Origin of the sequence: Streptomyces sp. NBC_01288 (genome assembly GCF_035982055.1) — a bacterium.
Lineage (GTDB): Bacteria > Actinomycetota > Actinomycetes > Streptomycetales > Streptomycetaceae > Streptomyces.
Genome location: NZ_CP108427.1, coordinates 9943886 through 10056024, shown reverse-complemented (window position 1 = coordinate 10056024; position 112139 = coordinate 9943886). Strand labels below are relative to the sequence as shown.

At 70.0% G+C, this 112139-nt stretch carries 107 protein-coding genes (2 of these 107 running past the window's edge); 36 read left to right on the top strand and 71 right to left on the bottom strand.

Translation table 11 applies throughout. The features are described from left to right. The 4 genes in view from OG194_RS45265 to OG194_RS45250 are tightly spaced (at most 35 nt apart) and all read right to left on the bottom strand, a layout consistent with a single transcriptional unit that may run on beyond the window. Nucleotides 1-235, bottom strand: partial view of a methylmalonyl-CoA mutase family protein gene (locus tag OG194_RS45265; protein WP_327406549.1) — the beginning only. Its footprint begins 1367 nt before the window's first position; the window shows 235 of its 1602 coding nt (coding positions 1-235); the start codon lies at nucleotides 233-235; its stop codon lies beyond the left edge, outside the window. After that, a complete protein-coding gene (locus tag OG194_RS45260) occupies nucleotides 232-1659 on the bottom strand; it encodes a FadD3 family acyl-CoA ligase (protein WP_327406548.1) in 1428 nt (475 codons plus the stop codon). Before OG194_RS45260 ends, OG194_RS45265 begins: the two co-directional genes overlap by 4 nt. Next, the gene (locus tag OG194_RS45255; protein WP_327406547.1) at nucleotides 1656-2834 is read right to left on the bottom strand and encodes an amidohydrolase family protein; all 1179 of its coding nucleotides are present in this window, start codon (nucleotides 2832-2834) and stop codon (nucleotides 1656-1658) included. The genes OG194_RS45260 and OG194_RS45255 overlap by 4 nt, the downstream gene beginning before the upstream one ends. Nucleotides 2835-2869: 35 nt before the next feature. Then, the gene (locus OG194_RS45250; RefSeq protein ID WP_327406546.1) at nucleotides 2870-4408 is read right to left on the bottom strand and encodes an AMP-binding protein; all 1539 of its coding nucleotides are present in this window, start codon (nucleotides 4406-4408) and stop codon (nucleotides 2870-2872) included. Nucleotides 4409-4472: 64 nt separating this feature from the next. On the opposite strand from OG194_RS45250, the gene OG194_RS45245 reads away from it, so the two are divergent. Genes OG194_RS45245 through OG194_RS45235 form a run of 3 tightly spaced genes read left to right on the top strand, consistent with a single transcriptional unit; the run spans nucleotide 4473 to nucleotide 7042 of the window. Then, nucleotides 4473-5513, top strand: coding sequence for a ferredoxin--NADP reductase (locus OG194_RS45245; RefSeq protein ID WP_327406545.1), 1041 nt, complete (start codon nucleotides 4473-4475; stop codon nucleotides 5511-5513). 4 nt (nucleotides 5514-5517) lie between these two features. Further along, the gene (locus OG194_RS45240) at nucleotides 5518-6237 is read left to right on the top strand and encodes an enoyl-CoA hydratase/isomerase family protein (protein ID WP_327406544.1); all 720 of its coding nucleotides are present in this window, start codon (nucleotides 5518-5520) and stop codon (nucleotides 6235-6237) included. Next, the gene (locus tag OG194_RS45235) at nucleotides 6230-7042 is read left to right on the top strand and encodes an alpha/beta hydrolase fold domain-containing protein (protein WP_327406543.1); all 813 of its coding nucleotides are present in this window, start codon (nucleotides 6230-6232) and stop codon (nucleotides 7040-7042) included. The genes OG194_RS45240 and OG194_RS45235 overlap by 8 nt, the downstream gene beginning before the upstream one ends. Here OG194_RS45235 and OG194_RS45230 read toward each other — a convergent pair. The 14 genes from OG194_RS45230 to OG194_RS45165 all read right to left on the bottom strand — a co-directional run bounded on the left by OG194_RS45230 (nucleotide 7008) and on the right by OG194_RS45165 (nucleotide 20238). Next, nucleotides 7008-7580, bottom strand: coding sequence for a TetR/AcrR family transcriptional regulator (locus tag OG194_RS45230; RefSeq protein ID WP_327406542.1), 573 nt, complete (start codon nucleotides 7578-7580; stop codon nucleotides 7008-7010). The two genes, OG194_RS45235 and OG194_RS45230, sit on opposite strands and share 35 nt — an antisense overlap. Nucleotides 7581-7790: 210 nt before the next feature. Beyond that, complete coding sequence (locus tag OG194_RS45225; protein WP_327406541.1) at nucleotides 7791-8102, bottom strand: DUF1330 domain-containing protein; 312 nt, start codon at nucleotides 8100-8102, stop codon at nucleotides 7791-7793. Between the two features lie 10 nt (nucleotides 8103-8112). After that, nucleotides 8113-8301: a ferredoxin gene (locus tag OG194_RS45220; protein WP_318022596.1), complete on the bottom strand. Its 189-nt coding sequence runs from the start codon at nucleotides 8299-8301 to the stop codon at nucleotides 8113-8115. Then, nucleotides 8298-9626 carry a cytochrome P450 gene (locus OG194_RS45215; RefSeq protein WP_327406540.1) on the bottom strand — a complete coding sequence of 443 codons (1329 nt, stop codon included), beginning with the start codon at nucleotides 9624-9626 and terminating at the stop codon, nucleotides 8298-8300. Before OG194_RS45215 ends, OG194_RS45220 begins: the two co-directional genes overlap by 4 nt. A gap of 70 nt (nucleotides 9627-9696) precedes the next feature. Beyond that, nucleotides 9697-10548, bottom strand: coding sequence for an NAD(P)-dependent oxidoreductase (locus tag OG194_RS45210; RefSeq protein WP_327406539.1), 852 nt, complete (start codon nucleotides 10546-10548; stop codon nucleotides 9697-9699). Continuing rightward, complete coding sequence (locus tag OG194_RS45205) at nucleotides 10548-11231, bottom strand: DoxX family membrane protein (RefSeq protein ID WP_327406538.1); 684 nt, start codon at nucleotides 11229-11231, stop codon at nucleotides 10548-10550. Before OG194_RS45205 ends, OG194_RS45210 begins: the two co-directional genes overlap by 1 nt. After that, complete coding sequence (locus tag OG194_RS45200; protein ID WP_327406537.1) at nucleotides 11228-12160, bottom strand: alpha/beta hydrolase; 933 nt, start codon at nucleotides 12158-12160, stop codon at nucleotides 11228-11230. The genes OG194_RS45205 and OG194_RS45200 overlap by 4 nt, the downstream gene beginning before the upstream one ends. Continuing rightward, nucleotides 12157-13815 carry a thiolase C-terminal domain-containing protein gene (locus OG194_RS45195; RefSeq protein ID WP_327406536.1) on the bottom strand — a complete coding sequence of 553 codons (1659 nt, stop codon included), beginning with the start codon at nucleotides 13813-13815 and terminating at the stop codon, nucleotides 12157-12159. Before OG194_RS45195 ends, OG194_RS45200 begins: the two co-directional genes overlap by 4 nt. Next, nucleotides 13812-15188 (bottom strand): cytochrome P450, encoded by a 1377-nt coding sequence (locus OG194_RS45190; protein WP_327406535.1) that lies wholly within the window; start codon nucleotides 15186-15188, stop codon nucleotides 13812-13814. The genes OG194_RS45195 and OG194_RS45190 overlap by 4 nt, the downstream gene beginning before the upstream one ends. A gap of 36 nt (nucleotides 15189-15224) precedes the next feature. Continuing rightward, nucleotides 15225-15419, bottom strand: coding sequence for a ferredoxin (locus tag OG194_RS45185; RefSeq protein ID WP_327406534.1), 195 nt, complete (start codon nucleotides 15417-15419; stop codon nucleotides 15225-15227). Nucleotides 15420-15461: 42 nt separating this feature from the next. After that, nucleotides 15462-16829 carry an ABC transporter substrate-binding protein gene (locus tag OG194_RS45180; RefSeq protein WP_327406533.1) on the bottom strand — a complete coding sequence of 456 codons (1368 nt, stop codon included), beginning with the start codon at nucleotides 16827-16829 and terminating at the stop codon, nucleotides 15462-15464. A gap of 39 nt (nucleotides 16830-16868) precedes the next feature. Further along, nucleotides 16869-18074: a CaiB/BaiF CoA transferase family protein gene (locus OG194_RS45175; protein ID WP_327406532.1), complete on the bottom strand. Its 1206-nt coding sequence runs from the start codon at nucleotides 18072-18074 to the stop codon at nucleotides 16869-16871. Next, nucleotides 18071-19510 (bottom strand): aldehyde dehydrogenase family protein, encoded by a 1440-nt coding sequence (locus tag OG194_RS45170; protein ID WP_327406531.1) that lies wholly within the window; start codon nucleotides 19508-19510, stop codon nucleotides 18071-18073. Before OG194_RS45170 ends, OG194_RS45175 begins: the two co-directional genes overlap by 4 nt. Continuing rightward, nucleotides 19507-20238, bottom strand: coding sequence for an SDR family oxidoreductase (locus OG194_RS45165; protein WP_327406530.1), 732 nt, complete (start codon nucleotides 20236-20238; stop codon nucleotides 19507-19509). Before OG194_RS45165 ends, OG194_RS45170 begins: the two co-directional genes overlap by 4 nt. A 236-nt stretch (nucleotides 20239-20474) precedes the next feature. On the opposite strand from OG194_RS45165, the gene OG194_RS45160 reads away from it, so the two are divergent. Genes OG194_RS45160 through OG194_RS45140 form a run of 5 tightly spaced genes read left to right on the top strand, consistent with a single transcriptional unit; the run spans nucleotide 20475 to nucleotide 24666 of the window. After that, nucleotides 20475-21179, top strand: a complete 705-nt coding sequence (locus OG194_RS45160) for an SDR family NAD(P)-dependent oxidoreductase (RefSeq protein WP_033282943.1) — start codon at nucleotides 20475-20477, stop codon at nucleotides 21177-21179. Next, the gene (locus OG194_RS45155) at nucleotides 21176-21850 is read left to right on the top strand and encodes a carboxymuconolactone decarboxylase family protein (RefSeq protein ID WP_327406529.1); all 675 of its coding nucleotides are present in this window, start codon (nucleotides 21176-21178) and stop codon (nucleotides 21848-21850) included. Before OG194_RS45160 ends, OG194_RS45155 begins: the two co-directional genes overlap by 4 nt. 4 nt (nucleotides 21851-21854) lie before the next feature. Next, nucleotides 21855-23120: an aromatic ring-hydroxylating oxygenase subunit alpha gene (locus tag OG194_RS45150; protein WP_327406528.1), complete on the top strand. Its 1266-nt coding sequence runs from the start codon at nucleotides 21855-21857 to the stop codon at nucleotides 23118-23120. Then, complete coding sequence (locus OG194_RS45145) at nucleotides 23107-23427, top strand: hypothetical protein (RefSeq protein WP_327406527.1); 321 nt, start codon at nucleotides 23107-23109, stop codon at nucleotides 23425-23427. The genes OG194_RS45150 and OG194_RS45145 overlap by 14 nt, the downstream gene beginning before the upstream one ends. A gap of 6 nt (nucleotides 23428-23433) precedes the next feature. After that, nucleotides 23434-24666 (top strand): metal-dependent hydrolase family protein, encoded by a 1233-nt coding sequence (locus OG194_RS45140; protein WP_327406526.1) that lies wholly within the window; start codon nucleotides 23434-23436, stop codon nucleotides 24664-24666. Between the two features lie 31 nt (nucleotides 24667-24697). On the opposite strand, the gene OG194_RS45135 is transcribed toward OG194_RS45140, so the two are convergent. Next, nucleotides 24698-25291 carry a TetR/AcrR family transcriptional regulator gene (locus OG194_RS45135; protein WP_327406525.1) on the bottom strand — a complete coding sequence of 198 codons (594 nt, stop codon included), beginning with the start codon at nucleotides 25289-25291 and terminating at the stop codon, nucleotides 24698-24700. Between the two features lie 122 nt (nucleotides 25292-25413). Here OG194_RS45135 and OG194_RS45130 point away from each other — a divergent pair, with 122 nt between their 5' ends. From OG194_RS45130 to OG194_RS45115, 4 genes are all read left to right on the top strand, one after another. Beyond that, nucleotides 25414-26436 (top strand): zinc-binding dehydrogenase, encoded by a 1023-nt coding sequence (locus OG194_RS45130; RefSeq protein WP_327406524.1) that lies wholly within the window; start codon nucleotides 25414-25416, stop codon nucleotides 26434-26436. A 6-nt stretch (nucleotides 26437-26442) separates the two neighbouring features. Then, complete coding sequence (locus tag OG194_RS45125) at nucleotides 26443-26970, top strand: nuclear transport factor 2 family protein (RefSeq protein ID WP_327406523.1); 528 nt, start codon at nucleotides 26443-26445, stop codon at nucleotides 26968-26970. After that, entirely contained in the window at nucleotides 26967-27794 is an 828-nt protein-coding gene (locus tag OG194_RS45120; protein WP_327406522.1) for an NAD(P)-dependent oxidoreductase, read from the top strand. The genes OG194_RS45125 and OG194_RS45120 overlap by 4 nt, the downstream gene beginning before the upstream one ends. Nucleotides 27795-27884: 90 nt before the next feature. Continuing rightward, entirely contained in the window at nucleotides 27885-28688 is an 804-nt protein-coding gene (locus OG194_RS45115; protein ID WP_327406521.1) for an SDR family NAD(P)-dependent oxidoreductase, read from the top strand. Between the two features lie 36 nt (nucleotides 28689-28724). On the opposite strand, the gene OG194_RS45110 is transcribed toward OG194_RS45115, so the two are convergent. The 6 genes from OG194_RS45110 to OG194_RS45085 are packed head-to-tail and all read right to left on the bottom strand — an operon-like array spanning nucleotide 28725 to nucleotide 34821. Beyond that, nucleotides 28725-29516: an enoyl-CoA hydratase gene (locus tag OG194_RS45110; RefSeq protein ID WP_327406520.1), complete on the bottom strand. Its 792-nt coding sequence runs from the start codon at nucleotides 29514-29516 to the stop codon at nucleotides 28725-28727. A 51-nt stretch (nucleotides 29517-29567) separates the two neighbouring features. Continuing rightward, nucleotides 29568-30716 (bottom strand): acyl-CoA dehydrogenase family protein, encoded by a 1149-nt coding sequence (locus OG194_RS45105; protein ID WP_327406519.1) that lies wholly within the window; start codon nucleotides 30714-30716, stop codon nucleotides 29568-29570. Then, nucleotides 30713-31564: an acyl-CoA dehydrogenase gene (locus OG194_RS45100; protein ID WP_327406518.1), complete on the bottom strand. Its 852-nt coding sequence runs from the start codon at nucleotides 31562-31564 to the stop codon at nucleotides 30713-30715. The genes OG194_RS45105 and OG194_RS45100 overlap by 4 nt, the downstream gene beginning before the upstream one ends. After that, the gene (locus tag OG194_RS45095; protein WP_327406517.1) at nucleotides 31554-32525 is read right to left on the bottom strand and encodes an NADPH:quinone oxidoreductase family protein; all 972 of its coding nucleotides are present in this window, start codon (nucleotides 32523-32525) and stop codon (nucleotides 31554-31556) included. Before OG194_RS45095 ends, OG194_RS45100 begins: the two co-directional genes overlap by 11 nt. Beyond that, the gene (locus OG194_RS45090; protein ID WP_327406516.1) at nucleotides 32522-33544 is read right to left on the bottom strand and encodes a phosphotransferase family protein; all 1023 of its coding nucleotides are present in this window, start codon (nucleotides 33542-33544) and stop codon (nucleotides 32522-32524) included. Before OG194_RS45090 ends, OG194_RS45095 begins: the two co-directional genes overlap by 4 nt. Further along, a complete protein-coding gene (locus OG194_RS45085) occupies nucleotides 33541-34821 on the bottom strand; it encodes an acyl-CoA dehydrogenase family protein (protein WP_327406515.1) in 1281 nt (426 codons plus the stop codon). The genes OG194_RS45090 and OG194_RS45085 overlap by 4 nt, the downstream gene beginning before the upstream one ends. 145 nt (nucleotides 34822-34966) lie before the next feature. Here OG194_RS45085 and OG194_RS45080 point away from each other — a divergent pair, with 145 nt between their 5' ends. Together OG194_RS45080 and OG194_RS45075 are read left to right on the top strand one after the other, a co-directional pair. Next, on the top strand, nucleotides 34967-35632 hold the full coding sequence (locus OG194_RS45080; RefSeq protein ID WP_327406514.1) for a TetR/AcrR family transcriptional regulator: 666 nt from the start codon (nucleotides 34967-34969) through the stop codon (nucleotides 35630-35632). Nucleotides 35633-35730: 98 nt separating this feature from the next. Next, nucleotides 35731-36792, top strand: a complete 1062-nt coding sequence (locus OG194_RS45075; RefSeq protein WP_327406513.1) for an NAD(P)H-dependent amine dehydrogenase family protein — start codon at nucleotides 35731-35733, stop codon at nucleotides 36790-36792. Between the two features lie 88 nt (nucleotides 36793-36880). Here the strand turns inward: OG194_RS45075 and OG194_RS45070 are convergent, their stop codons facing one another. From OG194_RS45070 to OG194_RS45055, 4 genes are all read right to left on the bottom strand, one after another. Next, nucleotides 36881-37402 (bottom strand): MarR family winged helix-turn-helix transcriptional regulator, encoded by a 522-nt coding sequence (locus OG194_RS45070; RefSeq protein ID WP_327406512.1) that lies wholly within the window; start codon nucleotides 37400-37402, stop codon nucleotides 36881-36883. Nucleotides 37403-37556: 154 nt separating this feature from the next. Next, a complete protein-coding gene (locus tag OG194_RS45065) occupies nucleotides 37557-39209 on the bottom strand; it encodes a carboxylesterase/lipase family protein (protein ID WP_327406511.1) in 1653 nt (550 codons plus the stop codon). 72 nt (nucleotides 39210-39281) lie between these two features. Next, entirely contained in the window at nucleotides 39282-40025 is a 744-nt protein-coding gene (locus OG194_RS45060; protein ID WP_327406510.1) for a polysaccharide deacetylase family protein, read from the bottom strand. A gap of 308 nt (nucleotides 40026-40333) precedes the next feature. After that, complete coding sequence (locus OG194_RS45055) at nucleotides 40334-41788, bottom strand: glycosyltransferase (protein ID WP_327406509.1); 1455 nt, start codon at nucleotides 41786-41788, stop codon at nucleotides 40334-40336. Between the two features lie 230 nt (nucleotides 41789-42018). Here OG194_RS45055 and OG194_RS45050 point away from each other — a divergent pair, with 230 nt between their 5' ends. The 3 genes from OG194_RS45050 to OG194_RS45040 all read left to right on the top strand — a co-directional run bounded on the left by OG194_RS45050 (nucleotide 42019) and on the right by OG194_RS45040 (nucleotide 44612). Then, nucleotides 42019-42444 (top strand): BlaI/MecI/CopY family transcriptional regulator, encoded by a 426-nt coding sequence (locus tag OG194_RS45050; RefSeq protein ID WP_327406508.1) that lies wholly within the window; start codon nucleotides 42019-42021, stop codon nucleotides 42442-42444. A 4-nt stretch (nucleotides 42445-42448) separates the two neighbouring features. Next, nucleotides 42449-43462 (top strand): M56 family metallopeptidase, encoded by a 1014-nt coding sequence (locus OG194_RS45045; protein WP_327406507.1) that lies wholly within the window; start codon nucleotides 42449-42451, stop codon nucleotides 43460-43462. A gap of 214 nt (nucleotides 43463-43676) precedes the next feature. Further along, entirely contained in the window at nucleotides 43677-44612 is a 936-nt protein-coding gene (locus OG194_RS45040; protein WP_327406506.1) for an alpha/beta hydrolase fold domain-containing protein, read from the top strand. 65 nt (nucleotides 44613-44677) lie between these two features. On the opposite strand, the gene OG194_RS45035 is transcribed toward OG194_RS45040, so the two are convergent. From OG194_RS45035 to OG194_RS45015, 5 genes are all read right to left on the bottom strand, one after another. Then, nucleotides 44678-45757 (bottom strand): Ldh family oxidoreductase, encoded by a 1080-nt coding sequence (locus OG194_RS45035; RefSeq protein WP_327406505.1) that lies wholly within the window; start codon nucleotides 45755-45757, stop codon nucleotides 44678-44680. Nucleotides 45758-45778: 21 nt separating this feature from the next. Beyond that, complete coding sequence (locus tag OG194_RS45030) at nucleotides 45779-47488, bottom strand: thiamine pyrophosphate-dependent enzyme (RefSeq protein ID WP_327406504.1); 1710 nt, start codon at nucleotides 47486-47488, stop codon at nucleotides 45779-45781. A gap of 13 nt (nucleotides 47489-47501) precedes the next feature. Beyond that, on the bottom strand, nucleotides 47502-48362 hold the full coding sequence (locus OG194_RS45025) for an amidohydrolase family protein (RefSeq protein WP_033282910.1): 861 nt from the start codon (nucleotides 48360-48362) through the stop codon (nucleotides 47502-47504). 121 nt (nucleotides 48363-48483) lie between these two features. Then, nucleotides 48484-49692 (bottom strand): L-2-hydroxyglutarate oxidase, encoded by a 1209-nt coding sequence (gene lhgO / locus OG194_RS45020; RefSeq protein ID WP_327406503.1) that lies wholly within the window; start codon nucleotides 49690-49692, stop codon nucleotides 48484-48486. 47 nt (nucleotides 49693-49739) lie between these two features. After that, the gene (locus tag OG194_RS45015) at nucleotides 49740-51188 is read right to left on the bottom strand and encodes an aldehyde dehydrogenase family protein (RefSeq protein ID WP_327406502.1); all 1449 of its coding nucleotides are present in this window, start codon (nucleotides 51186-51188) and stop codon (nucleotides 49740-49742) included. A gap of 269 nt (nucleotides 51189-51457) precedes the next feature. Here OG194_RS45015 and OG194_RS45010 point away from each other — a divergent pair, with 269 nt between their 5' ends. Then, entirely contained in the window at nucleotides 51458-51745 is a 288-nt protein-coding gene (locus OG194_RS45010; protein WP_327406501.1) for a putative quinol monooxygenase, read from the top strand. A gap of 46 nt (nucleotides 51746-51791) precedes the next feature. Here the strand turns inward: OG194_RS45010 and OG194_RS45005 are convergent, their stop codons facing one another. The 12 genes from OG194_RS45005 to OG194_RS44950 form a co-directional block, all read right to left on the bottom strand. Next, on the bottom strand, nucleotides 51792-52820 hold the full coding sequence (locus tag OG194_RS45005; RefSeq protein WP_327406500.1) for a methionine synthase II (cobalamin-independent)-like protein: 1029 nt from the start codon (nucleotides 52818-52820) through the stop codon (nucleotides 51792-51794). 3 nt (nucleotides 52821-52823) lie between these two features. Beyond that, nucleotides 52824-53300 (bottom strand): GlcG/HbpS family heme-binding protein, encoded by a 477-nt coding sequence (locus OG194_RS45000; RefSeq protein WP_327406499.1) that lies wholly within the window; start codon nucleotides 53298-53300, stop codon nucleotides 52824-52826. Continuing rightward, nucleotides 53297-54082 carry an alpha/beta fold hydrolase gene (locus OG194_RS44995; RefSeq protein ID WP_327406498.1) on the bottom strand — a complete coding sequence of 262 codons (786 nt, stop codon included), beginning with the start codon at nucleotides 54080-54082 and terminating at the stop codon, nucleotides 53297-53299. Before OG194_RS44995 ends, OG194_RS45000 begins: the two co-directional genes overlap by 4 nt. Nucleotides 54083-54108: 26 nt before the next feature. Next, nucleotides 54109-54480 (bottom strand): VOC family protein, encoded by a 372-nt coding sequence (locus OG194_RS44990; RefSeq protein ID WP_019056998.1) that lies wholly within the window; start codon nucleotides 54478-54480, stop codon nucleotides 54109-54111. After that, complete coding sequence (locus tag OG194_RS44985; RefSeq protein ID WP_327406497.1) at nucleotides 54477-55247, bottom strand: fumarylacetoacetate hydrolase family protein; 771 nt, start codon at nucleotides 55245-55247, stop codon at nucleotides 54477-54479. The genes OG194_RS44990 and OG194_RS44985 overlap by 4 nt, the downstream gene beginning before the upstream one ends. Before the next feature lie 6 nt (nucleotides 55248-55253). Then, nucleotides 55254-56702, bottom strand: coding sequence for an NAD-dependent succinate-semialdehyde dehydrogenase (locus OG194_RS44980; protein ID WP_327406496.1), 1449 nt, complete (start codon nucleotides 56700-56702; stop codon nucleotides 55254-55256). 32 nt (nucleotides 56703-56734) lie between these two features. Then, on the bottom strand, nucleotides 56735-57655 hold the full coding sequence (locus OG194_RS44975) for a VOC family protein (protein ID WP_327406495.1): 921 nt from the start codon (nucleotides 57653-57655) through the stop codon (nucleotides 56735-56737). 98 nt (nucleotides 57656-57753) lie between these two features. Further along, complete coding sequence (locus OG194_RS44970) at nucleotides 57754-58665, bottom strand: LysR family transcriptional regulator (protein ID WP_327406494.1); 912 nt, start codon at nucleotides 58663-58665, stop codon at nucleotides 57754-57756. A 218-nt stretch (nucleotides 58666-58883) separates the two neighbouring features. Continuing rightward, nucleotides 58884-59834, bottom strand: a complete 951-nt coding sequence (locus OG194_RS44965) for a sugar ABC transporter substrate-binding protein (protein ID WP_327406493.1) — start codon at nucleotides 59832-59834, stop codon at nucleotides 58884-58886. A 51-nt stretch (nucleotides 59835-59885) separates the two neighbouring features. After that, complete coding sequence (locus tag OG194_RS44960) at nucleotides 59886-60899, bottom strand: ABC transporter permease (protein WP_327406492.1); 1014 nt, start codon at nucleotides 60897-60899, stop codon at nucleotides 59886-59888. Beyond that, on the bottom strand, nucleotides 60896-62398 hold the full coding sequence (locus OG194_RS44955; protein WP_327406491.1) for a sugar ABC transporter ATP-binding protein: 1503 nt from the start codon (nucleotides 62396-62398) through the stop codon (nucleotides 60896-60898). The genes OG194_RS44960 and OG194_RS44955 overlap by 4 nt, the downstream gene beginning before the upstream one ends. After that, nucleotides 62395-62967: a carboxymuconolactone decarboxylase family protein gene (locus OG194_RS44950; RefSeq protein ID WP_327407412.1), complete on the bottom strand. Its 573-nt coding sequence runs from the start codon at nucleotides 62965-62967 to the stop codon at nucleotides 62395-62397. Before OG194_RS44950 ends, OG194_RS44955 begins: the two co-directional genes overlap by 4 nt. A gap of 234 nt (nucleotides 62968-63201) precedes the next feature. On the opposite strand from OG194_RS44950, the gene OG194_RS44945 reads away from it, so the two are divergent. Then, complete coding sequence (locus tag OG194_RS44945; protein ID WP_327406490.1) at nucleotides 63202-63615, top strand: cupin domain-containing protein; 414 nt, start codon at nucleotides 63202-63204, stop codon at nucleotides 63613-63615. 62 nt (nucleotides 63616-63677) lie between these two features. Here OG194_RS44945 and OG194_RS44940 read toward each other — a convergent pair whose 3' ends face one another. The 9 genes from OG194_RS44940 to OG194_RS44900 all read right to left on the bottom strand — a co-directional run bounded on the left by OG194_RS44940 (nucleotide 63678) and on the right by OG194_RS44900 (nucleotide 73058). Then, nucleotides 63678-64247, bottom strand: a complete 570-nt coding sequence (locus OG194_RS44940) for a hypothetical protein (RefSeq protein ID WP_327406489.1) — start codon at nucleotides 64245-64247, stop codon at nucleotides 63678-63680. Between the two features lie 94 nt (nucleotides 64248-64341). Then, the gene (locus tag OG194_RS44935; RefSeq protein WP_327406488.1) at nucleotides 64342-65685 is read right to left on the bottom strand and encodes an MFS transporter; all 1344 of its coding nucleotides are present in this window, start codon (nucleotides 65683-65685) and stop codon (nucleotides 64342-64344) included. Between the two features lie 139 nt (nucleotides 65686-65824). Then, nucleotides 65825-66775, bottom strand: a complete 951-nt coding sequence (locus tag OG194_RS44930; RefSeq protein WP_327406487.1) for a catechol 2,3-dioxygenase — start codon at nucleotides 66773-66775, stop codon at nucleotides 65825-65827. Beyond that, entirely contained in the window at nucleotides 66756-67904 is a 1149-nt protein-coding gene (locus OG194_RS44925; RefSeq protein WP_327406486.1) for a 4-oxalomesaconate tautomerase, read from the bottom strand. Before OG194_RS44925 ends, OG194_RS44930 begins: the two co-directional genes overlap by 20 nt. Next, nucleotides 67901-68605: a 4-carboxy-4-hydroxy-2-oxoadipate aldolase/oxaloacetate decarboxylase gene (locus tag OG194_RS44920; RefSeq protein ID WP_327406485.1), complete on the bottom strand. Its 705-nt coding sequence runs from the start codon at nucleotides 68603-68605 to the stop codon at nucleotides 67901-67903. Before OG194_RS44920 ends, OG194_RS44925 begins: the two co-directional genes overlap by 4 nt. Nucleotides 68606-68607: 2 nt before the next feature. Beyond that, the gene (locus OG194_RS44915; protein ID WP_327406484.1) at nucleotides 68608-69357 is read right to left on the bottom strand and encodes a PIG-L deacetylase family protein; all 750 of its coding nucleotides are present in this window, start codon (nucleotides 69355-69357) and stop codon (nucleotides 68608-68610) included. A gap of 61 nt (nucleotides 69358-69418) precedes the next feature. Then, nucleotides 69419-70069, bottom strand: a complete 651-nt coding sequence (locus tag OG194_RS44910; RefSeq protein WP_327406483.1) for a GntR family transcriptional regulator — start codon at nucleotides 70067-70069, stop codon at nucleotides 69419-69421. 185 nt (nucleotides 70070-70254) lie between these two features. Continuing rightward, nucleotides 70255-72141 (bottom strand): tannase/feruloyl esterase family alpha/beta hydrolase, encoded by a 1887-nt coding sequence (locus tag OG194_RS44905; protein ID WP_327406482.1) that lies wholly within the window; start codon nucleotides 72139-72141, stop codon nucleotides 70255-70257. Between the two features lie 62 nt (nucleotides 72142-72203). After that, nucleotides 72204-73058, bottom strand: coding sequence for a LysR family transcriptional regulator (locus OG194_RS44900; RefSeq protein ID WP_327406481.1), 855 nt, complete (start codon nucleotides 73056-73058; stop codon nucleotides 72204-72206). A gap of 173 nt (nucleotides 73059-73231) precedes the next feature. On the opposite strand from OG194_RS44900, the gene OG194_RS44895 reads away from it, so the two are divergent. Beyond that, entirely contained in the window at nucleotides 73232-74035 is an 804-nt protein-coding gene (locus OG194_RS44895; protein WP_327407411.1) for an EamA family transporter, read from the top strand. 24 nt (nucleotides 74036-74059) lie between these two features. Here the strand turns inward: OG194_RS44895 and OG194_RS44890 are convergent, their stop codons facing one another. The 6 genes from OG194_RS44890 to OG194_RS44865 all read right to left on the bottom strand — a co-directional run bounded on the left by OG194_RS44890 (nucleotide 74060) and on the right by OG194_RS44865 (nucleotide 80496). Next, on the bottom strand, nucleotides 74060-75841 hold the full coding sequence (locus tag OG194_RS44890) for a flavin-containing monooxygenase (RefSeq protein WP_327406480.1): 1782 nt from the start codon (nucleotides 75839-75841) through the stop codon (nucleotides 74060-74062). A gap of 90 nt (nucleotides 75842-75931) precedes the next feature. Further along, nucleotides 75932-76771 carry an SDR family oxidoreductase gene (locus OG194_RS44885; protein WP_327406479.1) on the bottom strand — a complete coding sequence of 280 codons (840 nt, stop codon included), beginning with the start codon at nucleotides 76769-76771 and terminating at the stop codon, nucleotides 75932-75934. Then, the gene (locus OG194_RS44880) at nucleotides 76752-77927 is read right to left on the bottom strand and encodes an NAD(P)/FAD-dependent oxidoreductase (protein WP_327406478.1); all 1176 of its coding nucleotides are present in this window, start codon (nucleotides 77925-77927) and stop codon (nucleotides 76752-76754) included. Before OG194_RS44880 ends, OG194_RS44885 begins: the two co-directional genes overlap by 20 nt. Next, nucleotides 77924-78121: a ferredoxin gene (locus OG194_RS44875; RefSeq protein WP_327406477.1), complete on the bottom strand. Its 198-nt coding sequence runs from the start codon at nucleotides 78119-78121 to the stop codon at nucleotides 77924-77926. The genes OG194_RS44880 and OG194_RS44875 overlap by 4 nt, the downstream gene beginning before the upstream one ends. Nucleotides 78122-78171: 50 nt before the next feature. Next, nucleotides 78172-79413, bottom strand: coding sequence for a cytochrome P450 (locus tag OG194_RS44870; protein ID WP_327406476.1), 1242 nt, complete (start codon nucleotides 79411-79413; stop codon nucleotides 78172-78174). Nucleotides 79414-79773: 360 nt separating this feature from the next. Further along, the gene (locus OG194_RS44865; RefSeq protein WP_327406475.1) at nucleotides 79774-80496 is read right to left on the bottom strand and encodes a response regulator transcription factor; all 723 of its coding nucleotides are present in this window, start codon (nucleotides 80494-80496) and stop codon (nucleotides 79774-79776) included. A 334-nt stretch (nucleotides 80497-80830) separates the two neighbouring features. Here OG194_RS44865 and OG194_RS44860 point away from each other — a divergent pair, with 334 nt between their 5' ends. Further along, nucleotides 80831-81595, top strand: coding sequence for an SDR family NAD(P)-dependent oxidoreductase (locus OG194_RS44860; protein ID WP_327406474.1), 765 nt, complete (start codon nucleotides 80831-80833; stop codon nucleotides 81593-81595). 47 nt (nucleotides 81596-81642) lie between these two features. Here the strand turns inward: OG194_RS44860 and OG194_RS44855 are convergent, their stop codons facing one another. Beyond that, entirely contained in the window at nucleotides 81643-82872 is a 1230-nt protein-coding gene (locus OG194_RS44855; protein WP_327406473.1) for a cytochrome P450, read from the bottom strand. Between the two features lie 48 nt (nucleotides 82873-82920). After that, complete coding sequence (locus tag OG194_RS44850; protein WP_327407410.1) at nucleotides 82921-83565, bottom strand: TetR/AcrR family transcriptional regulator; 645 nt, start codon at nucleotides 83563-83565, stop codon at nucleotides 82921-82923. A gap of 256 nt (nucleotides 83566-83821) precedes the next feature. Between OG194_RS44850 and OG194_RS44845 the strand changes: the two genes are divergently transcribed. From OG194_RS44845 to hemC, 7 genes are all read left to right on the top strand, one after another. Next, on the top strand, nucleotides 83822-84982 hold the full coding sequence (locus OG194_RS44845) for a sensor histidine kinase (RefSeq protein ID WP_327406472.1): 1161 nt from the start codon (nucleotides 83822-83824) through the stop codon (nucleotides 84980-84982). A 22-nt stretch (nucleotides 84983-85004) separates the two neighbouring features. Continuing rightward, a complete protein-coding gene (locus OG194_RS44840) occupies nucleotides 85005-85649 on the top strand; it encodes a response regulator transcription factor (RefSeq protein WP_327406471.1) in 645 nt (214 codons plus the stop codon). Nucleotides 85650-85833: 184 nt separating this feature from the next. Further along, nucleotides 85834-86784, top strand: coding sequence for an ATP-dependent DNA ligase (locus tag OG194_RS44835; RefSeq protein WP_327406470.1), 951 nt, complete (start codon nucleotides 85834-85836; stop codon nucleotides 86782-86784). 134 nt (nucleotides 86785-86918) lie between these two features. Then, the gene (locus OG194_RS44830; protein WP_327406469.1) at nucleotides 86919-87695 is read left to right on the top strand and encodes an NPP1 family protein; all 777 of its coding nucleotides are present in this window, start codon (nucleotides 86919-86921) and stop codon (nucleotides 87693-87695) included. 77 nt (nucleotides 87696-87772) lie between these two features. Then, complete coding sequence (locus OG194_RS44825) at nucleotides 87773-89335, top strand: MGH1-like glycoside hydrolase domain-containing protein (protein ID WP_327406468.1); 1563 nt, start codon at nucleotides 87773-87775, stop codon at nucleotides 89333-89335. 379 nt (nucleotides 89336-89714) lie between these two features. Next, a complete protein-coding gene (locus OG194_RS44820; protein ID WP_327406467.1) occupies nucleotides 89715-90734 on the top strand; it encodes a questin oxidase family protein in 1020 nt (339 codons plus the stop codon). Between the two features lie 61 nt (nucleotides 90735-90795). Further along, nucleotides 90796-91731: a hydroxymethylbilane synthase gene (gene hemC, locus OG194_RS44815; RefSeq protein ID WP_327406466.1), complete on the top strand. Its 936-nt coding sequence runs from the start codon at nucleotides 90796-90798 to the stop codon at nucleotides 91729-91731. Nucleotides 91732-91774: 43 nt separating this feature from the next. Here hemC and OG194_RS44810 read toward each other — a convergent pair whose 3' ends face one another. The 4 genes from OG194_RS44810 to OG194_RS44795 all read right to left on the bottom strand — a co-directional run bounded on the left by OG194_RS44810 (nucleotide 91775) and on the right by OG194_RS44795 (nucleotide 94648). Next, complete coding sequence (locus tag OG194_RS44810; protein ID WP_327406465.1) at nucleotides 91775-92290, bottom strand: hypothetical protein; 516 nt, start codon at nucleotides 92288-92290, stop codon at nucleotides 91775-91777. A 189-nt stretch (nucleotides 92291-92479) separates the two neighbouring features. Continuing rightward, nucleotides 92480-93340 (bottom strand): ABC transporter permease, encoded by an 861-nt coding sequence (locus OG194_RS44805; RefSeq protein WP_327406464.1) that lies wholly within the window; start codon nucleotides 93338-93340, stop codon nucleotides 92480-92482. Continuing rightward, nucleotides 93300-94196 (bottom strand): ATP-binding cassette domain-containing protein, encoded by an 897-nt coding sequence (locus tag OG194_RS44800; protein ID WP_327406463.1) that lies wholly within the window; start codon nucleotides 94194-94196, stop codon nucleotides 93300-93302. Before OG194_RS44800 ends, OG194_RS44805 begins: the two co-directional genes overlap by 41 nt. After that, nucleotides 94193-94648 (bottom strand): MarR family winged helix-turn-helix transcriptional regulator, encoded by a 456-nt coding sequence (locus tag OG194_RS44795; protein ID WP_327406462.1) that lies wholly within the window; start codon nucleotides 94646-94648, stop codon nucleotides 94193-94195. The genes OG194_RS44800 and OG194_RS44795 overlap by 4 nt, the downstream gene beginning before the upstream one ends. Before the next feature lie 142 nt (nucleotides 94649-94790). Between OG194_RS44795 and OG194_RS44790 the strand changes: the two genes are divergently transcribed. Continuing rightward, entirely contained in the window at nucleotides 94791-95594 is an 804-nt protein-coding gene (locus tag OG194_RS44790) for a VOC family protein (protein ID WP_327406461.1), read from the top strand. Here the strand turns inward: OG194_RS44790 and glgX are convergent. Further along, nucleotides 95572-97710: a glycogen debranching protein GlgX gene (gene glgX / locus OG194_RS44785; protein ID WP_442811830.1), complete on the bottom strand. Its 2139-nt coding sequence runs from the start codon at nucleotides 97708-97710 to the stop codon at nucleotides 95572-95574. The genes OG194_RS44790 and glgX overlap by 23 nt on opposite strands. A 23-nt stretch (nucleotides 97711-97733) precedes the next feature. Further along, a complete protein-coding gene (locus OG194_RS44780; protein ID WP_327406459.1) occupies nucleotides 97734-98237 on the bottom strand; it encodes a pep a2 in 504 nt (167 codons plus the stop codon). A 298-nt stretch (nucleotides 98238-98535) separates the two neighbouring features. On the opposite strand from OG194_RS44780, the gene OG194_RS44775 reads away from it, so the two are divergent. From OG194_RS44775 to OG194_RS44750, 6 genes are all read left to right on the top strand, one after another. After that, nucleotides 98536-98838, top strand: a complete 303-nt coding sequence (locus OG194_RS44775; RefSeq protein WP_327406458.1) for a DUF5133 domain-containing protein — start codon at nucleotides 98536-98538, stop codon at nucleotides 98836-98838. A gap of 73 nt (nucleotides 98839-98911) precedes the next feature. Then, nucleotides 98912-100903 (top strand): alpha-1,4-glucan--maltose-1-phosphate maltosyltransferase, encoded by a 1992-nt coding sequence (locus OG194_RS44770; RefSeq protein WP_327406457.1) that lies wholly within the window; start codon nucleotides 98912-98914, stop codon nucleotides 100901-100903. Continuing rightward, complete coding sequence (gene treS / locus OG194_RS44765) at nucleotides 100900-102618, top strand: maltose alpha-D-glucosyltransferase (RefSeq protein WP_327406456.1); 1719 nt, start codon at nucleotides 100900-100902, stop codon at nucleotides 102616-102618. Before OG194_RS44770 ends, treS begins: the two co-directional genes overlap by 4 nt. 28 nt (nucleotides 102619-102646) lie before the next feature. Beyond that, nucleotides 102647-104014, top strand: coding sequence for a maltokinase N-terminal cap-like domain-containing protein (locus OG194_RS44760; RefSeq protein WP_327406455.1), 1368 nt, complete (start codon nucleotides 102647-102649; stop codon nucleotides 104012-104014). 5 nt (nucleotides 104015-104019) lie between these two features. Continuing rightward, nucleotides 104020-106584, top strand: a complete 2565-nt coding sequence (gene glgB / locus OG194_RS44755; RefSeq protein ID WP_327406454.1) for a 1,4-alpha-glucan branching enzyme — start codon at nucleotides 104020-104022, stop codon at nucleotides 106582-106584. Nucleotides 106585-106596: 12 nt separating this feature from the next. Continuing rightward, nucleotides 106597-108270, top strand: a complete 1674-nt coding sequence (locus OG194_RS44750; protein ID WP_327406453.1) for an ATP-binding cassette domain-containing protein — start codon at nucleotides 106597-106599, stop codon at nucleotides 108268-108270. Nucleotides 108271-108296: 26 nt separating this feature from the next. Here the strand turns inward: OG194_RS44750 and OG194_RS44745 are convergent, their stop codons facing one another. Beyond that, complete coding sequence (locus tag OG194_RS44745) at nucleotides 108297-109688, bottom strand: aminotransferase class V-fold PLP-dependent enzyme (RefSeq protein WP_327406452.1); 1392 nt, start codon at nucleotides 109686-109688, stop codon at nucleotides 108297-108299. A gap of 167 nt (nucleotides 109689-109855) precedes the next feature. On the opposite strand from OG194_RS44745, the gene OG194_RS44740 reads away from it, so the two are divergent. Beyond that, nucleotides 109856-111763 carry an AMP-dependent synthetase/ligase gene (locus OG194_RS44740; protein ID WP_327406451.1) on the top strand — a complete coding sequence of 636 codons (1908 nt, stop codon included), beginning with the start codon at nucleotides 109856-109858 and terminating at the stop codon, nucleotides 111761-111763. A 16-nt stretch (nucleotides 111764-111779) separates the two neighbouring features. Here OG194_RS44740 and OG194_RS44735 read toward each other — a convergent pair whose 3' ends face one another. Beyond that, on the bottom strand, nucleotides 111780-112139 hold the 3' end of the coding sequence (locus OG194_RS44735; protein ID WP_327406450.1) for a methyltransferase domain-containing protein. 465 nt of this gene lie beyond the right edge of the window; 360 of the gene's 825 nt are visible here — the last part of the coding sequence; its start codon lies off the right edge, out of view; the stop codon is at nucleotides 111780-111782.

Below are 112139 nucleotides of genomic sequence, written 5' to 3'. Positions count from 1 at the left end.
GGAGAAGGTAGTGGTAACGGAGGTTGGAGGATTCGGCGGTGCCGAAGCCGGAGTACTGGCGCAGCGTCCACAGCCGTCCCCGGTAGCCGGTGGCGTAATTGCCGCGCGTGAAGGGGAAGTTGCCCGGCGCGGGCGGTGCGGTGCCGACGTCGTCGGGGCCGTAGACCGGTTTGAGGGGCAGGCCGGACGCGGTCCGGACGAGGTCGTCGCCCTGGGGCGGTGTGGGAGGCGTCATCGCAGGAGGTCCTTCATCACTTTTCCGGTGGCGTTCAGCGGCAGTTCCGTGAGGAACTCCACGGTCCGGGGCACCTTGAACCCGGCCATGCGGAGCCGGCTCCACTCGATCAACTCGTCGGCGGTCAGCGGCTGTCGGAGGACGACGAAGGCCTTGCCGACCTGTCCCATCCGTTCGTCCGGGACGCCGATCACGGCGGCCTGGGCGACCGCCGGGTGTTCCATCAGGAAGCCCTCGATCTCGGCCGGGTAGGCGTTGAAGCCGCCGACGATGAACATGTCCTTCTTGCGGCCGACGATCCTCAGGTAGCCGCGCTCGTCGAGCGTGCCGAGGTCCCCGGTGTGCAGCCAGCCGTCCTCGTCGATGGCTTCGGCGGTCGCGTCGGGGTCGTTGAAGTAGCCGCGCATCACGCTGTAGCCGCGGACCAACACCTCGCCGTCGTCGGCGATTTCGACCTCTACGCCGTCGCAAGGAGTGCCGACGGTGGTGGCGATGTCCTCGAAGGAGTCGCCGGGCCGGGTGGCAGTCGCTGTCCCCGCCTCGGTCAGGCCGTAGCCCGTCATGATCGAGGTGAAGGGCAGTTCGGTCAGCACGCGGCGGATCAGTTCGACCGGGATGTCGGCGGCCCCGGTCACCGCAACTCGCAGTGAGGACAGGTCTCTTGTGCCGCGGTCGGTGAGCAGCGAGTGGTAGAGCGTCGGCGGGCCGGGCAGGACCGTCACCCTCTCGCGCTCGACCAGGTCGAGGACGGTGTCCACGTCGAAGACGGGCACGGGCAGGATGGTCATGCCGCGGATGAGCGACGCGACCATGCCCGCCTTGAAGCCGAAGATGTGGAAGAACGGGTTGACGATCAGATAGCGGTCGCCCTCCCTGACCCCGGCCAGGTCGCACCACTCCGCGTACAGCCGGAGCGTCTGGGCGTGGGTCATCAGGACGCCCTTGGGCCGGCCGGTGGTGCCCGAGGTGAAGACGATGTCGCTGACCTGGTCGCCGGTCACCTTCCGCTCGAAGGGTGAACCGCTCGCCAGGAAACCGGACTTGAGGTCGATCACGGGCACGCCTGGCGGCGCTTTGAAGTCCAGGCCGAGGAAGCCCTCCTGGACGAGAACGGCCTTCGCACCGCTGCGCACGATGATGTCGTGCGCCTCGTCCGCCTTGAACCGGGTGTTCACCGGCACCACCACACCGCCCGCGGTCATCAGACCGAAGGCGGCGACGATCCACTCGGCGGAGTTGGGCGCCCAGATCGCGACCCGGTCGCCCTGCTCCACCCCGGCCGACACGAACGCACCCGCAGCCACACGCACCCGCTCGACCAGCTCGGTGAACGTGAGGCGGAGCGGGCCGTCCACCACGGCTTCGGCATCACCGAAGCGGTCGGCCGCGCTCAGCACCATCTGCGGGATGCTCTCCCAGGTCATACGCCGATCAACCGGGCGAGGTTGCCGCCCATGATCTTGGCCTGGTCGGCCTCCTTCATGCCCTGGAGCGCGTCGATGTAGGAGACCGGGTCGGCCAGCCCCTCGGGGTGCGGGTAGTCGGACCCGAACAGGACCCGCTCGACTCCGACGACCTCGGAGAGCGCGGCCATGTCCTCCTCCCAGAACGGGCTGATGTGGATCCGCTTCCTGACCTCTTCGACCGGGTCGCCCAGGAAGCCCTTCGGCTGCTTCTTGTAGGTGCTGCCCAGTTGGTCGAGCAGCGGCAGCAGCCAGGAAGAGCCGTTCTCGATGACCGAGACCTTGAGTTCCGGGAAGCGGAACAGGGCTCCGTGGCAGACCCAGGACGCGACCGCGTCGGTGACTGGGCGCCACTCGGACATCATCCGGAAGACCTGTGCCTGGAACGGCGTCATCTCCTGGCTCTTGCCCTCCCAGTCGCTGGAGTAGCGCGAGTAGCCGCTGTCGGAGGAGTGCATGGCCACCAGCACGCCCGCCTCCTCGACCCGCTTCCAGAAGGGGTCGAACTCCGGCAGCGCGAAGGACCGCGAGCCGCCGTAGCCGGGGACCGGGGCGGGCCGGATGAGAATCGCCCTCGCGCCGCGCTCCAGGCACCACTCCAGCTCGGCGATCGCCTTGTCCAGGATCGGCAGGCTGATCACCGGGGTGGTGAAAATGCGGTTCTTGTAGTTGAACTGCCAGGTCTCGTGCAGCCATTGGTTGAGGGCGTGCACGACGACGTGGATCAGCTCCGGGTCGTCCCGCATGCGTTCCTCGACCAGGCTGGCGAGGGTCGGGAACATCAGCGTCTGGTGGATGCCCAGGTCGTCCATGAGCGCCATGCGCGGCCCGGGTTCACGGAACGCGGGGATCGACCGCATCGGCTCGCCGAACAGCTCCCGGTGGGACTTGCCCTCCGGGTTCCCCTCGCGGAAGTAGTCCTCCCACGCGCCGGGCCGGGCGACGACCTCGAAGGTGGGGTTGGGGATGTAGTCGCTGATCTGACCGCGGATGGCGATCTTCGTACGGCCCTTCACCTGCACGTACTGGATGGCGCTCGCGTACTGCTTGGGCAGGTACCGGGTGAGCGCATCCTCCGTCTCGTACAGGTGGTTGTCCGCGTCGAACAGTGGATACGGCGGCACACGCGATGGCATGAGATCCTCCTTCGCAGATTGCGAGAATCATATTCTCACTCTTGATGGGCGGCAATGTCCTTGCGGAGAACGAACTTCTGAACCTTGCCGCTGGCGGTCCGTGGGAAGTCCTCGACGAAGTGCAGTTCCTCCGGCCACTTCTGACGGGCCAGGCCCGCCGCGGCGAAGTGGGCGCGCAGGTCGTCGAGGGTGGGGTCGGGGTGGCCGGGCCGCAGTCGTACGACGGCTGCCGCGTGCTCGCCGAGGCGGGCGTCCGGGGCGGCCACGACCGCGGCCTCGGCGACGGCCGGCAGGGCGAGGAGAACCTCCTCCACCTCCAGCGCGCCGATGTTCTCGCCGCCGCGGATGATGATGTCCGCCTTGCGGTCGGTGATGGTCAGGTAGCCGTCCTCGTCGAACTCGCCGATGTCGCCGGTTCGGTACCAGCCGTCCGCGTCGAAGGCCCGCTCGGTGAGGGCCGGGTCGGTATAGCCGAGGCACAGGTCCGGGCCGCGGCTGAGGATCTCGCCGTCCTCGGCGAGCCGGATCTCCACTCCGGCCAGCGCGTCGCCGTCGGTGTAGAGCCGTTTGTCCTCGGGCGCGGTGTGGGCCGAGGCGGTGATCGAGGGGTGCTCGGTGCTGCCGTAGGCCCGGAAGACCGTGATGCCGAGGTCGGCGAGGCGTCTGGTCACCGCGTTCGGCACGGCCGCGCCGCCGAGGCCCGCGTACTTCATGCGGGTCAGGTGGGCGGGCGTGAAGTCGGGGTGGTCGAGGAGGCTCGTCATGTAGTAGGCGGCGCCGCCTCCGACCGTGAGACCGTCGCTGGCCATCAACTCCAGGGCGAGGCCCGGGTCCCAGGTGTCGGCGAGGTTCACCGCGGAGCCGTCCAGGACGGGGATCAGGAAGGCGTTCACCATGCCGATGAAGTGGCCGACGGGCGCGGAGGTGAGCTGGTCACCCCGGTCGGGCGGGTAACGGCCGGCCAGTTGGCGGGTCTCGAAGCCCAGGGTGCGGTGGCTGTGCACAACTCCCTTGGGGTCGCGGGTCGTTCCCGATGTGAAGGCGATCAGTGCGGGTCCGGACGGGTCCGTCGGCAGGACGCCGGACAGTGGTTCGTCGGCGAGCAGGTCGTCGAAGTCCCGCCCTACGACGCCGACCAGGGGGATCTTCGCGCTCAGCTCGGGGTCGTGGCGCAGGTGCCCGAACCGTTCGGCGGTGACGAAGGCCTTGGGCTGGACCGTGTCCAGGATGTAGCCGACTTCCCTGCGTCCGTAGAAGTGGACGATCGGCACCACGACCGCACCGAGGAACGCCGACGCCCAGAAGACCGCCGCCGCCTCCATCCAGTTGGGTAGTTGGAGGGCCACGACGTCACCGGGGCCGATGCCCCGCTCGCGCAGTCCCGCGGCCAGTCTGCGGGCCGTCGACTCGACCTCGGCGAAGGTCCCTTCCCAGGGTCTTACCGCCGAGTGCACGCGGAACGCGGCCCCCGGGGCGGCCGCCAGTCCCCGCGTCAGCAGGTCACCGATCGTCTCACTGGTCCACCAGCCCTCCGCCTCATAGCGGTTGACGAGTTCAACGGGGATCGTTCGCACGACAGGAACTTCCTCTCGTCTTTGAGAATTGCACTCTCTCAGAGCGAGAAGGTAAATTCCATACATGGGACGAGACCACGGGTTCCACCCGGTGCGGATCACACGGATCATCCAGGAGACGCCCGACACACGGACGTACGTACTCGACGCGCCCTTCCCGTACCGGGCGGGCCAGTTCGTGACGATCAAGGCCTGTGGCACGCTGCGCAGTTACTCCATGTCCAGTTCGCCGGAGACGGACGCCGAGCTGATGACGACGGTGAAGCGGGTTCCGGGGGGTCTGGTGTCCAACTGGATGCACGACCATCTCGCGCCCGGCGACGTCGTCGAAACCACGCTTCCAGCAGGGGTGTTCTGTCTGCGGGAGGGCGACGAGGCGGGCGGGGCACGGGAGTTGGCGGCTCCGGTGGTGGCGTTCTGCGGGGGCAGCGGGATCACGCCGATCCTGTCGCTCGCCAAGTCGGCGCTGGCCGGCAGCGGGCGCCGGGTGCGGGTCCTGGCCGCCGACCGGGACGCCGGTTCCGTCATCTTCGCCGCCGCGCTGGGCGAGTTGGCCGAGCGGTATCCGCACCGGTTCGAGGTCCGGCACCACCTCGACGACCGGGAGGGGTTCGTCACCGCGGACCAGGTCCGGGAGTTCGCGGGCGACACCAGGGAGGCGGATTTCTACCTCTGCGGGCCCGCGCCCTTCATGGAGTTGGTGGAGAACGCGCTTCTCGCCCACGGAGTCGCCCCGGAGCGGATCTTCGTCGAGCGGTTCGCGCAGGCCGCCACCGATCGCCCGCTCCACGAGAACCCCGAGCAGGAACCCGAGGAGCCGCCCGAGCAGGAGGGCACCCTCACGCTCGTGCTCTCCGGCAAGCGGCACACGCTCGCGCAGCGCTCCGGCGAGACGTTCCTGGAGAGCGCGCGTCGCGCGGGTCTGGCGCCGCCGTTCTCCTGCGAGGCCGGGAACTGCGCCACCTGCATCGCCCAAGTCACCGAGGGCGAGGCCAAGATGCGCGTCAACAACGCGCTCGACGACGACGAGATCGCCGATGGCTGGGTCCTGACCTGCCAGGGCGAGCCGACCACACCGCACGTCACTGTGGAATACGAGGACTGAGGCCATGGACGTAGATCTCGAACTCGACGAGGGCCTGGCGGTCGTCACCATCGACCGACCGCACGCCCGCAACGCCATCGCCCCGAGCACGATGGACGAACTGGACAAGGCGCTCGACGCGGCCGCGGGCGCCAAGGCGCTGGTCATCACGGGCGCCGGCGACCGGGCGTTCGTCTCCGGCGGGGACCTGAAACAGCTGAGTGCGATCCGGACCGAGGAGGACGCGATGGCCATGGCCCTGCGGATGAGGGGGATCTGCGATCGCATCGCGGCCTTCCCCGGTCCGGTGATCGCCGCGTTGAACGGCCACGCGTTCGGCGGCGGCGCCGAGGTCGCGGTGGCCGCCGACATCCGGGTCGCCGCCGACGACATCAGGATCGGCTTCAACCAGGTGGCCCTGGCCATCATGCCCGCGTGGGGCGGCGCCGAGCGGCTTGCCCAACTCGTCGGCAAGGGACGGGCGTTGATGCTCGCGGGCGCCGGGACCGTGCTCGACGCGGCCGAGGCCCAGCGCGTGGGACTGCTCGAACTGGTGCTGCCGCGCGCCGAGTTCGCCGAGGGCTGGCGCACCCTGGCCAGATCGCTGGCGACCAATCCGGCGCGGGAGATCAAACGCGTGATGAGCGGAGCCGTCCCGGAGGAGGAGGCGGCCCGCGCCTTCGCCCGCCTCTGGGTGTCCGACGAGCACTGGCAGGCAGCGGAGAGGGTGATGTCCCGTGGGTGACACACGAGTTGGGGCGACCGGAGCGAGCGCCGACCTGAGCGGCACCGACCTGACCGACGTACGCGCGGACACGGACCGTGCGGCGGCCGGTGACGGGCGGGTGCGGGTCGAGTCGAGTCCGGTGGGGCCGATCGTACGGCCGTCGGACGCGAGCGATCTCGTGATCCTGTATCTGCACGGGGACCGGCAGTTGTCGGGTTCGCCGGAGTCGGCGGTGGACCTGGCCGAGCGACTCGCTCTGCGGACAGGGGCAGTTGTGGTGTGCCCGCGCTATCGGTCGTCGTTCCCGGGGGCGCTGGACGACGTGCACGCCGTATACAGCTCGTGTCAGGCGCGTGGTCCGGTCGCGCTGGCCGGTGAGCGGTTGGGGGCCGGGCTCGCGGCCTCGCTGCTGGTGCGGCTGCGGGACATGGGGGCGCCGGAGCCGGACTGTGCGGTGCTGATCTCGGCGCTGCTCGATCTGACGTTGGACGCGCCGAGTCTGCTGTTCAACGCGGCGGCCGATCCGGGCTTCGACATCGACGAACTCCGGTTGCACGCGGCCCGGTTCGCGGGCGGCGCCGACCGGACCAACCCGCTGCTCAGCCCGCTGCACGCCAACCTGCACGGGCTGCCGCCGATCCAGCTTCTGGTCGCCGGTACCGATCCGCTGCTGGACGACTCGCTGTCGTTCGCGGCCCGTGCGGCGCACTCCGGTGTCACGGTGGATCTCCGGGTGCGGCCGGACGCGGTGAGTCTGCATCCCGAGAGCGTCACGGCGATGGCGGATTTCATACAGGCGTGGGCCCGAGCAGCACGCCCATGACATCGCGGATGATCTCGGGGTAGTCGGTCTGCTCCTCGTCGAGCATCCACTGCTGCTGGACCCCTTCGAGCATCGCCACCACGGCGGTGGCGGCGGCTCGGGGGGTCAGGCCGCTGGGTACGCGGTCGCCGTAGAGCGCGGTGAGGTGCTCGACGGTGTGGTCCTGGATCGCCCGGTAGTAGTCGTGGCAGAACCGCTGTGCCTCGTCGCTGCCGGTGACGCCCTCGGCCACGAGAACGCTGTGTATCTGGGCGAGACCGGGATTCTTGTGGTCGTAGGTGATGACCTCGGCGAGCAGCCCGGGCAGATCGTCGCCGGTGTCCGTGTGCAGGGCGGCCAGGTGCTCGCGGGCGAGGTCCTCGCGGAGCTGGACGAGGGCGAGGAGAAGCCGCTTCTTGCTGGGGAAGTAGTGCAGTACGCCCTGTCGGGTCAGGCCGGCGCGCTCGGCCACGGCGTCGATGGATGCCTTCTTGTAGCCCCGCTCGGCGAACACCCCCAGCGCGGCGACAAGAATCTCCTCGTGTCGGGCCGTCGTCATTGAGCACCCCTTCCACCCCGGCAACACCCATGTGACATTACGGTTGCCGTCGCGATCGGGCGACCCTTCCGGCCATAGCGGAACCATTGACCGTACGGCGGCGCCGGGGCCGGTCGTCGCGGTCGGGAGGGTGTCGGGAGGGCGGGTGTACGCGGACCGGGCCGCCGGCAGCAGCCGGGGCCCGGTGACAACACTCCGGACGGTGCCCTCTCACGCACCCCGGGACGGCGGCTCGAAGCCCGCGATGATCACGACGTTCGTGTCGGCCGCGGCCTGCCGCAGGGGCTTCGCCCGCTCGTACGCCTCCGACTCGTACCACGCACGCGCGGCTTCGGCGCTCTCGAATTCGAGAACGACGGTCCGGTCGCCGTGCCACTCGCCTTCGAGGAGCTCCGGCCGGCCGTCGACCGCGAGGACGGAGGCTCCGCCCTCGGCCATCGACGCACCGGCCGCCCGGCTGTAGGCGTCCATCCCGGCCGGGTCGTTGATGGACTCGGTCAGGATGACGTACCCCTTGGGCATCCGGTTCTCCTCAGCTCACTGTGATCGCGCGCTCGGGACAGCTGCCGATGGCCGTGCGGACCTGGTCCTCGTACTCGGCGGGGACCTCGGGGGTCAGCACCTCGGCGTAACCGTCGTCGGTCAGGTCGAACACCTCGGGGCAGATGGACCAGCAGATCCCGTGGCCCCGGCAACGGTCCGTGTCGACGACGGCTTTCATCGGGTGGCCCCCTCGGACCCCGCAGAGCCCTCGGACCTCTCGGACTCCTCGGCGAGCGTGAACTCCAGGTTGAGATGGGTGAGTCCGCGCAGGATGTACGTCGGCAGGTAACGGAAGTTCCGCGCGTCGGCAGGGCCGTGCACGTTCTCCGAGATCCTGATGTCCGTCGTGCGGTCGAGCATGCGCTCGATGCCCACCCGGCCCTCGGCGCGGGCCAGCGGGGCGCCGGGGCAGGTGTGCGGACCGCGGCCGAAGGCCAGGTGGTGGCGGGCGTTGGCGCGGGCCGGGTCGAAGACCTCCGGGTCCTCGAAGTGGCGCGGATCGCGGTTCGCGGCGCCGTTGAGGACCATGACGGTGGTGCCGGCGGGGATGTCGACGCCGCCGACCGTGGACGGTACGCGAGAGAGCCGGAAGTCGCCCTTGATGGGGCTCTCCGTGCGCAGCACCTCTTCGACGAAGTTGGGGATGCGGTCGCGCTCGGTGCGCAGCAGGTGCTGAAGATCGGGGTCTTCGGCGATCATCTTGAGCGCGTTGCTCAGCAGCCGGACGGTGGTCTCCTGGCCGGCCGCGAAGAGGTTGGTGGCGACGCGCGCCACGTCGGCGACGTCGGGGGTCGAGCCGTCGGGGAACTTCGCGGTGGCGAGACCCGTGATCACGTCCTCGCGCGGTTCGCGGCGTCGGTCCTCGACATAGGCCGAGAACTGCCCGTACAGGTACTCCAGCGGCGAGTGCGCCACCTCGCCGTCCGTGCTCCCGATGCCGCCCCGCGGCTGGTGCTCAAGGCCCTCCACGAACGTGTTGCGGTCCTCGTCGGGCACGCCGAGCAGATCGGCGATGACCCGCAGGGTGAAGGGACCGGCGAACCCGCTGATGAAGTCGCCCTCGCCGGTGGCGAGATACGCGTCCAGCTGGGCGTCGGCGAGGTGCCACATCGACGCCTCGTTCTCCTTGAGGCGGCGCGGGGTGATCAGCCGCATCAGCAGTCCGCGGTGGTCCGTGTGCATGGGGGCGTCGAGCGTCGGCAACTGGTCGCTCATCGGGAGCTGGTCGCGGTACTGCTCGATCAGCGCGCTGACGTCGTCGCCGACGAGCGGGACCGGGAACCCGGGGAAGGGGCCGGTCACCGAGATGCAGGACGAGAAGGTGTCGGAGTCGTTGAGGACCTGGATCGCCTCGTCGTACCCGGTCACCATCGTCACGTCGTGGTGGCTCTCGCGTTGCACCGGGCACTTCCCGCGCAGGGCCGCCAAGTAGGGGTAGGGGTCCGCGACGACTTCGTCGTCCTGGAAGAAGTCGATCGCCTCGAAGTCCTTCACGGTGTGCACGGTTCCCTTCCGTCACCAGTCTGACGACGAGCGACGATATCAATGTTCTCCGGTGGCGAGAAGCTCGTTTTCACTTTCGTGGAGCGGGAGTTGAGGATGTCGCCAGGCGCCCTTGGCCCATGTGGTCGAGGGCCGCGTCGGCCGCCGTCAGCACGGTGCCCGTCGGGGCGCCGGCCGAGTCGGCGAGGTCGGCGAGCAGCCGCACGTCCTTGCGCAGCAGCGGTCCGGCGCGCTCGGCGAGCCGGTCCAGCGTGCCGCCCGCGGCCTTCACCCGGTCGAGCGCGAAACTCGATCCGCTGCCGTGCAGGACGACTTCGGCGAGGGCGCCACGGTCGATGCCGAACCCCGGCGCCAGAGCGAGTGTGTCAGCCGCGGTCGCCAAGTTCGCGGTGAACAGCAGGTTGTTGAGAAGTTTGGCGATCTGTCCCGATCCGAGCGACCCCATGTGGACGACGGGATCGCCGAACGTCTCGAACACCTTGCGGCAGTACGCGACCGTGCCGGACTCGCCGCCCGCCATCACCAGCAGCCGGCCCTCGGCGGCGGCCTTTCCGCCGCCGCTGACGGGTGCGTCGACCACGGAGACGCCGTGCACCTTGGCCCGCTCGGCGAGCCGCCGGCACGTGTCGGGGTGGACGGTGCTGTGTACGGCGATCACCCCGCCCCGGCGCAGACCTCTGAGCACGCCCTGCTCGCCCGTGACGACCTGCTCGACATCGGCGTCGTCCACGACACAGACGCACACCAGGTCGCTGGCGGCGGCCAGTTCGACGGGCGACGTGGCCCGCTGAGCGGCCGTGTCCGCGAACGCGGCGAGCGTGGCCGGGCGGCGTGCCCAGAGCGTCGTGGCGAAACCCGCCTCGACGATCCGGCGCGCCATGGGAGCGCCCTGGCTGCCCAGCCCGATGAATCCGACACGCATCAGCGGGCCTCCTGATCGACCGACTCGGGGGTGTTCCCGGACTCCGGCGGCGACGGCGCCACGTCGGGGTCCGGCTCGGCCACGCTCTGAGGCTCGGCGGCAGCCTTCGACCCGGCGCGCGACGTGATCTCGGCGCCGGCCTCCGGCTCGGCTCCCACCTCCGCGCCCGCCTCGGGTTCGGCGTCACCCTTCGGCTCCGGTCGCCAGAACGTGCCCAGCAGTCCCCCGGTCGCCACCACGGCCGCGCCCAGCGCGATGCCGCCGCCGGTCCAGCCGGTGAGGTCGATGCCAGCCGCGTGGTCGACGGACCAACGCCCGGGGCCCAGTACCGCGAGGGCCAGGGCGACGACCGCGAGCGTGAGGACGTACTCGTAGCCGTCCTTGAAGACGAAGAAGCCGTTGGGCCGGTGGGCGAGCAGCCCCGCGACCAGCATCACGGAGATCACGGCCGCGCAGGCCAGCGGGGTGAGCAGGCCCAGGACGAGGAGAACGCCCGCGCCGACCTCGGTGAGCACGCTCGCCCAGGCCTGCAACACGCCCTGTCTCAGGCCGAGTCCGGTGAACCAGCGGGCCGTGCCCTCGATGCGGCCGCCGCCGCGCCAGTGGTTCAGCCCGTGCATGATCATGATCAGTCCTACGACCACGCGTACGAGCAGCAGTACCGCGACGTCGGCGTCACTCATCCGGCCCTCCTCGGGAGACGGTCGATCCCGTCGTTGTCGTATCCACGGTTCTCGGATGCGAGAACGCACTCCTCGACGAACGAGAGGATCTTCAGGTGGTATCCGGTCGCGGTGTGCCCGATGCTCAAGTTGTGGCCGCTGTCGGCCTGTTCGTCGGTGACGACCCGCGGGGAGTCGGTGAACAGGCTCGCGATATCGGCCATGGCCTCGGGCCCGGAACTCCACACGCGTTCGTGGTCGCCGAGCGTGTAGTGGACGGGAATCCGTACGCGGGCGGCGACTTCGGCGAACTCCCGTGGCCAGCGCCGGGCGACGGTCGACTCGTACGGCGGACCCGGTGACTGGATCCGGGGCGCGCCGATGACCTCGTCCGGGTACAGGCGCGCCGGTTCCCACAGCAGGTCGCGCAGCCCGGGACCGGACCGTCGCGGCACGGCCGGGTCACGCCGTCGGAAGTCGAGGATCTCGACGGCGCCGGGCGCGTGGTGGCGTCCGGTACCGGCGATCTCCAGGCCGAGAAGGTCGTTCCGGCGTTCGTCGCCGGCCATGTGCACACCCAGGGCGCAGCCGATCGAGTGCGCCCAGAGGAACAGTCCCGCTCCGCGCGGACGCGAGGCCAGCAGCCGGTCCACCGCCGCGTAGGCGAGGTCGACGCGCCGCGCGGGCGACGCCATGGTCTCGCCGTGCGGAGCCGAACTGCCGTATCCCGGGCGGTCGATGGCGACGACGGTGAAGCCCAGGGCCGCCGCGGTGCGCAGGAGGGACAGCCGGGGCTGGTCCGGGTAGTCGAAGTAGCCCGACGTCACCGCTCCCCCGTGCAGGGCGACGACGACCGCGCGCGGCTCGCGGACCTCGCACAGCAGCCCCGACATGGGGATGCCGTCGACGTCGACGACGCGCGAAACCACCTCCGCGGTACGGGAGTTCATCCGTCCGCCCGGAAGAGGATGACGCCGCTCGGGGTGAGTCCGCCGCTGCTCGCCACCGCGACCCGCGCGCCGGGTATCTGGCGTGCTCCGGCCGCGCCGCGCAGTTGGGTGATGGCCTCGTGGACCAGTCCCATGCCGTGGGTGCGGCCGTGGGAGAGCTGTCCGCCGTGGGTGTTCAGGGGCAGTACGCCGTCCCGTGCGATGTTCTTGCCTCCGTCCAGGAAGTCCTTGGCCTCGCCGATGCCGCAGAACCCCAACCCCTCCAGCCAGGAAAGGCAGTTGAAGGTGAAGCCGTCGTACAGCTCGGCCACGTCGACGTCTTCGGGGCGCAGCGCGGTGCGGGACCACAAGTGGGCGGACTGGCCGAGGACTTGGGGTTCGTGTGTGAGTGTGCTCTGGTCCCATTCGAGCCGTTCCAGGATCTGTGTGCCAACTGCCTCGACGTAGACGGGCGGTTGGGCGAGGTCCTGGGCCGCGTCCACCGCCGACACGATCACGGCGACCGCTCCGTCGCAGGGAACGTCACAGTCGTAGAGGCCGAACGGAGTGGTGATGGGACGGGCGTTGAGGTAGTCGTCCATCGTCATCGGATCGCGGTAGACCGCCGTGGGGTTGAGTGCCGCGTTGGCCCGCTGGTTGAGGGCGATCCAGCCGAGGGTCTCGCGGGTGGTGCCGTAGCGGTGGAAGTGGCGTTGGGCGTTCTGGGCGAGGGTGTGGGCGGCCGAGATCGCCCCGAACGGCTTCATCCAGCCGTCCAGTTGGCGCGGCGCGTTCTGCGCGATCCGGCCGCGGCGCACGAGTTCGCCGTACGACGCCTCCCAGACCGTGCGGAAGCACAGCACATGGCGGGCCAGGCCGCCCGCGACGGCGAGCATCGCGGAGATGAGGGAGCCGCCGGGGCCGAAGGTCTCGCCGCCGCCGTTGTACCAGGTCGGTTCCAGGCCCAGGGCGGATTCCAGGGCGGTCACTCCGCCTTCGCCGAAGCCGCCGTAGGCGCCGGCGCCGGGGTAGGTCGCGAGGCCGTCGATGTCGGCGATGGTGAGGCCTGCGTCGGCGATCGCGCGTTCGCAGGCCTGCACGGTCAGCGACACCGGCGGGACCATCAGGCGGCGGCCGATCTCCGACATGCCGATGCCGGTGATCGCGACCTTGTCCTCGAACTTCTCCGTGGTCACCATCGGCCTTACCCGGCGGGAGAGTTGGCGGGTCTCGACCTCGGCGAGCGGCAGCGGGTCCAGGGCCGGGTGTTCGCGAGCCGGGCGGAACAGGGGCAGCCAGGCGTCCTCGACCTGTTCGAAGACGACCTCCATCCGCATGCCCAACTCCAGCTCGTCCGGGGCGCATTGGACGGCGTTGGTGGTGAGCCGGACCCGGGGGTCCTCCTCGATGGCGACCTGGGCCACGACGTAGGGCGCGGGCAGGCCGGGCAGGGCGAAGCGGTGGTTGACGGTGAAGCCGATCAGCGTCGCACGGCCGGAGACGGCCCGGACGCCGATGTCGTGCCCGTGGCAGTACCGGCAGACCGGCTGCGGCGGGTGGATGAGGGCCGCGCAGGACCCGCACTCCGCCAGCCGCAGTCGGCCGTCCGCGCCGGAGGCCCAGAAGAACGCGTTCTCCTCTGTGACCAACGGCCCCGGGCGGGTTGGGGAGTTCATGTGCCGATCCGTGCCTTCGCCGTGCGGACGGTGACCGGTTCGGCGAGGCGCTGTTCGTCGCAGACCTTCTGGAGTCCGGCGAGGGTCTCGTCGAGTCCGGCGCCGAGCCGCTCGCCCGGGGTGAAGGTCGCGGGGAGGTGGCGCATGCCCTGGATGACGCCGATGGTCTCGTAGTGCACGGCGCCTTCGGGGTCGCAGGCGTAGTCGGGCATCCGGTCGAGGACGGCCGTCACCATCCGCTTGAACACCGTGCGGGCCACGTTGGAGCCGATGCAGCGGTGGATGCCGAGGCCGAAGCTGCTGTGCCGGTTGCCCTTGCGTTCCATGTCGATCGTGTCGGGTTCGGGGAAGACCGAGGGGTCGCGGTTGGCCATCGCCCAGGAGAGCCAGAGACGTTCGCCCTCCTTGAACTCGGTGCCGGCGATCTCGCAGTCGGCGGAGAAGGTACGTCCGTCGCCGGGGGCCGGGGTGTAGAAGCGCAGGAACTCCTCAGTGGCGGAGTCCAGCAGGGTCTTCCGGTCATGGCTGAGCCGGTCGCGTTCCCCGGGGTTCTGCGAGAGCCATTCGAGGGCGTGGGCGGTGAGGGCGGTGGTGGTGTCGAAGCCGCCGCCGATCAACAGGGCGAGTACGCCCAGGAGTTCGCCGTCGTCCGGGGTGCGGCCGTTCAGGTCGGCGCGGACCAGCGCGTCCACCAGACCCGGGCGGGGCGCCTTGCGGATCTCCATGAGCTGACCCATGAGGTCCATGCCCATCTTGCGGCTCAGCTCCAACACCCGTTGCCGGTCCGGGGAGTTGGGCGGTGTGTAGACGGAGGCGTGGGCGGGTTCGTTGTAGATGGTCCAGCGCTCGATCGGGATGCCCATCATCGCCAACGTGAGGACGGCGGGGACGATGTTGGCGAGGTCGTCGACGAAGTCGATGCGCCCGGACTCGATCTTCTCGTCGATGCTGGCGCGCACGACCTCGTCGACGAACGGGATCCAGCGCTGGATGGCCGCCGGCGACAGATACGGGTTGAGGGTCTGCCGGTAGTAGCGCTGGTCCGGCGGGTCCATCTCCAGGAAGCCGCCCTGGGCCTCGCTGGCGCGCGGCGGCGGGGGGATGGAGATGCCCTTGTAGCCGCGCCGTTCCCCTTTCACGTCATGGTCGTTGGAGAGGAACTCTGCGGACCTCGCGAGTTCGAAGACCTCACGGTTGCCGCTGGCGACCCAGTGGCCGCCGTGGGTCTCCGTCCAGGCGATCGGGCACTGCCCGTGCAGCTCGTGGGTGATGTCCTCGAACCGGTCGCGGTAGTCGGGTGTGTGCCGGTCGAAGTGCACCTGGGGGTGCTTACGGCCACCGTCGTCGTCGACGGCCGCGTCTTCCGTGGTCATGCGGAGTCCTCTCCTGCTCGGTGGATGAGGTGGGGGTCAGGAGATGAGGGAGATCGCCCGCTCCGGACAGGACAGGACCGCCTCGCGGACGGCCGCCTCCTGGTCGGCCGGGACCTCTTCCTCGACGACCGAGGAGTGCCCGTCGATCTCGCTGAGTTCGAAGGTGTCCGGAGCGCGCATCGCGCAGAGCGTGTGGCCCTGGCAGCGCTCCGGGTCGACTCGTACCTTCACGGTCCTTCCTTCCTGCCGTGGTGAACGGGGTTTCTCTCGTGCCTACTTGAGGTCGGCGAGCGACTTGCCGACATCGGCCAGCGTCGGCGGCTCGCCGTAGTTGCCCTTGTACTTGTAGACGGGCGCGTCGCAGCGGTAGGCGCCGTCGGTCGGCTTGAAGTCGGCGGGGACCCAGCCGCTGGTGGTGGCCTTCTCGACGTTGAAGCACTTCACGGGTTCGTCGGGCCTGGTCAGGTTCACCGGGGCCTGGAGCCCTCCCCCGGTCCACTCGGTCTGCTTCTTGGCGTTCGCCAGGACACAACTCCGGGTCAGTTCAGCGCAGTCACGGGCCGAGGTGGCGAACAGCAGCCAGGCGGAGAAGGCGTGCACGGCGGGCAGGGTGATCTGCGCGTCGGGCGCGAACTTCTTGAACAGCGCGACCATCTCCTTGGTCGCCGGGTTGTCGTCCGCCTTCTCCAGCGGGTAAGTCCCGTCGATGCTCGCGAAGTTGGTCTGCGAGCTCAGCGCGGTGTCGGCCAGCTTGAGGAACGCGGGGCCGTAGGCGTTGTTGTTGGCGTCGACCCAGTCGAGCTTGTAGTCGATGTTGGTCAGCGCCTGCTCCAGCTTCGCCAACTGGGTGAAGTCCCCCAGGAACACAAGGCCCTTGACCTTCTTCGTCTTGATCGACTGGGCGTACGGCGTCCAGTCGGAGACGCCCTGCGCGGGGTAGAGGTCGAAGTAGTTGACCTTGCCGCCCAGCGCCGTGAGGACTTCCTTGTCCTGCGCGCCGATGCCCTTGGTGACGGCCACGTCTCCGGCGATGATGCCGACGCCGCTCGCCGACGACGGGTACGCCTCCTTCAACAGCCAGGAGTAGTAACCCGTGTAGGGCGCGTACCCGGAGGAGGCCCCCTGCGTCATCACCTGGAGGTCGGCGCCGACCTCGGAGGTGACCTGTGCCGGGAACTCGGGGAGCAGGCACTTCAGCCGGGTCTTGACGCCGAGGCCGTCGAGGGCGGCGCCGCCGCCGACCTCGAAGAAGTCGGTGCGGCAGGCCGAGATCATCTGCTGGTTGACCTGCATGAGCTGGGCGTCGTGCGTCTCGGGCGTGATCTTGCGTCCGTTGATGCCGCCGGCGGCGTTGCACCAGGAGGTGAAGACCTTCGCCGCGTTCTCGAACTCCGGGTTCTTGGTGAACCCGACGTCGCTGAAGACGCCGACCTTGATCTCTGAGCTGGTGACGCCCTGACTGGTGACGGACTTGGCCGTCCCCTTCCCGCACACGGACTTCAGCGTGCCGAAGTCAGCGGTGGCCGTGTCGGCGGCTCCGGTGGTGGAAGGGCTGCTGGTGTCCGCGGACTTGGTGCGGCCGGAGCATCCGGCAGCGGCCGCGAGGGCCAGGACTAGCGCGGGGATGAGCAAGCGTCTCATCGGTTCTCCTCGTTGAGAATGAATCCCGCCGGCAAGTGATCAGGTGACCGCGCCCGCCGCCTTGAGCGCGATGATGCGGTCCCAGTCCAGGCCCAGTTCGAGGAGGATCTCCTCGGTCTGGGCGGCGAACTCGGGTGCGGGCCCGAGTTGTGGGGCGTGCACGTCGAACTGCACGGGGCTGGCGACCAGTTCGAGCTCTCCTGCTTGCAGGAGGTACTCGTTCGCTCTGATCTGCGGGTCGTCGCCCACTTGCAGTGAGTCCTGCACCGGGGCCCACGGCCCGGCCAGGGTGGTGAAGCGCCTGCTCCACTCCGCGAGGGTGCGGGTGGCGATGACCTCGCGCAGGATCTTGACGGCCTCCGCCGTGTTGGCCGCGATGTTCTCGGCCGTGTCGAAGCGGGGGTCGTCGGCGAGTTCGGGGCGGTCGATGTGCCGGCACACATCGGCCCAGAACTTGCCGGGCTGCATCATGACGAACGCCAGATGGTGGCCGTCGGAGGTCTCGTACAGCCCGGACAGGGGGTTGGTCACGGAGCCGTGGGTGCCGACGGGCGGCGGGAGCCAGGGCTTGCCGAGGTGCAGGGAGAGCGCGGTGGCGTGACCCATCGCCCACAGTCCGCTGCCGAGCAACGAGACGTCCACGACCGACGGTTCGCCGGTGCGTTCGCGTTTCAGGAGCGCGGCCGCGATGCCGCCGGCGAGGTTGGTGCCGGAGATGGTGTCGCCGTAGGCCGGTGCGGGCGGGTTGATGATGCCGTCGGTGCCTTCCGGGGTGATGCTCGCGGCGGTGCCGGCGCGGGCCCAGAACGCCGTCATGTCGTAGCCGCCCTTGCGCGCTTCCGCTCCGCGCGGGCCGAAGGCGCTGCCCCGGGCGTAGATGATCCGGGGGTTGACGGCACGGATGTCGTCGACGTCGATGCCGAACCGCTCCCGGTGACCGGGCAGGAAGCTGGTCAGGAACACGTCCGAGCGGCGGGCGAGGTCGTAGAGAACGTCCTTTCCCTCGGGGCGGGAGATGTCGAGGCCGAGGCTGCGCTTGCCGCGGTTGGCGTGCTCGACGTTGGGATTCGGGTCGCCTTCGACGCGCATCGAGCCGGTCTGGCGAAGACCGCGTTGCGGGTCGCCGGTAACGGCGTGCTCGACCTTGATGACGTCCGCTCCCCAGTCGGAGAGGACGGCTCCCGCCGAGGGCACGAAGCCGTACATGGCGACTTCGAGGACGCGGATGCCTTCGAGCGGCATCATGACCGGACCACGACCGCGAACGCCTTGTACTCCAGGAACTCCTCAAGGCCGGCCACACCGCTCTCGCGGCCGATGCCCGACTGCTTGTAGCCGCCGAACGGCACGTCCGCGGCGAAGTAGTTGCCGCCGTTGATGCTGAAGGTGCCGGTACGGATACGGCGGGCGAGCGCGATGGCCCGCTCGTCGTCGGCGCTCTGGATGCCGCCGGAGAGGCCGAAGATGGAGTTGTTGGCGATGCGGACGGCGTCGTCATCGTCGTCGTACGGAATCACCACGAGGACCGGGCCGAAGACCTCGTCCTGGGCGATCTCGCTGTCCGGGTCGACGTTGCTGAGGAGCGTCGGCTTGTAGAAGAAGCCGGGATCGATCTTCTCGCCTCCGACAACGAGGTTCGCACCGGCGGCTACGGCCCTCTCGACCATGCCGTCGACCTTCTCGCGCTGGCGCTCGCTGATGAGCGGGCCCGCGAAGGTCTTCGGGTCGGCCGGGTCGCCGAGCGGGATACGGGCGAGGCCCGCCGCCACCATGGCGACGATCTCGTCGTGGCGCTCCCTGGGCACGAGCAGCCGTGAGGTGAGCGCGCAACCCTGCCCGGAGTGGGAGCAGATGGTGCCGGCCGCGAACATGGCGGCGGTGGCGAGGTCGGCGTCGTCGAGGATGATCATGGCGGACTTGCCGCCGAGTTCCAGGAAGACCTTCTTCACCGTACGGCTCGCCGCCTCCATGATGCGGCGGCCGGTCGCGGTGGACCCGGTGAACGTGATCATGTCGACGTCGGGATGCGTGGTGAGCGTCTCGCCGACATCGGCACCGGAGGACGTGAGGACGTTGACCACGCCGGGCGGTATGTCCGTGTGCTCGGCGATGAGTTGGCCGAGGAACAGGGTGGTCAGCGGGGTGTCCGGGGCGCCCTTGAGGACGACCGTGCAGCCGGCCGCGAGCGCGGGGGCGAGCTTGGCCAGGGCGAGTTGGTTGGGGTAGTTGTAGGCGATGATCGCCGCGACGACCCCGGCGGCCTCCTTTTCCACCCAGCGCCGGTGACGCTGGCCGCGGCTCTCGGACTCGCCGAGTTCCTCGGTCAGCGGGTACTTGCGCAGCAGGTCCGCGTAGTAGCGCACCAGCTTGACGGGATCGTCGAGTTGGGGGCCGTAGGTGAGCATGCGAGGCGCGCCGACCTCGGCGATCGTCAGCTCGCGCAGCTCCTCGACATGGTCGGTGAGCGCCTGGTGCAGCTGGTCCAGACAGCGGATGCGCAGTTGTACGTCCGTCGACCAGGCGGTGGTGTCGAAGGCCGTGCGCGCGGCGGCTACGGCGGCCTCGGCCTGGGCGGTCGTGGCGTCGGGCGCGTGGCCGTACACCTCGCCGGTCGCGGGGTTGAGGGAGGGGAACGTCCGCTCCCCGTCGACGAGTTGGCCGTCGATGAGCAGGCGGGTCACAGCCGCACCACCTGTCCGCCGTCCACGCTGATGGTCTGGCCGGTGAGCCAGCCCGCGTCGTCGGAGAGCAGGAACAGCACGGTGGGGGTCAGGTCGCCGGGCGTGCCCATCCGTTTGAGGGCCAGGGCCTGGGTCATCCGCTCCTGGAACTCGACCGGTACGACGGTGGCCGTGGCCTCGGTGTCGGTGGGGCCGGGGGCGATGCCGTTGACGCGGATGCCCCGGCCGCCGAGTTCGGCGGCGAGGGACGCGGTGAGGTGGTTGATGCCGATCTTGGCCAGGCCGTAGTAGCCGCTCGCCATGTAGGCGGCGGCGGACGACTGGTTGACGATCGCGGCGCCCTCGGTCAGGTGCGGGACGACGGCCCGCGTGACGTACAGGGCGCCCATCAGGTTCACCTGGATGAAGCGGTTGAGGTAGTCGAGGTCGACGGTGGTCAGGCCCTCGCGCCGCATGCTGTGGTAGATCGCGGCGTTGTTGATCAGGTAGTCGATGCGGCCGAACTCGGCGACGGTGGCCGCGGCCAGCGCGTCGGCCGAGGCGGGGTCTCCGACGTCGACCTTGACGAAGAGCGCGGAGTCCAGTTCCTTGGCGACCCGCTGTCCCTGCTCCTCGTTGATGTCGGCGACCACGACCCGTGCTCCCTCGGCGGCCAGCGCCCGGGCGTAGTCCTCGCCGATTCCCTGTCCCGCTCCGGTGACGATCGCCACCTTGTCCTGGAACCGCATCCTGTTCTCCTCGCATGGATGGGCGGCTTGCTCCAATGAAGCGGAAACTACATTCTCCTTATACGCGAATCAACCATCCGGCAGCGAGAATGTCATCCTGACGACTTGCTGACAGCCCCGCGGAGCTCGGCGAACAGCCCCCGCCTGCGCGGGACTTCCGGAAGCACCAGAGACGAGAATACGCTTCTCAGATCTGGAAGGGAGATTTTCATGATCGAGACGAAGGGGGTTCCGGCGTGAGGACAGCGCTCGTCACAGGCGGCGGCTCCGGCATCGGACAGGCCATCGCACAGCGCCTGGAGGCCGACGGTCTCCAGGTCGCCACCCTCGACCTCAACCCGTCCGACAGGGGCTTCTCCCGGAAGGCCGACGTCTCCGACCGGGCCCAGGTGGACGAGGCACTGACCGAGATCCGGGAGCAGCTCGGCCCGGTCACGGTCCTGGTCAACGCGGCCGGGATGGAGGGCTACAAGCGCTTCGCCAACCTCACCTTCGAGGCCTGGCAGCGGGTCATCGACGTCAACCTCCACGGCGTCTTCCACTGCGTCCAGGCGGTTCTGCCGGACATGGTGGAGGCCGGCTGGGGCCGGATAGTCAACATCTCCTCGTCCAGCGCGCAGTCCGGCCAGCCGTTCATGACGCACTACGTGGCCGCCAAGTCGGCGGTCAACGGGCTGACCAAGGCGCTGGCCCTGGAGCTGGGTCCGCAGGGCATCACCGTCAACGCGGTGCCGCCCGGCTTCATCGACACGCCGATGCTGCGCCGCTCGGAGGAGCGCCAACTCCTCGGCGGGACGGTCGAGGAGCACATCCAGCGCACTCCGGTACGGCGGGTCGGCCGCCCGGAGGACATCGCCGCGGCCTGCGCCTTCCTCGCCTCCGAGGAGGCCGGCTACATCACCGGCCAGATCCTGGGCGTCAACGGCGGGCGGAACACGTGAGCGAGCAGAGCGAGCACGGCCAGAACCACGGCCCCGGCGAGACGGCCACCGAGCGCAGCGGGCACGGAGAGCACGGCTTGCACCACGGCACCGCCGCCGACACCGCCGCCGAGAACGACGTTCGCATCGCCCCGGTGCCGTACGACGACTGGGACCACGAGCTGTTCTCGGTCATCAACCATCCCCGGAAGCTGCCGCAGGCCAACGTCCTGGGGATCTTCCAGCGTCATCCGGCCCTGGCCCGGGCGTTCCTGACGTTCAACATGCACCTCAACACCACGACCCTGCCGGTGCGCGTCCGTGAGCTGGCCGTCCTGCGGGTGGCCTGGCGGCGGGGCAGCAGGTACGAGTGGGCGAGCCATGTCCTGATCGCCCGGAAGGCCGGGGTGACCGAGGCCGAGATCGACGAAGTCCGCACGGGGGCCGACACGTTGCTCAACCGGGCGGTGGACGAACTGGACACCGACTCGGGCCTGTCGGACGCGACCTACGCCGCGCTCGCCGCCGACCTGGACGAACACCAGCTGATGGACCTGGTGTTCACGATCGGCGCCTACACGATGCTCACGATGGCCCTCAACACCTTCGGCGTGGAACTCGACCCAGTGATCTCGGAAGAGAACTTCAGTTTCCCAAAACGAGAATGGTATTCTCACAAACGAGAGGGGTGATCCCATGCCACACTTCACCAAGCCCGAGGCCGGGAGCTGGACCGAGAACTACCCCGAGCTGGGCACCAGCCCGGTGAACTACGAGGACTCCATCGACCCCGCGTACTACGAGGCCGAGAAGGAAGCGATCTTCAAGAAGACCTGGCTGAACGTCGGCCGGGTCGAGCAAGTGCCCAAGGTCGGCAGCTACTTCACGAAGGAGCTGGCCGTCGCCGACACCTCACTGGTGATCGTGCGGGGCAAGGACAAGGAGATCCGCGCCTTCCACAACGTCTGCCGCCACCGCGGCAACAAGCTCGTGTGGAACGACTTCCCGGGCGAGGAGGTCAAGGGCACCTGCCGCCAGTTCACCTGCAAGTACCACGCCTGGCGCTACAGCCTCGACGGCGATCTGACCTTCGTCCAGCAGGAGAAGGAGTTCTTCGACCTGGACAAGGCGGACTACGGCCTCAAGCTGGTCCGCTGCGAGGTCTGGGAGGGGTTCGTCTTCGTCAACCTCGACCCCGAAGCCCAGCCGCTCAAGGAGTACTTGGGCGAGTTCGCGAAGGGCCTGGAGGGCTATCCCTTCCACGAGATGACCGAGGTCTTCACGTACAAGGCCGAGATCGGCAGCAACTGGAAGCTGTTCATCGACGCGTTCGCGGAGTTCTACCACGCGCCCGTCCTGCACATGAAGCAGGCCGTCAAGGACGAGGCCGACAAGCTCTTCAACGTCGGGTACGAGGCGCTGCACTACGAGATCCACTCCCCGCACTCGATGATCTCCTCCTGGGGAGGCATGTCCCCGCCCAAGGACCTGACCATCGTCAAGCCCATCGAACGCGTCCTGCGCAGCGGCCTGTTCGGGCCGTGGGAGGCGCCCGACATCGAGGGCCTGGAAAACCTGCCGACGGGCCTCAACCCGGGCCGGCACCGCGCCTGGGGCAACGACTCCTTCGAGTTCTTCCCCAACATGACCCTGCTGATCTGGAAGCCCGGCTGGTACCTGACGTACCACTACTGGCCGACGGCGGTGGACAAGCACATCTTCGAGGCCAACCTGTACTTCGTGCCCGCCAAGACGGCACGCGAGCGGCTGAAGCAGGAGCTGGCGGCGGTGACGTTCAAGGAGTACGCGCTCCAGGACGGCAACACGCTGGAGGCCACCCAGACGATGCTCAAGAGCCGGGTCGTCACCGAATTCCCGCTCTGCGACCAGGAGTTGCTGCTCCGCCATCTGCACAAGACGGTCGCCGACTACGTCAAGGAGCACACCGATGCTGCCCAGTGAGTTCGCGGCACTCGAGCCGTTCAACGCGTGGGTCCTGGAGTCCGAGCGCGACCGCTACAGCAAGCGCCTGGCCAGCTCCATGGAGGAGATGCAGACGTTCTACGACGCCGCGTTCCCGCTGCTGGAACAGGCCTCCGACCACCTCGACAAGTTCCCGCTCTCCGAACTCCCGGAGCAGGAGCGCAACTTGCTGCTCCTGATGTTCTCCCTGGTGAACGTGTCGTTCCCGGTCGAGGTCTGGAAGCAGGCCCGGGTGCCGGACAGCGGGGCCGCCTATATGGACCTCGTCGTCGAGCCGAAGGTCTGACCGGTCGTGCTCACGCTCAAAGCGGCGCGTGTACTGCACGTGGAGACGGGCGAGTTCGAGTCGCCGGGCCTGATCACGGTCGAGGGCGACCGCATCACGCACACCGGCGAGGGGTCCGGTGAGGGGTCCGGTGAGAACGAGGTTCTCGACCTCGGCGACGTGACTCTCCTGCCCGGTCTCATGGACATGGAGGTCAACCTCCTGATGGGCGGCCGGGGAGAGACGCTCGCGTTCTCCCCCGTCCAGGACGATCCCCCGCTGCGGATGCTCCGCGCGGTGGGCAACGCCCGGCGGACCCTGCGCGCGGGGTTCACCACGGTCCGTAACCTCGGCCTGTTCGTGAAGACGGGCGGCTATCTGCTGGACGTCGCGCTGGCCAAGGCCATCGACGCCGGCTGGATCGACGGCCCGCGCATCGTGCCCGCCGGACACGCCATCACCCCCACCGGCGGCCATCTCGACCCCACGATGTTCGCCGCGTACGCCCCCGGAATCATGCCTCTCTCCTTGGAAGAGGGCATTGCCAACGGTGTCGACGAGGTGCGGAAGGCCGTCCGCTACCAGATCAAGCACGGGGCACGGCTGATCAAGGTCTGCGCGTCCGGGGGCGTCATGTCCCACACCGGCACCCCCGGCGCGCAGCACTACTCCGACGAGGAACTGCGCGCCATCGTCGACGAGGCCCACCGGCGCGGACTGAAGGTGGCGGCCCACACCCATGGGGCCGACGCCGTCCGGTCCGCGGTGGAGGCGGGCATCGACTGCATCGAGCACGGCTTCCTGCTCGACGACGACACCATCGCGCTGATGGCGGAGAGGGGCACTTTCCTGGTGCCGACCACCGCTCTCATCGACGGGATGGACATGTCCCATGCCGCGCCCGAGCTGAAGGAGAAGGCCGCCGAGATCTTCCCCCGGGCGAAGACGGTGGTGGCCAGGGCCGGCAAGGCGGGTGTCCGGATGGCGCTGGGCACGGACGCACCGGCGATCCCGCACGGTCGCGGCGCCCAGGAGCTGATCGCCCTGGTCGACCGAGGGATGACTCCCCTGGAGGCGCTCCGGGCGGCGACCGTCAACGCGGCGGAGCTGATCGACGCCGACGACCGGGGCCGTATAGCGGAGGGCCTGCTCGCCGATCTGATCGCGGTGCCGGGCAATCCGCTGGAGGACGTCTCCGTGATGGCGGACGTCCGGTTCGTGATGAAGGGCGGGAAGGTGTTCCGCGACGAACGCCGCTGACTCCAACGCCCATGCCAGCGGCGGGAGTTGATCACACCGGCCCGTCGAAGGGTCGTAGCATCCGCACGATCATGTCGACCGTGCGCTCGACGGGACGGTTGCGGGCCGTGACCGTGGACAGGAGGGTGCGGGTCAGTACGGCGCCGAGGAGCATGTCGAAGACGTCGTCCGGGTCCACGGCGGGGTCGACGGTCCCGGTCGGCGCGGCGCGCAGGATGTCCTGGAACTGCGGTCGCGCCGACACGCGCAGCAGCATCTCCGGCGGCCGGGGCGTGTTCGACGTCTGGGAGTGCGCGAAGAGGCCGGCCGCGGCGGCACGGGCCGCGGGCGCGCCGAAGGCCGCCAAGTAGGCACGCACGAACCGGCGGAGGTCGCGTCGCAGGTCCCCCGTCGGTTGGACGCTCAACGGGCTGAGTCCGGGGAACGTGGCCTCTTCGATCAGCTCGATCCGGGACGGCCAGCGGCGGTAGATGGCGGAGGCGTGCACACCGGAGTGTTCCGCGACCGCCTGGATCGTCGTCGCGTCGAAGCCGCGCTGGACGAGGAGTTCGCGCGTTGCCGCGAGGGCCCGTTCGTTGATGCTCGTGTCCCGTGGACGGCCCGGGGCGCGGCGCGGTTCTGCCATGCCGTGATTGTAGTGACCGGGCGGTGTTCCGCGTTCTTAATTATAGGAGACTGTCTTCTGTAATTGCCTCTGTGTGGCTACAGTCCGAAGGGGACGGACTTCGGAGTGCGGAGGAGAGTCTGATGCGTGCTGCTGTACTGCGGGGCGGGAGCGTCGAGGCGCGGACCGTCGACGATCCGGTCCCCGGACCGGGCCAACTCCTCGTCCGCTCGCTGGCGTGCGGGATCTGCGCGTCGGATCTGCACTTCATGGACCATCCGGAGGCGGGCGCCGACGACGACAGCGGGATGTCGACGTACGACCAGGACGTCGACATCGTGATGGGTCACGAGTACTGCGCCGAGGTCGTGGACTACGGCCCCGGTACCGAGCGGCGGATCCCGGTCGGGACGCGGGTGAGTTCGCTGCCCGTGCTGGCCACCCCGGCCGGCCGCAGGATCATCGGCCAGAGCCCCGAAGCACCGGGCGGGTTCGGGGAGTTGTTCCTGCTGACCGAGGCCATCACCCGGGTCGTGGTGTCGGACCTACCGAGCGAGATCGTGTGTGTCGCCGACGCGATCTCGGTGGGCTGGTCGACCGCGTCCCGCGCCCAACTGACCGTGAAAGAGGCGGCGTTGGTCATCGGCTGCGGGGCCATCGCCCTCTCGGCGATCGGCCGGCTCAAGAACCTCGGTGTCGGCCCGATCGTGGCGGCCGACCTCGTGGCGTCACGTCGTGCGACCGCGCTGGCGATGGGCGCCGACGTGGTCGTCGACCCGGCCGAGGTCTCGCCGTACGAGGCGTGGCGCAACGCGGCCGGTCCACAGGCGAGTTGTGTCGTGTTCGAGTGCGTCGGCGTCCCCGGCGTTCTCGACTCGATCATCAAGGGCTGCGAGCGCGGAACCCGGATCTTCTCCGTCGGCGGTCCGCCGGAGGGCGACCATCTGCACACCCTGACCGCGAAGCGGAAGGGGCTCAACATCCAGTTCGGGGGCGGCCCGTCGATGGACCACTGGGACGAGGCGTTCCGGGCGGTCTGCTCCGGCGGCCTCGATGTCGGGCCGATGCTCGGCCACACCGTCGGGCTCGACGGGGTGCCGGCCGCGCTCGACGCCGCACGGGACGCCGACGGGCCGGCCCGCATCATCGTCGTACCAGGGAGCTGAACACTCATGAGCGAGACCGACGAACTTGCCCAACTGCGCGCCACCGTCGAATCGTTGGCGGCGAAGGTGCGTGCCTTGGAGGACCAGGTCGAGATCACCCAGCTCGTCGCCCAGTACGGACCCGCGGTCGACAGCGGCTCCGGAGATGCCGCGGCGGGGCTGTGGACCGAGGACGGCGTCTTCGACGCGGTCCCCCATCTGCGGATGGAGGGCCACGACGGCATCGCCGGCATGGTCCACGGACCCAACCACCAGAGCGTGATCCACAACGGCTGCGGTCACGTGCTGACCGCGCCGCACGTCGTCGTCGACGGCGACCACGCCACCGGCCGTAGCCACGCGCTGCACCTGCGCTGGGACGCCGACGCCGGACGGTTCTGGGTGTTTCAGGTCTCCGCCAACACCTGGCGCTGGGTGCGCACTTCGGAGGGCTGGCGGATAGCCGAGCGGGTCAACGCCAACCTCGACGGCACCGAGGGACCGCGCGCGATGCTGGCACCGTCCTCCAACTCGCTCCACCTGGAGGAGAGTTGAAGATCGGGATCATCGGGTCGGGCCGCATGGGGCGGCCGATCGTCGAGCGCCTCGTGGCCGCGGGACATGACGTCACCGTCCACTCACGCCACCCGGAGACGCACGCCGACGCCGAGGCGGACGGGCCGAGTTCGGCCGACACAATCGAAGCGACTGTGCGCGACGCCGACGCGGTGTTCGTCGTCGTACTGACGGACGAGCAGGTGCGATCGGTGTGCCTCGGCCCTCACGGTGCCATCGCGGCCATGGCGGCGGGGGCGACGCTCGTCCAGCACACCACCTCCGCCCCCGGAACCGCCCGCCTGCTCGCCGAAGCGGGCGCGGAGCGCGATGTCCGAGTGCTGGACGCCGCACTCTCGGGCGGACCGCACGACATCGCCGCGGGCCGCCTCACCCTGTGGGTAGGCGGGGACGAGGCCCAACTGGAACAGATCCGCCCGCTGTTGGAGACGTATGCCTCGCCGGTCATGTTCGTGGGACCGGCCGGCAACGGTCAGCGGGTCAAGCTCGTCAACAACGCCCTGTTCGTGGCACAGGTCGGGCTCGCGGTCGACGCGGTGCGGGTGGCGGGGTCGCTGGGCATCGACGAGAAGGTGATTCTCGCGGCCCTGCAACACGGCAGCGGTGCCAGTCGGGCGCTCGGTGTCGTCGCGAGTGGCGGGTCGGTCGACTCGGTCGCGGTGCGGCTCGCGGACCTGATGAGCAAGGACGTCGCCGTGGTACGCGAGGTCGCGCGCAGCACCGGTGCCGACCTTGGGATCATCGGGACGGTGCTGTCGTCGGACGCGGTCGAGAAGAAGGTTCTCCAACGGCCGCCGTCATGACGCAGGCATGCGAACTCCGCGCCAATGCTGCCCTGTTGACGCTTTTGCTGCGACTACCCGAATTTCGATTACCTGAATGAGGAGTGCGAAGTGGCTGAATCTCTCGCGAGCAAGTACGGGCCGTGGGGTGTCGTCGCCGGCGGGTCGGACGGGGTGGGTGCCGCGTTCGCCCACCGGCTGGCCGCCCAGGGGATGAACGTGGTGCTGGTGGCCCGGCGCCTGCCCGTGCTGGAGGCGTCCGCCGACGAGATCCGCGCACGCTACGGCGTCGAGGTCCGGACCGTCGCCCTCGACCTCACCTCCTCAACTGCCCTGGCGGAGCTGGAGGAGGCGACCGCCGGGCTGGAGGTCGGCCTCTTCGTGTACAACGCGGGCAGCGACGACCGCAGCGTCCCGTTCCTCGACAAGGACCTCGACACCCACCTCGGGCTGGTGCGGCGCAACTGCACCGCCGTACTCGAAGCGGCCTACCGCTTCGGCGGCCCGATGGTGGCGCGCAAGCGGGGAGCCGTGGTCCTGGTGACCTCGGGCGCCGCATGGGCGGGTGGCGCCACACTCGCCGCCTACGGCGCGTCGAAGGCCTTCGACCTCATCCTCGCGGAGAGCCTGTGGGCGGAGTGGCAGGGCAGCGGGGTGGACGTCCTCGGGCTGGTGCTCGGCAGGACCGACACCCCGTCCCTGCGCCGGACCGAAGGCGTCCAAGGGGGCTCCTACGGCGGCGACTTGGCCGATCCCGACGATGTGGCCGCCGAGGCGCTCGACCATCTCTCCGACGGTCCGACCTGGATCTGCGGCAGCCCCACCCCGACCGGCGGTTCACCGTTCGGGGCGTTGAGCCGCCGAGACGCGGTCCTGGCGATGAGCCGGGGCGCGACCGCGCACAAGGAACAGTGACGGTCTCGGCCCGGTCCACCGACCCGGCGGCCCGGCCTACTGGCCCTTGATGCGTTCCTTCATGGCGTCGAGCTGCGTGAGAATGGGATATCCGCTCACGCTCAGTGCGTTCCCGTGTCCCGTCTCGTGGATGTCGAACACGGACTGGATGGCGGCGTAGAAGCCCTGGACGTCGAGACTCTGGTTGACGGCCCGCTTCGCCTGGCGCAGTCCGAAGGACGGCATCCGGGCAATCTGGTGGGCCAACTCCAGGGCCTCGGTGACCAGTTGGTCGAGCGGGACGACCTTGTTCACCATGCCGACCCGCTCCGCCTCCTCGGCGGTCACGGCCCGTCCGGTGAAGAGGATCTCCTTCGCCTTGCGCGGGCCCAACTCCCAGGTGTGGCCGTGGTATTCGACTCCCCCGATGCCCATGTGGACGACGGGGTCGGAGAATTCGGCGTTCTCGGCGGCCACGATCAGGTCGCAGGGCCAGCAGAGCATCAGTCCACCCGCGATGCACTTGCCCTGCACGGCCGCGATCGTCGGCTTGGGCACGTTGCGCCAGCGCAGGGTGTACTCCAGGTACCGGCGGGTCTCGGCGCTGTAGATCCACTCCAGGGTGATCTCCTTCGGCGCCGGCCAGCGGTCCTTCAGGTCGTGTCCCGAGGAGAAGTGCTTGCCGTTGGCCTTCAGGAGAATGACCTTCACGTCCTCGTCGGCCGCGGCCCGGCTCCAGGCCGCGTCCAGGGCGTCGAGGAGTTCACTGTTCTGCGCGTTGGCGACCTCGGGCCGGTTGAGGGTGATGATCCCCACCCGGCCGTCGACCTCGTACAGGATCTCGTCCATGCGTCTTGTCCTCTGTCGGCTCTGGTGTGTCGGCTCTCTGGGCTGACGGCTCTAGCGGGGCAGGCCGAGGATGCGCTCGGCGATGATGTTGCGCTGGATCTCGGACGTGCCGCCGGCGATCGTCCCGCCGAAGCTGCGCGCGTACCTTTCGAACCAACTGGCGTTGAACGTCTCCAAGTTCATATGGGTGTACGGCCCTGTCTGCACCGGGTGCAACAGCGCCTCGGCGCCGTGCTGTTCGAGGGCGTGCAGTTCGGCGCTCTGCGCGGCCTCGGAGCCGAGCAGTTTGAGCACCGAGATCTCCACCGGATTCCGGTCGGGGCCGAGGAGCCGGTAGCCGAGCAACCGCAGTGCCTGGACGTCCATTTGGAGGGTGGCGTGCCACTCCTCGTCGCAGGCCGCGTCATTGATCAGGGCGTCCATCCGCTCGGCGTAGTGCACCCACAGCAGGGTCCGTTCGTGGCCGAGCGAGCCGTTGGCCACGCGCCAGCCCTCGTTGAGGGGGCCGACGAGGTTCTCCTTCGGGACGTGGACGTCGGTGAAGAACACCTCGTTGAAGTCGAGGTCGTCCGGCGCGGCGATCGACCCGAACGGCCGCCGGACCAGGCCCTCGGAGTCGGTGGGGATGAGCAGGACGCTGATCCCCTTGTGCTTGGGGGCCTCGGGGTCGGTGCGGACGAAGGTGAGCAGGACGTCGGCGTCGTGCGCGCCCGAGGTCCACACCTTCTGTCCGTTGACGACGAAGTGGTCGCCTTCAAGGGCCGCGCGGGTGCGCAGCCCGGCCAGGTCGGAGCCGGCTCCGGGTTCGCTCATGCCGAGCGACGCGGTGATCTCGGCGCGCAGCAGGGGTACGGCCCAGTCGCGTTTCTGTTGCTCGGTACCGAAGGTGAGCAGCGAGGCCGCGATGATGTTGAGGCCCTGCGGGTTGAAGCTGTGGTAGATCCGCCGCCGGGACAACTCCTCCAGGTGGGCGACGACTTGAGGCAGGGTGGCGTTGCGGCCGCCGTACTCGGGCGGCTGGGCGGGCAGCAGCCAGCCCGCGTCGAAGAGCTTGCGCTGCCAGTGCCGGGCCCAATCGGGTATGTCCGCACTGGACTTGGAGCGGACCGTGGCCTCTTCGGGTGCGGGCAGGTGGGCGTCGAGGAAGTCGCTGAAATCGGCGCGGAACTTCTCGACCTCGGGGTCGGGGGCCAGCCTCATACCAGCAGCGCCTTCCTGTGCTCGGACGCCGTACCGAGGAGCAGGTCCCCGGCCTTGGCCCGCTTGAGATGGATCTGCAGCTCGTTCTCCCACGTGTAGCCCATGGCCCCGAAGAGCTGGAACCCGTTCTGGAAACAGACCCGTTGGCAGTCTCCGGCGGCGGCTTTGGCCATCGCTGCGGCCCGGCCGCGGCGTGGGTCGTCCTCGGCGATGGTGAGCGCGGAAAAGTAGGCGAGCACCTTGGCGCGTTCGATCGCGACGTACATGTCGGCGGCCTTGTGCTTGACCGCCTGGAACGAGCCGATGGGGACGCCGAATTGGTGCCGTTGCTTCACATGGGCGACGACCAGGTCGAGGATGCGCCGGCAACTGCCCACGGTGCTCACCGCCAGGCCCATCAGGGCCAGGTCCGGTACGCCGGCGACCAGGTCAGGCACGTCCACCCGGGCGATGTGCAGGGTCGGGTCGAACACCGAAAGCCGCTCGGCCGCCAGGTCCTTTCCGTCCCGTACGACCACGCCCTCGGAGGTGAGAATCGCGATCTCGTCCGCGCGGTCGGCGTCGAGGACGAACTTTCCCTCCCCGTCGAAGACACCGGTGCCCGAGCCGCGCGGAAGCCGCCCGGCCAGCGGCGCGAACCAGGTCGCCGTGGCGAGGAAGGGCGTCGGATCGGCTACGTAACCCAACTCCTCCAGAACGATGGCCAGTTCCACCGGCGGGGCTTCGAGCCAGCCCAACTCCAGATAGGTGTCCCAGAGTTGCTTCTCGGGCAGGGACCGTGACTTGGTGACCGTTTCGCGGACCACTCGCTGGAGCAGCCGCTGTTCGTCGTCGAACTCAAACTCCATGCGCGACCTCCAGAAGGACCTTGCCGATGGCGCGGCGGCCCAAGCTGAGAGCCTCGGCGACGTCGGCGAGCGGATACACGGCGTGGACGCGGGGCCGGATCGTCCCGGCGGCGAACAGTCCGTGGAGTTCGGTGCGGGCGGCGACCAGGTCGTCCCGCCGGTGCCGCGCCCAGCCGCCGAGGTCGAAGCCGTGCAGGGTGACACCTTTGAGCATCGGGAGGTTGAGCGGGATACGCGGGATCTCCCCGCTCGCGAACCCCACGCTCACGAACCGTCCGCCCCAGCGCATCGCCCGCAACGCCTCCTCCGCGTACGGCCCGCCGACGGGGTCGATCACGACATCGGCACCGCCCGCGTCCCGCAGGCTCCGCTTCAGATCGTCGTACGGCAGGGTCAGCCGCGCGCCCTGCTCGGCGCACGCCCTTCGCTTCTCCTCCGTCGAGGCGACGGCGACGACCTCCGCGCCGAGCAGCGCGGCGAGTTCGACGGTCGCGAGCCCGACCCCGCCGGCCGCACCGAGAACGGCGACCCGCTCACCCGGCTGTACGTCGGCGACCAGGCGGAGGGCGTCGAAGGCGGTGGCGTGGCTGACCCCGAAGGCCGCCGCGCGCTCGGTGGGGATTCCCTCGGGGATACGGCTCAAGCCGGCCGACCGTGCGGTGACGCGTTCGGCGAAGGCGCCGACGAACATCGACCCGAAGACCCGCTCGCCCTTCTCGAATCCGTTCGCGGAGGCGGCGACCACACCGGCGAACTCGCTGCCGGGGGTGAAGGGCGGCTCCGCCTTCACCTGGTAGGCGCCGTCGATGACGAGGACGTCGGCGAAGTTGACGGCGGCGTAGTGCACGTCGACCGGGATGCCACCCTCCGGCCCGGCCGACTCCCCTTCAGGTACGACCGGTTCGGGGATGTCCTCGACGACCACCGGGCCGCCGACGGCGTTGCAGCGGGCGGCTCTCATAGCCGGGTCGTCGCGGCGAGTTCGGCCGCCTGGGCCGCCATCTGGAGCACGACGTCGCCGTAGTGGGCCATCTTCGGGTTGCCGCCCTCGCCCCTGACGTGACGGGCGTAGCCGCCTTCGAGGACGATGGCCATCTTGAACCGGGCGAGGATCACGTAGTAGTCGATCTCGCTGACGTCGCGCCCGCTGACCTTGGCGTAGTGCTCCAGCAGGTCGGCGCGGTCGGGCATGCCGGTGTAGTCGACGTAGCCCTTCTGGGTGCGGTCCTCGTCGGCGTCCGGCCAGCCCATGATGACCCAGCCGAGGTCGAGCAACGGGTCGCCCACGGTGGCCATTTCGAAGTCGACGAGGGCCGCGAGCTTGGCGGGCGCGCCGTGCTGGAACATGACGTTGGCGAACTGGTAGTCGCCGTGGATGATGCCGGGTTCCCAGTGGGCGGGACGGTGTTCCCGCAGCCAGGCAGCGGCGTTCTCCAGTCCGGGTATCTCGCGGAACCTGAACTCGGCCAGGTGGGCGAGCCAGCGGTCGACCTGCCGGTCGTGGAAGCCGTCAGGCCGGCCGAAGCCTTCAAGACCCTGGGCCCGCCAATCCACGTTGCCCAACTTGGCGATGCCCTCGACGAGTTGGTACGCAAGGCCCGAACGCAGGGACAGGTCGCCGAGGAACGGCTCGGGCCAGCCGTCGGTGTTCATCGGCGACCAGCCGTCGACGTGTGCCATGAGATAGAAGCAGGAACCGAGCACGCTCGTGTCGTCGCACACGGCGATCGCCTCGGGGTGCGGGACGTCCGTGCCGTTGAGCGCGTTGAGAACGCGGTATTCACGGAGCATGGTCTCGTTGCGCCCCGGCGGAACCTTCTCCGGCGGTTTGCGCAGCACCATGCTGCGGTCGCCGCGCCGGATGCCGTAGATGTCGTTGGAGGTTCCGCCGGAGATGTACGACGTCTCGACGGGTTCGCCGGGGGCGATGCCCTGGTCGTCCAGCCAGCGGGTGAGTGATTCCGTGTTCGCGAGCGTCACAGCAGGTCCTCCAACTGCTTCCGGGCCCATTCGCGGCGGGTGGGCAGGTGCTGGGTGGGCCAGAGGCCGGGGGCCGCTTCGTAGCCGCGCAGGACGTCACGGGCGACGGTGATCTTGTGGACCTCGGTGGGGCCGTCGACGACCGCCATGACGGCAGCGCCGTTCCACATGTCCGCGAACGGCATCTCGTTCGACACACCGAGGGCGCCGTGCAGATGCATCGAGCGGTACACGACGTCGTGCAGCACCTTCGGGGTGAGGAACTTGATGGCGGCGATGTCCTTACGGACCCGCTTGTAGTCCTGGTACCGGTCGATCTGCCAGGCGGTGTAGAGCACGAAGAGCCGGAACTGGGCGAGTTGGGCGTAGGAGTCGGCGAGGTCGGCGCGGACGAGCTGCTTGTCCGCGAGCCGCTCGCCCTGGGTCTCGCGGGACAGGGCCCGCTCGGCCATCATGTCGAGCGCCTTCTGGCTCTGGCCCACGACCCGCATCGCGTGGTGGACGCGGCCACCGCCGAGCCGGGTCTGGGCGATCGCGAAGGCCTGGCCCTCACCGCCGAGCAGGGCGTCGGCGGGGACGCGGACGCCGTCGTAGGCGATGAGTGCGTGCATGCCCTCGTCGGTGGCCTCGCCCATGATGCCGAGGTGGCGCTCGATGCGGACGCCGGGGGTGTCGCTGGGTACGAGGAACATCGACATGCCCTTGTAGGGGCCGACGTCGGGGTTCGTCACGGCCATCACGATGACGAACTTCGAGGTGCGGGCGTTGGAGGAGAAGAACTTGCGGCCGGTGATGACCCAGTCGTCGCCGTCGCGTTCGGCGCGGGTGGTGAACATCGTGGGGTCGGCGCCGGCCTGTGGCTCGGTCATGGAGAAGCAGGAGAAGCACTCGCCTTCCAGCAGCGGCCGGAGGTAGCGCTCCTTCTGTTCTTCGGTGCCGTAGCGGGCGATGATCTCGGCGTTGCCGGTGTCGGGTGCGGCCGTGCCGAAGATGACGGGGGCCCAACTCGACTGGCCCAGGATCTCGTTGATGAGCGCGAGCTTGACCTGGCCGAAGCCGCGCCCGCCGAGTTCGGGTCCGAGGTGCGGTGCCCACAGGCCCTCGTCGCGGACCCGTTGCTTCAACGCCCGGACTGTGGGGCCGAGTTCGTCGTCGAGCGGATGGTACGCCCGGTCCGGATAGAGCAGGTCGAGCGGCTCCACGCGCTCGGAGCGGAATCGCCGGATCCACTCCAGTTTCTCCTCGAACTCCGGCTCGGTGGAAAAGTCCCATGCCATGTCAGACGAACCTCCTGCCAACCCGGACGGATGGCGATGAGAATATCATTCTCATCTCACGCAAGTAAGGGTCTCGAAACTTGCAGTGCGCCCTTCGGTAGGGGAAGCCGGGGTGTTACCGCTGAAGTGGAGTATCGTTCTTCAAGTGACAGCTGTCCCCGAAGAACAACCAGCCTGGCGCCAGCGCGCCGTTGAGCGTTCCACCCGTGCCGCCAAGCTCCGCGCCGAACAACGTGTGCAGCGCTTCCTCGACGCGGCGCAGGGACTCATCGCGGAGAAGCGGACGACGGACTTCACCGTCCAGGAGGTCGTGGACCGCTCCAAACAGTCACTGCGCAGCTTCTACCAGCACTTCGACGGCAAACACGAGCTGCTGCTCGCCCTGTTCGAGGACGCGTTGTCCAAGTCGGCGGCGGAGATCCGCGAATCGGCAGGCTCCCTGTCGGATCCGCTCCAGGCCCTACAGCTCGGGGTGACGATGCTGTTCGAGCAGTCGCTGTCCAACCCCGGTGTGGAGCGCCCCCTGTTCAGCGACTTCGCACTCCAACTCCTCGTGAAGCACCCCGCGCAGGTGGCGACCGCTCACCTCCCCCTGCACCAGGTGTTCACGGAGTTGGTCGAGCAGGCCGAGGACGCCGGCGTCATCCCCGCCGGAAAGCCTCGCCGTCAGGCCTCGATCCTGATGCAGACGGTCATGTTCGTCGCGCAGGGCAACGGAGTTCCGGCCGGCAGCCATGCGGCCCCGGTCACCGCCGAGGAGGTCTGGCAGTTCTGTCTCGGCGGCCTCTCGGGCGTCCCGGTGCACAACTGACGGACGGCTGACGGGTATACGACGGGCAGTCGACGACGTAATTGACGCTCTCCACAGCGGAGAGTACGGTTCTCGCCCACTGGAACGAGGGGTGGGCGATGACCGAGCCGCTACGGCATGGAGTGCAGCGCTACCGGGTCGTGCAGTGGGCCACCGGGAACATCGGCGCCCGCACGATGCGTGCCGTACTGGAGCATCCGAACCTGACCTTGGCCGGGGTGTATGTCCACACCCCGGCCAAAGCAGGTCTGGACGCAGGCGAGTTGAGCGCGGACAGGCTCGGCGCCACGGGGATCCTCGCAACGCACGACATCGACGAGATCCTGGCGCTCGGCGCCGACTGCGTCCTCTACACCCCACGCACCTGCGACTTCGACGAGGTGTGCGCGCTGCTCTCGTCAGGCGTGAACGTCGTGTCCACGCGCGGCGAGTTCCATCACCCGCCCAGCCTGGACCCGGTCACACGGAAGCGGATCGAGGACGCGTGCGAGCGGGGCGGGACCTCGGTGTACAGCACGGGCAGCAGTCCCGGGTTCATCACGGAGGCGCTGCCACTCACGCTCACCTCGATCCAGCGGCGGCTCGACGCGCTGACGATCGACGAGTTCGCGGATCTCTCCCAACGGGACTCCCCCGGGCTGCTGTTCGAGGTGATGGGCTTCGGCCGACCCCCTGCCGCATTCGGCGAACAGCGCCTGGCCGGACTGCGCGACAGCTTCGGCCCGTCGTTGCGGCTGCTCGCCGAGGCCCTCTCGACACCGCTCGACTCGGTGGAGGCGGTCGGCGAGGTAGCAACTGCCCGCCATACCACCCGAATCGCCGCGGGCACACTGCCCGCGGGCACCGTAGCCGCGCAGCGGATCACCGTGTCCGGCCTACGCGAAGGCCAACCCCTGCTGCGGTTCCGCGCCAACTGGTACTGCACCACCGACCTCGACCCCGGCTGGGATCTCCGCGCGACCGGCTGGCATGTCGCGGTCGAGGGGGACGCGCCGCTCGACGTCGACCTGCGGTTCCCGGTGCCGCTCGACCGGATGGCGGCGATGTCCCCGTCGTACACCGCGAACCGTGCGGTGAACGCCGTGCCGTTCGTCTGCGCGGCGGCCCCCGGAATCCGCACCACGGCCGACCTTCCGCAGATCGTCGCCGACCTCGGGTGACGCCGGCGCGACCGGGCCCGGAACCCGGACGGGCCGCACGGAACCCGGACGGCCCTCAACCGGCACCGAGTCGACCTGCGCCTGGAACTCAGACCGTGCCGGCCGGTGCCACGACCTCGGGCTCTCCGTCCTCGTCGATCGAGTACTTCAGGAAATCGTCGACCATGCGGTGGAACAGCGTTGCCAGTTGCTGCAGTTCGTCCGTCGACCACTCCGAGAGGGCCATTTGCATGCCGCGCGCACCGGCGTCCCGGACACTGCTCACGGCCTTCCGGCCGGCCTCGGTCAGCTCGATCCGCTGGGCGCGGCGGTCGTCGGGGTCGGGCACGCGGGTGACGTAGCCGGACTTCTGGAGTTGCTGCACCGTACGCGTCACATGCGAGGCCTCGACCCCGAGGCGATGGGCCAGCTCCCCGGGGCGCAGCGGGTCGGAGTCGGCGACCTGGCGCAGCAACGCCACCGCCGCGCGGTCCAGGGGCACACCGGCGAGGGCCATCAGCCGGTCGTGCTGGCGGGCGCGCGTGCTCAGGTAGGTGATCCGAGTGAGGGCTCGCTCGATCTCGGTCACCTCCGGGGAGGCGGGGGCTTCGGGGATCGGTGGTGTGGACATGGGACCCACTTTACCATATTGTTGCGTAACTCAAGTAAGTTACCGCATCCGTTTGGCGCGCGTACTGCGGAGAGAGTACTTGCCGGGCGTTCCGCCGCTCCGCCGCCCCCACACCTCGCCCCGTTCCCGCCTCCGCGCCCACCTCAGCGAAGCCTCACCAGGGCTTCTGGCTCGCGAAGAACCGCTCGAAGAAGTCCACCTTGGCCGCGTCCGCGAGGGCGAGCGGGCCGAACCGGTCGCCGAGTTCCATCGTGGTCGCGAAGCGGTGGTTCGCCGCGGGCCAGCGGGTGAGGCCGCGGCTGTTCGGGTCGCCGTGGGTCACGAAGTTCACCACGTAGTCGGACAGGGTGTCGGCGACCGTGCGGTCCGCGTCGGTCCAGGGCAGGTTCGTGGCGTAGAGGTTGTCGAAGACGTAGTTGATCTCCGAACCGTGGTATGCCCCACGGGAGTTGGCGCCGGTCGCGGTCGGCGGGACGTGTTCCCAGTAGTACGTGAACACCGGGCTCTTGGCCGTCTCACCCCACTCCGCCGCCCACAGGTTCGCGGAGACGCGCGAGCCCTCGCGGGCGGAGGCGTTGCGGGCCTGGCCCGCCTCCGTGTCGGTGGTGGCGGGGTAGAGCTTCAGGAACTCGTCGGCGAGCGTGCCGTACTCCTTCTCCGCGGTGCTCAGATAGTCCGCGAGCTTCACGGTCGGGGCCGGGGAGGCGCCGTTCTCGTCCTTGTTGCCGCCGGCCAATACGGGCACGTCGTTCAAGTGGCCGCCCGCCAGGGCCTGTTCGTACGTCCACGGCTTGACCCAGCCGTCAAGGACCGGGCGGAACTCCGGCGGGTTGCCGTTCACCGGTCCGCTGACCGTGGTGTCGCTCGCGTTCTGACCCGCCATCAACTTGGTGCTGTCCAGGGCCCGGAGAGCGGTCAGCGAAGTGGTGCCGAGTGCTTCGGCGTACGCGGTGCCCTGGCTCTCCGCCGTTTCCGGCGTGCGGTACGACGCTGCCAGCGCCGCGATCTCGGGGTCGCCGGTGGCTCGGGCGCCGCCGCTCTCGGAGATCGCGCCCTGGAACAGGCCCTTGGCGAGCGGGGAGTAGATGAGGTGCATCACCGAGGCGCCGCCCGCGGACTGGCCTGCGATCGTCACGCGGTCCGGGTCGCCGCCGAACGCGGAGATGTTGCGCCGTACCCAGCGCAGGGCCGAAATCTGGTCCAGTAGACCGTAGTTGCCGGACGCCTGGTGTCCGGACTCCGCGCTGAGTTCGGGGGTGGAGAGGAAACCGAACACGCCGGTGCGGTAGTTGAGGGTCACCACGACCAGGCCCTTGGCGGCGAGGCCCGCGCCGTCGAAGCCCGGGTCGGAGGCGTAGCCGCCGGTGAACCGGCCGCCGTAGATCCAGACCAGGACCGGGCGCTTCTCGCGTGAACTCGCCGCGCCGGTCCAGACGTTGAGGTTGAGGCAGTCCTCGCTCATGGTGACCGAGGCCGAACCCATCAGCTGCTGGGGGCAGATGTCCCCGAAGGTGTCCGCGACGCGCACGCCGGTCCAGGATGTCGCCCGCTGCGGCGGACGCCAGCGGTTGGCGCCCGCCGTGGTCGCCGCGTACGGCAGCCCCTTGAACACGGTGACGCCGGGGACGAGGGAGGCCACGCCGGACACGCGGCCGGTGTCGATGCGGAGCGGGCCGGTGAGTGGGGTTCCTGAGGTCGTGGGGTCCGCCGCGTCGGCGCTCGTTCCCGCACCGACGAGTGCGGCCGTCGCGGCGACGGTCAGCGACCCGTTGAGGAAGGTCCGACGGTTCATGGCGTTCGAAAGCATGGGGGGCTCCCTGGTCTAGGTACTCGCGAACGTAAATTCCGCCGACCAGGATTGCCAACACTATTGTCAACTTCAGAGCGGATCCACAGCATGCTCCCGCAGTGGGCCCACGAACAGGCCCCGCTGCGCGCAGGTGTCGAGGATGCGGGGCACCGCGCCGAGGGTGGCGCGCCAACTGCCGGGCGCCGAGGTGCAGTCGGAGTCGTGCAGCAGGACGGTGCCGCCGCCGCGCAGGTCCTCGGTGACCGTCCGGTGGACCGACTCGGGTGTGGCACGCGCCCGCCAGTCCTCGCCCCAGGCCGTCCACAGCACCGGCGTGAGCTCCAGGCGGCGGGCCGCGAGGTGGGCGGCGGTCGACATCACGCCGTAGGGCGGCCGGAAGAGCCGTGGCGCGCGCCCGATGAGGTCGCCGACGGTGTCGCGGGCGCGGGTCAGATCGTCGTGGGTGGCGCGGGGACCGCGCAGCAGCAGCGGCCGGTGCAGCCAGCCGTGAACGGCGATCTCGTGTCCGGCGGCGGCCATCTCGCGTACCAGGCCGGGGGCGCGTACGGCTTGGTTGCCGAGGAGGAAGAACGTGGCGTGGACCCGGCGCTCGTCAAGCAGCCGTAGGAACAACGGAGTTGACAGCGGGTCCGGCCCGTCGTCGAAGGTGAGCGCCACGTGGTCCGGCCGACCGCGACCGGCGAGGCGGGGCATGACGCGGTTGCGCAGCGGGCCGTAGGTGGAGAGGACGGGGGCGGCGTACGCGGCGGCGAGGATCGGGAGTGCGGGGAGCGCGACGCGGGCGGTCGTGCGGAGGAGGCGGGTGGCTGTCATGGGAGGCGGCCCTTCGTGCGGCCTGTGAGGGGCGCGATGCGCGCCGCGCCGGGAGGGCGCGGCTCGGCACAGGCGGTCGTAGAGAGAAGGCCTACTGGGGTCATGCGTGGCGCCCCTCCACGTAGCCCTCGACGGAAATGGCAGATGGGGAGGGGAAGTTGCGCGACGCGGCGCAGGCGGCCGCATGAAGAAGGTGTACGACAGTCATGGGCGGCGCCCCTTCGTGCGGCGCGCGGCGGACCCGGTGTGCGCGGGGTCGAGGATGCGCGGCGCGGCACACGCGGTCACGCGGAGGGGGCCTGCGGTTCTCACGCGTGGCGCCCTTTCGCGTAACCCCCGTGGGAGACGTGATCCGCGTGGTGTGCGTGGCCCAGGTCGTCGAGGTCGAGGCCGTGTCCGATGGCGTGCATCAGGCGTGGGCCGCCCTCGGTCGTGGCGACCGCCGTGCCGACGGCGCCCGCCCAGACCGCGCACGCCAGGACGGTGGTGGTCGCGAGCCGCACGGCGGCCGGTCGGCCGACCCGCCGGGCGATGGGCGGCACGGTGAGTGGCGCGGAAGGCGGGGTGGCGGGCTGCGCGGTGAGTCGCGCGGTCGACCGAGTGGTGGTCGGGGCGGCGGGCCCGATGCCCGCCCGGCAGATCCTGGCCGTCTCCTCGGCCGGGCCCCGGTGTGGGCCGAGCGACTCGTCCGCGAACAGGGTGAGACCCGCCTCCCGTTGCAGCAACCCTCGCGGGCCGTCGATCAACTCGCCCAGCTCGTGCTTGAGTTGGGCCGGGTCCCGGATCCACGCGGCGACGCCCGCCTCGTCCAGGGCGGCCGCGTTGGTCAGCCCGTGGCCGGGTATGCAGCCGTAGCTGGCGACGGGCAGGCCGGTGGCGAAGGCCTCCAGGGAGGTCAGGCCGCCGGCGTTCTGCACCAGGACGTCGGCGGCGTGCATCAGGCCGGGCATGTCGTCGACCCAGCCGTGGACGTGTTCGATGCCGTCCGCGCGGAGCTGGTCGGCCAGTGTCTCGTTGCGGCCGCAGACCACGAGCGGTACGGCCGCGCCGCAGTCGCGCAGGTCCCGGGCGACCTCCCGGACCGGTCCCACGCCCCAGGAACCGGCAACCAGCAAAGCCAGTGCGGCAGTTGGCGGCAGACCGAAGCGGGCCCGGGCCGCGGCGCGTTCCGGCGCGTCCGCGGGACGGAAGCGCGGGTCGGCGACCGGGCCGCAGACGCGGACGTCGCGCGCACCGGCGGCCCGGGCCTGTGCGGCGGGCACGGCGTGCAGCGCGAGGTGGACGTCGACGCCGTCGGCCACCCACAGCGGGTGCACCGAGAAGTCGGTGAGGTAGGTGAGGACGGGCACGGCCAGTCGGCCGTCGAGCCGCAGGTTGCCCAGGACCCGGCTCGAGCCCGGGTAGGTCGACACGACGGCGCCCGTGTCGGCGGGCAGGGCGCGCAGCAGCCGTTCCTCGGCGGAGCGGAGCAGCGCCCTCGCGACAGCGCCGCCGCCCCCTGCGCGCTCGGTGCTGCTGTAGATCCGCTGGTAGGCCCACGGCGCCCGGACGAGCATGCGGTGGTAGCCGTCCCGCACGAGCCGGCCGAGCCGGGCGGGCAGCACGTCCAGCAGGTCGAACCGGTCGACCGTGAGACCGGCCGCCACCAGCCGCCGCTCCAGTTCGGCGGCGGCGCCGTCGTGACCGGCGCCGACGCTCGCCGAGACGATCACGACACGCTCGGCCGACGACGGACGGCGCACCGTGTTTCCGAGGTGGGGCATGGGCTTCTTCCTCCGCAGGTGGAGTGGAGCGGCGAAACTCTACAACATGTAGTAGGTAAGCTCGTACGACATGTAGTAGATCGCGTCCGCAAAGCCCTCGATCGACGCCCTGGTCGATCTTTTCCGACCCCTCGGTCCATCCTGTCGAGCCCTTGGCGCACTTCCTACAGGCCGTAGTAGGTGCGCGGGTAGGCTGTGACGCCGAGCGGTGAAAGGCGGTGGGGTGAACAGTGCACGACCGGAAGATCGACGAGCCCGGCGCGACGTCCGGCAGGCGGGCGCGCGGTGAGCTGGAGAGCGGCGTTCTCGCCGCCCTCTACGGGGCCGACGAACCGCAGACCGCACGCCAGGTCAAGGACCGGCTGCCCGGGGACCTCGCGTACACGACCGTGCTGACGATCCTGTCCCGCCTGCACGACAAGGGGATGCTCGTCCGGCAGCGCGCGGGCCGCGGGTACGCGTACGCGCCGGCCCGCGACGAGGCGACCCACACCGCGGAACGGATGCGCTCACTGCTGGAGCACGGCACCGACCGCGAGGCGGTACTCACCCGCTTCGTCTCCGAACTCTCCGAGCAGGACGAGCAATTGCTACAGCGACTGCTCTCCGGGCACGACGGGCCGCACCCCACCGGCCACACCGACGAAGGACCGTGAGCCGGTGCTGATCAGCGTGTACGTCCCCCTTCTGACCACCATGGTCCTCGCGGTGTTCGCACCCCGCGCCGCCCGCCTGCTCGCTCCGCGCCCGGCCGCCTGGTCCCTGGCCTCCGCCGCGCTGGTGGCGTCGCTCGGCTGGCTGGGTTCACTGGCGCTGCTCGCGTTCGCCGGACTGGTCCAGATCCCCGAGGTCGCCGAGGAGGGCCGGTGGTCGGTCGCGGCCGTGCGCGCCTCCGACCCGGTCTACCTCACCGTCGCCGGGGCCGCCGCCCTCGCCCTCCTCGCGTCCGTCACGGGCCTCACCGTCGCCGCGACACGTCAGCTACGGCACCTGCGCTGGGCCCGCCGCGAATGCCGACTCCTGCCCGGCGACACGGAGTTGGCCGTCCTGGACACCGAGTCGCCGGAGGCGTTCGCACTACCGGGAGCACCCGGACGGATCGTGGTGTCGAGCGGGATGCTGCGCTGCCTCGGCGACCGCGAACGCGAGGCACTTCTCGCCCACGAGCGGGCACACCTGCGCGACCGCCACCATCTCTTCCAGACCCTCTGGCGCCTCTCCGCCGCCGTGAATCCGCTCCTACGACCGCTGTCCAACGCGGGCGGCTTCGTCCTGGAGCGCTGGGCCGACGAGGAGGCCGCGATGCGCGTCGGCGATCGTACGGTCGTCGCCCATGCCGTGGGCCGGGCCGCGCTCGCCACCTCGGCGAACCGTTCCCGCCCGGTGCTCGCCGCGACCGGCGGAGCGGTGCCGCAGCGGGTCCGGGCGCTGCTCGCCCCTCCTCCCCCGCGCCGGGCCCTGCCGTTCGTCGCGGGCGCCGCGCTGCTCGTCGTGTGCTGCGTGAGCCTGGCCGACGCCGCGACCGACAGCGAGGACATGATCGAGACGGCGCAGCGGGCGGCGTGCGTGACGGCTCAGGCGGCGGCCACGTCGACGCCGCCGACCCTGCCGACCCCACCGCACGGGGTGTGCGGCGAACACGGAGAACCGGACGGGCCCGTCCGGCACCGCTGACCACCAGGCGACTCAGGCGGCTCCATGACAGCGCCGTCGGCCCATCCCTCACCCCACCCTGCCCGCCACCCCTGAACAGCGCCGATCCCACCATCCACCCGAAATACGCCCGTGTTATCGTCGCCCTACTCATCGCCAGGAATCCTGTTGATCGATCCCGGCGATCGGACGGAAATCCCCACCCCCTTCGCGCGCACCCCACGAATGGAACGGCATGACTGTTCTGGCCCGGCCTGCGGTGGCCGCCCTCGCCGCCAAGTCCTTCCAGCGTCTCGCCGTGATGGCCGACCGGCGCCCGAGCGGGCGGGGTTCCGCCGCCTCCTCGCATCAGCGGCTTCCTGAATTCCCGCGCCGGACACGGGAGTTGACGATCCCGACCAGCATCGCCCCGGCGCGGGCCACGGTGTACCTGCCGGCCGGCGAAGGGCCGCCTCCGCCGGTGCACGTGAACTTCCACGGCGGCGGCTACGTCGTCCCGCTGACGGAACTCGACGACCCGCTGTGCCGTTTCCTCGCGGCGGAGGCAGGCGTCGTCGTGATCAACGTCGACTACGTCGTCGCGCCGCAGCACCCGTTCCCGGCGCCGACCCGGCAGGCCTTCGAGGTCGTCCGGTGGATCGCCGAGCACGGCGGTGAGCAGGGCTGGGACGGGGAGCGGCTCACCGTGGGCGGGCAGAGTGCCGGGGGTGGGCTCGCTGCGGCGGTGGCCCGGCAGGCGCTGGAGGAGGGCGGGCCCTCGATCGCCCTCCAGGTGCTGCACTATCCGCCGCTGGACCTGGCGACCAGCGCCAAGAACAAGCGCTCCGCCATCGCGAAGCCCGTGTTGAAGCCCTGGATGGCCGAAATCTTCGACACGTCGTACGTCCCGGATCCGAAGGTACGGGCCGACCGGCTGGTGTCACCCGCACATCCCTCGGACACCGCGGACCTGAAGGGCATCGCCCCGGCCCTGATCATCACGGCGGAGTACGACCTCCTCAAGGCGGAGGGCATCGCCTACGCCGACCGGCTACGGACGGCGGGCTCCCTGGCCGGGCACGTCGACGTCGCCGGAGCCGACCACGGCTACGACGGCAAGGACGACGAACGGGCCCTGCACACCTATGCCCTGATCGCCCGTCAGCTGCGGGATGCCGTCGGCAACGCCTGAACTCCCTTCCCGGACAACGCACTCGCCGACCGTCCCCCTCGGACGGTCGGCGAAAGGGCTCCGGGTCAGGCCGACGGCACCGGCTCCGGCGGTGTGAGGCCGAACTTCTCTGCCGCCTCGGCCAGTTCACGCCAGACCTTGGGCGCGACGGGGATGCCCTTCGCACCCCGCCCCTCGGCGACCGTCGCGCTGCGCTCGCCGGGGTAGAAGACGCCCTCGGCACCGTCCGCCGGCGGCAGCCGCTTCAGGGTCGCCAGCGTTTCGTCGACCGCCGAGGTGAAGGCGGCCGGGTCGCCGAAGGCCGCCGGGTCGAGGGCGATGAGCAGGGCGTTCTGGCGGTGTTTGCGGCCCTGGGGGTCGTCCGAGTGGAACGCGGCGAAGATCGGCGCACCGACCAGCACGCTGGTGAGCAACTCGAAGGCCAGGGACATGCCGGAGCCCTTGGCCCCGCCCAACGGCAGGGGCATGACGGCCAGTTCGGGGTCGGTGGTCGGGGTACCGTCCGCGGTGGCCGCCGCGCCCTCGGGCAGCGGGGTGCCGCTCGCCTTCGCCTGGCGGATCTTGCCCAGGGCGATGGTCGCCGTGGCCATGTCGAGGAGCAGCGGGGCATGCGACTCGGCCGGTACGGCGATGGCGAGCGGGCTGGTCGCCACGGCGGCGCCCTTGACGCCGGTGTACCCCATGTTGGGCATCCCGGAGACATAGCCGATGCCGACGAGTCCCTGCTCGGCGATCTTCGACACGTAGTAGCCGATGGCACCGGTGTGGACGGTGCGGCGGACCCCGACGGCGGCGACTCCGCTGATCCTGGCCCGGGTGACCGCCTCGTCGGCGGCGGCGCTGAGGGCCACCGGGCCGGGGGCACGGTCGGCGTCGAGGACGGCCGCGGCCGGGGCAGTCGACTCGATGCTGATGTCGGCGTCGGCGTTGGCCACGCCCTTGGCGAGCAGCTCCAGGTAGGCGGGGACGCGGGCGATGCCGTGCGAGTCGACGCCGCGCAGCGCGGCCCACACGAACACGTCGGCGGTGGTGCGCGCCTGCTCGGCGTTCAGGCCGCCCTTCTCCAGGAGTGCGGCGGAGAAGGTGCGCAGGTCGTCGGCGGCGACAAGTACCTTGCCCGGCTTGGGCGTTGCGGTGTCGGACATGGTGGCGGGTGCCTTCCTGGTTCAGCGGGTGACGAGCACGTCGACGACGGCGGTGGTGCCCTCCGCCACGGCCTTGAGCGCACGCTCCAGCGCGGGGGCGAGGGCCTCGGGTGCGTCGACGGTCTCGGTGTGCATCCCGAACGGCTCGGCGAACGCGGCGAGTCGGGGCAGCCGGTGCAGATCGGTGCCGAGCCACTCACCGGTGTCGGCGGCGGCGCCCTCGGGGTAGAACCTGCGGTGGTTCATGTTCATCGACTTGTAGACGCGGTTGTTGAACACCACGATCAGCAACGGGAGTTCGTAGGCGTTGGACGCGTCGTACGACGGGATCACCGGGTTGTAGGTGAACGCGCCGTCGCCGATGGTGAGCACCACCGGGCGTTCCCGCGCGGCGAGTTTGACGCCGAGCGCGACCGCGATGCCCTGACCGAGACCGCCCTGGACGTAGAAGTACGAGTCGGGGTCGGCGGTCTGGACATGGCGCTTGACGACACGGCTGTGCGTGATGGTCTCGTCGACGACGATTCCGCCCTGGCCGTCCAGCAGTCTGCGCAGAGTCGCGGCGACGAGGACCGGGTCAACGCCCTCCGCCTGCGCCGCCTTTGCCTCCGCGGTGGCGATGGCGGCCTGCTCGTCGGCGTGCCGCTGTTCCTGGGCCGCACGGCGTACCGCTACGGCTCCCGCGTCAACGTCCTTTGCCCGCTTGGTCAGTTGGCGCAGGGTGTTGGTGACGTTGCCTTCCAAGTACGTGTCGGCGAACAGGACTTGGTAGACGACGTGCGGGCGCTGCGGCACCTCGTCGATGACGACGATCGTCGCCTTGGAGGGCCGGCGCGACGGCGGGTAGAAGGGAGCACGGCAGTTGACCAGAAGAATCAGGTCCGCCTCGTCCATCCACGGGCCGATGTCGCTGCCGGCGTGCAGCGGGTGGGTGCGCGGGAAGTTGCCGCAGACCGCCGAGTCGGGCTCGACGACCGGGATGTTCCACGCCTCGGCGAAGGCGACGAGCGCCTCGAAACCGCCCGCCTCACGGCCCGCCGTCTCCGTGACGATGACCGGGTTCGTCGCCTCGCGGATCAACTGGGCGACAGGGTCGACCTCTTCGGGCGAACTGTGCGTCGAGCCGGGCCGCACGATCGGCTTGGCCTCGCGCCCGTCCCACTCCTCCAGCAGGATCTCCAGCGGGACGTTCAGGTACGCCGGTCCCGCCGGGGCCCGCCAGGCCAGTTCCGCCGCCCGCGTCACCATCGTGGGAAGGGTGTGGACGCTGGCGGCCTCGTTGGACCACTTGGTGAAGGGCTGGGCGATCTGGTGCGGGCCGCCCACGACGGAGAGGTTGCGGTACCACTGGCCGCCGGGGTCCTGGCCGGGGCCGTCGCCGTAGGTGGTGGACTCCGAGGAGCTGACCACCATCGGGACGCCCGCGAGCAGCGCCCCGTGCACGGCCATCGAGCCCTGGAGCAGACCGGGGGCCGCGTGCAGGAGTACGCCCTGCGGGCGGCGCTTGACGAGTCCGTAGCCGGTGGCCATGCCGACGGCGACGGTCTCGTGGGTCAGGTCCAGGTACTGCGGGCAGGGCAGTCCGTCGCGGTGGCGGCGGGCCAGGGACTCCCAGACGGGGGCCCACTCGGATCCCGACGAACAGAAGATGTAGTCGGCGCCGACGGCGTTGAAGGCGGTGACGAGAGCGTCGCCGCCGTCGGCGCCGGGGGTGTTGTTGGTGTCGGTCATCTCTCGTGTTTCCTCAGCCCTCGATCGGCCAGTTCAGGACCTCGGAGATACCGCGGCCCATGATCCATTCAAGCTCCTCGGGCGTGAAGTCCCAGTGCTTGGTGAACTGCTCGATCGTGTCGGTGTAGGTGATGCCGTGGCCGAGCAGGCGGGTGATGTCGGTGCCGTAGAAGCAGCGCTGCGGGCCCATCTTGTCGACCATCTCGCGGACGTACTTCTGGATGTTGTTGTTCGGGAACGGCTGAGTGGAGTAGCCCGGGAGCGCCGAGAGCTTCACGTAGATGTTCGGGTGCGCGGCCAGGTCGGCGGTCTCCGAGACCCAGTAGCCGATCGCGTCGTCGACGCAGCGGGCCATGATGCCCATGTGGTCGATGATGATCTTCAGCTCGGGGTGCTTGGCGGCGATCTCGCCCAACTCCCGCTTCCAGATGGGCGCGTGGACCATCGTCGGGACGCGCAGCTCCTCGGCGATCGGCCAGTACCAGTCGTTGGTGCCGTCGATCATCCAGTTGCGGTCCTGCGGCCGGTGGAAGGTGAGGCGCGTGCCCTTCACATGCGGGTTCTGCGCGAAGTCCGCCAGCATCGCCTTGCCCTCTTCGGGCTTGTTCTGCGGGATGCGCGCCATGATGCCGAAGCGGTCCGGGTGCGCCTCGCAGGCCTCCAGGGCGTAGTCGATGCGGTCGCCCTCCCAGGACGGCGGCAGGATCAGGGCCCGGTTGACGCCGGCCTCGTCCATCAGCTCCAGGGCCTCTTCGTAGGAGAAGGGGTCCTCGCGGTGTCCGTTGAGGCGGATGCGCTCCCGCGCGCCCGGGACCCAGGGGCGGTCCGGGGTCTCTTCCTTCCAGATGTGGATCTGCGTGTCGACAACGAACATGTCGTGAGCTCTTTCTCTCGAAGGTCTTTACGGAAGGAACGCTAGGCGGGCGAGAGGGCCTTGCCGAGCCCTGGGAGCGCAAGCAGTAGTTGCGCGAAACACCGCTGTACGCAGGGCATTCTCAGTGTGCGGACGGGGTGTCGAACACGGCGCCCACGATGTGCTCGGCGATCGCCATGGACGCCGTTGCGGCCGGCGAGGGCGCGTTGCGCACGGCGGTGATCCGGCCCACCTGATGGATGCGGAAGTCGTCCACGAGGGTGCCGTCGGGGTCCAGTGCCTGGGCGCGGACGCCTGCCCCGCCGCGTACGACGTCGGAGACGCCGACACCGGGGACGTACAGCTTGGCGTCCTTCATGAAGGCCTTCGCGGACAGCGAGCCGCGGTACTCCTTGATGCCGGTCCGCCAGTGCTGGGCGGCCATCTTCCAGGAGCCCGGGTACGCGGCGAGTCCGGCGAGGTCCTTCAGGGAGAAACGGCTGAGCTTGTAACCCTCCCTGGCCAGGGCCAGGACGGCGTTCGGGCCGACCTCGACGCTGCCGTCGACCCGCGGGGTGAAGTGCACGCCGAGGAAGGGGTAACGGGGGTCCGGCACCGGGTAGATGAGCCCGCGCACGAGGTTCGTGCGCTCCGGCCTGAGGAGCATGTACTCGCCCCGGAACGGGACGATCCTCGGTTCCCTCGTGTCCTGCGCCAGCTTCGCCACGGCGTCCGAGTGGAGGCCGGCGCAGAGGATCAACCGGTCGACGCGGACGCGTAGTTGACCCGAGGCGACCTCGATGCCGCCGGGCACATTGGTGATGGACGTGACCGGGAATCCGAGCTTCACCTCGCCGCCGGAGGCCTCGATGTCCTTGGCGAACTCCCTTGCGATCGCCGGGTAGTCGGTGATCGCGGTGCGTGGCGAGTGCAGCGCCGCGATGCCGCCGGCGTGCGGCTCCAGCTCCTTGATCTCCTCCTGGGAGATCCTGCGGAGTTCGGGCACGTGGTTGTTCCTGGCCCGCTCGTAGAGGTTCTCCATCCGGCCCAACTCGTCCTGGCGTACGGCCACTACGAGCTTGCCGATCTCGTCGTACGGCAGCCCGCGCTCCTGGCAGTACTCGCGCAGGATCGATACGCCGCGCACGCACAGGTCGGCCTTGAGGCTGCCCGGCGCGTAGTAGATGCCGGCGTGTACGACCCCGGAGTTGTGGCCGGTCTGGTGGACGGCGACCTCGTGTTCCTTCTCCAGGACCACGACCCGGGTGCCAGGGCGGCGCAGGGCGATCTCGCGGGCGGTGGCCAGGCCCACGATGCCGGCGCCGACGATGCCGATCGTCTCGTCAGCCATCGGCATCCTCCTCTCTGTCGTACCGAATCTCTGTCGTACCGACTTGCTCAGACGCCGAAGTGGATGGCAACCGTCTTGACCCGGGTGGAGAAGCGCAGGACCTCGTCACCCTGCTCCTTGTAGCCGGTGCCGGAGTCGTGGAAGCCGCCGAAGGGCAGGTGGACGTCCCAGCCCGGCGTGGTGGCGTTGACGGCGATCTGCCCGCACTCGGCCTCGTCGGCGAAGCGGTACGCGGAGGTGAGGTCGCGGGTGAACACGGCGGCGGCGAGGCCGAATTCGGAGTCGTTGACCGCGTCGACGGCCTGCGTGAAGTCGTCCACGGCGCGCACGGCGAGGACCGGTCCAAACACCTCCTCGCGCCAGATCGCCGTCTCGGCGGTGACGCCGGCGAGCACGGTCGGCTGGACGAAGCAGCCGTGCGCGCGGTCGCCGTCGGTGTCCGCGTGACCGCCGGTGAGGACGGTGGCGCCTTGTTCCACGGCCCCCGCGAGGTGGGCGAGGACGCTGTCGCGCTGCTTCGGGCTGGACAACGGGCACAGGGTGGTCGCCGGATCGCTGCCCGGGCCGACCTTCAGCGCCTCGACCTCGGCGACCAGGAGGCGCGTGAACTCGTCGTACACGGGCCGTTCTACGACGACCCGACTGGTGGCGGTGCAGCGCTGTCCGGCCTGGCCGAACGACGCCGCTACGACGGTCCTCGCGGCGAACGGCAGGTCGGCGTCCTTGAGGACCACCGAGGCGTTCTTGCCGCCGAGTTCGCCCTGGAAGCGGACGTTGCGGTCGGCGAGACGGCGGCGGATGCGGCCTCCGACCTCGTTGGAGCCGGTGAAAGTGATGGCGACGATGCGCGGGTCGTCGAGGAGCGCCTCCTCGATCTCGGCGGTGCGGCCGGTGACGACGTTCAGGACACCGGCGGGCAGGCCCGCGTCGTGCAGGGCGCGGGCGAAGTGCAGGCCCGACAACGGTGTCTCGGTGGCCGGCTTGAACACGGCCGCGTTACCGGTGGCCAGCAGCGGGGCCAGCTTGCGGGCCGGGGTGATCAGTGGATCGTTCCAAGGGCTGATCACGAGGATCACGCCGATCGGCTCGCGCTGGGTGTGCACGCGGGTGTCCGGGCGGGCGTCGTGCAGGAGGGTGCCGTAGCCCTGGCGGGCCAGGCCCGCGTAGTAGTCGAGGAAGTCGGCGGCCTTAAGGGTCTCGCCGCGGGCCTCGGCGCCGGTCTTGCCGTTCTCGGCGGTGACGTCGGCGGCGATCTCGTCGACCCGGTCGCGGATCAGCCTGGCCGCCTCGGTGAAGATCCGGGCGCGCTCGAAGGGGCTGGTGCGCTTCCATACGGCGAAGCCGCGCTCGGCGTGGTCGTAGGCGCGGGTGACGTCCTTGGCGGCGAGGGCGGGGATGCGCGCGAGGGGGGTGCGGATGTCGGCGGGGTTCTGCACCTCGATCCACTCGCCGGTCGTCACCCACTCTCCACCGGAGAGGGTTTCCAGGCTTCGCATGAAGATCACTTCCTTCGTCCGCCGCGGTGCGGGTCCGCGGTCTGCACAGTCAGCGGCCGCAGTGGGCCGGATGCGACAACACACCATGTGGGGGCGGTGCCACCAGCCCCGCGGAGGCAGGCATTGCTTGCGCGGGGCGCAGGTCGGCGGAGGGTTGATCCGTGCTGGAATCGGCGGGCCGCACGGCAACTGCCGACACTCCGTCGGCAGCCGAGGATCCACTGAGGATTCGAGGACCCGCCGAGGATTTCGACGAGGAGAGACACGACATGGCCTACGCCGTCATCGCCCACTACTTCTGCGAGCCCGCCGACGAGGCCACGGTGCGTGCCGCGTTGCTGAAGGTGCGCGAACACACCCGTGCCGAACCGGCGAACCTGGCGTACGAGGTGCACGCCGAGGCCGACGTTCCGGGGAGTTTCGTGCTGTACGAGCAATACGCCGACCGGGCCGGTTTCGACGCGCACAAGGCGGCCGAGCACTTCAACGAGCTGATCGTAGAGGCGATTTGGCCGCTGCTGACCGACCGCAGGGTGACGTTCGCCGAGGTGCTCTGAGGGAGCCTTGCCGGGAAGCGTGGGCACGCGCTTCCCGGCCCGTGCGTCAGAACTCGTTGCCCCAGACGTACCGCGCCACGGTCTCTACCAGCTCGATCTTGCGGCGCTGCTGCTCAGTGCTCAGCAACGGCCGGCTCGCCACGTCGGCGAAGCCTCGCGACGGAGCTACGGCCCCGTCCTCCAGGTCCTTGAACTCCCCCACCGCGTCGAGCCTGGCCATCACCGTGTCGATGTCCTCCAGCTCGGGCACGGTCGCGTCGACGACACCCAGGCAGAAGTCCCGGTCCTCCGGCAGCGCCTTGACCAGGGCGAGTTCGGCCGGGGTGCCCTGATCGAACGGGAGGACCCAGCGGTCGGCGCCGATCACGCCGTAGAGCTGCTCGGCGCGGGCCCAATCCACTGCGGCAGGGGCCACCGCGCCGGGAGCCACCGCGATCCGAACTCCCTCGGGGCGCTCGTCCAGGCGTACCGCCAGCGCGTCGACGGCGAGCGCGTCCTCGAAGGAGAGCGCGCCGGGGTCGGCCGGGTCGGTTCCCAACTGCCCCAGCAGAAGGGGGTTGTTGAGCTGGATCAGGCGGACGCCCTTGGAGACCAGCAGCTCTATCTCGGCGAGGACGATCTCCGCGAGCGCCTCCCCCAACTCCCTTGCGGAGGACGGGCCGTGGCCCGGTCGGAAGGTGGTGGCGGCGAGGTACGCGGGTGAGGGCAGCGAGGCCTTCGGGGCGATCACCGTCAGGTCGGTGAGGCGTGCCGCCCAGTCCGCGAGGAGTGGGCCGTTGGCCTTCGGGAGGGACTCCGCGACCCAGTGGGTGAGGCCGTCGGCGTCCGTCTCGTCCGTACGCCGGAATCCTGACACTCCGTCAAGGACCGCGCTGCGGAAGTCTTCTCGGGGGAAGTCGCCGTCGGTGACGACGGTGGAGCGGAGCTTACGCTGGAAGGCGACCGCGTCCTTGACCGCCTGGAGCTCTGCCTCCTTCAGGGTCTCGGGGGCGGCTGCGGCGCGGGCCGCTGCCAGCTCAGCGGGGCGGACCAGGCTGCCGTGGTGGTCGATGCGGTAGTTGAACGTGTCCGCCATGGGTCATGCGTCCTTTCCGGTCGAGGCCGGCTTGCCCGCGACGCCCCAAGCGGCGAACTCCAGTTCATACCCGAGGGAGGCGAGCACCTCCTCGGCGATCTGCTGGTCCTCGTCCGCTGTGCCGCCCGCGATACCGAGGCCGCCGATGATCTCGCCGTCTTTCTTGATGGTGAGGCTGCCTTCGGTGGCCATGATCGGCATGGCGGCGCCGGGGAGTTGGGAGAGCTGGGCGAAGAACACGGGCTGGCTCTCCTGCCACTTCTTCAGCATCTTGCCGGGCCGCTGCATGATGGCGGCCGTGTACGCCTTGGCGCGGGCGATGTCGGGGGTGAGCGGGCGGGCGCCGTCCGGGCGGCGGATGGCGATGGGGAAACCGCCGGCGTCCACGACGGCGACGCTGACCGCCTTCCCGATCGACTGGGCGCGCTTGTGGGCGGCGTCGATGATCTCCTCGGCGGCGTCCAGGGTGAGGCTGCTCATGCTGCTTCCTTCGGTGCGGTGAGGGTGCGGCGCAGGTGGGCGACGGCGGCGTTGTACTTCGCGGGTGTCTCCCAGTACATGGAGTGCGGGGCGTCCGGGACGATCTCCAGGTGCGAGCCGGGCAGCAGTTCGTGGGCGCGGGTCACGGTCTTCACGCTGAGCACCGCGTCCTTCTCGCCGGCCAGGAAGGCGACTCTCACGCCGGAGTTCTGGATGTCGTCCAGGGTCGGGCCGTCGGTGTCGAGGTTGCGCAGATCCTGCATCCTGGCGACGTTGAACGTGCCCATCTGCTGGAAGAGGAAGGTGAGATCGGCGCGTTCCTGCTGGAATCTCTTGGTCAACAGGCGGTCGATGACCGGCAGTTTGACGGCCTCGGCGCGGTCGGCGGCGGCGAGTTCCTTCAGCTCGGGGTGGCTGATGCCGCCCAGCGAGTGGCCGAGCACGACGGAGCCCACGCGCTCGGGGCGGAGCAGTCCGGCCCGGAGCGCGGCGACGGAGCCGATGGACTGGCCGACCAACATCGCGTCGGTCAGGTCCTCTTGGTCCAGTACCGCGACCACGTCACCGGGGAAGTCCTGGCCGTCGAACTCAGGCATCGACGAGTCGGACTTGCCGAAGCCGCGCAGGTCCACGGTGACGATCGTGAACTCCTCGCGGAGTGCGGCCACTTGCTGCCACCAGGCGGCGTGGTGGCCGCCGCTGCCGTGCACGAACAGGATCGCCGGGCCGCTGCCGTGGCGCTCGTAGTAGATGGAGGTGCCGTCGGAGTCGGCGATGGGCATGGGGGTGAACTCCTGTACGCGGGTGGCTAGTTGGGGCGGCGGCCGTGGAAGACGAGCTCGATCATGGTGTGGTCGGGGTCGTGGATGTAGCAGAACTTCGACTGGTTCTCGGGCCGTTCGATCGGCCGGGTGTGCCGGATGCCCAGCTCCTTGAGGTGGGCGAGGAAGTCGTCCCAGTCGTCGACCTCGACGGCGAAGTGATAGGGCGCCATGCGCTCCATCTCCTCGACCGGGGTGAAGTGGAGGTCGAAGTTGCCTCGGGTCATCAGCACCACACGGGTGTTGGACTTGGGCATGATGCGCTTCATCCCGAAGACCTTCGTGTACCACTCGGCGGTGCGGTCGGGGTCGGTGGTGGGGAAGTTGACGTGGTGGATGTAGCGGGGTGCGCTGCTCATGACGGATTCCCTTCGCTGTGTACGGGGTTGGACAGGACGCCGATGCCGCTGATCTCGATGTCCACGGTGTCCCCGGGTTCGAGTTGGCAGGTGGACTCGGCACCCATCCACAGCACGTCCCCCGGGTGCATGGTGATGTGCTTGGTCAGCTCGACGATGTGGTCGAACGGGTCGAAGACCATGTCGCCGGTGGCGAACGAGGCGCGGACCTCACCGTTCACACGGAGTGTCGTGGTCTGCGCGAGCGCGTCGACATCGGTTTCGATCCACGGGCCCATCGGCTTGAACGTGTCGCTGTTCTTGCTGCGCCAGAAGGAGCGGTCCTGGTGCTGCCAGGCGCGGGCGCTCACGTCGTTGCCGATCGTCCAGCCGAAGACCGACTTGCGGGCCTCGTCGTAGGAGGCGTGCTTCAGGGTGCGGCCGATGACCGCGACGAGTTCGGGCTCGGCCTCGAAGCGTCCCTCGACCTCGGCCGGCTTGACGATGGGTGAACGGTGGCCGGTGAGCGCGTTGTTGGCTCGGTAGCCGACCTCGGGACGGGTGGGGGTCTCGGCGTGGGCATGCGCGATGTGCCGCGGGTAGTTCATGCCGACGGCGTAGAACACGGGCGGGACTACGACGGGCAGCCAGTGGGCGTCTGCGATCGGCACCGTGCCGATCACGGTCGGGTCCCCATCGAGAGGGGACTCGGACAGCAGCTCGACGCGCGACTCCCCCACGCGGCCCCACACCGCCCGGCCGCCGACCGCAACTCGCGTGTACCTCATGGCGGTTCAGCCCGCCAGCAGGTGCGAGACGCGCTTGGTGATGAGGTAGGCGTCGAGGGCTTCGGGGCCGCCCTCCCTGCCGTAGCCGCTCTCCTTCACGCCACCGGAGGGGGCTTCCGCGACGGAGCCGCCGCAGTGGTTGATGGAGAGGATGCCGGCCTCCAGCGCGTCCGAGAGCTTCTCCGCGGTGGCCGCGGACTCGGTGAAGCCGTAGGCGGCGAGGCCGTAGGGAAGGGAGTTGGCGACGGCCAGGGTCTCATCCAAGTCGGTGAACGGGACGATCGGCGCGAGCGGGCCGAAGGGTTCCTCGTGCATCACCTTTGCGTCCGCCGGTACGTCGGTGAGGACGGTCGGGGCGTAGAAGTAGCCGTCGCGGCTCAGGCGTTGGCCGCCGGTGAGCACCTTGGCGCCGCGTTCGACGGCGTCGGAAACCAGGTTCTCCATGGCCTGCAGTCGGCGCTCGTTGGCCAGCGGGCCCATGGTGGTGTCGGCGTCGAGGCCGTCTCCTACGGTGACTTCCTGGGCGGCCTTCACGAACTCGGCGGTGAAGGCCTCGACGATGCTCGCGTGGACGAAGAAGCGGCTCGGCGAGGTGCACACCTGGCCCGCGTTGAAGAACTTCGCCTGGGCCGCCTTGCGGGCGGACTTCACCGGGTCGGCGTCGGCGCAGACGATGACCGGGGCGTGGCCGCCGAGTTCCATCAGGGTGGGCTTCATGACCTCGCCGGCCTGGGCGGCGAGGAGCTTGCCGACCGGGACCGAGCCGGTGAAGGCGACCAGGCGGATCCGCGGCGAGGGGATCAAGTGGGCTGATATTTCGGCCGGTTCGCCGAAGACGAGGTTGAGGACACCGGCCGGGAGTCCGGCGTCGGCGTAGCAGGCGACGAGCGCGGCGGCGGTCCCGGGAGTTTCCTCGGACGCCTTGATGACGATCGAGCAACCGGCCGACAGGGCCGAGGACAGCTTGCGGTTGGGGCCGCCGACGGGGAAGTTCCACGGCACGAACGCGGCGACGGGGCCGACCGGTTCGCGGCGGACGGTGAGGACGGTGCCGGGTGCGGACGGGATGATCCGGCCGTAGGCGCGGCGGGCGTCCTCGATGTGCCAGCGCAGGGTGTCGGCGGTGCGCAGGGCCTCGGTGGCGCCCTCGCGGAGGGGCTTGCCCTGTTCCTGGGCCATGATGCGGCCGATGTCGGGGGCGCGTTCGGTGATCAGGTCGGCGGCGGCGTGCAGGATCGCGGAGCGCTTTCCTATCGGGGTGTCGCGCCAGATGCGGAAGCCCTCGGTGGCCGCGTCGAGGGCGCGGTCGAGGTCGGCGGTGGTGGCGAGGGGTACGTCGCCGATCACCTTCTCGGTGGCCGGGTTCACGATCGGGGCGGTCCGTCCGGTGCCGCCCTGGCACCACTCGCCCGCGATGTACATGCGGACGGCGGGGTAGCCGTGGTCGGAGGTCATGAGTGGGTGCCCTCTCAGGCTGGGGAGGAGAGTCAGGTGGCGGGGGCGTCCTGCTGGTCGCGGTTGGAGCGCAGCGCCCAGATGTGGTGCGGCGGGGTGGTCTCGTGGACGCGGGTCTCGTAGGTGTCGTCGACGCGGTCCATGTCCGCCGCGTACTCGACGCGGCCGCCGCACGGGGCGTGCAGGAAGCGGAAGACGTTCGAACCGACGGTGTGGCGGCCGAGCTTGCGGGCCTCCCGCCAGCCGCGCTCGATCATGTGGTTGCCGCCCTCGATGACGTCGTCGAAGCCGGGGACCTCGTAGGCGATGTGGTTGACGCCGGCGCGGTCGGGGCGGTGGCAGAGCAGCATGGTGTGCTGGTCGTCGTCGCCCGGTGCCTGCATGAAGACGCCCATCGGTTCGACGATGTCGGTGGGCCGGAAGCCGAGCCGCTCGGTGTAGAACGCGACGGCTTCCTCTCGCCCGGCCTTGACGATGTTCAGCGCGACATGGCACATGCGCAGCGGGAACGCCCGGGTGAGCGGGTCCAGGGCGGTGTTCCAACGGGCCACGCTGCCCAGCGCGTTGGCGGGGCGCGGGGTGACGTCCGCGTTCTTCGGGCGGGCCAGGGTGAGTCCGACGCCGAAGCCGCTCTCGTCGACGGTGTGGTGGACGCCGTCGGCGCTCGCGTGGACCTTGCGATCGCGGCCCAACTCGGCGACCAGGCGGGCGAGTTCCTCCGGGGTGTCGACGCCCCAGACCACCTCACGGATGGTCGGGCCTGCCTCCACCGGCGGCGGCAGCAGGGGGCCGGGCACGGTGTCCAGGTGGAGGGTCTGCCCGGTGAGGGTCTCGAAGACCGCGTGCTCCTCGGTCCGTTCCAGCAGGAACAGCCCGAAGTCGCCGAAGAAACGGACACATTCGTCTACGTCGTCGATCCCGTAGGTGACGGATTCGATTCTCTGGATTCCCATGGATGCCTCGTTTCGCGGGTCGCCCGGCGAGCCTAGATTTCGGGGCGTGAAGGCCTCAATGGTCCGGGCTCGTCTGAATTCGCAATCGTTTCTTGCGGCTACGACTCGATGGCCGGAATGGGATTCTGCGAGAACCATTCGGCGAGGAAGTCCAGGAACACGCTGACCTTGCGCGGGGTGGCCTGGCCGGGGCCGTAGATCGCGAACAGGGGGCGGTCGGGGACCGCCAGCTCGGGGAGCAGGACCTGGAGGGCGCCGGTCATCAGGTCGTCGTAGGCGGGACGCTGGGGCAGCAGGGCGATGCCGCGGCCGTGGACGGCGGCCTTCTGGAGGGCGATGTACGAGTTCGACGAGAAGGCGATGTTGCGGATCTTGTGCAGGGTGGAGGCGTGGCCGTGGCCGATGCGCCAGACCGGGTCGTTGACGTGGACGAGGCAGTCGTGGTGGGCGAGGCCGTTGGGCTCGGTGAGGGGGCCGCCGCGCTCCAGGTACTTCTCGGCGGCGCAGAGGACGAAGGGCAGTGAGGCGATCTTCTTGAGGCGGACGCTGGAGTCGCGCAGGTCGCGGGTGTGGAAGGCGACGTCGAAGCCGCTGTCCAGGAAGTCGTACGTACGGTCCGACATACCGCCGAGCTCGAAGCGGACGTGGATCTTGGGGTGGGCGGCGGAGAAGGCGGCGATCGCGTCCCCGAGGTCCAGGCTGCCTATCCACTTCGGGCAGATGATGCTCAGGGTGCCCTCGGCGCGGTCGTGGAGGTGCGAGATGACAGCGTCCTCGGCCTCTATCTCGTCGAGGATGCGGGCCGCGAACTCGGCGTACTTCAGCCCCGGTTCGGTGAGGCTGACCGAGCGGGCGGTGCGGTTGACCAGGCGGACGCCCACCTGTCGTTCCAGCTCGGCGACGTGGCGCGACACCAGCGAGCCCGACGAGCCCAGCTTCTTCGCCGCGCCGCTGAAGCTGCCGGCCTGCGCGACGGTGACGAAGCTGTGCATGAGGAGCAGTCGATCCATGATTCCTCCGGAGGCCCACGTGTGCCAGGGGTGGGCCCCGGCGGCGGTGCCGGTCGTACTGATGGGTCCGACCCCTGCCGGGGTGTCCTGGTGGCGGCTCCACTTGGACATTCCGGCGATGTGGCGGACAGGCGGCTCGGACAACAATGAGACAGGTGTCGCTCCCGGCACCGGACTCCGCTGCTCGAAGCGGTGCTCGTCGCTTCGAGCGGTGCTCGTTACTTCGGGCAGTACTGGGGGGCCTTGCTCAGGTTGTCCTTGGTCACCAACAAAAGAGGAATGTTGGCAATTTTGTCAACCTTTTTCTCGGCCAGCAGACCGACCGCGTTCTTCACGGCGGTCTGTCCGATCGCCATGGCCGAGTTGGCCACGGTGGCGGAGAGCCGTCCGTCCTTGACGGCGGCCAGGCCCTCGTCCGTGCCGTTGACGGTCACGATCTTCACGTCCTTCTTGCCGGCCGCGTCGAACGCCTTGCGGGCGGCCAGCGCCATGTCCTCGGAGGCGACGAACGCGTACTCCAGGTTCGGATGCGCCTGGATCATGTTCTCCGCGACGTCCTGCGCCTTCACCGGGTTGAACATGCCCGGCTGGTTCGCGACCACCTTCGCGGTGCTGGGCAGCGCCTTGGTGAAACCGCCCACGAGGAGGTCGGAGGCGGCGCCGGGCGCACCCGCGATGACGCCGACCTCGACGCTCTTGCCGCCCGCGTCGGTCGCGACCCAGCCCGCGTCCAGGGCGCCGACCTTCGTGAGGTCCACGACGGCCGCGCCGAGGATGTCGTTCACGTCGCTGGTGGCAACGGAGGTCAGATAGATCGGTATGTCCGCGGCCTTCGCCTTGGCGATGTCGCCCTTCAGCGCGTCCACGTTGACCGTCTGCACGATCAGCGCGCTCACGTTGCGCGAGGTCATGTCCTCGATGTTGGACAGCTCGGTGGTGGAATTCTGGTGCGAGTTGGCGGTGAAGACCTTGGCGTTCTCCGTCTTCGCCTCCTGCTCGACCGCTTTCTGGAGACAGCTGTGGAACTCGGTGTCGCCGCCGTTGACGAACCCGAGGGTGACATCGCCGGAACTGCCGCTGTCGTCGCTCGTGCCGCAACCGCTCAGTACGAGAGTGGTGCCGGCGAACGCGGCGAGCATGGCTCTGCGGGAACGGAACGAGATTCTCATGGTGAACCGCCATTCAAGGAGGGAGCGAAAGGAGGGAGTGAGTAGAGCCGGTCAATGCCGTGCGGAACGTGCCTTGTGCATCTCGTTGGCGACGGCCGCGATGAGCAGCACCGCGCCGACGGAGACCGACTGGTAGTTGCTGGAGACCTGGAGCAGGTTCAGCGCGTTGGCGACCACGCCGAGGAGGACCACACCGAGCGCGGTGCCTACGACCGTGCCGTGGCCGCCGGCCAGGGCGGTGCCGCCGATGACGACCGCCGCGACGGCCTGGAGCTGGAGGGAGAGTCCGCCGGTGCCGGGGCTGCTGCCGCTGAGCCGGGACAGCAGCATCAGGCCCGCGAGGCCGGACAGGGCGCCGGTGAGGGCGTAGAGCGAGAGCTTGCGGGCGGTGACATTGATGCCGCTGAGCCGGGCGACGTGCTCGTTGCCGCCGATGGCGAAGGCGTCGCGGCCGAACACGGTGAACCGCATGACCAGGGCGGTCGCCACCAGCACGAGGATCGCCACGACCAGCAGGTACGGCACCCCGAGGATCTTGTTGTTGCCGAGGGCGAACATCTTGGTGCCGATGGAGACGCTGACGCTGTCGAGCACGAGCAGGGCGACGCCGTCCAGCAGGGTGGCCGTCGCCAGGGTCGCGACGAAGGGGGCGACGTTCGTGAACGTCACGACCACCCCGTTGACCAGACCGATCAGCGTGGCCAGTACGAGTGAGACGACGACGGTGAACGCGGTGGAGTGGCCGTGGGCCAGCAACTGCGCCCCGACCGCGGTCGTCACGGCGACGTTGCTGCCCATCGAGAAGTCCATGCCGCCCGCGGTCATCAGCAGCGTGAGTCCCGCCGCGATCACGGCGACGACGCTGACCTGGCGCAGGATGTTGATGACGTTCGTGTCGGTGGCGAACGAGTCGGTCCGCATCGAGGTGGCCACGATCACGACGATCAGGACGGCGATCAGCCCGGTGTGCGGGGCCCCGCGCAAGGCCGCCGGCGAGAAGCGGGAACGGGCTTTCCCGGGTGGGTCGTCGACGCCGGGGGCTTCGGGAAGTGTCTTGACGCTCACTGCGGTTGACCTCCGAGAGCGGTGGCGACGAGTTCGTCGTGGGTGATGGCGTCGATGTCGTGCTCGGCGACCGTCCGGCCGGCGCTGACGACGACGACCCGGTCGGCGAGGCGCATGACCTCCTCGGCGGACGAGGAGGCGAGGAGTACGGCGACACCGCGCGAGGCGAGGTCGTCGACGAGGGCGTGGATGTCGGCCATGGCCGCGATGTCGACCCCGTTGGTGGGGTCCTCCAGGAAGCAGGCGACCGGCTCGGTCTGGAGCCACTTGGCGAGCAGCACCTTCTGCTGGTTGCCCCCGGACAGCGCGCCCACCGGCGGGTTCCCGGCGAGCGCGACCACTCCGTAGCTGCGGCGCAACGGGGCTGCCCGGCGGGCGAGTTGGGCCCGTCGGTGCGTCCGACGGCGGGCGAAGCGGTCGCCGGCCAGCATCAGGTTCTCGTCCAGGGACAGCTCCGGGACCAGGCCCAGCGCACGGCGGTCGCCGGTGACGCAGCGCAGACCACTGGAGAGGGAGGCGTGAACTCGGCCGAACGGCACCGGAGTTCCGTCCACCGCGAGTCGGCCGGTGTCGGGACGGCGGCGCCCGGAGAGCAGGTCGAAGAGGCGCGACTGCGCGTCCCCGGCGGGTCCGAGCACGGCGACGATCTCGCCCTTGCGCACCTCGACGGTGAAGTCCCGTACGGCCCGGCCGTCGGTGAGCCCGCGTACCGTGAGCCCGATCTCGTCCTTGGGAGCGGGCCGTTGAGATCGCTGCGACACGACATCGCGGCCGACCATGCTGCGGACGAGACCGGCGGCGTCGAACTCGGCGGCCGGGGCGCTGCGGACGACCGCTCCGTCCCGCAGCACCGTGACCCGGTCGGCGACGGCCAGCACCTCGTCGATGTAGTGCGAGATGTAGACGACGGAGACGCCCTCGTCGCGCAGGGTGCGGACCAACTCCCTTATCTGGTGCGCCGCTTCGGCGCTCAGACAGGCGGTCGGTTCGTCGAGGACGAGGATGCGGCCGCCGCGGCGGACCTCGCGGGCCACCTCGACCATGGTCTGTTCGGCGACGGTGAGCGACCCCGCGGTCCGTGTCACGTCGATGTCGATGCCGAGCCCCTCCAAGGCCTTGCGGGCCTCGGAGTCGACCGCCTTCCAGCGCACGGCACCGCCGCGCGTCGGCAGGTCGCCGAGCATCACGTTCTCGGCGACGGTGAGCCCCATTGCCAGCTCCCGGCGCTGTGGCACCGACGCGATACCGAGCCGGCGTGCCTTGCGGACCGTAAGTCCGTGCTGCGCCCGCCCGTTGACCTCGACGGTGCCCGCGTCGGCCTGATGAACCCCCGAAAGGACCTGCACCAGCGTCGACTTGCCGGCGCCGTTCATGCCCATCAGCGCGTGGACCTCGCCCGGGTACAGGTCGAGGTCCACGCCCTTGAGCGCGGCAGCGCCACCGAAGCTCTTGGTGACCCCCCGGACGCGAAGTACCGCGCCTCCCCCCGGAGTTGTCACGGCCGTGACTCGGTGCCGTCGGCGCCGTCCGGGGCGACACGGCCGTAGCCGCGGATGTCCGGGAACGGGGGTTCCCTGTCGGCCTGGAGGTCCACCTGGAAGGTGTTCAGGCACATGCCGAGCATGGTGAAGTTGCCGAGTGCGCCGATGGTGTCGACCAGGCCCTTGGAGCCGAAGTGTTCCAGTGCGGCGGCGAAGGTCTCGTCGGTGACGAAGTGCTCGTCGAGGATCTCGCGGCAGAACCGGTAGAAGGCCTGGTCCGCCTCGTTGTCGAAGACGGCCTCGCGCTTCTCGGCGATGGCCTTGACGGCGGCCTCCGGGATGCCGGCCTCGATCGCCTGGTGCACATGGGCGTTCCAGGAGTACTGCGCGTCCCAGTTGCGGGCGGCCATCAGCAGCGTGAGTTCGCTCAGGTGCCTGGGGAGGCTGGAGTCGAACCGGGCGAAGGCGCCGAGGGATTCGGCCCTTTCGCACATCTCCGGGCTGTGCAGCCAGACCCGGAAGGGACCGCGGACTCCGCCGCGCCGGCCGGCGATGCGGGCGGCCAGTTCCTGCTGGCGCGGGTCCATTTCCTCTTCGGTGAGAACGGGGAGCCTCATGGGGCCTTTACCTGCCTTTTCTTTCCGGCGCGTTACGTGCACGGTTCGTGAATCCGTGCGATGCGTGCCGACGGTACAGCCGGGTCCGGGAAGCTCACCCCCCTGGAAATGCAAGGTAAAGCTGCACGCCAGAGGGCACCCATTCCTTCACGCGGGGCCTAACGTCGTGCGACGCAGAAGCGTGTGAACGGAAAGGAAATCCGGATGACCACGATCATCAAGGTCGCGTCCGTGCCCGTGCTCGACCGGGGCGGTGCCGTCGTCACGACACCTCTCGTCACGACGCCGTCAGCGGGCGGGGAGAACCGGATCACCAGTGGGATGAGCGTGTATCCGGTCGGCTCCGGGGCGCCGTTGCACTCGCACAACTGCGACGAGCACGTGACGATCCTGGAGGGCCGGGCGGAGGTGGTGGTCGACGGCGAGGTGACGAAGCTGGAGCGGTACGACACCACATACGTGCCCTCCCCGATCCCCCACCTGTTCCGGAACATCGGCGACACCCCGCTGCGCATCCTGTGGGTGTACTCGTCGGGGTACGTCACGCGCACGTTCACCGAGACGGGCAGGACGGTGGAACACCTGTCGGCGGAGGACCAGATGGGCTCGGACGACTAGGACCTGTCCGGCCGACGAGGTGACTCAGGCGGATGGAGACGCGTTCCGGCCGCTGTGCCGGGTCACAGAGGTGCCGACTCCACTCTGCCGGTGAATCGACCACCCACTTGATCGGCGAGCCAATGGGCGCGGGCGGTCTGGAAGCCGTTCCGGTTCCGGACGTGCACATGGACGGTGTGGTCCTGCGACGGCTCGTCCTGGTAGAGATCCCGGGAATTCACGGTCAACGTGAGGTACGCGTACTTCTGCGAGATCGCCTCCAGTCCCGCTTCCGGAACCGCGGGCCATGCGTCCAGATCCCACCGGACAGCCGCGGGGTCCGGCCCCAGAGCGGCGATGAAGGGCTCAGCGCGGTCCAGCGGACGGCCCCAGTCGAAGACCTGGGCAGGCAGGCAGTCCGCGGGGTCGTCGCCGGCCTCCGACGAACCGTGCTCCTTGCCGGCCGACGCCCACCATTCGAGGTCGGGCAGTACGTGACGTACGCGCGCCAGGACGTCCGGCGACCTGATCACGGCTTCGAAGTCGACCTCTCCCGGGTCGACGTCCGCCATCTCCAGCAAGGTACGCACGGCACGTATCGCTTCGGACAGGTCCGCGGTCGTCAGGACAGCAGCCGCAGCGGAGTTGCTCATCCCGGAACCATAGACGGCCCACACGGACCGACGCCGACCCCCGCATCCCCCGCGGTGGCCGGCGTCCGGTCCTGTCCGTGTGTGCCCTGCCTGGTCAGTGCGAACCGACCAGCTCCTGCGGGGCGTTGGCCTGTTCGCCCTGCTTCGAGCTGCGCAGCGCCGCGATGCCGATGAACACCATCGACGACAGACCGGCGATCGCGAAGGACGTGAAACCCCAGTCGCCGTTGCCCGAGGCGAGGAGCTGGCCGCCGAGCCACGGGCCGAAGACCGCGCCGAAGCGGCCCATGCCGGAGGTCCAACCGACCGCGGTGGCGCGGTTGTCCGGAGTGGACCGGATGGAGACCGTCGCGTAGATCATCGTCTGGGCGCTGTTGAGGAAGACGCCGGTGAGGAAGACGACCAGCATCGTGACGGCCTGGTTCATGTGGACACCGAGCAGGAAGACGCCGACGGCGGTGAGCGCGAACCAGATCGCCGAGATGCGCGGGGCGCCGAAGCGGTCGGCGGCGCGGCCGGCGACGAGCATGCCCACGATGCCGCCGAGGTTGAACACGACCACGAACGTGAGGGCGTTGGCCAGTTCGTAGCCCTCGGCGCGCATCAGGGTGGGCAGCCAGGTGGCGACGCCGTAGACGAGGAGCAGGCCACCGAAGGAGGCCAGCCAGTACAGCAGGGTCTGGAGCCGTTCGCCGCCGCGGAAGAGGGCGAGCAGGGCGTCCCAGCGATCGGCCGCCGTCTTCTTGCCCGCCGCTGCGGGCAGTTGGACCTCGAAGCGTTCGGCGAGGGCGTGGGCCTCGTCGGTGCGGCCCTTGGCGACGAGGAAGCTCAGCGACTCGGGCAGGAACTTCAGGAGCACCGGGACGAAGAGCAGCGGGAGGACGCAGACCCAGAAGGCGGCGCGCCAACCGACCGGCTCCACCAGCCACTTGGCCACATAGGCGGAGAGGATGCCGCCGGCGTGGTGGGCGGTCATCAGCATGCCGATGGTGAGGGCGGTCCGGCCGCGCGGGGCGTAGTCGGAGACCATGCTGATCGCGGTCGGCAGCAGACCGCCGAGGCCGACACCGGCGAGGGTGCGGCCGAGGCCGAAGACCTCGACGCTGCCCGAGACCGCACAGATGGCGGAGGCGAGCGAGAAGAGCGTCACGCAGCCGATCATCAGCTGCTTGCGGCCGATCCGGTCCGCGACCGTACCCGCGGTGAGAGCGCCCACCAGCATGCCGAAGGTGGCGTAGCTGCCAAGGTCACCGGCCTTGTCCGCGGTGAGACCGAAGGTCTTCGTCTCCAGCAGGTGCGGCAGCACCGAGCCGTAGATGAACATGTCGAGGCCGTCGAAGAGAACGGCCAGCCAGCACAGACCGACGACCAGGAGGGCCAGCCTGCTGACGCGCGCGGACAGGGCGGGCGCGGGGGACGGCGAGGGGGAGGAAGACATCGTTGGTTACCTCTCGTACTTGGTGCGCTAGACGCTAAAGAGCCACCCGCTGGATAGTCAACGTTTTTGTCAACAATCTCATCGACAATCCAGGGAGGACGGCTCTCGCGCGCACCGCTCAGTGGCTTCCGCGCACCGCTCAGCCGACCGGCGGAGTCCCGTGCGTATGGAAGGACTCGATGGTCTTCAGGCCCCAGGCCTGCCCCTTCTTCCGCTCCTCCTCGGTCCAGGTGATCAGCGGCCAGTCGGGCGCCAGGACGAGCCGTGTGAGCGGGTTGCACAGCTCGATACGGTTGCCGCCGGGCTCGTAGACGTAGAGGAAGAACGTCTGCTGGATGGCGTGCTTGTGCGGGCCCGTCTCGATGAACACACCGGTGTCGATGGCGAGATCGGCCGCGCGCAGGATGTCCTCGCGGGTGTCGGTCGCGAAGGCGATGTGGTGCAGCCGGCCGGTCGAACCGGTCCAGTCCTCGGTGTAGACGACGTCGTACGACTTGTTCGTGTACGTCAGCCAACGCGCCGCGATCCGCCCGCTGTTGAGCCGGATCTGCTCCGTCGGCCTTGCGCCCAGCACCTGTTGCTGGAACTCGGCGCTCGAAAGCACGTCCGCGGCAAGGAAGTTGATGTGGTCCAACCGCCGTACGCCGACGCCCTTGTTGGGCTTGGCCTGTGGCTGGTTCTTCAGTGCGGGCTTCAGCTCGTCGGGGGCCTGGTAGTACTCGCTCTCCCAGTACAGGGCGTGCTCGTGGCCGTCCGGGTCGGTGGTGACGTAGAGCTTGCCGAGGCCGGGCTCGTCCTCGACCCACCTGCCGGTGCCGCCCGCCTCCTCGATCGCCTTGATACGGCGCTGGAGGGCCTCCTCGCTGGAGGTGCGCAGGGCGAGCCGGCCGAGGCCGGGCTGTTCGCGGGCGGTGAGGACCAGGCTGTGGTGCTCGTAGTCGTCGTAGGTCCGGAGGTGGACGGTGTCGCCGTCCTGGCCGTTCACGGTGAGGCCCAGGTAGTCGGTGAAGAAGGCGACACTGGCGTCCAGGTCCGGGGTGAAGAGCTGGGCGTGGCCGATATGGGCGATGTCACCGAGCGGCGGAGCCATCGTTGCCTCCAAGGGGGCGTGCGGGTGCGGGAGTCGGAGCGGTGTCGGTCGGTTCGATGTCGGCGGGCCGGGGGAAGACCGTGCCGTCGAAGATCTTGCGTGCGGTGCGGACGACCGCGGTTCTGCGGACCACGGGAGCGGAGCCCGCGGATCCGGCGTCCACGCTAGTTTCGATGTCTAGGAATCCGCTGGGATGCTCGATGCGAATTCGGTCACTTTGTGCGGGTACCTCCGCGATGCCCTCCCCCACCCCGCCGGGGACAAGGAGCCCCGCCGCCACGCTCGCGGCGCCCAGGACACCGATGGAGGTGTGGCAGCGCACCGGGATGAAGGTGCGGGTCATCACCGCGCCGCCGTCCGCGGGCGGTGCGAGCAGGCTGAGCTTGGGGATCGTGGTGTGCTCGACGTCACCGAGGCCCATCAGCTTTCCGGCGGCCAGGCGGATCTCCCGTAGGCGGGCGGCGAGAGTGGCGTTCTCCTCCAGGTCGGCGGGCGTCTCGTACCCCGTGACGTCCAGTGCGGCGGCCGGGATCAGGACGACCGGCATGCCGTTGTCGACGCATGTCACCTCGGTGCCGGCGATCACGTCGCGGACACGGCCGGTCGGCAGCAGCGGGTTCGCGCCCTGCGGGAATTCGATCACCACCGGTGCCGCGGTGCCGGGGACGCCGGAGATCTCCGCGGTGCCGGTGTAGTCGACCCGCCCGCCCGGAGTCGGGAAGCTGGCGATCGCCAGTTCCCCGGTGTTGAGCATCCGGATGCGGACGGAGGTCTCGCCGTCATCGGGGGCCACGAGCCCCCGCTCCACGGCGAACGGGCCTATTCCGGCGAGAATGTTGCCGCAGTTCTGACGGTCCGTCACCTCAGGGCGGTCGACGGCGACTTGCAGGAACAGGTAGTCGACGTCGGCCTCGGGGTCGGTCGAGGCGGAGACCACGCCGACCTTGCTGGTGAGCGGGTGGGCGCCGCCCAGGCCGTCGATCTGGCGCGGGTCGGGGCTGCCCATGACGCGCAGCAGCAGGTCGTCGCGTTCGGCCGGGTCGGCGGGGAGGTCCTCGGCCAGGAAGTAGGCGCCCTTGGAGGTGCCGCCGCGCATCAGCATGCAGCGGACCTCCGAGGGCCCTGTCACGACCCGGCTCCGGTGTACTCCTCGTACGACTGGTACTCGACGCCGAGTCGCTTGAGGGTGTCGCGCAATCCGTAGCGGTCCAGGCCGAGTTGGCCCGCCAGGAAGGCGGCGCGAGTGGCGGCCTCCTTGGCCTCGCGGGCCTCGGACCTCTCGGCGGTCTCGCGTGCCTTCTCGCGCGGGACGACCACCACGCCGTCGTCGTCGGCGACGATCACGTCACCGGGGCGGACGACCTGGCCGTCGATGGCGATGGGCACGTTGACCGAGCCGCCGGTGGCCTTGACGGTGCCCTGGGAGGAGACGGCGCGGGACCAGGCGGCGAAGCCCATGTCGCGCAGTTCCTGGGTGTCGCGGATGCCGGTGTTGAGGACGACTCCGCGCACCCCGCGCTTCTGGAGCGCGGTGGCGAAGAGCTCGCCGAACAGGCCGTCCGTGCACGGGGAGGTGGTGGTGACGACCAGGATGTCGCCCTCGCCGCACTGCTCGACGGCCGCGTGGATCATGAGGTTGTCGCCGGGCCAGCTGAGCACGGTCACGGCGGTGCCCGCGACCCGAACTCCCTGCTGGACAGGGCGAATCGACGGCCCGAGCAGGCCCGTACGCCCCATGGCCTCGCTGACGGTGGCCACGCCGAAGGCGGCCAGCGCCTCGACGTCCTTCGCGTCCGCCTTCGGGGGGTTGGTGACGATCACGCCGCCCATGGTTATGCCAGCTCCTTCGCGATCTGCGGGTACGGGCGCATGAACGCCTCGGCCATCGTCTTGTGGGCGAGGCCCAGGTTCGGGCCGGCGTTGCGCTTGAGCTGGACGCCTCGGCGTACGGCCAGGTCGGTGTAGTAGTCCCACAGGTGCTGCTGGGCGCCGAGGCACTCCATCGCCTTGCGCTTGGTGTCCCAGACCTCGGTGATGTCGAGGAGGACCTCGGGCTTGAAGCCGCTCATCTCGGGCTGGTGCGGCTCGAAGTAGAAGACCGGCGGGGCGCCGATGATCTCGCCCTCGCCGGGATAGCCGATGGCCTGCGCGAGGACGCGGGCCTCCAGCGCCATCCGGTTGGCGGCCGGGTGGTCGCCGTTGTACGGGTCCTCGGTGGGGTGGGTGAGCACGACGTCGGGCTGCGTGGCCCGGTAGACCTCGACGAGCTTGTCGGTCAACTCGGCGGTGGCGACCAGGGGATAGTCGCCCGCGTCGAAGAAACGGACCTCGGCGCCGAGGGCGGCCGCGGCACGCTCGGCCTCGTCCCGGCGTATCGCCTTGATCTCGTCCAGCTTCTTGCCCTCGCGCCAGGCCTTCGCGGACTCACCGCGCTCGCCGAAGGTCAGACAGGCGATGGTGACCTTCTCGCCGCGGGCGGCGGACAGGGCGATGGCTCCGCCCGCCCGCCAGACGAAGTCCCCGGCATGCGCCGTGACGACGAGTGTCGATCGTGGGGTGGCGGGCGCGTTGCCGTGCGTCATGACTCGAATCTCCTTGATGGACAGGTGTGCGCCCGCCCCCGGTGTGCCGCTGCGCCGCGCGTCAGTCGCGCAACGCCTCGATCACACTGGTGAGATGGGCGCGGACGGCCGCCTCGGCCGCCTGGGGGTCCCTGGCCGTGATCGCCTCGATCATCGCCAGATGCTGACTCAGGGACTGCTGCGGACGCCCCGGTCGCAGCGCCAACTGGAAGCGGTGACGCACCAGTTGGGCGTTGAGCCGCTCCAGCAGGGCCACGGCCGTCTGCTGGCCGGAGAACTCCCGTACCTTGTAGTGGAGTTCGCTGTTGAGCTCGGAGTAGGTCACCGGCTCGCCGTCGGCCACGGCCTTGGTCATGGCCCGGCCCAGATCCGTCAGTTCGGTCAGCTGCTCGTCGCTGGCCGCGACGGCCGCCTTGGCCGCGCACAGTCCCTCCAGGACCATGCGGCACTCGGTGATGGCGACCGCTTCCTCCACGGTCACCACCCGCACCCGGGAACCCCGGTTGCGGATCCGCTCCACCAGCCCCTCGGCCGCCAGATCGATCAGCGCCGCCCGGATGCTGGCCCGCGTCACATCGAACTGCTCGGCGAGTTCGTTCTCCACCAACCGCTGCGCCGGTGCCATGTCGCCCTGCAGGATCGCCTGCCGCAGCTGCGTGAGCGCATGCTGCTTGGCCTGCTCCCCGGTGCTCGGACGGGCTTCTTTCGGCATCGTTGCCCTCCCTGAGTGAGTGCCTGTCGAACCTAAATCTAGCCAAACAAGATTGTCAACAATTTTGTCCGCCGTATTGCACGCATGCTTCCGCCCATACTTACCGCAGACACGCCACTGCCCGCCCATGGACCGGCCATGGACGGGCAGTGGACAGCGTATTTCTACGACCTTCTCATGCTTGCCTACGGCTCGTGCCGGCCGCAGCTCATCGACTTGTCGTCCTTCGTCTCGCACCACTCCTGGTAGCCCGAGGTGAAGGAGCCGGCCCACTTGTAGTGGTCGTCGGGCAGCTTGTCGGGCGTGTAGGCGCGGTAGTTGGCCGCGTCCTTCTTGTCGCCCGAGCCGTCGTAGGCGACGAGTTGCGGGTACGGGTAGACGGGCCGCGTGTACTCGACGGTGGGCGCGGTGCTGTCGGCACTCGCGGAAGCCTTCGCACCTCCCCCTCCGAGCCGACCGCCCGCCGGTCCCCCGGGCTCGTCGCCGCCGCTGGTCTTGGACGCGATGACGGCGCCGGGGGTCCTGCCGGTCTCCCGCCAGGAGATCAGCCGGCTCAGCAGGTCGAAGCTGTCGGGCCCGTCACCGCCTCCGCAGTGGTTGACGCCGGGGAACAGATACAGGCGGTAGAAGTCGTCGGCCTTGTCCTGTCCCATGGTGTCGATCACGGCCTGGCGGTAGGCGCGGGTGCCGGTGGGCGGGATGTTGGGGTCGGTCAGCCCGTGCCACTGGATCAACTTGCCGCCCGCCTCATGGAACTTGGTGAGGTCGGGGTCGGTGGCGTCGTAGATCCCGGAGACCTCGCGCTGGTAGGCCTTGAAGGTGTCTACGGTGAACAGGGACGCGTCGAGCCTCAGCGTGGGATCGGCCTCCCACTTCCCGACCCAGCGCAGGAATCCGAGCCCGATCCCGTACAGCTGCACCGAACTCTGCCCCTGGCCGGCCCTGGGGATGAACAGCCCCTCCCAGGCGGCCTCGGAACCGTAGGGCTGGCCACCCGTGTAGAGATGGGTGCCGTCCGGAGCGGTCGCACCCGCGTAGGCCTTGCGTACGACGTCGACCTGTTCGGAGGTGAGACAGCTCGAAGTGTCTTTGTTGTCGGCGCACTTGAGGCTCGCCGGGTCGAAGGTGCAGGTCGCCGGGTCCTGGATGAGGTCGTTGTTCAACTTGGGGTCGGCGCACTTCGCCATGACGGCCTTGTGCAGCGTGCCGAGCTTCGAGGCGGGCAGGATCGTCGAGCCGTCCGCGCGGAAGTCGATCGTGGAGAGGTAGGCCTCCTGCATCGCGTTGAGCGCGGTCTGGTTGAAGGCCGGGGCGCCGACCAGGGCGGCACTGAAGTCGCGGGGGTAGCGCTGCACCTCCATCAGCGTCTCGCGACCGCCGTCCGAGCAGCCGTCGTAGTAGGAGTACGTCGGCTCGGCGCCGTAGAACGCCTTGGTGATCGCCTTGGCGGCGGTCGCGAAGGCGTGCTCGGATCGGTAGCCGAAGTCCACCTTGAGCTGGGGGTTCGTCGCCCAGACCTCGGCGGAGCCGCCGCCCGTGCCGGAGGTGGAGACGTGGCCCTGGTTGTCCTGGCCGAGGGCGAAGGAGCCGTCGGTGACGGGGGCGCAGCCGGTGGAGGCGGCGGGCTGGGCGCTGACGCCGACCATGCCGCAGTAGCCGCCGCAGCCCTCCTGGAGGTAGCGCTGCCGGTACGTCTTGGTCGGCAGCCGCAGTTCGTACTGGATCTGCGGGGCGACGGTGCCCTTGACGTCGCAGTACTCGTACGCGTTCGAGCCGCTCTTGGCCACCACGCTCGCGGAGGCGACGGAGGTCGCCGCGTCGTCGAGCGTGCCGAAGTCCTTCCGCAGCAGGTCGGTGCAGGAGATCTTCGGTCGGGTGACCGGTAGGTTCTTGCCCACGTCACCACTCGCGGTGGGACTGGTGGACACCTTCGTGACGCTCGCGCTCGCGTCGGCGTCCGCCGAGAACGTGTCGGGCAGCAGCGCGAGGCCGGTGACGAGGGCCGCGACGACGACGGCCACCAGGATGACGATCCTCGTCCGCTTCGACGAATGGGCATGACCAGGGCTCATGCTGTCAGCGTCGAGTCGGCCCCCGGCGGAGGCCACCGCCGTGGGCCACCCGGGTGACAGGCTCAGGCCTCGCGGTAGAGCGCGGTGAGCAGTTCCAGTACGGCCTGGGTGGCGGGGTGCGGGTCGTCCTTCCACCAGGCGAGCCGTACGGCGATGGGCTCGCCGTCGCGCACCGGGCGGTAGACGACTCCGGGCCTCGGGTACTGGTTGGCGGTCGACTCCGCGGTCATGCCGACGCTGCGGCCGGTGGCGATGACGGTGAGCCAGTCGTCCACGTCGTGGGTGTCCTCGGTGGCCGGGCGGGAGTCGGGCGGCCACAGATCGGCGGTCGTGGTACCGGTCCGGCGGTCGACGAGGAGGGTACGCCCCGCGAGGTCGGCCAGCCGGACCGAGCGGCGCCGGGCGAGCGGGTCGTCGGAGGCCATCGCGCACAGCCGCCGCTCCAGCCCGACGATGGCCGACTCGAACCGCCGGTCGTCCAACGGCCTGCGGACCACGGCGAGTTCGCAGGTGCCCTCCCCGAGACCGGAAGTGGCCGAGTTGACGCGGACCAGGTGCAGGTCGGTCTCCGGGTGCGCCCGGCTCCAGCGGCGCTGGAAGGGCAGCGTGTGCCGGCCGAGCGCCGACCAGGCGTAGCCGATGCGCAGATGGGCGTGGCCCGAGGTGGCCTCACGGACCAGGTCGTCGACCTCGGCGAGCACCCGCCGGGCGTGCGCGACCACCCGCAGCCCGGTGCTCGTCGGGGTCACCGATCGGGAGGTGCGCCGCAACAGCCGTACGCCCAGGGTCTGTTCGAGCGAGGCGAGGGTGCGGGAGACGGCGGCCTGGGAGACGCCGAGCACGGCGGCGGCGTCGGTGAAGGTGCCCTCGTCGACGATCGCGACGAGACACCGCAGCTGCCTCAGCTCCGTATCCATGACTCAAGCGTATAGATCGTCCCGCTGTTGCATTTTGCGCAAGTGTCAAACGGGCGCACGATCGGAGCATGCCTGAAGTCGCCCCCGCGCGCGCCGCCGCCTCAACTCCCCTGCCCGCCAAGGACCTTGACACCCCGCAGCCGTCGCGGGTGGGCCTCGTCGGGGTCGCCACCATGGCCGGGAGCGGGCTGTCCAACCAGCTCGGCGCGGCGATCGGTTCCCTCGCCTTCCCGGTCATCGGGCCGGTGGGGGTCGTCGCGGTGCGCCAGTACGTCGCCGCCACCGTCCTGTTCGCCGTGGGCAGGCCCCGGTTGCGGGAGTTCAGTCGGCGGCAGTGGTGGCCGGTGCTGCTGCTGGCCGTGGTGTTCGGGACGATGAACCTGTCCCTGTACACCGCCATCGACCGGGTCGGCCTCGGTCTGGCGGTGACGCTGGAGTTCCTGGGTCCGCTGTCCATCGCGCTGGCCGCGACCCGGCGCCGCGTGGACGCCTGTTGTGCGGTGATCGCGGTGGCGGGCGTGGTGACACTGATGCGGCCGCGCCCCTCGGCCGACTACCTGGGCATGGGGCTCGGGCTGCTGGCCGCCGTGTGCTGGGCGTCGTACATCCTGCTCAACCGGACCGTCGGCAGGCGCATACCCGGAGCGCAGGGGTCGGCCGCGGCGGCCGGGGTGTCCGCGCTGATGTTCCTGCCGGTCGGGATCGTCGTCGCGGTCCGGCAGCCGCCGACCCTCACTGCGGCCGCGTGCGCGGTGGCGGCCGGGGTGCTGTCGTCGGCGGTGCCGTATCTGGCCGATCTGTTCACGCTGCGCCGGGTGCCGGCTCCGGCCTTCGGGCTGTTCATGAGCGTCAATCCCGTGCTCGCCGCCGTGGTCGGGTGGATCGGCCTCGGGCAGCGGCTGGGCTGGGCGGAGTGGGCGGGCATCGGTGCCGTCGTGGCCGCGAACGCGCTGAGCATTCTCACCACTCGGGACTGAGACTCCCGCCCCTCCGCCGTCACGTCACTCGGCGAGGATGTCGCCCATGTCGCTGTTCTCCCGCCAGTCCTTGAGCAGTGCGTGGAACTCGATGGGTCCGCCACCGTACGACTCGCTGCGCTCGGAGGGCTTGCCCTCGTTGTTGTAGTAGCCGGGCGTGCACTCGGCGAGGAACGCGTAGGTGTCCTGCGCCTTTTCGCGGATCGTGGCGATCCACGCCGTCTCCGCGTCGGCGGTCGGCTCGACGTACCGGGCCTGGCGCTTGCGGGCCTCGGTGACGACCCCGGCGACATGTGCGGCGCGTTCGTCGAGGATGTGGACCATGTTCACGGCGGAGGCGCTCTGGATCGAGTTGAACTGGAACAGGTTCGGGAAGCCGTGCACGGTCACCCCGTGCAGCGTCCGTGGCCCGTCCGCCCAGCTCTCCGCGAGGGTCACCCCGCCCCGGCCCCGGATGTCGATCCCCATGCGCTGGGCGGACCCGACGCTGAGGTCGAAGCCGGTGGCGAAGATCAGGCAGTCCACCTCGTGCGCCACGCCGCCCACCACGACCGCGTTCTCGGTGACCTTCTCGACACCGCCCTGGTCGGCCGTGTCGACGAGCGTGACGTTGGGCCGGTTGAAGGTCTGGAGGTAACTGTCGCTGAACGTCGGCCTCTTGCACATGTACCGGTACCAGGGCTTGAGCGCCTCGGCGGTCGCCGGGTCCTCGACGAGCGCGTCCACCCGGGCGCGCAGCTCGTTCATCTTCCGGAAGTCGGCGACCTCGGCCGTGTCCGCCGAGCCCGTTTCACCGCTGCCCGACAGAAACGTCCGCAGCAGCGCGGCACTTGTGGTCCAGCCGTCGTCGATCAGGTCCTCGGCCGCACCTCCACCGGCCACGTGAGCGAGGAAGTTGTCCCTACGACGCTGCTGCCAGCCGGGGGTGAGCGTCCGGGCGAACTCCGGATCTGTGCGCCGGTTGCCGCGTACGTCGACGGAGGACGGGGTGCGCTGGAACACGTACAACTGCTGGGCGTCGCGCCCGAGATGGGGCACCACCTGGATCGCGGTCGCGCCGGTGCCGATGAGTCCGACCCGCTTGTCGGCGAGGCCGGTCAGGCCGCCGTCCGCGTCGCCGCCGGTGTAGCCGTAGTCCCAGCGGCTGGTGTGGAAGGTGTGACCCCGGAAGGTCTCCATCCCCGGGATGCCGGGCAGCTTCGGACGGCTGAGGGTGCCGAGCGCGACGATCACGTACCGGGCCCTGATGCGGTCGCCCCGATCGGTCGCGACGAGCCACTCCGACTCACCCTCGTCCCAGGCGAGTTCGGTGACCTGGGTCTGGAAGCAGGCGTCCCGGTAGAGGTCGAAGTGGCGGCCGATCGCCCGCGCGTGCTGGCGGATCTCCTCCCCCGGCGCGTACTTCCACCCGGGGACCTGGCCGACCTCCTCCAGCAGCGGCATGTAGATGTAGGACTCGATGTCGCAGTGGATGCCGGGGTAGCGGTTCCAGTACCAAGTGCCCCCGAAATCACCGCCCTTCTCGATCACCCGGATGTCCTGGACGCCGGCCTGGCGCAGCCGTGCGGCGGCGAGCAGACCGCCGAATCCGCCGCCGACGATCGCGACCTCGACCCGGTCGTCGAGCGGTTCGCGGGTGAGGCCGGTGTCGGCGTAGGGGTCGTCCGCGTAGTAGCCGAACTCGCCGGTGGCGCCCAGGTATTGGGCGCTGCCGTCCGGCCGGATACGCCGGTCGCGCTCGGCCCGGTACTTGGCGCGCAGCGCCTCCGGGTCGAAGCCGGGGTCGGTGTGGGGGGTGACGGACATGCTGGTCCTCTCAGTCGTCGAGGGGTGCGATGCGGTACGACGGGGCCGGACGCCGGTGTCCGTGGGGTGACCGGCGTCCGGGCGGGACGGTCAGTGCCGCATGTGCCGTCGGACCCAGGCGGCCTGTCCGCCGTCGACGAGCAGGTCGGTGCCGGTGATGAACTGGGCCTGCGGGCCGGTGAGGAAGGCCACCGCGTCGGCGATCTCGCCGGGTGTCCCGGTGCGGCGCGCTCCGCAGTCGTCGATCATCTTGAGCATGTGCCCGCCGTGCGGCGACTCGGCCTCGGCCTTCGACATCGCGGTCGAGATGACGCCGGGGCTCACGGTGTTGATGCGGGCGCCGCGCAGGTTCCAGGCGAGCGCGGCGGCCTCCACGCGCACGTGGTTGGCGCGCTTGGCGACCATGTAGGCGCGCAGCGAGTCGTCGCCCACGGCGGTGACGACGGGCAGGGAGAGCAGTTCCTCCGCCGGTGCGGTCGCCAGAGCGGCTTCGTCCTCGGGGCTGAGCGAGGCGTAGTGCCCGGCCATGCTGGAGACGGCGACGAGCGCGGTACCGCGGCCCGCCACCGCCTCAAAGGCGTCGATCACGTGGACCGTGCCCAGCAGGTCGACCTCCAGGACCGTCCGCGCCGAGGCGATCGAGGCGGAGACCCCGGCCGTGTGCGCCACGGCGACGACCCGGCCCTCGCCGGCCGCAGTCTGGGCCAGCTTGTCCACGGCCGCACGGTCGGAGATGTCGGTGAGGACGCCGTGTGCCGCGTAGCCCTCGGCGGTCAACGCGGCCACGGTGCGGTCGAGTTGGCCGCGTGAGGCGTCGGCGAGGAACAGGGTGCGGCCGCTGCCGATACGGCGTGCGATCGCCGTCCCCATGCCTCCGGCACCGGTGACCACGACGACGTCGCGGGGTTCCTCAGACGGTCGTTGCGCCATGGACGGCCTCCTGCCAACTCGCTCCTGCCACGATGGCCTGTCGCCATACGCGGATCGCCTTGGGCGGCATGCCGACCGCGAGGGCGCCGGTGAGCCGGTCGCCGGTGCGGTAGGCGGCCACGAACCGCCGCTCGCCCAAGTCCCCGTCCACCACGGCGACTTCGTCGTGGCCGCGCAGATAGCCGTAGGCCTGGATCTTCATGTCGTACTGGTCGGACCAGAAGTACGGCACCGGCGAGAACGCCTTGCGCGCCTCCGGGTTGAGGAGGTTGCGCGCGGCGGCCATGCCCTGTTCGGCCGCGTTGGTGCGGTGCTCGATGCGCATCGAGGTGCCGAAGAGCGGGTTGTACCAGCGGGCGACGTCACCGGCCGCGTAGACGTTCTTGGCGGCCTCGCAGTACTCGTCGCACACCACGCCGTCGCCGACGGAGAGTCCGCTGTCGGCAAGCCACTCGGTGTTGGGCAGTGAGCCGATCGCGACGAGCACCTCGTCGGCCTCGATCTCCTCGCCGGTCCCGAGCCGTACGCCTTCGTCGGTCACCTCGGTGACGGAGACTCCGGTGCGCAGCTTCACGCCGTGGTCCACGTGCGCCTGCGCCAGCACCTGCCCGACCTGCTCGCCGACGGCGTGCGCCAGCGGCACGGGGGCCGGTTCCAGCAGGGTGACCTCGGCGCCCAGCCGCCAGGCCACGGCGGCGGCCTCCGCGCCGAGGAACCCGGCGCCGACCACCACCAACTTCCGCCCAGGACTGAGCCGTTCGCGCAGTGTGAGCGCGTCGTCGAGCGTGCGCAGCACATGCGCACCCTCGCCCGGCAGCCTGCGCGGACGCACCCCGGTGGCGATGACGAGCCGGTCGTACGACACCTGCGCGCCGTCCGACAGCCACACCTCCTGCGCGGCGAGGTCGAGCGCGGTCGCGGCGACCCCGAGCCGCAGGTCGAGGTCGAGCCCGCTCAGGTCGGCCGGGGTCCGCAGAGCCACCCGGTCGGGTTCCCACTCGGCGGCGAGGACCTGCTTGGAGAGCGGCGGCCGGTCGTAGGGCGCGTGCGGTTCCTCCCCTACGAGGGTGAGCGTGCCGGTGTAGCCCTCGCGGCGGAGAGTCTCGGCCGCCGCGAGTCCGGCGGCCGAGGCTCCGACGACGACGATCCGTGTCACTGCTCCACCAGTCGGATGGCCGCGGCCGGGCAGACCGCCACGGCTTCCCTTACGTCGTCGAGGAGTTCGGTGCCGGGCTGCTCCTCCAGGAGGATCGCCACGCCGTCGTCGTCACGCTGGTCGAAGACGTCGGGGGCGGCGACCACGCACTGCCCGGAGGCGACGCATTTCGGTTCGTCGAGTTCGACCTTCATGGCTGTGTCCTCTGCTCTCTGTTCGTTCGTGTTCGTTCGTAAGGGGGTGGTCACCAGGTGACGGGCAGACAGGCCACGCCGTAGGTCGTGCCGGTGCGGTCGAAGGCCAACTGCTCGACGGGGGCGGCCAGTCGGAGGGTCGGGATGCGGCGGTAGAGGGTGCCGTAGACGACCTGGAGTTCGAGGCGGGCGAGGTTCTGGCCGAGGCACTGGTGGGGGCCGTAGCCGAAGCCCTGGTGCTGGCGGGCGGGCCGGGTGATGTCGAGGCGGTCGGCCTCGGGGAACGCCTCGGGGTCCCAGTTCGCGGCGTGCAGGTCGAAGATCATGCCCTCGCCGGCGCGGATGGTGACGCCGCCGATCTCGATGTCCTCCTTGGCGACGCGGCGGACGCCGGTCTGCACGATGGTGAGGTAGCGGAGCAGTTCGTCGACCGCGCCGCCGATGACCTTCGGGTCGTCCGTGTCGCGCACCAGGGCGAGTTGGTCGGGGTTCTGGAGCAGGGCGAGCGTGCCGAGGCTGATCATCGTGGCGGTGGTCTCGTGCCCGGCGATGAGCATGGCGACGCCCATGTGGACGGCCTCGGTGCGGGTCATCTCGCCGTTGTTGACGCGCCCGGCCATCTCGGACAGGACGCCCTCGGCCGGGTTCTCCAGCCTCAGCCCGATGAGCTTGTCCAGGTAGGCGCCCAGCGCGCCGCTCGCCGCCCGCGCCTCCTCGGGGGTCGAGGCGCTGTCGAGCGAGATGCTGCTGTTGTGCTGGAAGAAGTCGTGGTCCTCGTACGGCACTCCGAGCAGTTCGGCGATGACCAGTGAGGGGACGGGCAGGGCGAGCGCGGTGAGCAGGTCGGCCGGGTTGGGGCCGGCCAGCATGTCGTCGATCAGCTCGTCGACGATCTTCTGGATGGGGGCCCGCATGGCCTCGATCCGCTTGACGACGAACGGCGCGTTGACCGTGCGGCGCAGCCGGGTGTGCTCGGGCGCGTCGGTGTTGGTGATCATCCGCGGGGTGTGCGGGGCGATGTCGGCGCGGTGCGCGTTGACGTAGGGGAAGCCGGCTTCCAGGTCGTCGTCGCTGACGCGGGGGTCGGTGAGCAGGGCGCGCTGGTCGGCGTGGCGGGTGATCAGCCAGGGCGTGGTGCCGTTCCAGATGCGGACCCGGCTGATCGGTTTCCCGTCGCGCAGTCCGTGCACGGCGGGCGGCGGGGCGAGGGGGCAGCGCGCGTCCCGCTGCATCGGGTATTCGGGGACCGCCGCCGCCGTGTCGGGCGCGGTGTCGGTCAGGGTGTCGGCCATGTCTCTCCTCGGTGGTGGGGGGCTCCGTGTGGGGGCGGAGCGCCGGGGTACTGGGATCGAGGCCTCGATGAGCACATGCAAACAGAGCGGGCTGACGCCTTCCGGTCAGTTTCCTGACAACAACCTGACGTGGCCCAGATCACATGTCGACGCTGTTGCCATGAACCGGACAGAGATGCCATGGAGGGTCAACTCAGCTGAATTGCATGGGAGTTGACTGGACGTGATGCGACGACATCGACTCGCGAACGTAACGAAAAACGGGCGGCACCACGTCACCGTGACACCGCCCGACACCCCGGCTTCACAGGGTGTCCATATTTGCTCCGCGCATCCCGTGCAATTCCCCCGGCAGGGCCCTCACCGCTCGTCGGCCGACCGCCCGAGCCAGTAGCCGAAACCCCGGCGCGTGTGGATCAGGGGCGCACCCTCCTGGTCAACCTTGCGGCGGAGGCGGGAGACGAGCTGCTCCATCGCGTTGTCGCCGCGGAAGTCGCCCCAGACGTAGCGGCTGATCTGCTCCTTGGACAGCACCTTGTGCGCGTTGACGAGGAGGTGGCGCAGCAGCCGGTACTCCGCGGGCGTGAGATCGAGGGTACGTCGACCGCGCCGCGCCTGGCAGGTGGTGTCGTCCAGGACGAGGTCGGCGTAGTGCAGCGCGCCGTCGCGTCCGCCGCCCCGGCCGCGCAGTAACACCTGGATGCGGGCGAGGACTTCGGCGATCCGGAAGGGCTTGGTGACGTAGTCCCGCTCCCCCGCGCCCAGTTCGGGCAGCAGCTTGTCGAGGGCGTCCCAGCCGGTGAGCAGGAGGACGGGCGGGCGGTGCGTGACGAGCCGGCGGCCCTGCGCGAGGGCGTCCATCTCGGGCAACTCCGCGTCTATGACGACCAGTTCGAACCGCTGCTCCGCGAGCCGGGACACCACCTCGGTGCCGTTGCCGGCCGTCCTGATGTGGTAGCCCGCCAACTCCAGTGTCGTGGAGAGGAGTTCGGCGTTGTCCGGCTCGTCCACGGCGACGAGCAGATGCTGCCCGCCACCGCGGGCGAGTGATCGTGTCTCACTGATGCTGTCGTACGTGGACATGAGCGTCACCCTACCGTCCTGCTTGCCTGACTCAAGCAATATACATTCGATTGCTTGACTCAAGTAAGTCAGATACGCTTGCCTAACTCAAGGAAGCCCGCCCCGAGCGCGGGCCGACAGGAGTCGGGAGCACAGCTGAGCCCTCGCTCACCAGAGCCGGGGCCGTCTTGAGCGGAAGGCGGCCCCCGCGCCGAACCCGTGGGGACGGGGGTCGGCGCCGTCCCGGACCCGGTCGCCGGCCACTCCCCCCGGATCGGCGCCGGGTCCGCGGACGAACCCTCTCCCCCACCTCGGGACGACCGCGGCGGACGCGCGCAGAACCAAGGAGTACGCCATGCACGGCATCGGTCTTGACGGGCGCAGTGTCGTCGTCACCGGGGCGGGGTCCGGGATCGGGCGGGCCGCCGCGCTGCGGTTCGCGCTCGCGGGTGCCGAGGTCGTGGTGGCGGACCAGGACCGGGTGGGCGCCGAGCGGACGGTCAAGGAGATCGAGCACGACGGCGGTTCCGCCGTGCGTGTCGTCGGTGATCTGAGCGAGCGAGCGGTAGTGGACGAGGTCGTCGCCACCGCCGTCGACGCGTTCGGCGGGCTGGACGTGCTGATCAACAACGCCGGGATCACGGACCGGATGTCGGCCCTCGCGGACACCGGCGACGCCGAGTGGGAGCGGGTCGTACGGATCAATCTGACGGCACCCTTCCTGCTGACCCGGGCCGCGCTGCCGCACATGCTGGCCGCCGGGCGGGGCACGATCGTCTTCACCGCCGCCGAGGCCGGCCTGCGCGGCAGCGCGGCGGGCGCCGCCTGCACCGCCGCCAAGCACGGGATCGTGGGCCTGGTGAGGTCTCTCGCCGTGACGTACCGGGGGCGGGGAATCCGCGTGAACGCGATCGCCCCCGGGGCCACCGCGACGGGCATCACCTACGACGTCGACGCGCGGGCCCACGGCCCCGGGGTGATCGGCCCCGGGCTCGTGGACTCCGACCGGATCGCCTTCCCGGAGGAGCAGGCGGCGGCGCTCGTCTTCCTGGCCTCCGACGCCGCCCGGCACATCAACGGAGCCGTGCTGCCCGTCGACGACGGCCGGTGCGCCGTATGACCGGCGCGCCGGGCCATCACCTCGGTCGGGTCAGGACGGCCCGACTGTCACCACGCGACGGGCAGTTCGTGGACGCCGTAGACGGAGCCGTCGTGTTTGAACGGGATCCTGTCGAGGTCGGTGGCCCTGCGGAGGGTGGGGATGCGGCGGTACAACGTGCTGTAGACGACCTGGAGTTCCATCCTGGCCAGCGGCTGGCCCAGGCACTGGTGGACGCCGAAGCCGAAGGCGACGTGGCGGCGGGCCTCGGGCCTGGTGAGGTCGAGGCGGTCGGGGTCGGTGAAGGCGTCGGGGTCCCGGTTGGCGATGTCGTTGGGCAGGATGATGCCCTCGCCCGCGCGGATCGTCTCGCCCGCGAACTCGATGTCCTCCAGGGCCACTCGGCGCCGTCCGTTGTGCGGGATGTTGAGGTACCGCAGGAGTTCCTCGACCGCCGAGACGACCAGCTTGGGATCGTCCGTGTCCCGCAACAGGGCGAGCTGGTCGGGGTGTTCGAGCAGGGCGAGGGTGCCAAGGGCGATCATGTTGGCGGTCGTCTCATGCCCGGCCACCAGGAGCAGCACGCCCATGCGGGCCGCCTCCGAGCTGGTCAGCTCGCCCGACTCGATCCGCGCGACCAGCCCGGACAGCAGATCCTGGGCGGGGTTGGTCGCCTTCGTGCCCAACAGGCCGTCGAGGTACTCGATCAGCCGTGCGCTGGCGGCCATCCGCTCCTCGGTGGACGCGTCCCGCCTGATGAGGGTGCTGCTGTTCTCCTGGAAGAAGTCGTGGTCGCCGTACGGCACTCCGAGCAGTTCACAGATCACCAGCGAGGGCACGGGCAGCGCGAACGCCTGGACCAGATCAACCGGGTTGGGGCCGGCCAGCAGGTCGTCGATCAGGTTGTCCACGATCTTCTGGACGGCGGGGCGCAGGGCGTCCATCCGTTTGATGGCGAACGGCGCGGTGACCATCCGGCGCAGCCGGGCGTGCTCGGGGTCGTCCATGAGGATGAAACTGGCGGTGTTCTCGCCGGTGAACGCGATCTGGCCCGGGTAGCCGGGCCGGGTGACGTCGGCGCTGACCCTCGGGTCCAGGAGCAGCGTGCGCTGGTCGGCGTACCGGGTCACCAGCCAGGGGGTGCTGCCGTCCCACAGGCGGACCCGGGTGAGCGGTCGCTCCTGCTGTTCGGCGCGCAGCCGGGGCGGCGGGTCGAAGGGACAGGCCGCGGCCCTGGGCATCGGGAACGGGGCGATGTCGGTGGGGAGTTGGTCGACAGCGTTCGGTGTGGGGGGCATCGGTTCACCGCTTCTCTGCTCGTACGGTCGGGTGGTTCGGGTGGGGGGTCAGGTGGCGGGGGCCTGCAACAGGCCGACGATCGCGTCGACGAGGCCGGTGGCGGCGTCATGCCAACTCGCCCTGGGCGTAGGGGTGTTCTCGGCGAGGGCACGCTCGCGTTCGGCGCAGGCGTGGAGGATCAAGTGGCGTGCCATGGAGGCGCGTTCGGCGCGCACCTCGTCGGGCAGCCGGGGCAGGCACCGCCACAGTCCGTCGACGAGCTGCCGCAGGGACGGGGAGTTGAGGGACTCCTCGACCATGATCCGGTGGAGGGCGGGGTCGGTCATGACCTGGGCACAGAACCGGGCGTGCCAGGTGGGGCTGCCGAGGGCCGCCAGATGCTCGGTGTTCGGGCGGACCAGACAGGACACCCAGTCCCGTACGTCCGCGGAGTCACCGATCTCGGCGAGCAGGCGGACCCGGTTCCCCTCGACCCGTTCGGCGTGCTTGCGGGCGATGGCCCGTACCAGGTCGGCCTTGGTGCCGAAGTGGTAGCCGACGGCCGCGTTGTTGCCCTGGCCGGCGGCTTCGCTGACCCGGCGGTTGGAGACGGCGTGGACGCCGAGTTCGGCGAACAACCGCTCCGCCGTCGTGAGGATCAACTCCCGGGTACCGGCGACCACTTCGGTCCGCACTGTCGTCCCGTCCGCCATCGCGGCCACCGCCGTTCTCCTGGACACGCGCCCCAGACAACCGGAATCCCTCATTCAGGTCAAGCAACTGACTTAAACAACGTCGCGTTCCGGCCACACAGACCCCGACGCGGACAGCGGCTTCACGGGTGCCGCCCACCGGCTCATGTGCGGTTTCCTCCCGATCGAGCAGACTTGGATCTTGGCTGACGTGTTGCCTCGACGATTCCTCCGCCCGCTCCCCCGCGCCCGGACGGATGCGCCTAACCTGATCTTCATGCGCGCAACCGTGCGGGAGGCCGCCCGGGCGACAGTCCAGCTGGTCGTCTCCGCCGCGATGGCCTTCGGGTCGTACATCTTCATCACCGTGCTGCTGCTCACCGCGGTGGCCACGGCCGCCGTGGTCGGCGCGTTCATGCTGCCCGAGACGGTGCTGCTGATACGGCGGATCGCCGGGGCCAAGCGGCAGCAGGCGGGCGCCTGGACGGGCCGGAAGATCCCCGAGGCGTACCAGCCGCTCACCGGCACCGTGCGGGAGCGGGTGCGCACGGCGGTCCGCGACCCGGGCACGCTGACCGACTTCCGTTGGATGGTCGCCTACTACGCCTACGGCACGCTGCCCGTGCTGATGCTGCCGTTGTGGCCGCTGGGACTGGTCGTCGACGGGGTGTGGTGCGGGCTGCTGCGCCGCCGGGCCGTCGTCCTGCCGTTGATCAGCCGGCTCGCGGATCTCGACGCGTACTGGTCCACCGTCCTGCTGAAGCCCTCACCCAAGGCCCAACTGGCCGTCAGGGTGGAGGAGTTGGTGCAGACCCGGGCGGGCGCGATCGCCGCACACGGCGCCGAGCTGCGTCGGATCGAACGCGACCTGCACGACGGCACCCAGGCCCGGCTGGTCTCGCTGTCGATGCGGATCGGGCTCGCCAAACGGGCCTACGACCAGGACCCGGCGGCGGCGCGCAGGATGCTCGACGACGCGCAGACGCTGGCCGAGGAGGCGTTGACGGATCTGCGGCACGTGGTGCGCGCGATCCATCCGCCGATCCTCACCGACCGCGGCCTGGTCGGCGCGGTGCGCGCGCTCGCCGCCAGCAGCGCGCTGACCGTCACCGTGACCGTGGACGGGCTGACCGACGGGCACGACGGGCCGCGCGCGCCCGCGGCGGTGGAGGCGGCCGCGTACTTCGTGATCGCCGAGTCGCTGACCAACGCGGCCAAGTACAGCGGCGCCGACCGCGCCGACGTCCACCTCGCCCGCGCCCGCACCGGACTGCGCGTCCGGGTGCGCGACGAGGGCCGGGGCGGAGCCGACGAAGCGGGCGGAACGGGGCTGCTGGGCATGCGGCGCCGGGTCGCCGCGCTCGACGGCGGTGTGACTGTGACCAGCCCCGTGGGGGGACCTACCGTGATCGAAGTGGAGCTGCCGTGCGTCTGGTGAGTGTGGTTGAGGCGGAACTGTCGTGAGAGTGGTGCTCGCCGAGGACAACGCCCTGCTCAGGGAGGGGCTGGTCCTGCTGCTGACATCGGCAGGCCACGAGGTGGTGGCCGTCGCGGGCAGCGGGCCCGAGGTGCTGCCCGCGCTGCTCGAACACCGGCCGGACGTGGCCGTGCTGGATGTGCGGATGCCGCCCGGTTTCCGCGACGAGGGTCTGCGGGCCGCGTTGGAGGCACGGGAGAAGATCCCGGGGCTGCCGGTGCTGGTGCTGTCGCAGTACGTCGAGGAGTCGTACGCCGCCGAGCTGTTGGGCGTCGGGGCGAGCGGGGTCGGCTATCTGCTCAAGGACCGGATCGGCCGCGTGGACGAGTTCCTCGACGCGCTGGACCGGGTGGCGGCCGGCGGTACGGCGCTCGACCCCGAGGTGGTGACCGAGCTGCTCACCCGGCGCCGCAACTCACCGCTGGACTCGCTGACCCCGCGCGAGCGCGAGGTGCTGAAGCTGATGGCGGAGGGGCACGACAACACGACGATCGCCAAGACCCTGGTCGTCACGGAACGCGCTGTCAGCAAGCACATCGGCAATGTGTTCCTGAAGCTGAGCCTGCCGCAGAGCGACAGCGGGCACCGCCGGGTGCTGGCGGTACTGGCCTACCTCCAGAACGTGTGACGCACGGGCCGCCGCTCTTCGCACCCGGGGATGACACGGGCGGCGGCACGTAGGCACACCCGGCGCCCCTCGCGCCGAACCGCCCCCGTTCAGGCGAACCCACCCCGAAACACGCGTGCCACCGCCCAAGCCCGTCGACACCTCTGCCGTGACCCCGCCACCACCCCTCCCCCGCATCCCGCCCATGCTCGCCACCCCCGGCCCCCTCCCGCCGACCGCACAGGACGCCCAGTGGGCCTACGAGACCAAACAGGACGGCCAGCGCGTACTCGTCCACCTCCCCGGCGACGGCAGCGTCCTCCTGCGCGCCCGCTCCGGCGAGGACATCACCGCCGCCTACCCCGAACTACTCGCCCTGGCCCGGGAGTTGGGCACCACCCCGGCCATCCTCGACGGCGAGGTGCTCGCCCTGGATCAACAAGGCCGCGCCGACTTCCAGTTGCTCCAGGGCCGGATGGGCCTGGCCGGGTCACCGGCGCAGGCGGCGCGCCGAGCCGCCGAAACACCTGTCCATCTCGTGCTGTTCGACATCCCCCACCTCGGACAACCGCTCCTCACCCTCCCCTACGCCCATCGACGCACCACGCTGGAGCACCTCGACCTCGACGGCCCTTACTGGTCAACTCCCGCCGCCCTCACCGGACATGGCGCAGAAGCCCTGCGGGCCACCCGCGAGCACGGACTGGAAGGCCTGGTCTGCAAGCGGCTGGACTCGGTGTACGAACCCGGGGTCCGTTCCCGCGCCTGGATCAAGATCCGCAACCTGCGCAGCGAGGACGTGCTGGTCGGCGGCTGGGTGCCGGGCAAGGGGCGCCTGACAGGCCTGCCCGGCGCGGTGCTGGTGGGGCAGCGAGCGGGCGGCCGGCTGCGGTACGTCGGCAATGTCGGCACCGGCTGGAGCGAGGCCGAGCGTGCCGAACTCGCCGTACTCCTGCGGGCGGCCGGGACCGACACATGCCCCTTCGACCCCGTACCGCGGGTGGCCGGCGCGCGTTGGGTGGTGCCCCGGCTGGTCGGCGAGGTCCGCTACAGCACCCGTACCCGGGCCGGGATGCTGCGCCAGCCGTCCTGGCTGCGGCTGCGCCCGGACCTCGCGCCGGAGGAGTCGGCGGCGGATCTGCCCGAGCGTCAATGAAGTTGCGTAGATCAAGTATTGGGTCGCCCGTTACCGAAGTGACACCCCACCCCCTTGGCGCGTACATGGAAAGTCGGCACCATGAAAGCCCTTTCCCCCCAGAGCCGTTGGGCTGCACCCAAGAGGAGGACGCAGTGTCGTCCCAGAAGTCCCGCACCCGTCGTGGCAGGTGGCTCGTCGGCCTCGGCGGTGCCGCCGCGCTCGTCATCGCCTTCCCCTCCGCGGCCTTCGCCGCCCCGCCCACGGCGCTGCCCGCGAACGCCGAAGCCGCCGAACAGACGTATCTGCCCGCCTTCGACTACGACACGGACGGCTGCTACCCGACGCCCGCGATCGGCCCCGACGGGACGATCAACGGCGGCCTGAACCCGACGGGTTCGCTCAGCGGCGAGTGCCACGACGCCTCGGACCTCGACAACACCAACAGCTACTCGCGCTACAAGTGCAACAACGGCTGGTGCGCGTACATGTACGGCCTCTACTTCGAGAAGGACCAGGCCGTCGCCAACAGCAGCATCGGCGGACATCGCAACGACTGGGAACACGTCGTGGTGTGGGTGCAGAACGGCACGATCCAGTACGTCTCGACGTCCAACCACGGTTCGTTCACCGTGCACGCGGCGTCCGACGTCCGCTTCGACGGCACGCACGCCAAGATCGTCTACCACAAGGACGGCATCGGCACGCACGACTTCCGGCTGGGGAACGCGAACGACGAGCCTCCGGAGAACGACAAGCACACCTGGCAGTACCCGCCGCTCGTCGGCTGGAACGGCTACCCGGCGGGCCTGCGCGACAAGTTGAGCGCGTACGACTTCGGCAGTGCCAACTTCGGTCTCAAGGACGCGAACTTCGTGGCCCACCTGACGTCGGCCAAACCGTCCGGAATCACGTTCGACCCGGCCGCCTGACCGAACCGTCCAGGGGGCACCATCGTTCTCAGGGCTCCCGGAGTCATCTCGACCCCGGGAGCCCGAGAGGACGGAACGTGGCAGCTGAACGCGGGATCTCGCGGCGGGCTCTCCTGATCGCGCTGGGCATCGCCGGGGCGACGGCGGTCCCGGCGGGTGCGCAGGGCCCGGCTCCCGGGAACGGATACACCATGCCCACCCTCGCCTTCGACGACCAGGCCGTCCAACGCCGCCTCGGCACCGTCTACGCCTCGGCGCTCAGATCCGTCTCCGGCGCCAACACCATCGGCGCCGACCGCTCGGTGTACGACCGTTCCGGCCTGCTGTCCTATCCGCCCGGCACCGTCGTCCGGGCGGGCGGCGGGTATCCCTCGCCGCAGCGGTGGACGCGGGACGCGGCCGTCAACGCGTGGAGCGGGGTGAGTCTGCTGGCACCGGACGTCGGCCGCAACACGCTGTGGTCCGTGGTCGACCGCACGCGGGACGGCCTCGTGGTCCAGCAGGACAACCAGTGGTGGGACCAGATCGTGTGGGTCCTGGCCGCGCACCACCACTACCTGGTCACCGGCGACCGCGACTTCCTCACCCGGGCCTACGACACGTCCGCGCACACCCTCGCGGCCCGCCGCGCCCAACACTTCAACTCGTCGTTCGGCCTCTTCGAGGGCCCCGGCTTCATGAACGACGGCATCTCCGGCTACCCCAGCCCGCCCGCCTCGACATCCGTGCACTCGTCCTTCGTCCTGGACCATCCACACGCCGACAAGCTGATGTGCCTGTCGACCAACTCCCTCTACTACGGCGCCCAACTCGCCCTCGCCGCCATGTCCGAGGCTCTCGGCCACCCCGTGCAGGCCGCCTCGTTCCGCTCGGACGCGGAGCATCTGCGCACGGCGATCGACAAGCACCTGTGGCGCGCGGACGCCGGCACCTACGCCTATCTCGTGCACGGCGAGGGCACGCGTGCCGGGCACGTCGACACGTCGCAGGAGGGCGCGGGCCTGGCCCTCGCGATCCTCCTCGGCGTCGCCGACCCCGAACGCGCCGTCCGGATCCTCGACTCCACGCACTGGCAGCCGTACGGCATCGTCAACGTCTGGCCGCACTTCCCGCGCTTCGACGACGGGCACCCCGGACGGCACAACGTGATGGTCTGGCCGATGGTCCACGGGCTGTACGGCCAGGCCGCCGCCGACGCGGGCCGCGCCGAACCGTTCGCCCTCGCCGTCGACACCCTCGCGGACCTGGTCACGGCGAGCGGCGGCTTCTACGAGCTGTACAACTCCGTTTCCGGGGCGGTGGACGGCGGCTGGCAGGGCGACGCGAGCGGGCACGCCGACCACTTCGTCTCCCAGCCCGACCAGACCTGGTCGGCGACGGCGTACCTCCGCCTGATCCACGACGGCCTGTTCGGGCTGACCTTCACGGACGACTCCCTACGGCTGAGCCCGTGCCTGCCGGCGAACTGGGGGGCGGTGAGTCTGCGTGGGCTGCCGTATCGGGGGATGTCGGTCGATGTGACGCTGAGCGGGGGTGGGAGCCGGGTGAAGTCGTGCACGGTGGACGGGGCTTCGGGTTCGCCGGTCGTGGCTGCGGGTGGGCGGGGGCGTCGGGTGATCTCGATCGTGCTGGCGGAGTGAGCGATCCGCTGGTCGGGGGGGGGGTGATGTGCGGCTCCGCCGCGGGGCCTTGATGGGTAGTCGTTCGGCTGCCGCGCCGTCGTGGCTGGTCGCGCAGTTCCCCGCGCCCCTTTAAGACCAGGGTGCTTTCGAGGTGCGGGCGGCTTCGCCCAGCCCCGCCTGCGTAGCTGGTCGCGCCTGCGCGGCGGAGCCGCATATCGACACGGCCCAGCGCCGCTTTTAGATCAGGGGGTTGCCGAAGCGCGGCCGGCTTCGCCCCGCAAAACGACACAACCCCGAGCCCGGCCCGCTTCGGTCCTCGGGACTAGGTCCGGAGGTGGGCGGGTCTTCCGCCTTCGGGCCGTTCTGCGGACGCAGCCCCGCGCCTAGCGTGCTGGGTATGGATACGAGCGGAACGTTGGAAGAGGCATTCGGGCGGCTGCACTCCACCGGGCCCGAGCGGGAGGGGTGGCTCAGTAATCACGCGCCGATGGTTGCCGAGGCGCTTGCCGCGCGTGGGCAGGCGGGGGCCGTTCATCGTTGGCTCGATCTCTATCGGGACAAGCTGGAGGAGTTTCCCGAGCCGGTGGCCGCTGTCACGGACGCCAACTGGGCTGCCGCGCTGGGGGATTCGCGTCGGGCCGCCGACTGGATCGGCTACTTCTCCCGGGCTCTCGGCGAGCGGCCCTGGCGGGATGTGCTCGGCGGGTGGTGGCCGCGGCTGCTGCCCGGGATCGCCGCGGGCGCCACCCATCCGGTCATCCGCGTCGGGCATGCCGTACGCGCCCTTGGTGTGGAGGAGAACGAGCCTCGGCTTACCGAACTCGCCCACGGGCTGGGGTATTGGGCGGCGCGGCATCAACCCGTGGACGGCATCGCGGAGTTGGCCGGCAGTCACAGCGCGGCCAGTGCCCTTGACTCCGTGCCGCCCATCTCGGGAGGCGTGGTCGGGTTCCGGGCGCGGCTTGCCGCCGTGCGGCAACTGCCCGGTTGGGCGGGCGAGGTGAGCGATCCGGACGTGGCGCGGGAGCGGCTCGGTGAGCTGGTGCGCGCGGCCACACATCGTTACGCGACCCACGGGCACGGTGAGCCGACCATGCTGGTGCATGCGGCTACCGCGCCCAACGCCGTGCTGCGTGCCCTGGACGCGCTCCCTCGTGAGCTGTGGGTACCGAGTCTGCACGCGGCGTGGACGGCGTCCGCTGCCGTCACCGCGATGTACGCCCCGGAGGAGGCGATCGACTTCGTTCCGCACGTGCGGCTTACGGCCGAAGAGGTGATGGAGCGGGCCCTGGAGCATGGGGACGAGCACGTGATCAAGTTGACGGACACGGCCCTGGATGTCGGGGACGAGCGGGCTCTCGCCGCCGCGCTGCGGGCCGTGGAGATCAGTGAGCCCCTTGTGCGGGGGCGGGCCTGATCCTGTTGCCAGGTGCGCCCATCGGTCAACGGCGGCATGCCGGACGGTCTATCGTGTCCGCATGTCCGTGCCCGAACTGATCCGTATCGTCTCCCGCGACTCGCCCATGGCGCTGGCCCAAGTGGAGCGTGTGCGCGCCGAGTTGGCCCTCCTTCATCCGCAGGTGCGCACCGAGGTCGTGCCGGTCAAGACGACCGGCGACAAGTGGATGGGCGATCTGGCCCTGGTCGAGGGCAAGGGGGCGTTCACCAAGGAGGTGGACGCCGCACTGCTCGCCGGGGTGGCGGATCTCGCGGTGCACTGCGTGAAGGACGTGCCCGCCGACCGTCCGCTGCCGGCCGGTACGACGTTCGCCGCGTTCCTGAAGCGGGACGACATCCGCGACGCCCTGGTCCACCCGGGCGGGCTGACCCTCGACGAGTTGCCGCCGGGTACCCGGATCGGCACCTCGTCGGTCCGGCGGGTCGCGCAACTCGCCGCCACGCACCCGGAGTTGGAGTGCGTACCGTTCCGCGGCAACGTGAACCGGCGGCTGGAGAAGCTCGCGGCGGGCGAGGCCGACGCGCTGCTGGTCGCGATGTCCGGCCTGCACCGCATCGACCGGCTCGACGTGATCAGCGAGGTGCTGTCCCCCGAGGTGATGATGCCGCCGATCGGCGCGGGCATCCTCGCCCTGCAGTGCCGTGAGGGCGACACCGAGGTCATCGACACGGTCAGCGGGCTCGGTCACCCGGAGACGCATCGGGAGGCGACCGCGGAGCGCATGTTCCTGCACGTCCTCCAGGGGCACTGCAACAGCCCGATCTCCGGGTACGCGCAGGTCGACCGGAGCGGTGAACTGTCGCTGCGCGCCTGTGTGTTCACCCCGGACGGCAAGACCCGGCTCAACGCGCACGAGTGGGCGGGCCGACTGGACCCGGCGACGCTCGGCACATCGGTGGCCGTGGCGCTGCTGCGGCAGGGTGCCCGGGAGATCATCGACGGCATCCCACACTGACCCGGGAGTCTCAGGGGGGCGGGCCACGCCTGGTCCCGGAGGCTCAGGGAGTTCCGGGTTCCGCCTGGTCCCGGAGGAAGTTGCTCACCTGGTGGGCCAGGCCGTCCCGCCCCACGCCGGCGGCGACGGCCGCCTCGCACAGACCGATGCCGCCCGCCCACAGCCGCCGTTCGGTCCACTCCTCCTCCACCCGCAGCTGGACCTGTACGTCCACCTGCTTCAGGGCGGCCTCGGGACCGGCCGCGTAGACGACGGCGGTGGCGCGGCGCAGCGGATGGACGTCGAAGCCCTCGATGAACTGCGAGCTGCGCCAGTCGATGAAGGCACTCTCGCCGTCCGGGCCGACCCTGACGTCGATCTGGCCGTCCTCCAGGTGGATGCCGTAGTGCCGCGCGCCGCGGTTCTCGACGGTGACACGGAGCGTGAAGTAGGTCAGCCCTTCGGCCGCGTCGTCGCGTCCGCGTGGCGGCTCGGCGGCGGCCAGGCTGTGGACGCGGACACGCAGACCGGCGTGTTCGTCGTACTCCTGCCAGTCCCCGACCACGTTCGGCTCGTACACGGTGCACCCTCTCGACCTCAGAGAGCTGCTTCCTATCTGTGTGCTCAGCGCACTGTCAAATGAGCAGAATGCGCTGTGGCCAGCGTTTTCGACCGCTTGATCACTGATCAAGCCGTGCGCAGGAAGAATTCGCTTTCCGGCCGTCGAATCCTGGTCAGGAGCGTGCCGCACATCACGTCCCGGACAAGATCAGCGGGCGAGCCGTCCGAGCAACGAGGAGGCGGCCGCGATGCCCAGTGCGGCGGCCACCAGCAACACGGCGAAGTCGGTGCCCACATGGGACGGGGTGCCGAGCAGCAGCCCGCGCAGCGCGTCCACTTCGTAGCTCAGCGGGTTCACCTTGCTCACCGCCTGGAGCCATCCCGGCATGATCGCCACCGGGTAGAGGGCGTTGGACCCGAAGAACAGCGGCATGGTGATCGCCTGGCCGAAACCCATCAGCCGGTCCCTGCTGAGCACGATGCCGGCGATGGTCATCGACAGACAGGAGAAGAAGGCCGAGCCGAGGATCACGATCGCCCCGACGCCGATCAGCTTCAGCGGGTTCCAGGTCAGCGCGACTCCGAGGACCGCCGCGATGACGATCACGACGACGGCCTGGATCAGCGACTTCACCCCGGCCGCGAAGGCCTTGCCGGTGATCAGCGCCGAGCGCGGGGTGGGGGTGACGAGGAGCTTGTTGAGGATGCCCGCGTCGCGTTCCCAGATGATCTGGATGCCGTAGAAGATGGCGATGAACATCGCGGACTGGGCGATGATGCCCGGGGCGAGGTAGTCGATGTAGGGGATGCCGCCGGTCGGTATCGCCTTGATGCGGGTGAAGGTCTGGCCGAAGATCAGCAGCCACAGGGCGGGTTGGACGGCGCGGGTGTACAACTCGGTGCGGTCGTGGCGGAGTTTCTGGAGTTCGACCGCGCACATCGCGATGACGCGGGCCGGAATCAGTCGCCAGCCGGACCGGGGTCGGGGCGGGGTCAGGAGAAGGTTCAGGTCGTTCTCAAGGGCTGGGTCAGCCGACGCGGTTCGCGGTGCGGCGGGTGCTTCGGACATCGCGGAAACCTCCTGACTGGTCTTCGAGACCGCTGCCGGCTATGTCCCGGAAGACGTCCTCAAGGGTGGGCAGCGGATCGGTGGCGGGCGCTCCGTCGGCGCGGCGGCGTTCGCCGAGCCCTTCGCGGAGCTGCTCGGGGGTGCCCAGGGCGCGGATGCGGCCGCGGTGCATGAGGCCGACGCGGTCGCAGTACTGGTCGGCCTCGTCCATGTAGTGGGTGGTGACCAGGACGGTCATGCCGGTGGCCTCACGTACGGCGTTGATGTGTTCCCACACGCTGGTGCGGGCGATCGGGTCGAGGCCGATGGTGGGCTCGTCGAGGATGAGCAGGCGGGGCGCGCTGACCAGGGCCTGCGCGAGTTCGAGGCGGCGGACCATGCCGCCGGAGTAGGTGTTGGCGAGCCGGTCGGCGGCGTCGGTGAGGTCGACCGCCCGTAGCGCCTGGGCGACGCGTGCGGCGCGTTCTTTGCGCGGGACGTCGAAGACGCGGGCGAAGAGAGCGACGTTCTCGCGGCCGGTGAGCCCGCTGTCGGCGGACAGTTGCTGCGGGACGTAGCCGAGCATGCGGCGCACCGACATCTGTTCCTTGGCCGTGTCGTGGCCGAAGACGTGGACCATGCCCGCCGGGACCGGCAGGAGGGTGGTGATACAGCGGATGGCCGTGGTTTTTCCGGCGCCGTTGGGGCCGAGCAGTCCGAAGACCTCGCCCTCCCCCACGGACAGGTCGAGCCCGTCGACCGCGGTCGTCTCGCCGAAGGAATAGGCGAGCCGGGTGCAGCTGACGGCCGCGGACCGCCCGGCGGCGGTCACGGTGGCAGTGGCGGTGTCTATGTCGGTGTCGCTGTCCGGCGTCATGACTCCTCGGCCTCCTCGTGCAGGTTGACGGCCAGTTGGCGCAGGGCCGGGAGCGCCGCGCGCAGCGCGTCCCGGTCCGCCTGGTCGAGACGGTCCACCTGGCCGCGGACGAGAGCCGCGCGCCGCGCGTGCCAGTCGCTGAGGCGGGTCTTGGCCGTCTCGGTGAGCTGGAGGCGGGCGGCCCGCCGGTCGGCGGGGTCCGTCTCGCGGATCATGAAGCCGTCCCGGACGAGCTGGTTGACGAGCGTCGACACCGAGTTGCTCGCGAGGAACAGCTCCTTGGCCGCGTCCGAGATGCCGATGCCGGGCCGGACCTCGACCAGGCGCAGCAGCTCCACGTCGGCGCCGCGCAGTCGCGGCATGGTCATCTCGCTGCGCAGTCGCCTGCGGATCAGCCGCTGGACACCGACGAGCGCGTCGGCCAGCTCTTCCGGGAAGTTCTCCGTCTCCACACTCGGAGATTACCTCTTTAGCAGAGGTAACTAACCCAAAAGGATGGTCAAGACACCTGCTCGGGAGGCAGCGGGACCGGTTCCGGTTGGACACTGGTGGAGACCGGTGGCCGCCGGTCCACGAGATCGGAACGCGACTGCCATGAACCACGACTGGAAACCGTCCTCCGGAGAACCGGACTCCGTCTCCACCCGTTCGGTGTTCGGCGCCCCCTGCTGGGTGAGTCTCACGAGCCGCGACGTGGAGAGCACGGAGGCCTTCTACGAGGCCGTCTTCGGCTGGAAGTGGCGCTCCGCCAGCCTCGGTGAGCGCTTCCGGATCGCCACGGCGAACGACATCCCGGTGGCCGGTCTGGCCGCGGTGGCCTCGATGTGGCAGGTCGCGGTGGCGTGGACGCCGTACTTCGCCGTACCCGACGCGGATGTGGCCGCGGCCCGGGTCCGGGAGCGCGGCGGCACGGTCGCCGTGGGACCCCTCTCCTTCCCGCCCGGCCGCGCTGCTCTGCTCGGCGACCGGGACGGCGCGACCTTCGGCATCTGGGAGGGCGATCTCGTCCGCGGCTGGGAGACCTGGCGCCGTTCGGCCCCCGCCTTCGTCCGGCTGCGCACCCGCGACGCCTTCGACGCGGCGATCTTCTACGGCGAGGTCCTCGACTGGGCCTCGGCGGACCCGGCGAGCTGCGACGTGCAGTACGAGGGCGGCGAGGTCGTCCTGCGCAGCGGCGGGAACGTGGTGGCCCGCATCGAGTCGGGCGCCCTGGAGGCGGCCCCCGACCCGACCGTCCGCCCGCACTGGCAGGTCCACTTCTCGGTCTCGGACATCAGGTCCTGCGCCCGGGTCGCCGAGGCGCACGGCGGCAGCATCCTGCGGGAGAGCACCACCGAGGCCGTCCTGCGCGACCCCGACGGCGCCCGCTTCACGGTCACCTCCCGCGACGCCCCCTGACCCTGCCCTCCTCCCGGGCGGGCCGCGACAACAGCACGAGACTGCGCGCCGCTACGGCCATCTCGGTGCCGGCCTTGTGTTCCGTCTCGTCCGGGGTGCCCTGCGGCTCGGCGGTGTCGATCAGGGTCGTCCAGCGCTCGCCGTAGGCGACGTCGGGCAGGCGAAAGTCGACGGGCTCCCAGTAGCTGTTCAGCAGGAGCAGGAACGAGTCGTCGACGACGGGCCCGCCGTGCGGGTCGCGTTCGGCGATGGCGTCACCGTTGAGGAACACGCCCACGCAGTGCGCGTCGGAGCGCTGCCAGTCCAGGTCGGCCATCTCGCGCGCGTCGGGCAGCAGCCACACCAGGTCGGGCAACGGCTGACCCGCGTGCACGGCGGTCTCACCGCGGAAGAACCGCCGCCGCCTCAGCACCGGATGCGCGGCGCGCAGCCCGATGACGTACCGCGTGAAGTCGGCGAGTTCCCGCTGCTCGTCGGTCAACTCCCAGTCGATCCAGGAGACTTCGTTGTCCTGGCAGTAGGCGTTGTTGTTGCCGCCTTGGCTGCGGCCCAGTTCGTCGCCGTAGCCGAGCATGGGGATGCCCTGCGAAAGGAGCAGCGTGGCAAGGAAGTTGCGCTGCTGACGCGCGCGCAACTCAAGCACGGCCGGGTCGTCGGTCTCGCCCTCGACCCCGCAGTTCCAGGACCGGTTGGTGCTCTCACCGTCCCGATTCCCTTCCCCGTTGGCCTCGTTGTGCTTGTCGTTGTACGAGACGAGGTCGCGCAGGGTCAACCCGTCGTGCGCGGTGACGAAGTTGACGCTGGCACGCGGACGCCTACGGCTGTGCTGGTACAGGTCGGAGGAGCCGGTGAGCCGGGACGCGAACTCGCCGAGCGTGTGCTCGCCGCCCCGCCAGAAGTCCCGTACGGCGTCACGGTACTTGCCGTTCCACTCCGACCACAGGGGCGGGAAGTTGCCCACCTGGTAGCCGCCCTCGCCCACGTCCCACGGCTCGGCGATGAGCTTGACGCGGCTGATCACCGGGTCCTGCTGGATGAGGTCGAAGAAGGCCGACAGCCGGTCCACCTCGTGGAACTGCCGGGCCAGCGTGGCCGCGAGGTCGAAGCGGAAGCCGTCGACATGCATCTCGGTGACCCAGTAGCGCAGCGAGTCCATGATGAGTTGCAGGACGTAGGGGTGCCGCATCAGCAGGCTGTTCCCGGTGCCCGTCGTGTCGTAGTAGTGGCCCCAGTCACCGTCCACCAGGCGGTAGTAGGAGGCGTTGTCGATGCCCCGGAAGGACAGGGTGGGGCCCTTCTCGTTGCCCTCGGCGGTGTGGTTGTAGACGACGTCGAGGATGACTTCGAGCCCGGCCGCGTGCAGCGCCTTCACCATGGACTTGAACTCGGTGACCTGGCGCCCGCGTTCGCGGTGTGCGGCGTAGGCGTTGTGGGGCGCGAAGAAGCCGATGGTGTTGTAGCCCCAGTAGTTGGACAGGCCCCGGTCCTGGAGCACGCCGTCCTGCACGAACTGGTGCACCGGCATCAACTCGACGGCGGTCACCCCGAGTTGGACGAGATGCTCGACGACCGCCGGATGCGCGAGTCCCGCGTACGTCCCCCGGAGTTCCTCGGGGACCTCCGGGTGGGTGCGGGTCAGCCCCTTCACATGGGCCTCGTAGATCACGGTGTCGGCGTACGAGCGCCGGGGCGGGCGGTCGTCGCCCCAGTCGAAGGCCGGGTCGGTGACCACGCCGAGCATGCCGTGCCCGGCGCTGTCCCCGGGGGCGGGTCCGGCAGAACGCTCGTACAGCGAGGGGTCGTTGTCGATCTGGCCGTCCACCGCCCGGGCGTACGGATCGAGGAGCAGTTTCGCCGGGTTGCAGCGATGTCCGACGGCCGGAGCCCACGGACCGTGCACCCGGTAGCCGTAGCGCTGACCCGGCCCGACGCCCGGCAGATAGCAGTGCCACACGAATCCGTCGGCCTCGGTGAGGCGAATGTCGCGGTGTCGGCCGTCGTCGCCGACGAGGACGAGGTCGACGCGTTCGGCGACCTCGCTGAACAGGGCGAAGTTGGTGCCCGTCCCGTCGTATGCGGCCCCCAAGGGAAAGGGGTGCCCGTTCCAGACGGGCACCCCTTTCCGGGACGGGCTCGCGGTCACTTGGCGTCCTCCAGGACGCCGTGTGCCGGGCGGGCCGGCAGGGCGGCCGGTACCTCGCGGGGAAGCTGGAGCATCTCCCGCAGGCGCGGCGCGGGTGTCCTGGGGACCCGGGGGACGCGTTCGCCGCTGCGGGCGCGCTGCGAGAACCAGATGACCTTGCTTCCGGTGTCGGTGGCGCAGCAGCCCCAGCCGTCGCTCATCACGGCGATGCGGGCCAGGCAGGCGCGCAGGTCCTGGTCCGGGCGCAGATCGCGGTCGTTGTCGCCGATGGCGGTGATCAGGTGCTGGCCGTTCCACCACAGCTCTATCGACGTGTGCTTGTCCGTGGCGTGCTCGTCGATGGCCCGCAGCAGCAGCTCGGCGCCGCGGCAGACGGGCTCCACGAGAGTCTCCAGGTCCCAGAGTCGGAGGTGGGCGGCCAGGATGCGCCTGACCTGCCCGACCCGTTCCTGGCTGACGTCCACATCGAGGTGGTAGTAGCAGGGCACTGCGGTCTTCATCGTCGTTGGCTCCCTACCGGCGAAGCTCACGCTTCCCCTCGCCCTGCGGGGCCGGGGCCCCGAACACGAAGCGTGAGCAATGATCGCTTCTGAGTCAGCTCCAGAGTGCGAGCGCTAGGCCATTCGTGCAACACGAGCGACGGGTGAGGTAGTTGAAGAGCCAACAAGACGCTGGGTCATCACCTGTGCACCATGAGTGAAAGCCTCGACTGCCGTGACGGAGCCATGCCGCTCCGGGTACGGCCGCCACCCGACGGTCGGGAACCGCGGTCCGCCGAGGCGAAAGGTGAACAGCGCCATGCTGCTACCCGCAAAAGCCGAAGTGGCCCGCCAACTGCGGCGCTACCGGGCGTGGGAACGCGTGATGCTCGCATCGCCGGGCGACCGGACGGTACGGGCCACCTTCGAGGACTCGGGCTACACCTTGTGCGTGCTGATGGGGAAACGCTGCGCGCGCGAGGCCGCGGAAGCCGCCGAACGCTTTCTGCGCGGCGGCCAAGGCACGTACCAGCAGGAGCAGAACGCCCGCCCGCGTACGGCGGCCGTCGTGCACCGCGGGCCGCCCGTCGCGGTCGATCAGCGTTCCCCGGCGGGAAGGTAGTCCCCCTTCCGGCGCAGCTTGCACCCACGGCCCGGCGAACAGCCCGGCCTCCGGCACGACGGAGGTGAGACCCATGAACGCGACCCCGGCAGCCATCGGCCGCATTCCGGTACGTGACGTACGCCCGTCCGTGGACAGCGGCGCGCGCCCGGCGAAGGCGGTGGTCGGCGAGACGTTCCAGGTCACCGCCACCGTCTTCCGCGAGGGCCACGACACGATCGGCGCCGACGTCGTGCTCTACGACCCGGACGGCCGCCCGGGTCCCTGGACCCCGATGCGCGAACTCGCCCCCGGCAGCGACCGCTGGGGCGCCGAGGTCACCCCGACCGCGACAGGCCGTTGGTCCTACGTCGTGGAGGCCTGGGGCGACCCCATCGCGACCTGGCGCCGGGCCGCCCGCATCAAGATCCCGGCCGGCATCGACATCGGCCTGATGCTGGAGGAGGGCGCGGAGCTGTACGCCCGAGCCGCCAACGGGGTCCCCGAGGGACCGGCCCGCGCCACGATGCTGGCCGCCGCGGAGACGTTGCGCGACGACACGCTGCCGGTGGGAACGCGGTTCGTGGCCGCGTTGACTCCGAGTGTGGACGGGGTGCTGGAGCGGTATCCGTTGCGGGAGTTGGTGACGGTCTCCGATCCCAGGTCTCTGGTGGTCGAGCGGGAGCGGGCGTTGTACGGCGCCTGGTACGAGTTCTTCCCGCGCTCCGAGGGCACTGCGGCCCAGCCACACGGCACCTTCCGCACGGCGGCGAAACGCCTGGACGGCATCGCGGCGATGGGCTTCGACGTCGTCTACCTGCCCCCGATCCACCCCATCGGGAGCACCTTCCGCAAGGGCCCGAACAACACCCTCTCCGCAGGCCGTGAGGATGTCGGCGTCCCGTGGGCGATCGGCTCCCCCGAGGGCGGGCACGACGCGATCCATCCGCAGCTGGGCACGCTGGAGGACTTCGACGCGTTCGTCGCGCGGGCCGCCGAGCTGGGCATGGAGATCGCGCTCGACTTCGCGCTCCAGTGCTCCCCTGACCATCCGTGGGTGGAGAAGCACCCGGAGTGGTTCCACCACCGCCCCGACGGGACGATCGCGTACGCGGAGAACCCGCCGAAGAAGTACCAGGACATCTACCCGATCGCCTTCGACCGCGACCTGGACGGACTGATCACCGAGACCGTCCGCGTGCTGCGGCACTGGATGGACCACGGGGTACGGATCTTCCGCGTGGACAACCCGCACACCAAGCCGGTCGTGTTCTGGGAACGGGTGATCGCCGAGATCAACGGCACCGACCCGGACATCATCTTCCTGGCCGAGGCCTTCACCCGTCCCGCGATGATGGCCACGCTCGCGCAGGTCGGTTTCCAGCAGTCGTACACCTACTTCACCTGGCGCAACACGAAGCAGGAACTCACCGAGTACCTGAGCGAGTTGTCCGGCGAGGCGGCTGCCTACATGCGGCCGAACTTTTTCGTGAACACCCCGGACATCCTGCACGAGTTCCTCCAGGACGGCGGCCGCCCGGCCTTCGAACTGCGCGCGGTACTCGCCGCCACCCTCGCCCCGACATGGGGTGTCTACAGTGGCTACGAACTAGGTGAGAACGCCGCTCTCCGGCCGGGGAGCGAGGAGTATCTCGACTCGGAGAAGTACCAACTCCGCCCGCGTGACTGGGAGTCCGCCGAGCGGGAAGGACGTAGCATCGCGCCATTGCTGGGCGAGCTCAACGACATCCGGCGCCGTCACCCCTCGCTGCACCAGCTCAGGAATCTCCGCTTCCACCGGACGGACAACGACGCGCTGATCGCGTACAGCAAGACCACGGGTGTGGACACGGTTCTGGTGGTCGTCAACCTGGATCCGCACCATACCCAGGAGGCCACGGTCTCGTTGGACATGCCGCAACTCGGCCTGGAATCAAACGAATCCATGTCGGTGTACGACGAACTGACGGGTGAGTCCTATCAGTGGGGCAGGACCAACTATGTGCGTCTCGAACCCGGCCGGGCTCCCGCGCACGTGTTCCACGTCCGGCGGTCCACAGAGAGCGGAGGGTCAAGAGCTTCATGACTGTCAACGAACCGGTCCACGACACCTTCGAGGACACTCCCGCCAAGGACCGGGACCCCGAGTGGTTCAAACGCGCCGTCTTCTACGAGGTCCTGGTCCGCTCCTTCCAGGACAGCAACGGCGACGGCGTCGGTGACCTCAAGGGCATCACCGCCAAACTCGACTACCTCCAGTGGCTCGGCGTCGACTGCCTCTGGCTGCCACCGTTCTTCAAATCCCCCCTGCGCGACGGCGGTTACGACGTCTCGGACTACACCGCCGTACTCCCCGAATTCGGCGACCTCGCCGACTTCGTCGAGTTCGTCGACTCCGCCCACCAACGCGGCATGCGCGTCATCATCGACTTCGTCATGAACCACACCAGCGACCAGCACCCGTGGTTCCAGGAGTCCCGCAAAGACCCCGACGGCCCCTACGGCGACTACTACATGTGGGCCGACGACGACAAGCAGTACCCCGACGCCCGCATCATCTTCGTCGACACCGAAGCCTCCAACTGGACCTTCGACCCCGTCCGCAAGCAGTACTTCTGGCACCGCTTCTTCTCCCACCAACCGGACCTCAACTACGAGAACCCGGCCGTCCAGGAGGAGATCCTGGCCGCCCTCCGCTTCTGGCTGGACCTCGGCATCGACGGCTTCCGCCTCGATGCCGTCCCCTATCTCTATGCGGCCGAGGGCACCAACTGCGAGAACCTGCCCGCCAGTCACGACTTCCTGAAGCGCGTCCGCCGCGAGATCGACGCGATGTATCCGGACACCGTGCTGCTGGCGGAGGCGAACCAGTGGCCCGAGGACGTCGTCGACTACTTCGGCGATTACCAGAACGGCGGGGACGAGTGCCACATGGCATTCCACTTCCCCGTCATGCCCCGCATCTTCATGGCCGTACGCCGAGAGTCCCGCTACCCCGTGTCGGAAATTCTCGCCAAGACCCCGTCGATTCCCACGGGTTGTCAGTGGGGCATCTTCCTGCGCAACCACGACGAGTTGACCCTGGAAATGGTCACCGACGAGGAACGCGACTACATGTGGGCCGAGTACGCCAAGGACCCCCGCATGCGCGCCAACATCGGCATCCGGCGACGCCTCGCAACCCTGCTGGACAACGACCGCAACCAGATCGAACTCTTCACCGCCCTGCTTCTCTCGCTCCCCGGCTCGCCGATCCTCTACTACGGCGACGAGATCGGCATGGGCGACAACATCTGGCTCGGTGACCGCGACGCCGTCCGCACCCCGATGCAGTGGACCCCCGACCGGAACGCGGGCTTCTCGTCCTGCGACCCGGGGCGACTCTTCCTGCCGGCCATCATGGACCCCGTCTACGGCTATCAAGTCACCAACGTCGAGGCGTCGATGTCTTCGCCCTCCTCGCTGCTGCACTGGACCCGCCGCATGATCGAGATCCGCAAGCAGAACCCGGCGTTCGGCCTCGGCTCGTACACGGAGCTCCAGTCGTCGAACCCGGCGGTGATCGCGTTCCTGCGCGAGTACGAGGACGACCTCGTCCTGTGTGTGCACAACTTCTCCCGGTTCGCGCAGCCCACCATGCTCGATCTGCGGGAGTTCGACGGCCGGCATCCCGTGGAGCTGATCGGCGGGGTGCGGTTCCCGGCCATCGGTGAACTGCCGTATCTGCTGACGCTCGCGGGGCACGGCTTCTACTGGTTCCGGCTCCCGCGAGCCGCTCCCCGCATCGGCCGACGACTTTGAGGATGTGCCGGCGAAAGGACGCGTCACCATGCCGAAGACCGCACCGCTTCGACTGAGCAGCCCCGGCGTCGACCGGCCTCCGGCCACGCTCGCCGGGCTGCTGCGCGAATGGCTGCCCGGGCAGCGCTGGTTCGCCGGCAAGGACCGGCCGGTGGCCGACCTCGATGTGCTGTCCACGACCGAACTCTTCCCGGGCTGCCTGCACTTGCTGGTCCACGCCTCGCATACGCCGGTGCCCTCGCCGGGCGGCACTCCCCCGCCCGGCGACTGCTATCAACTCCTGCTCGGCGTACGGGAACACGTCTCCCCGCGCCTCGCCCGGGCCTACATCGGCCGGGTGCAGGAAGGTCCGTTGGCCGGGCTCGCGGTCTACGACGCGCTCCAGGATCCGCGGTCGGCGGAGCTGTTGCTGGAGCGGTTGCGGCACCCGGGTGCGACGGGTCCCCTGCGCTTCGAGGCGGACCCGTCGGCGTCCGTGCCCGCCGGACTCACGCCTCGGCTGCTGGGTGCCGAACAGTCCAACTCCTCGCTGGTGTACGGCGATCGGTTCATCCTGAAGGTGTTCCGGCGTATCCAGCCCGGCGTCAATCCGGACCTGGAGCTGCCGGGAGCGCTGGCCGCGCAGGGCTGCAAGCGGGTCCCGGCGCCGGTGGCGTGGTTCCGGACGGCGGAGCCGCGGGCCGCGACGCTGGGTGTGCTCCAGCCGTTCCTTCCGGACGCCTCCGACGGCTGGGCTCTCGCACTGCGCGCACTCGCCACCGGCGACGAATTCACCACCGAGGCCCATGAGTTGGGGCAGGCCACCGCGGATATCCATCTCGCGCTGGCCGCGGCCTTTCCGTCCGGCGGCCACCCTCTCGCCGAGAACGACCGTACGGCGGCGGCCATGACCGAGCACCTGGAGGCGGCCGCGCACTCGGTGCCCGCGCTACGGCCGTTCGTGCCGGGGCTGCGGACCGCGTTCGGGGCGCTCGTCGGCCGGGATGCCGGGCCGCCCGCCCAGCGCATCCACGGCGATCTGCACCTCGGGCAGGTGCTGCGGGCCGGCCGCGACTGGTTCGTCATCGACTTCGAGGGCGAGCCGTCCAAGCCGCTCGCGGAACGCCGCAGCGCGCAGTCCCCGGTGCGGGACATCGCCGGCATGCTGCGGTCCTTCGACTACGCGGCCCGGCAGCGCCGGCCCTGGCGCCCGGAGTGGGCGCGCCGCTGCCGGGATGCCTTCTGCGCGGGCTACGCGGCCCGGGCCGGCTGGGACCCCCGCACCAAGCACGCCCTGCTGCGCGCGTACGAGACGGACCGCGCCGTGTATGAAGTGCTGTACGAGGCCAGACACCGTCCGGACTGGCTTCCCGTACCCATGGCGGCGATCGAGCGACTCGCCGTCCGAGGAGGCTGAACTCCGTGGCCCTGCGCGACACTTCACCTCAGGAGACGGGCGGTCCGTCCACACCCGGCGACGCGGAGACGGGCGAACCGACCGGGCCCGCCGCACCGGACGCCTACGGCCCGGCCGTACCCGGCTTGCCGGAGACCGCCGACCGGACCGTGACCGAAGCACCGGAGACGAACGTCCCGCCCGCGACCGCCGGCCCGGCAACGGGTGAACCGAGCGGACCCGCCACACCGGACGCCTCCAGCCCGGCCCTACCCAGCCCACCGGAGACCACCGACCGGACCATGACCGAAGCGCCCGAGACGAACGGCTCACCCACGACCGCCGGCCCGGCGTACGAGGACCCGCCCGCGACCGCCTCCCCGTCCTCAGCCGCCTCACCCTCGACCGTTCCGGTCCCCCTGGGCGCGGGCGGTTCCACGGCAGCCTCTCCGCCGGCCCCCGCCGACCGCGACCGTCTCCTCGCCGGCGCCCACCACGACCCGCACGCGCTGCTCGGCGCGCATCCGGTGCCGGGCGGGATCGCCTTCCGGGCGCTGCGTCCGTACGCCCGTGCCGTGAGCGTCCTGATCGACGGGACGCGCAGCCCGCTCACCTCGGAGGGCGGCGGCCTCTTCTCCGGCGTGCTCCCGCTCGACCGACTCCCCGCGTACACGCTGCTGGTGTCGTACACGGAGGGCGACGAGCACGAGGTCCACGACCCGTACGCCTTCCTGCCCGCCCTCGGTGAACTCGACCTGCACCTCATCAAGGAGGGGCGGCACGAGGAGCTGTGGAAGGCGCTCGGCGCGGAGCCGATGACGCACGGCGGGGTGACCGGCACCCGCTTCACCGTGTGGGCGCCGAACGCCCAAGGGGTGCGCGTCGCCGGGGAGTTCAGCTCCTGGGACGGTACGGCCTTCCCAATGCGCTCGCTCGGTTCGTCGGGCGTGTGGGAGCTGTTCCTGCCGGGTGTGGGCGAGGAAGCCCGCTACAAGTTCGAGATCACCTCGCGGAACGGCGAGCGCTTCCTCAAGGCCGACCCGATGGCCCGCCGTACGGAGGTGCCGCCCGCCACGGCGTCCATCGTGACGGCCTCGCACTACGAGTGGGGCGACGAGGACTGGCTCGCGCGGCGGACGGAAACCCCGGTCCACGAGGCGCCCTTCTCGGTCTACGAGGTCCATCTCGCCTCCTGGCGCCAGGGCTTGACGTACCGTCAGCTCGCCGTCGAACTCCCCGCCTACGTGAACGAACTGGGCTTCACCCACGTCGAGTTCATGCCGGTGACCGAGCACCCCTTCGGCGGTTCCTGGGGCTACCAGGTAACCGGCTTCTACGCGCCGACCTCCCGCATGGGCACCCCGGACGACTTCAAGTTCCTCGTCGACGCATGCCACCAGGCCGGTATCGGCGTGATCATGGACTGGGTTCCGGCGCACTTCCCGAAGGACGACTGGGCGTTGGCCCGGTTCGACGGGGAGCCGCTGTACGAACCCGGGGACGCGCGGCGGGCCGAGCATCCGGACTGGGGGACGTACGAGTTCGACCTCGGGCGCACCGAGGTCCGCAACTTCCTTGTGGCGAACGCCGTCTACTGGTGCCAGGAGTTCCACATCGACGGCCTGCGCGTCGACGCGGTCGCCTCGATGCTCTACCTCGACTACTCGCGCGACTCGGGCCAGTGGACCCCGAACGTCCATGGCGGGCGCGAGGACCTGGACGCGATGGCCTTCCTCCAGGAGATGAACGCGACCGTGTACCGCAGGGTGCCCGGTGTCGTGACGATCGCCGAGGAGTCGACCGCCTGGGACGGAGTGACGCGGCCGACCGACACCGGCGGTCTCGGCTTCGGGTTCAAGTGGAACATGGGCTGGATGCACGACTCGCTCGACTACATGTCGCACGAGCCCGTGCACCGCAGGTTCCACCACAACGAGATGACGTTCTCCATGGTGTACGCGTACAGCGAGAACTACGTCCTCCCGATCTCCCACGACGAAGTAGTCCACGGGAAGCGGTCGTTGGTGTCGAAGATGCCGGGCGACTGGTGGCAGCAGCGCGCCGACCACCGCGCGTATCTGGGATTCATGTGGGCCCACCCCGGCAAGCAACTCCTCTTCATGGGCCAGGAGTTCGCCCAGGGCGCGGAGTGGTCCGAATCCCACGGCCCGGACTGGTGGCTCCTCGACCCGGCCTACGACGCGGCCCCGGACCACCGGGGCGTCCAGGACCTCGTCCGTGACCTCAACACCGCCTACCGCGCGACCCCCGCCCTCTGGCAGCGCGACACCGACCCCGGCGGCTTCCGATGGGTGATGGGCGACGCGGACGAGGACAACGTCTTCGCGTTCCTGAGGTTCGACGCGGAGGGCTCACCGCTCCTCGCCGTCAGCAACTTCTCCCCCGTCGTGCGCCATGGCTACCGCCTCGCTGTCTCCGACGAGATCCCCGCCTGGCAGGAGACCCTCAACACGGACTCCGCGCTCTACGGCGGCAGCGATGTCAGGAACCCCGACCCGGTCAAACCGGAGGACGGCCATATCCGGCTCACGCTCCCGCCCCTCGCGACGGTGTGGCTGACACCGGGGTGACATCCTGCTCGTATGCCGACGCCGATCCACTCTGACACCGTCCAATTAACCGGCCTGCACCTGGAGTTGCGGGACGTCACGCAGGACGTGCGGGGCGCCGGACGGGTGTTGGACGACGTGTCCTTCGAGGTCGAGGCCGGGCGGCTGGTGGTCATCGCGGGGAGCAGCGGCGCGGGCAAGACGGTGCTGTTGCAGACCCTCGCGGGACTCCAGCCCCCGACCTCGGGGGACGTACTGCACGACGGCGCCCAACCGGGGCCGCCCGGGCCGGAGTTCGGGTTCGTACCGCAGGAGGACGTGATCCACCGCGAGCTGCCGTTGCGGCGCACGCTGGAGTACGCGGGGCGGTTGCGGATGCCGGGCGGGACGGTGTCGGCGCGGGTGACGGAGGTGCTCGACGTCCTCGGCCTTGCCCAGCGCGCCGACACTCCGGTGCGGGCGCTGAGCGGCGGGGAACGCAAACGGGCGGGTATCGCCGCCGAGTTGCTGACCCGACCCCGGGTGCTGTTCCTCGACGAGCCCACGTCCGGCCTCGATCCGGTGACGGGCGCCGCGCTGCTGGCGACCCTGCGCGGGCTGGCCGAGTCCGGGACCACCGTCGTCCTCACCACCCACGTGCTGGCCGATCTGCCGCGCTGCGATCAGGTCGTGTTCCTGTCGCCGGGCGGGGCGGTCGCCTTCGCGGGGGCACCGGACGCGCTGCTCGGGGCGTTCAGGGCGGAGACGGCGGAGGACGTGTACGCGGCGGTGGCGGAAGGGAAGCGTGCGGAGAGGGCCACCCCGGCCCAGCCTGCGGAGCGGGTCCCGGCACCTCCCGCCCACCGTCCGCCACGCGTCGGCGCCGTACGTCAGTGGGCGCTGCTGACCCGCCGTACGACGGCGCTGTTGGTGCACAACCGGCTGTCCGTCGCCGTGTTCGTGGGGTCGCCGGTGATGATCGTGGCGATGTTCGCAGTGTTGTTCCGGGCGGGGGCGTTCGATGCGGCGGCGCCCGATCCGGGGTCCACGGCGATGATCATGTTCTGGATCGCGTTCGGGGCGTTCTTCTTCGGGCTGACATACGGACTGCTTCAGATCTGCACGGAGTTGGCGGTGCTGCGCCGTGAGTGGCTGGCCGGGTTGCGCATCGGACCGTATGTCGCCTCGAAGTTGACCACCGTCCTGCCGGTACTGGCCGCGGCGGACGCCCTGTTGCTGACGGTGCTGCGCGCGCTGGACCGGTTGCCGGCGGCGGGCTGGGACACGTATGCCTCGCTGTTCCTCACCAGTGTGCTGGCCTCGGCCGCCGCGCTCGCCCTCGGGCTGCTCACCTCGGCGGCGGTCACGGACCCGGGACAGGCGACCCTGATGCTCCCGCTGCTCTGCTTCCCCCAGGTGCTGTTCTCGGGGGCGTTCGTGCCGGTGCCGCGGATGGCGTCCGCCGGGCAGGCGATCAGCTGGGCGATGACCAACCGCTGGGCCTTCGAGGCACTGGGCAGCGCGATCGGCCTGGAGAGCCTGTGGCGCGACGGCAACTCCCCTGCGGGACCACCGCTGTTGCACTCGTACGGCGACTCGTTCGCGCATCCGGCGGAGCGTGGCTGGCTGATCCTCGCGGGGTTCGCCGTGCTGTTCCTGGCGGCGACGTGGGCGGTGCTGGTGCGCAAGTGCCGTCAGGGGGTGGCTGCGGCGCGCTCCGGGCGGTGAAAGCCCCCCGCTCCAGGACCAGTCACTCAGCAGCCCGCCCTGTCCGCGAGGCCGGCCACCGTCGGCACCCGGTCCCGGTACGTGCTCGCGACGAAGTCCAGAAACGTTTCCACATCCCTTGGCTGCGAGGAGACGCCCACTGAGACCCGTACCGCACCTGCCGACGGCAGCCCCAGTACGTCCAGGTACTCCTCCAGGGAGCCCAGCGGCTTGCGGGCCGCCGAGCGCAGGCTGCGCAACGGCAGCGCGAACGCCGCCTCCCCCGCGCCCGGGTTGCAGAAGCAGCCGTAGCGGAGCGAGATGCGGTGGTCGGCGCTGTCCTGGGAGACGACGCGTTCGTCGATCACGCGGCCGGCCGCGTCGAGGAGGTTGAGGGCGACGGTGCCGCCGCGGGTGGGGCCGGTGTCGGTGGGGCCGTAGACGCGGGTCATCGGGGTGCCGTCGGTGTGGCGTAACTCGGCGACGCCCGAGAGGAGTTGGGCGGTCAGGCGGGTCACGTGGTCGTGGACGCGGTCCATGCCGATGGTGTCGATCCACTCCAGGCCGGCCGTGATGTCGGGTATGGAGAGGAAGTTGACGGTGCCGTCCTCGAAGGCGGCCTCGCCGTCCGCGAGGACGTGCCACTGTGCCTGGGCGCTCGCGGCGTAGATGGTGCCGCCGGAGAACCAGGGGCGGCGGAGTCGGGCGAGGGCCTCGCGGCGGACGACGAGGCTGCCTATGCCGGTGGGGTAGCCGAACACCTTGTACCAGCTGACCACGGTGAAGTCCGGGTGGTGGCGGGACAGGTCCAGGGGGTTCGTCGGCACGAAGGCGGCGGCGTCCAACAGGACGTCGTAGCCGCGTTCGTGGGCTGTGTCGATCCAGTCCAGGGAGTGCCGTACGCCGGTGAAGTTGCTCTGTGCCGGGTAGGCGAGGAGTCCGCGTCCGTGGCGGCGCCTGCGGGCCGTCAGCGCGGTGTGCAGGCGCTGCTCGTCGATCGCCAACTCCTGGCCGTGGACCGGGACATACTCCGTTTTCGCGCCGCCCGCTCGCGCGTACTCCCGTAATCCGTTCACGGAGTTGTGGTTGTCGAGGAGCATCACGAGCCGGCCGCCGGGGGCGAACGGGTACGACTCGCCGATCAGGCGCAGCGCGGCCGTCGCGTTCGCGGTGAACACCACCGTGTACTCGGCCGGGTCCGCGTGGAAGTGCCGGAGCACCGCGGCGCGGGCCCGGGCGAGCAGGTCGCCCGAGGCGCGGGAGGCGGGGCTCTCCGAGTGGGGGTTGCCGAAGACTCCTCCGGTGATGCGCTCGGCACTGGCCCGGACCAAGGAGGTCGGGGCGAGTCCGGCGCCCGTGTAGTCGAGATAGGTGTGCCCTTCGGCGTCCAGGTAACCGAAGTCCCGCGCCCTCAACTCGCCGAGATCCACCGCGTTCATGTCCTCGTACCCCCCGCTTTGTCAGATCGGTCCCACTCAACCATCAAACTCGGCAAGGGCACTTCCCGGTTCCCCTCACCAAACGCTCACACCTGGGCTACATTCGAGCACCGTCGATAACAGCAATGATCGGCAGAGTCACGCCCCGTACAACCCAGGAGCAGCGCATGCGCGACTTCGCCGTCGCTCCACCCCCCACCTCCACCACCCTCAACGGCGGCCTCGCCGACAGCATCTTCGAGACCGCGGTCCTCCATCCCACCCTCCCCCTGATCGCACGCAAGCAGGACCCGTCCTCCACCGAGTGGGAGGAGGTGACGGCCGTGGAGCTGCGGGACGAAGTCGTCGATCTGGCAAAGGGGTTGATCGCCTCCGGGATATCGCCGGGCAGCCGGGTCGCGATCATGGCCCGTACCCGTTACGAGTGGACCGTGCTCAGCCACGCCCTGTGGGCGGTCGGCGCCGAGGTGGTGCCGGTGCATCCGACGTCCTCGCGCGAGCAGGTCGAGTGGATACTCCGGGACGCCAACTGTGTGGCCGTGGTCGTGGAGGACGAGCAGGGCATCATGACCGTCGGCACGGTGTGTGCCGCGCTGCCGCTGCTGCGGCACGTCTGGCAGCTGGACTCCGGGGCGCTGGCCCAGATCATGGAGCGGGGCACGTACATCCCGCAGACCACGGTCGACTCGCTGCGCCGGATCGTGATGCCGGACTCGACCGCGGTCATCGCCTACACCTCGGGCACCTCGGGCCGCCCCATGGGCTGCGCGCTGAGCCACCGCAGTCTGGCCAACCCCTGCGACACGCTGCTCGCGGGCTGGTCGCACACGGCGGCGCCGCCCGGGGAACAGCCGGCCGTGCTGGCCTTCCTGCCCTTCTCGCACGTGTACGGGCTGATGATCCAGGGGCTGTGCATGCGCGGCGGCTGGCTGATGGCGCACGAGCCGGAGATGACCGAGGCGGCGCTGGTGTCGGCGCTGCGCACCTTCCGGCCGACCTATCTGTACGCGGTGCCGTCGATCTTCGAGAAGATCTACAAGAACTTTCTCCGTACGGCCCAACAGACGGGCCGCGGCGCCCTGTTCGAGCGTGCCGCCTCGACCGCGCGGGACTTCGCCGCGGCCGAGGAGAGACAGAGACTCGGCCGGGGTTCGGGCCCCGGTTTCGATCTGCGACTCCAGCACGCCGTGTTCGAGCGGACGGTGTACCGCAAGCTGCGGTCGGCACTGGGCGGCCGGGTGGTCCGCGCGACGTCGGGCGGTTCTCCCCTGAACCGTGAACTGTCCTTGTTCTACTCGGGTATCGGCATCCTCGTGCACGACGGCTACGGCCTCACGGAGACCGCCGGCGGGATCACGATGCAGCCGCTGGGCCGGGAGAAGATCGGCACGGTGGGGCAGGCGCTGCCGGGCACGGAGATCCGGGTCGCGGAGGACGGGGAGATCCTGGTGCACGGGCCCTCGGTGTTCCAGGGCTACATCAACGACGAGCGGGCGACCCGGGCCGTGATGCACGCGGGCTGGCTGGCCACCGGGGACATCGGGCGGCTGGACACCGAGGGGTATCTGACGATCACCGGCCGCAAGAAGGACATCATCATCACCAGCAGCGGCAAGAGTGTCGCGCCCGCCGCGCTGGAGAACCGGCTGCGGATGCACCCGCTGATCCATCAGGCGGTGGTCGTCGGCGACGACCGTCCCTGTGTGGGGGCACTGCTCACGCTGGACCCGGAGTTCGTGGCGCACTGGCGGGCCGGTCTCGCGCTCCAGAGCGACGCGCGGGGCCGGGAGGCGCGGGAGGAGAACGCGCTGCGGGAGGAGATCACGCGGGCTGTGGCGGCCGCCAACAGCCCTGTGGGGCGCGCCGAGTCGATCCGGGTGTTCCGGGTGCTCCCGCATCCGTTCGACGTCGCGGGCGGGCTGCTGACGCCGTCGATGAAGCTGCGCAGGGACGCGATCGTGCGGCACTACGCGTTCGAGATCGACGCGATGTACCAGGCACGCGCGCGTGCCCCGCAGCAGTCGGCGGAGGAACAACTCGCGGGCTGGGACGACGCGGACAACGTGTTCCGCTGACGTCACCGGCCAGGGCTCACTCCGGGCGGTGGGCCACGACCGCGAACATCGTGACGGACATGTGCAGCGCGCCGCGCTCCGCGGCCTCGGTGAGGTCGGCGTAGGCGCGGTCGCGCTGGGCCTCGGTCAGGGCGCCGCGGCGGACCGCGGACTCGCCGAGCATGCGGATCAGCGGCCAGGCCACCGACCGGTGGTCCTGGAGCAGTGCCTGCGAGCCGCGGTCGTCGACGACGAGTCCGGCGGCGCTGAGCTGGCCGACGAGCCGGCGTCCCGAGTAGGGATTGGCCGCCCCGGTGAGGGCGCCGGAGGTGAACGCGGCCGTGACCTCGGGGTCGCCCGGGTGCAGGATCGTGGTCGCCCAGTCGGTGTCGAGCAG

What these genes read in the sequence shown, in the direction of transcription:
- OG194_RS45260 (WP_327406548.1), bottom strand. Translation starts at nt 1,659, where the DNA reads ATGACCTGGGAGAGCATCCCGCAGATGGTGCTGAGCGCGGCCGACCGC.
- OG194_RS45255 (WP_327406547.1), bottom strand. Translation starts at nt 2,834, where the DNA reads ATGCCATCGCGTGTGCCGCCGTATCCACTGTTCGACGCGGACAACCAC.
- OG194_RS45245 (WP_327406545.1), top strand. Translation starts at nt 4,473, where the DNA reads ATGGGACGAGACCACGGGTTCCACCCGGTGCGGATCACACGGATCATC.
- OG194_RS45240 (WP_327406544.1), top strand. Translation starts at nt 5,518, where the DNA reads ATGGACGTAGATCTCGAACTCGACGAGGGCCTGGCGGTCGTCACCATC.
- OG194_RS45230 (WP_327406542.1), bottom strand. Translation starts at nt 7,580, where the DNA reads ATGACGACGGCCCGACACGAGGAGATTCTTGTCGCCGCGCTGGGGGTG.
- OG194_RS45225 (WP_327406541.1), bottom strand. Translation starts at nt 8,102, where the DNA reads ATGCCCAAGGGGTACGTCATCCTGACCGAGTCCATCAACGACCCGGCC.
- OG194_RS45220 (WP_318022596.1), bottom strand. Translation starts at nt 8,301, where the DNA reads ATGAAAGCCGTCGTCGACACGGACCGTTGCCGGGGCCACGGGATCTGC.
- OG194_RS45210 (WP_327406539.1), bottom strand. Translation starts at nt 10,548, where the DNA reads ATGCGTGTCGGATTCATCGGGCTGGGCAGCCAGGGCGCTCCCATGGCG.
- OG194_RS45205 (WP_327406538.1), bottom strand. Translation starts at nt 11,231, where the DNA reads ATGAGTGACGCCGACGTCGCGGTACTGCTGCTCGTACGCGTGGTCGTA.
- OG194_RS45200 (WP_327406537.1), bottom strand. Translation starts at nt 12,160, where the DNA reads ATGAACTCCCGTACCGCGGAGGTGGTTTCGCGCGTCGTCGACGTCGAC.
- OG194_RS45195 (WP_327406536.1), bottom strand. Translation starts at nt 13,815, where the DNA reads ATGAACTCCCCAACCCGCCCGGGGCCGTTGGTCACAGAGGAGAACGCG.
- OG194_RS45190 (WP_327406535.1), bottom strand. Translation starts at nt 15,188, where the DNA reads ATGACCACGGAAGACGCGGCCGTCGACGACGACGGTGGCCGTAAGCAC.
- OG194_RS45180 (WP_327406533.1), bottom strand. Translation starts at nt 16,829, where the DNA reads ATGAGACGCTTGCTCATCCCCGCGCTAGTCCTGGCCCTCGCGGCCGCT.
- OG194_RS45175 (WP_327406532.1), bottom strand. Translation starts at nt 18,074, where the DNA reads ATGATGCCGCTCGAAGGCATCCGCGTCCTCGAAGTCGCCATGTACGGC.
- OG194_RS45165 (WP_327406530.1), bottom strand. Translation starts at nt 20,238, where the DNA reads ATGCGGTTCCAGGACAAGGTGGCGATCGTCACCGGAGCGGGACAGGGA.
- OG194_RS45150 (WP_327406528.1), top strand. Translation starts at nt 21,855, where the DNA reads ATGCCACACTTCACCAAGCCCGAGGCCGGGAGCTGGACCGAGAACTAC.
- OG194_RS45145 (WP_327406527.1), top strand. Translation starts at nt 23,107, where the DNA reads ATGCTGCCCAGTGAGTTCGCGGCACTCGAGCCGTTCAACGCGTGGGTC.
- OG194_RS45135 (WP_327406525.1), bottom strand. Translation starts at nt 25,291, where the DNA reads ATGGCAGAACCGCGCCGCGCCCCGGGCCGTCCACGGGACACGAGCATC.
- OG194_RS45130 (WP_327406524.1), top strand. Translation starts at nt 25,414, where the DNA reads ATGCGTGCTGCTGTACTGCGGGGCGGGAGCGTCGAGGCGCGGACCGTC.
- OG194_RS45125 (WP_327406523.1), top strand. Translation starts at nt 26,443, where the DNA reads ATGAGCGAGACCGACGAACTTGCCCAACTGCGCGCCACCGTCGAATCG.
- OG194_RS45110 (WP_327406520.1), bottom strand. Translation starts at nt 29,516, where the DNA reads ATGGACGAGATCCTGTACGAGGTCGACGGCCGGGTGGGGATCATCACC.
- OG194_RS45105 (WP_327406519.1), bottom strand. Translation starts at nt 30,716, where the DNA reads ATGAGGCTGGCCCCCGACCCCGAGGTCGAGAAGTTCCGCGCCGATTTC.
- OG194_RS45100 (WP_327406518.1), bottom strand. Translation starts at nt 31,564, where the DNA reads ATGGAGTTTGAGTTCGACGACGAACAGCGGCTGCTCCAGCGAGTGGTC.
- OG194_RS45095 (WP_327406517.1), bottom strand. Translation starts at nt 32,525, where the DNA reads ATGAGAGCCGCCCGCTGCAACGCCGTCGGCGGCCCGGTGGTCGTCGAG.
- OG194_RS45085 (WP_327406515.1), bottom strand. Translation starts at nt 34,821, where the DNA reads ATGGCATGGGACTTTTCCACCGAGCCGGAGTTCGAGGAGAAACTGGAG.
- OG194_RS45075 (WP_327406513.1), top strand. Translation starts at nt 35,731, where the DNA reads ATGACCGAGCCGCTACGGCATGGAGTGCAGCGCTACCGGGTCGTGCAG.
- OG194_RS45070 (WP_327406512.1), bottom strand. Translation starts at nt 37,402, where the DNA reads ATGTCCACACCACCGATCCCCGAAGCCCCCGCCTCCCCGGAGGTGACC.
- OG194_RS45065 (WP_327406511.1), bottom strand. Translation starts at nt 39,209, where the DNA reads ATGCTTTCGAACGCCATGAACCGTCGGACCTTCCTCAACGGGTCGCTG.
- OG194_RS45060 (WP_327406510.1), bottom strand. Translation starts at nt 40,025, where the DNA reads ATGACAGCCACCCGCCTCCTCCGCACGACCGCCCGCGTCGCGCTCCCC.
- OG194_RS45055 (WP_327406509.1), bottom strand. Translation starts at nt 41,788, where the DNA reads ATGCCCCACCTCGGAAACACGGTGCGCCGTCCGTCGTCGGCCGAGCGT.
- OG194_RS45040 (WP_327406506.1), top strand. Translation starts at nt 43,677, where the DNA reads ATGACTGTTCTGGCCCGGCCTGCGGTGGCCGCCCTCGCCGCCAAGTCC.
- OG194_RS45035 (WP_327406505.1), bottom strand. Translation starts at nt 45,757, where the DNA reads ATGTCCGACACCGCAACGCCCAAGCCGGGCAAGGTACTTGTCGCCGCC.
- OG194_RS45030 (WP_327406504.1), bottom strand. Translation starts at nt 47,488, where the DNA reads ATGACCGACACCAACAACACCCCCGGCGCCGACGGCGGCGACGCTCTC.
- OG194_RS45025 (WP_033282910.1), bottom strand. Translation starts at nt 48,362, where the DNA reads ATGTTCGTTGTCGACACGCAGATCCACATCTGGAAGGAAGAGACCCCG.
- lhgO (WP_327406503.1), bottom strand. Translation starts at nt 49,692, where the DNA reads ATGGCTGACGAGACGATCGGCATCGTCGGCGCCGGCATCGTGGGCCTG.
- OG194_RS45015 (WP_327406502.1), bottom strand. Translation starts at nt 51,188, where the DNA reads ATGCGAAGCCTGGAAACCCTCTCCGGTGGAGAGTGGGTGACGACCGGC.
- OG194_RS45010 (WP_327406501.1), top strand. Translation starts at nt 51,458, where the DNA reads ATGGCCTACGCCGTCATCGCCCACTACTTCTGCGAGCCCGCCGACGAG.
- OG194_RS45005 (WP_327406500.1), bottom strand. Translation starts at nt 52,820, where the DNA reads ATGGCGGACACGTTCAACTACCGCATCGACCACCACGGCAGCCTGGTC.
- OG194_RS45000 (WP_327406499.1), bottom strand. Translation starts at nt 53,300, where the DNA reads ATGAGCAGCCTCACCCTGGACGCCGCCGAGGAGATCATCGACGCCGCC.
- OG194_RS44995 (WP_327406498.1), bottom strand. Translation starts at nt 54,082, where the DNA reads ATGCCCATCGCCGACTCCGACGGCACCTCCATCTACTACGAGCGCCAC.
- OG194_RS44990 (WP_019056998.1), bottom strand. Translation starts at nt 54,480, where the DNA reads ATGAGCAGCGCACCCCGCTACATCCACCACGTCAACTTCCCCACCACC.
- OG194_RS44985 (WP_327406497.1), bottom strand. Translation starts at nt 55,247, where the DNA reads ATGAGGTACACGCGAGTTGCGGTCGGCGGCCGGGCGGTGTGGGGCCGC.
- OG194_RS44980 (WP_327406496.1), bottom strand. Translation starts at nt 56,702, where the DNA reads ATGACCTCCGACCACGGCTACCCCGCCGTCCGCATGTACATCGCGGGC.
- OG194_RS44975 (WP_327406495.1), bottom strand. Translation starts at nt 57,655, where the DNA reads ATGGGAATCCAGAGAATCGAATCCGTCACCTACGGGATCGACGACGTA.
- OG194_RS44970 (WP_327406494.1), bottom strand. Translation starts at nt 58,665, where the DNA reads ATGGATCGACTGCTCCTCATGCACAGCTTCGTCACCGTCGCGCAGGCC.
- OG194_RS44965 (WP_327406493.1), bottom strand. Translation starts at nt 59,834, where the DNA reads ATGAGAATCTCGTTCCGTTCCCGCAGAGCCATGCTCGCCGCGTTCGCC.
- OG194_RS44950 (WP_327407412.1), bottom strand. Translation starts at nt 62,967, where the DNA reads ATGGACCCGCGCCAGCAGGAACTGGCCGCCCGCATCGCCGGCCGGCGC.
- OG194_RS44945 (WP_327406490.1), top strand. Translation starts at nt 63,202, where the DNA reads ATGACCACGATCATCAAGGTCGCGTCCGTGCCCGTGCTCGACCGGGGC.
- OG194_RS44940 (WP_327406489.1), bottom strand. Translation starts at nt 64,247, where the DNA reads ATGAGCAACTCCGCTGCGGCTGCTGTCCTGACGACCGCGGACCTGTCC.
- OG194_RS44935 (WP_327406488.1), bottom strand. Translation starts at nt 65,685, where the DNA reads ATGTCTTCCTCCCCCTCGCCGTCCCCCGCGCCCGCCCTGTCCGCGCGC.
- OG194_RS44930 (WP_327406487.1), bottom strand. Translation starts at nt 66,775, where the DNA reads ATGGCTCCGCCGCTCGGTGACATCGCCCATATCGGCCACGCCCAGCTC.
- OG194_RS44920 (WP_327406485.1), bottom strand. Translation starts at nt 68,605, where the DNA reads ATGGGCGGCGTGATCGTCACCAACCCCCCGAAGGCGGACGCGAAGGAC.
- OG194_RS44915 (WP_327406484.1), bottom strand. Translation starts at nt 69,357, where the DNA reads ATGACGCACGGCAACGCGCCCGCCACCCCACGATCGACACTCGTCGTC.
- OG194_RS44910 (WP_327406483.1), bottom strand. Translation starts at nt 70,069, where the DNA reads ATGCCGAAAGAAGCCCGTCCGAGCACCGGGGAGCAGGCCAAGCAGCAT.
- OG194_RS44905 (WP_327406482.1), bottom strand. Translation starts at nt 72,141, where the DNA reads ATGAGCCCTGGTCATGCCCATTCGTCGAAGCGGACGAGGATCGTCATC.
- OG194_RS44900 (WP_327406481.1), bottom strand. Translation starts at nt 73,058, where the DNA reads ATGGATACGGAGCTGAGGCAGCTGCGGTGTCTCGTCGCGATCGTCGAC.
- OG194_RS44895 (WP_327407411.1), top strand. Translation starts at nt 73,232, where the DNA reads ATGGCCGGGAGCGGGCTGTCCAACCAGCTCGGCGCGGCGATCGGTTCC.
- OG194_RS44890 (WP_327406480.1), bottom strand. Translation starts at nt 75,841, where the DNA reads ATGTCCGTCACCCCCCACACCGACCCCGGCTTCGACCCGGAGGCGCTG.
- OG194_RS44885 (WP_327406479.1), bottom strand. Translation starts at nt 76,771, where the DNA reads ATGGCGCAACGACCGTCTGAGGAACCCCGCGACGTCGTCGTGGTCACC.
- OG194_RS44875 (WP_327406477.1), bottom strand. Translation starts at nt 78,121, where the DNA reads ATGAAGGTCGAACTCGACGAACCGAAATGCGTCGCCTCCGGGCAGTGC.
- OG194_RS44870 (WP_327406476.1), bottom strand. Translation starts at nt 79,413, where the DNA reads ATGGCCGACACCCTGACCGACACCGCGCCCGACACGGCGGCGGCGGTC.
- OG194_RS44865 (WP_327406475.1), bottom strand. Translation starts at nt 80,496, where the DNA reads ATGTCCACGTACGACAGCATCAGTGAGACACGATCACTCGCCCGCGGT.
- OG194_RS44860 (WP_327406474.1), top strand. Translation starts at nt 80,831, where the DNA reads ATGCACGGCATCGGTCTTGACGGGCGCAGTGTCGTCGTCACCGGGGCG.
- OG194_RS44855 (WP_327406473.1), bottom strand. Translation starts at nt 82,872, where the DNA reads ATGCCCCCCACACCGAACGCTGTCGACCAACTCCCCACCGACATCGCC.
- OG194_RS44850 (WP_327407410.1), bottom strand. Translation starts at nt 83,565, where the DNA reads ATGGCGGACGGGACGACAGTGCGGACCGAAGTGGTCGCCGGTACCCGG.
- OG194_RS44845 (WP_327406472.1), top strand. Translation starts at nt 83,822, where the DNA reads ATGCGCGCAACCGTGCGGGAGGCCGCCCGGGCGACAGTCCAGCTGGTC.
- OG194_RS44835 (WP_327406470.1), top strand. Translation starts at nt 85,834, where the DNA reads ATGCTCGCCACCCCCGGCCCCCTCCCGCCGACCGCACAGGACGCCCAG.
- OG194_RS44820 (WP_327406467.1), top strand. Translation starts at nt 89,715, where the DNA reads ATGGATACGAGCGGAACGTTGGAAGAGGCATTCGGGCGGCTGCACTCC.
- hemC (WP_327406466.1), top strand. Translation starts at nt 90,796, where the DNA reads ATGTCCGTGCCCGAACTGATCCGTATCGTCTCCCGCGACTCGCCCATG.
- OG194_RS44805 (WP_327406464.1), bottom strand. Translation starts at nt 93,340, where the DNA reads ATGTCCGAAGCACCCGCCGCACCGCGAACCGCGTCGGCTGACCCAGCC.
- OG194_RS44800 (WP_327406463.1), bottom strand. Translation starts at nt 94,196, where the DNA reads ATGACGCCGGACAGCGACACCGACATAGACACCGCCACTGCCACCGTG.
- OG194_RS44790 (WP_327406461.1), top strand. Translation starts at nt 94,791, where the DNA reads ATGAACCACGACTGGAAACCGTCCTCCGGAGAACCGGACTCCGTCTCC.
- OG194_RS44780 (WP_327406459.1), bottom strand. Translation starts at nt 98,237, where the DNA reads ATGAAGACCGCAGTGCCCTGCTACTACCACCTCGATGTGGACGTCAGC.
- OG194_RS44775 (WP_327406458.1), top strand. Translation starts at nt 98,536, where the DNA reads ATGCTGCTACCCGCAAAAGCCGAAGTGGCCCGCCAACTGCGGCGCTAC.
- OG194_RS44770 (WP_327406457.1), top strand. Translation starts at nt 98,912, where the DNA reads ATGAACGCGACCCCGGCAGCCATCGGCCGCATTCCGGTACGTGACGTA.
- treS (WP_327406456.1), top strand. Translation starts at nt 100,900, where the DNA reads ATGACTGTCAACGAACCGGTCCACGACACCTTCGAGGACACTCCCGCC.
- OG194_RS44760 (WP_327406455.1), top strand. Translation starts at nt 102,647, where the DNA reads ATGCCGAAGACCGCACCGCTTCGACTGAGCAGCCCCGGCGTCGACCGG.
- OG194_RS44750 (WP_327406453.1), top strand. Translation starts at nt 106,597, where the DNA reads ATGCCGACGCCGATCCACTCTGACACCGTCCAATTAACCGGCCTGCAC.
- OG194_RS44745 (WP_327406452.1), bottom strand. Translation starts at nt 109,688, where the DNA reads ATGAACGCGGTGGATCTCGGCGAGTTGAGGGCGCGGGACTTCGGTTAC.
- OG194_RS44740 (WP_327406451.1), top strand. Translation starts at nt 109,856, where the DNA reads ATGCGCGACTTCGCCGTCGCTCCACCCCCCACCTCCACCACCCTCAAC.